Source organism: Streptomyces sp. LZ34, from assembly GCF_053890475.1.
Window position 1 is genome coordinate 2702465 of the sequence record NZ_CM132680.1, and the last position, 114718, is coordinate 2817182.

Below are 114718 nucleotides of genomic sequence, written 5' to 3' on the forward strand. Positions count from 1 at the left end.
CCGGAAGCGGGCCGGGCCGGCGCCGGGCCGGGCCGGTCAGCCCTCCGGGCCGGCGCCGAGACGGGCGTACTCCTCCACGATCTGCGCCTCCGCCCGCCGTAGATAGTCGACCATCGCCCGCTCCGCCTCCTCCCCGCGCCGGGCCAGCAACAGATCGCACACCTGGCGGTTCAGCGGCACATACGGCTTCTGGAACCGTTCGCGGTCGTCGAAGATGTGGTACATGAGCCGCACTTCGGCCAGGACACCGCGCATGATCTCGGTCATCCGAGGGTTGCCGGCCAGGTCCGTGACCGCCAGGTGGAAGCGCATGTTCGCCGAGCCGGTCTCACGCCAGCGCCCCTCGGCCGCCTCTTCGGCGCATTCCCGTTCGACCGCGTCGATGGCGGCCAGCGCGGCGTCGGAGGCGGCGGCGACCTCACGGATCGCGGCACCCTCGATCACCCGGCGCACCTGGTAGAGCCGGCGCGCGTCCTCGGCGGTCACGTCCCGGACGAAGACGCCGCGATGGGCGTGATGAACCAGCAGCCGCTCATGGCTGAGCAGCCGGAACGCCTCGCGGAGGGTGTTGCGGGAGATGCCCAGCGCGGTGCTGATGGAGTGCTCCGACAGCCGGGTGCCCGGCGACAGCAGCCCCTCGAGGATGCGCGTCCGCAGCACGTCCGCGACCTGCTCGGCGGCGTTCACTCGCGCCAGCAGCCCACGGTCGTCCTCCAGTCGGCGCAGTATCCCGTCGTCGTTCAGTGCCGCCACCGCACCCCGCCCTTCGCTCGAATGCTTGAAACATGCCGTTGACATATCCGGCTCATCGTTTAACACATTGTTCCCTTGTGGAGTTGTTCAACAATTCTCTACCGTATGGACCCCGAGCGTACCCGCGGACAAGGAGAAGCGTGAGCAGCATCGCCCCCCGGGCGGAGGCCGAGGCCCCCAGCGCCCGCGAGCACGAACCAGGCGGCGGCAGCGGCCTCGTCATGGACACCAGCCGCCTGGACACCGCGGCGGCCATCGATCTGCTCACGCGGATGGTGCGGATGGACAGCCGTACCGAGACCCCCGGCGAGAGCGAGCTGGCGGGCATGCTGGTGGAGCGGATGCGCGCCCTCGGCCTGGATGCCCGGCTCCAGGAGGTGTCGCCGGGGAGGTTCAACGCGATCGGCGTCTGGCGGGGCACCGGGGAGGGCCCCAGCCTGATGTTCAACGGGCATCTGGACACCAACCCGGTCACCGAGGGCTGGACCGTCGACCCCTGGGGCGGCTTGGTCGACGAGCACTTCGTCTACGGCCTGGGCGTGTCCAACATGAAGGCCGGCTGCGCCTCGTACCTGGCGGCGGTGGAGGCCCTGATCAGCCAGGGCGTCAGGCCCAAGGGCGATGTGGTCCTCACGTTCGTGGTCGGTGAACTGCAAGGCGGCGTCGGCACCGTGGCGATGCTGAACAGCGGGGTGCGCGCCGACTACTTCGTCAACTGTGAGCCCACCGACCTGGGGGCGCTCACCCTCCACGCGGGCGCCGTCGACTTCGCCGTCGAACTCACCGGTGTCACCCGCCATCTGTCCAAGCGCGAGGAAGCGGTGGACGCCATCGAGGCGGCCTGCCGGCTCGTTCCCCGGCTCAACGCGATGACCTTCAGCGGCGCGGCGAGCCCGGACCATCTGTCGGTCAACCGCGCCAACGTCGGGGTGGTGCGCGGCGCGCTGTCCCGCGACTTCCACGAGTGGCGCCCGCCCCAGGTCGCCGACTTCGTCCGGATGAGCGGTACCGCCCGCTACGCCCCCAGTCAGACGCCCGACAGCGTGCTGGCGGACATCACCGAGGTGCTGTGCGGCGTGGAGCAGGAGTTCCCCGGGCTGCGGGCCACGGTCAAGCGCCTCAGCGAGGAGACCGGACGACCGGAGTTCCCCGCCTTCGAGACCTCCCCGGACTCACCGGTGGTGCGCGCGGTCAACGACGTCTACCGGCACGTGCGCGGCGAGCCGCAGCCCACCGGGGCCCTGCGGCCCTGCTGCTTCTTCGGCAGCGACGCGGCCCATCTGGCTCGGCAGGCCGGCATGGACGGGGTCGTCTGCGGGCCCGGCGGCCGGTACAACACCATGCCCGACGAGCGCGTGGACCTGCCCGACTACCTCGACATGATCAAAATGCACATGCTCACCATAGGGACGATCTGTGGCACCACAGCAGCTCACCTCGACTGACTTCCACGGGGCCCCGGTCACGATCGATCATGTGACCACCGCCTACGGGGGCTTCACCGCGATCGACGACGTGCACCTGGAGGTCGGGGCCGGCGAGTTCGTAGCCCTCCTCGGCCCCAGCGGCTCGGGCAAGACGACCCTGCTGATGTCCGTCGCCGGATTCGAGACGCCCTCGGGCGGCCGGATCCTGGTCGACGGCGACGACGTCACCCGGCTCCCTCCGCACCGGCGCGGCTTCGGCATCGTCTTCCAGCGCTACGCCCTCTTCCCCCACCTGAGCGTCGCACGCAATGTGGAGTACCCGCTGCGCATGCGCGGCCTGCCGCGTGCCGAGCGACGGCGCGCCGTGCGCGAGGCGCTCGACCTGGTCGACCTCGGCCCCTTCGCCGAGCGCCGCCCACACCAGCTCTCCGGCGGCCAGCAACAGCGTGTGGCGCTCGCCCGCGCGCTGGTCTTCCGGCCCCCGGTGCTGCTGATGGACGAGCCGCTGGGCGCCTTGGACCGCAAGCTGCGCGAGCAGGTGCAGCTGGAGATCCGCAGGCTCCACCGCGAGCTGGGCACCACCGTGCTGTACGTGACCCATGACCAGGACGAGGCACTGGTCATGGCGGACCGGATCGCGGTGCTCAAGGACGGCCGGATCGAGCAGTACGACACCCCGACCGGCATGTACGAGGCGCCCGCCAGCGAGTTCGTGGCCGGTTTCCTGGGCCGTACCAACGTCATCGCCGCCAAGGTCGTCAGCGGCGGGCCGGGCCGGGCGACGGTCGCGGTGGCCGACCGCGAGCTGCCCGCCCTGGTCCCGGCGGACGCCGAACCCCCGGCGCCGGGTGCCGAGGTGAGCCTGACGGTGCGGCCGGAGCGGATCGCGCTGGCCGACAAGCCGTCGGACACCTCGCTGCCCGCCACCGTCAGCGAGGTGATCTTCAGCGGCGCGACCACCTCGGTGGTGTGCGAGACCGTCGGCGCCCAGCTCGCGGTCGAGCTGCTGTCGGACGGACGCACCGGCCGGCTCCAGGTCGGCGACACCGTCCATCTGAGCTGGGGCGCCGACGCCGCCCGGCTCTTCCCCCGGCGCCCCTGACCCCCACCGGCCACCCGCCCGGCATCGATCCCCTCCGGCACAGCGCCGGACCATCCCCCGTGCGAGATAGGGACAGTTCCATGAACCATCTGACACCCTCCGCCCTGAGCCGGAGAAACCTGCTCTTCGGAGCGGGCGCCGGCATCGCCGCCCTCGGCCTCGGCGCCTGCGCCAACCCGGACCAGGTCGGCAAGTCCAGCTCCGCCGGGGGCTCCGGCTCGTCGGACGGCCTGGTGGTCTACGACGGCGGCGGCGCCTGGGGAGCGGCCCAGCGCAAGGCGTACTTCGAGCCGTTCCAGAAGGAAACCGGGATCAAGCTGACAACGTCGATCGCCCCGCCCTCGGCGCAGCTCAAGGCGGCCATCGAGGCAGGCAAGCCGGGCATGGACGTCATCGACCTCAACGGGTCGCGCGTCGCCACCTGGGCCAAGACCGGCCTCATCCAGAAGATCGACTACGGCCAGTGGGACGACACCTCCCTCAAGGCCAAGTTCCACCCCTACCCGGCCCTGGAGTACGCCGTCCCCTCGCTGATCTTCGCCGTACAGCTGGCCTACTCCAAGAAGGCCCTGGGCGGCGGGGACATGACGAGGTGGGCCGATCTGTGGGACGCCTCCTTCCCGGGCAAGCGGTCCCTGTACCCGGGCAACGGCCCCGGCGGCTGCACCCTGGAGATCGCGCTGCTGGCCGACGGGGTGAAGCCGAAGGACCTGTATCCGCTCGATGTCGACCGTGCGCTGGCCAAGATAGGCAAACTGCGTTCACGGGTGCTGAAGTTCTGGGAGAGCGGCGCGGAGTCGGTGCAGCTGCTCACGGACGGTGAGATCTCGGCGCTCGCCGCGTGGAACGGCCGTATCCAGGACGCCGTGGGCAAGGGCGCCGATGTCCAGTCCACCTTCAACCAGGCCATCCTCCAGGTCGACTACTGGGCCATCCCCAAGGGGTCGAAGAACGTCGAGGGCGCGCTGCGGTTCATCGAGTTCTGCTCACGGCCCGACCGGCAGGCGGAGTTCGCGAAGCTGATCACGTACGCCCCCACCACCCAGGAGGCGTACCGGCACATCTCCGACGAGCGGCAGAAGCTGCTGGCCACCTCCCAGCACAACCTGGACAAGACCATCCCGCAGGACAACGACTTCTGGGGCTCCTCGGCGGGCAAGGGCAAGACCCAGGAGGAGATGGCCATCGACCGCTGGCAGAAGTGGCTGACCAAGGCATGACCATGTCCACATCGGCGGCCCGCCCCGCCCCGCCGGGAACGCCGGCCCCACCCGCCGCACCGGCCTCCCGCCCGCGCCGCCGTATCGGGCGGTTCGGGCCGGGCGGGCTGGTGCTTCCGGCGGTCGCCGTGCTCGGGGTGCTCTTCCTCTTCCCGCTGACCAGGCTGATCACCGACAGCCTCCAGACCGACTCCGGTCTGAGCCTTGACCGGTACACCGCACTGCTGCACGACGGGATCTTTCTGCCGGTGCTATGGCGCACGGTGGAGATCGCGCTGAGCGTCACCGTCGTGGCCGCCGTCATCGGCTACCCGTTCGCGTACGCCGCCGTCCGGCTGCCGACGCTGCCCGCCGCCGCGCTGCTGGCCTGCGTCACGCTGCCGTTCTTCAGTTCCACGCTGATCCGCAGCTACGCCTGGCGGGTGCTGCTCAGCGACAACGGACTGATCAACAAGGCCATGCTGGCGGCCGGTCTGTTCGGCTCGCCCCATCAGCTGGTCTTCAATGACACCGGTGTCATCATCGGGATGACCCAAGTGCTGCTGCCGATGATGGTGATGCCCCTGTACGCGGCGATGCGCGGCATCGACCGCTCGGCGGTGCGCGCCGCCCGCTCCATGGGCGCCTCCCCCTTCACCGCCTGGCGCACCGTGTTCCTGCCGCTGTCGGTGCGCGGGCTCGCGGCCGGGGCCAGCCTGGTGTTCATCACCTCACTCGGCTACTACACCACCCCCGCGCTGCTGGGCGGCGCCTCCACCCCGATGATCGCCCAGCGCATCGACGCCCAGATCAACACCCAGCAGCAGTACGGGCCCACGGCCGCCGAGGCCGCGGTGCTGCTCGTCCTGGTCCTGATCCTGATGGCCTTCCTGCGCCGCCCGCTGGGCCTGTCCCTGGACCGTACGCAGGGCCGCGGCGCGGACCGCGGGTGGTTCGCCGGACCGCGGCGTGCATGGCGGCGCGCCGCCGACGGGCTGTCGGGCGCCGCCGACTACGCGGTGCGCGAGTTCGCGGGCGGCGCGGTGAGGCGCGTCGCCCGCCGGATCGGCGATATCTGTTCGACACTGCGCTACGTCATCCTCGGCGCGGTCACCGCGGTCGCCGTGGCGGGCCTGGTCGGGCCGCTGGTCGTCATCTGCATGCTGGCGTTCAGCAAAGCCGACTTCCTCACCTTCCCCCCGCCCGGCTACTCCACCCGCTGGTTCAGCGACTACTTCCAGGACGCCGACTGGACCCAGTCCACGGTGCTGAGCCTGTGGGTGTCGCTCGCGGCCGCACTCACCGCCACCGTGATCGGGACGCTCGCCGCGTACGGCATCGTGCGCGCCCGAGGCCGGCGGTTGCCCGCCCTGGCCTATCTGCTGACCGTGAGCCCCATGGTCATGCCGCAGATCATCTACGCCGTGGCGCTGTTCTTCTTCCTGGTCCCCCTCGGGGTGCTGGGTACGCCGACCGCGATCCTGCTGGCCGACACGGTGCTCACCCTGCCCTACGTGGTGGTGGTGACCACCGCCGTGCTCCGGGGTCTTGACCCGCTGCACGAGAAGGCCGCCGCCAGCCTCGGGGCGTCGCCGCTGCGCGTCGGCCGCACCGTCATCGCGCCGCTGGCCGCGCCCGGCATTCTCGCGGCCCTGCTGTTCGCGTTCATCCTGGCCTTCGACGACCTGTTGATGGGCGTCTTCCTGGGCGGCCCGCACACGGTGACGCTCCAGGTGCGGATGTACCAGAACATCCTCTTCGAGATCAGCCCCAAGGTCGCGGCCGTCGGTGTCCTGCTGACCACCGGAGTGCTGCTGCTCGCGGGCTTCACCTTCCTGCTGTCACGCCGCGGACGCGGCACCTTCGCCGGTGGCCATCTGCTGCCGGAGACCGCACCCCCCGGAGAGACCCCGTGAACGCTCCCGACCCGACAGCCGCGGCCCCCCGAGTGCGCGTCGCCGACCAGGGCCTCCTCATCCGCGGTGCCCTCCTCGCCGACGGCACGGGCACCGAGCCGGACCACCGCGACGTCCTGGTCACAGGGGACCGCGTCGCCGCGGTCGAGCCGCCGGGGCGGATCCCCGACCAGGGGCGGCGCGTCGTGGACGCCACCGGGCAGGTGCTGGCGCCCGGCTTCGTCGATGTCCACTCCCACAGCGACAACGCGCCACTGTACGGGCCCGGGGATCTGCCCAAGCTCCTCCAGGGGGTGACGACGGAGGTCGTCGGCAACTGCGGCTTCTCACTCGCCCCGTTCACCGACACCCGGCAGGTACGGGACTACGCCGCGGTCACCTTCCCACCCGAACTTCCCTTCACCTGGCGGGGATTCGCCGACCTGTTCAAGGCCACCGACGCCGCCGGGTACATCACCAACTACGTACCGCTGGTCGGTCATGGCACGGTGCGCAGCGTGGTGTGCGGCGGCACCGGCCGCCCGGCGCGGGCGGAGGAACTGCGGGAGATGGGCCGGGCGGTGGCGGAGGCCTGCGACGCCGGATGCTTCGGGCTGTCCTCGGGCCTGGCCTACACCCCCGGCTCGTTCGCCGACACCGCCGAACTCACCTCCCTGGTCCGCCATATGCCGCGGCACGGTATCTACGCCACCCACATCCGCAGCGAGGGCCCCGGTCTGATGGACAGCCTGCGCGAGGCGGTGCGGATCGGCCACGAGACGGGCCGCCAGGTGCAGATCTCCCACCTCAAGGTCCCCGGACGCGGCAGCCCCGACCGGGCCGAGCAGGTCCTCGGCCTGCTGCGCCGGGCCCGCCGGGAGGGGCTTGCCCTGGCCCAGGACATCTACCCGTACACGGCGGCGTCCCTGATGCTCTCCGCGTGTCTGCCCCAGTGGGCCCACGACGGCGGCGGCGCGGCGCTGCTCACCCGGCTGGCGGACCCGCGCCTGGTGGAGCGGATGCGCGCCGAGGTCGAGGAACACGCGAACGGCGGGGACTGGGACAACCACGTGGCCTCCGCCGGCTACCAGGGCATCCGGGTCGCCTCCACGGCCACCGGCACCTACGACGGACAGGCGCTGACGGATCTCGCCGCGGCGCTGGGCATGGACCCCTTCGACACCCTGGTACATATCGTCCGGCACGAGGAGAACCGGGCCAACATGATCGTCGACACGGTCTCCGACGAGGACATCGCCGCCCTCCTGCGCGATGAACACACCATGCTGGGCACCGACGGCGCACCCCCCGGCTGGGGCACCTCCCCGCACCCGCGCGTCAGCGGCACCTTCCCGCGCCTGCTGCGCCGCTTCGTCCACGACCTGCGGGTGCTCTCCCTGCCCGCCGCCGTCGCCCGGATGACCTCGCTGCCCGCCGACACCTTCGGCCTGGCCGACAGGGGGCGGGTCCGGGTGGGCGCCGTCGCCGACCTGGTCATCTTCGATCCGCGGAAGGTACGGGACCGCGCCACGTACGACAGCCCCCTCCGCCCGCCGGAGGGCATCGGCGCGGTGTTGGTGGGCGGCCAGGTCGTCGTCGACGGCGGCCGCTGGACCGGCCGCCGCACGGGTGCCCGCCTCACCCCCGCGTAAGGCCGGCGGGCGATCGTTCGGCCGGGGCCGAAGTGTCGGGGGCGCATGATGGGCGTATGTCACAGCCCCATCCCCGCGGCCCACAGCTCGCCCGGTTCGCCGCGCTGCTGGCGGACGAGACCCGCGCGTCGTTCTGCCTGGCGCTGCTCGACGGGCGGGCCTGGACCGCCGGGGAGCTGGCACGGCTCGCCGGGGTGGCCGCGTCGACCGCGAGCGAGCATCTGAGCCGGCTCGTCGAGGGCGGCCTGCTGGCGGAGGAACGGCAGGGCAGGCACCGCTACGTACGGCTGGCGGGGCCGCAGATCGCCCAGCTGATCGAGGACCTGTCCGGCCACGCCGCGCCGCCGCCCGCGCCCCGGACGCTGGGCGCGGCCGGCGCCGGTGAGGCCATGGCGCGGGCCCGCACCTGCTACGACCATCTCGCCGGGCGGCTCGGCACGTCGATCACCGACGCGATGCTGGAGCGGGGGCTGCTGCAGGGCGAGACGGGGTTCGCGCTGACCGACGCCGGCCTGACCTGGTTCCGGCGGTTCGGCGTGGACCTGTCGGCCGCCCCGCGCGGCCGCCGGCCGATGGCCCGCAGCTGTCTGGACTGGACCGAGCGCAGACCGCATCTCGCGGGCGTGGCGGGGGCCGCGCTGTGCCGGCACGCCCTGGACGCGGGGTGGTGTGTGCGGATCGGCAGCCAGCGGGCGCTGCGGGTGAGCGAGGAGGGACGGCGGGCGCTGCACGACCTGCTGGGCGTGCGGACCGCTGATCTTTAGCGGTATGAAGCACATTTTCGAACCACTAACATTGCTGCGATCCCCCTGAGCAATGAAGTGGAGCACAACCATGGGCCTCGGCGTGCGCTGGACCCTGCACGGCGACGGGCGCACCCCCGCCCCCGGAGCCGTCGTCAAGCCGGATGAGCGGCTGTCCTGGCCCAGGACGGCGGGGCTTCCGACTTGATCGTCGCCCCCGGCCTCGACCGGTACAGCGCGACCGCGTCCGCCTTGAACTCGGCGGGGTAGTGCTTCATCCCCACAGGGACTCCGTTCTCCTGGACCATCAAGATCCAAGTCTCTCCGGTGTCCAAACTCCGGGGTCAGGGCCCCTTCTTGCTGGTCATGGAGGTGCCGCGGTCCGCGTGGACGGTGTGGGGCACGATGCCGTTGCGTTCGAAGGCCTCGCGGATCAGCTCCTCGACCCGCTCCGCGGTCTCGGCGAGTTCGACGGCGTGCCCGACGATGTAGCGGCTGAAGATGTCGATGATCACGTAGGCGTGGAACCAGACGCCCCTGGCCGGACCGGGCAGTCGGGTGATGTCCCAGGTGAAGACCTGTGAGGGCCCGTGCGCGACCAGTTCGGGAATCGTCCTGGGCAGGTGGGTGGCCTGCCGACGGCGTTCGCCGTTCTGCCCGGCGGCGGACAGGATCCGGTACATCGTCCGCTCCGAGCACCAGTGGTTCCCCGCGTCCAGCTCACGTGCCCAGACCTGGGCGGGCGGCAGGTCAACGTACTCCGGCCGGTTCAGCAGCGCCAGGACCCGCGGCCCGCTCGGCCGGTGAGAGGGCCGAGGCGGGCGTGGGTCTCGGCCTGCTCGGCCGACTGTCCTGTCCGGCTTCCGCGAACGCCTGGTCGAGCACAGCCACGAGCAGGTGATCCTGGACCGGCTGCTTGCCAGGCTGTCGGAACTGGGCTTCCTCCGGACGGGCGGTCGCGTGCGCACGGACGCCACCCACGTCCTCGCTCTGGCGCGCTGTCGGCGTCGCGGACGCCTCCTGGCAGGAGCGATACGGGCAGCGGGCGGACTCTTACCGGCTGCCGAAAGGCGAGCCGGAACGCGGCACGTTTGCGATCCAGGTCGGAACAGACGGCTACGTGCTCCTTGAGACGGTCTACCGACCGGATGCGCCGCAGTGGCTGCGGGAACTACCGGCGGTGCAAGTCCTGCGCCGGGCGTGGATCCAGCAGTACCACCGCGGCGACAGCGAGCAGGGGCAGGAGGTGCGCCGGCGGGAGGGCAAGGACCTCCCGCCGGGCAGAGATCGGCTGGTCAGCCCACACGATGTGGACGCTCGCTGCTCGGTCAAGCGCGGCATGATCTGGGACGGATACAAGGTCCACTACAGCGAGACCTGCGATGATGACCTGCCCCACCTGGTGGTGAACGTGGCCACCACCCACGCGGCCGTGGACGACTCCCGCCTGGTCGAGACGGTCCACGACAACCTCGAGCGCCGCGAGGTGAAGCCGGGCGAGCACCTGGTTGACGGGCTATACCTCCGCCGCGATCATCCTGACCGCCCGCGCCCAGGGCATTGACCTGGGCGGGCCGCTTCCCCCGGCCAGTGACCGGCAGACCCGCGCCGGAGAGGGTTTCGCGCTCACCGACTTCCAGATCCACTGGGACCAGCAGTACGCCGTCTGCCCCAAGGGAGCCAAGAGCCGCTACTGGGGCAGCACCCGGATGGACGGCCACCCGCGGACAGTCGTCATCTTCCCCGAGTGGGACTGCCGCAACTGTAAAGTCCGCACCTCATGCACCAGCGGCTTCACCCGCCGCCCGACCCTTCACCCCCGTGACGAGCACGAGCTCCTGCACCACCAGCGCGCTGAGCAGGGAACCGACGCATGGAAGCAGCGTTTCCACAAGCAGGCCGGTGTCGAGGGAACGATCTCCCAAGCCGTCCCCGGCATCGGCATCCGGCGCAGCCGCTACCGAGGCCGGGCCAAGACCGCCCTCGCCCACATCTTCAGCGCCGCAGCAATCAACCTCCACCGCATCGACGCCCACCTGACCGGTCACCCCGCAGGCACCACGCGCCGCACTCACTTCGCTGACCTCGACCTCGATATCCCACCACACAGGAAGCCCCGCAGACGCCGCCCGTGAATCGCGCGACAAAGTCGCACAGGATGACAGGCTTGGCCGCCAGTTGCGTCACTTATCATCAGTTAGTGTAGATTTTACCGTCTTTATAGACTTGGTAGTAGTCCACGGGAGTCATGCTCATTTTGAAAACCATTCCGTACTTGCTGCGGATACTGGCAACGGTCTTCGACTCCGGCTTGTGAGAGCAACGTGTCACCGGCGGATCAGGTTTCGCGCACACGGGCGGCTCATCGATCAGTATCCGATGCTGTTTGGTGCGGACCATGTCCCACTCCAACGTCTGCGAACCGTCGGAGAGCTGCATGGGCTCCGTGGTGTGCGACCCATCCGGGTTCGGCCGGTGTCCCAGGTAGTAAGCGACCAGTTTGCTGCGGTAGTCGTCATGGCCGAAGTCGACACCGTAGCCCGGGGTCGTAGCAGCCGCGTGCCGGTCACCTGCGGAAAGAACCCCGTCCAGTACGTCACCGACCCGGCGCCGGTCGGCACCGTAATAACCAGTGACAGTCACGATGCAGCGAACCTTGTAGGTGTCATCACCTGATGGCCAAACGCCTCCCGAACCCCTCCCGCAGTAGTCTTTCACAGTGACCAGGGCGAGAGTGAGGGGCGTCTCCTTGTCATATGTCTGAACGACACCCAAAAGCTGCCTCTCAGCCTTCTGTCTGGCCTGCACAGCCTTCGGACTGTCCGCGAGCTTCCGCATTTCGTCAAGGCTGACGGCGTGGTCTCCGGCAGAACACGAGGCCACACCGAACACGATGGCAGCCCATACGACAGCCGTGATCTTCCGGGCTGTGCAAGACGTACGAGGCAGCGCCATGCCGGCTCTCCTTGTCCGTGATTGACACAATCATTGTGTCCGTTCTCATCAGGCGGTGCCTGAGTATGTGCACTCAGGCACCGCCTTTCGATCAAGAGGACCCCGGGCCCCCTTCGGACTCCTACTTCAGCACCCTCTCCAGCACGTTCGCGTACAAGCGCGCGCCCCCGACCTTCGGGTGGAACGACGCCATGCCAATAGCCAACGGACCGGTGTTGTCCGCCTGCGAGAGACCGGTCAGTACAATGCCGTTGACCATCTCCGGGTCACCGCACACCGTCTTGCCGTCGAACTCCCTGCGCGGATCCGCGAACACCGCATTGGTTCCGGGCTGGGACTTGAAGTCCGACACGGCACCGTTCATCTCCTCGTCCAGGGTGTCCGCGACCGAGTTCAGCCACGGCGCTTCCTCGGTGCCGATCCCCAGAATGCACTGCCCGTCTCCAGACAGCAGGCGGGGATAACCCATGAGGACGATCTTCGCGTTAGGTGCCTTGGCATGAATGGCGTTCAGCACCTTGAGGATGCGGGGACGGACGTCATCGTGCAGCCACTTCGGAGCCCAGTCCTTCAGCGGCCCCGTATCCCCCGCCACATCGTCGCCCGTGTCCGGGTCGATGTTTCCTATCGACGTGTCCTGGCAGAGGTCCAGGACAGCCTTATACACGCACTGCTTGAATACATCCGTGAACCGAGCGTCGTTACCGCCGACCGACAGGGTGACCAGGGTGGTGTTGTTGTCGAGGTAGCCGGATTCGATCTGCGACACTTCGCTGGACTGGCCGCTGTTGAGGATGTTGTAGTTGCGTGCCCCGGAGCAGGCAACGAAGTGGTAGTCCATCTGCGGGTCGTAGCTGTCGGCCATGTCACCGATGGGCTTCGAGTATCCCGGAAGGGTCGCCTGCCTGGACCAGGCAAGCCTGGAGCGGTGGCACTTGTCGATGAGGTTGTTGTTCAGCGTGTCGTAGTGGTCCGTCTCCGGGAAGAAGTCCTTACCACCAGGTGCACTGGCACCCTCACCGGAGGAGTAGGAGTCGCCCATGGCCACGACGAAGTTCTTCGGCTTGGCCGTAAGAGGCTGGAAGGCCACCGCGCCCCAGGCGATGTCCTCGTCCGCCGTTCCGTCCGCCGTTGTGTTCGACAACTCGACCTGCGGGGTGCCCGTGAAGTGGAACACGCCCAACGGGACCCAGCCGCCGGCCCGCTGGAGAACCCGCCGTGTCGGGCTCTTGCTGTCGGAGCCGTGAACGACGTAGGTGGCCTGCCGTGTATGTGCCCCGGTATCAGGCAGGTGAACCAGGACGCGCGCCCAGTTGAGGTTTTGACCGAGAGTCCAGGTGCCGTTGATGGCCATGTAGCCCTTGGGGCCGCCGAGGTGGTCCGTGTTGCGGGTGTGGGTGTACCAGTAGTGGCCGCCCCAGCCGCCGCCGACCTGGTGCAGGTCCGCTTTGGCTTCGTAGCGGCCCTCCGCGTCCGGGTTGAACGTGAACTGGAAACTGCCTGAGGAGATGGCCTGGCCGCAGTCACTCCACGTTTCGGTTCCGTTGGGAAGTTGGTCTGCGCTGATGGCCGGCGACGCGGCGGCCCTCCGCCGATAGCCATCCCTCTCCATGGCGGTCAGGAGGTGGGATCTGGCGCCGTCCCCGAGGTCGTCCACGCCGTGTCATTCGACGTTCGGTAGTTCTTTCCGAGCGTCGTCATACGGTCCTTGACGGGAACCGCCTGTGGCTTGTCGCCCAGCCTGGCGTCGTCTGCGACCCCGACGGTGCCGCGGCTAGCCACGACGTCTTTGTGCACCATCGGATTGCCGTTCGCGACTGCCTGAACGGCGGTCGCGCCGGCGACCAGCGCCAGCGTAATGGCTGTGGTCACCGATAAGCGAGCACGTCTGCGTCTACTTCGTTCCACGCTTCACCTCTATTCGCATGGATTCACTACTTCCTCATGTATTGCACGCCCGGCAGGGAACCTGGCTGGACGAAATATGCCGAGAAGGCGTCACCGTGTTCGAGTCAGCCTGACGGCATTTACGGGAATTCGCCCAAAGTCCTGGTCGGATCGCCTCCGGGCTCTCGACGTAGGCGTGCGTACACGCATGCCCACTTCCATACGTGGGGCACGGCGACCCTCGCGACCAATTGACGCGGGAGTCACTTGGATGTCAGCTGAGATGCTTTGATTTTGTGCTCTTGACGATGGTCACCCGGGGGTTTTCCGGGGCCGGGCTGCCGGAGTCCCGCGCGGTGAGTTCGGTGGGCCATGAAGCCCCGGGATATACACCGACCACATCAGTCTTCATATGAACCGTCACATCGAATCCATCAGGCCCGGTAACACGGACGGCGACCTCGTAGAACGCACGTTGGTCGCCATGATTGGTGATCTTTACCGGGACCAACAGAGCGGATCCGCTACGAACGGGCTTGAAGACCGTCACGTCCCCCTTGGTCATCAAGGGGTGTTTGAAGTCCTCATCCTCCGTCGACTCCCCCGGGGTGACCGGAATGCCGCTGGGAGCCGCTGCGGCCCGTTCTCGGCCTGCCTGCTCTTGCGCTCTCTGCTCGGCCGTCTGAGGAGTGGGAGAGCTTCCTGCCGCTGATGCGGAAGGTTCAGGAGTGACCGATGAAGAGGGTGATTCTGTTGCGGTCGATACCCTCGAGGCAGGTGCCGTAGCAGCGGTCGAGTCATCCCCCTCAGAGCCACAAGCAGTGGTGAGGACGCCCGCTGACAACATCAGCACGGTGAGAGCGAATGCCGAACCACGCGCTGTCGGCCGACGGTGCGTGAGGGCAGAATGTTGTGCCGAGGTGCGCATGCTTCCGTTCCACTGATAGGCGGAGTGAATGAACCTTGTCGTCGTGCGGTCGACGCACGATTCCGGCGTGCGGGAGATGCTTGATTCCTCAGCCACAGAAGGGGCCGCGCACCGCGTCAATGATGGCTTGGCCCTTGCTGTCCTTCATGATGGCTGTGATCTCAGGGCAGTTGTTCATGCGTACTGGGCCGGCGTACTGAGAGAAGTAGCCCTCGTCGGTGTCGCACCTCGGGCTGGATGCCTTGTTCTCGCAGATCTTGAGTTTCATGTACAGGGAGCCGCCGAGGTTGTTGTCGAACAACGCGCAGGCGTAGTTACTCGGACCGGCACCACCCTTGACGTAACTAAGGGTGCCGTATCTCCGTTCGTCAGGCAGTCTCTCGGCGCTGATGAGCTCGTAGTCCGAGCCACAGAGGCTTGCCATGACGCTTACCTTTTGCGGATCCTGTGCGGCGATGGAGCGCGTGGCGGCGTCGGCTCGGGCCGAAACCCGAGCGCCGGACTGTGGCGCGTCGGCGGCGAGCACTGATCGAAGCCGCTGCAACCACGGCGCGTAAAGCAGGCCTCCGGCTGCTGGTCATACGTGTCCCCTCCCATGAAGTTATACGGCATCCGGGCTGCGAGAAAAGACGCCCGCCTGAACCCCCCGGTTCACACGAGCCGCAGCACCCTGCAGGCGTGCCAGAGCATACGTATCGAATGAGATTCCGAAAAGGGAGCCGACCTGAGACCACCCCAGCAGTCTGCCCCTTTGTTACGCACAGTTATGACGCTCGGTTAGCTGGGTTCAATAGCGCAGCACCACATCGACAAACCGTGCGGTAAGCATCACCGATAGTCACCATGTGGCTTCCGTCACAAATTCCACACATTTTCCGCCTCCGTACCCCACTCTCCTCCACCAATACCGGATGACGGCGAGGAGTAGCACCCCTGGATGCTCCGCATCCTCGGCCCTGCTGAAGCCGTCCGGCTACGCGGCTGGCCAGCTGGCCTGGGCATCTCCTTGGCCAGTTCGAGAGCGAAACCGATGGCCCTGGCAGCCCTACCTGCTGGAGGTGAAGGACGGCACCGGGAAGCCGCGACCGAGCCAAGAGGTAAGGTCGTCGACCTGCCTTCTGGGACAGCCTGTGGGCTGCAAAAGTGGCCCGCGGCGAGACGCCTGTCGGCGGCTGCCGCCCGCGCCTTGGCCTGCAGTGCCTCGATCGCGGCCTGGCCGTCGCCGAAGGCTTCCTCCGGCTCGCGCATGCGGGAGCTTGGGGAGGCCGGGCGCAGGTCCAGCTGGCCGCGTCGACGCCGATCGGGTCCGGCCGTCGCGTCCCATAGTCGAGCGTTCGGGGTAGTCGGATGCGTACTTGGTGGTGCGGAACTGGCTTTCGCTGAAGGGGTTGTCGTTGCTCACCCTGGGGCGGGAATGACTGCGGGTGACGCCGAGGTCGAGCAGTAGCTGGGAGACCTTCTTGCTGGTCATGGAGGTGCCGCGGTCCGCGTGGACGGTGTGGGGCACGATGCCGTTGCGTTCGAAGGCCTCGCGGATCAGCTCCTCGACCCGCTCCGCGGTCTCGGCGAGTTCGACGGCGTGCCCGACGATGTAGCGGCTGAAGATGTCGATGATCACGTAGGCGTGGAACCAGACGCCCCTGGCCGGACCGGGCAGTCGGGTGATGTCCCAGGTGAAGACCTGTGAGGGCCCGTGCGCGACCAGTTCGGGAATCGTCCTGGGCAGGTGGGTGGCCTGCCGACGGCGTTCGCCGTTCTGCCCGGCGGCGGACAGGATCCGGTACATCGTCCGCTCCGAGCACCAGTGGTTCCCCGCGTCCAGCTCACGTGCCCAGACCTGGGCGGGCGGCAGGTCAACGTACTCCGGCCGGTTCAGCAGCGCCAGGACCCGCGGCCCGCTCGGCCGGTGAGAGGGCCGAGGCGGGCGTGGGTCTCGGGGACGGTGCGGGTTTCGGCTTCGGGTTGAGGTGGCGGTAGTGGGTGGCGCGTGAGCGTCCGGTCAGCCGGCAGGCCGCCGTGGTACCCAACTGCCCCTGGACACCGGCGAAAGCCTCGTCGACCACCGATGCGGCGGCGTGCTTCAGTCCGCGCTCTCGGAGAGCAGTTCCAAGCCAAGAGCGCGTTGGCTTTCCCCATGACATCGAGGGCCGCGTCCCGGCGGGCCAGGTCCTTCTCCAGCCGGGCGACCTTCTTGCGCAGCTGCTCCAGCTCGGCCTGCTCGGCCGACTTCCTCGGCCGGACCGGAGCGGTCCGCTGGTCGGTCACGGCGTCCAGGGCGCCGGCGTCACGGGCCTGGCGCCACTCGATCACGTGCGAGTGGTACAGCCGCTCACGCCGCAGGATCGCACCCTTCTCCCCGGTCGGGGCGGCGTCGTACTCGGCACCGCAGGGCGCGAAATCGCGATCCGCAGATCGTCCGCGTTCATCAAGGGTGAGCGGATCCAGGGCATCACCAAGAGTGGGCACAGCCGCGTCGTCGGTATCGACCAGACCACCGCCGAGGTCCTCAGGCAGCACCGTGCTATGCAGGACCCCGAGCGGGCCACTCTGGACATGGGGCCGACGACTTCCTCCTTGCCAACGAAGCTGGCGAGCAGATGCGCAACCCGAACGCGGAAGCCTCCTGCCGAGCCTTTACCGGATACCCGACTGCCCGACCTTCGGCACCCGTGCCCGATGGCGCTCCTGCTGGCCAACATGCCCGTGCACGTCGTCGCCCGGCGTCTCGCTCGGGAAACCAGGACTCGGCTGCCACGCTCCGTGCGTACGCACCGTCGTCGACCGCACGCATTCCTACGCAAGCCGAGTTCGAAACTGATCACGGGGGAACTTCAGATGACACCCACTGCTGCCCGGTTGCTAACCATGCAGGTCAGCGCCGGGCGGCAGCCCCTTAACGATCAAGGCGTGACGGCCCAGCCGAAAAGATCCGGGCTCACGGCGGGCTCACTCTGCGCCACGCCTGACCTGCCGATCACTGCCCCGGGCGGTCTCGACAGACGGCGGCGAAATCGCACGCGCTGTACGTGTCGCACCACGCGGACTTCCGGGGCAGGTCATTGATCCGGAAGGCGTTGCCAGCGGCCGCCACCTTGCCGGAGATATGCGACAGCAAGTCATCGCTGACCCTTCCGCGCCCGTTACAGGTCGTTGACGTGGTGATCGCCTACGGCTGCTTCTGGTCGTCGTACTCCGTCAGCCCGCCGTCCAGGAGCGCCGGTCGATGCGTACCCGCGGCCTTGGAGAGCCAGCGGAGACAGTGGTAACCGGTCAGCACCACGATGGTGCCCAGGGCGATGCCGTTGAGCTCGAAGTTGTCGCTGATCTTCATGCTCACGCCGCCGATGCCCACGATCACGCCGGCCGCAGCCGGGATCAGATTGAGCGGCTGGGAGAAGTCGACCTTGTTGCGGATCCAGATCTGGGCGCCGAGCAGGCCGATCATGCCGTAGAGAATCACGGTGATGCCGCCGAGGACACCGCCCGGAATCGCGGTCACGACCGCGCCGAACTTCGGACAGAGACCGAAGAGCAACGCGAAGAACGCCGCGCACATGTAGGCGGCCGTTGAGTAGACGCGGGTCGCGGCCATGACGCCGATGTTCTCCGCGTACGTGGTCGTTGCCGGGCCTCCCGCAACCGTCGAGACCATGGTCGCCGCTCCGTCCGCCATGATGGCGGTGCCAAGCCTGTCGTCCAGCGGGTCGCCCGTCATCTCCCCGACGGCCTTGATGTGACCGGCGTTCTCGGCAACCAGAGCGATCAGGACCGGAAGAGCCACGATGATCGCCGATCCGCTGAACGAGGGGCCGTGCAGGTCGGGGAACCCGATCCAGCCGGCCTCCTTGACCGGGGTCAGGTCGAGGCGCCAGTGATCGACGACCTTGCCGCTCGCGTCCGCCGAATGGATCTTGCCCGCCGTCAGGTCGAGGATCCACGAGAGCAGATATCCGAAGACAAGGCCCAGGAGAATCGCGATGCGGGACCAGAAACCGCGCAGTACGACCAGGGCAAGGCCGGTGAACAGCATCGTGGCGAGCGCCGTCCACTGGTCCTGCGGCCAGTACGTCGACGCGGTCACAGGGGCGAGGTTGAAGCCGATCAGCATGACGACGGCGCCCGTCACCACAGGCGGCAATGCCGCGTGGATAACCCGGGCTCCCAGGAACTGGACCACAAGACCGACGGCGGCAAGGGCGAGACCCACGACGAACAGCGCACCGGTCAGTTCCGCCGGTCCACCGCCCTGGCTTCCGATGACGGCGGCGACACCGACGAAGGAGAGCGACGACCCCAGGTAACTGGGGATCCGGCCGCGAGTGATAACCAGGAACAACAGCGTCGCGACACCCGAGGCCATCAGGCCGAGGCTCGGATCCAGGCCCATGAGCACCGGGGCGACAAAACAGGCGCCGATCATCGAGACGACGTGCTGTGCACCCAGCCCGATCGTGCGGGTCCAGGAAAGCCGCTCGTCCGGCCGGACGACCTCGCCCGGTCTCAGGTTCCGACCGTCTCCATGCAGCTTCCAGCCAAAACCCGACATTGACACTCTCCGTTCGCGAAGTTACCGAAAGAAAGTACAAGACCCACGGCCGATCACTCGCACCACCCCCGCGCTCCCTCACCTGCACGTATAACTGTCCGAGCGACATGAAACGGGTTCCGTGAGCTGATCGGAGCCCGCATCGGGGCAATCAGAAACTGTCCGACCTTCGGCCAGCCATGTACTCCCGTTGCAACGTTCGTGGCCCCGGTGCTCATGGGGCTCGACCCCAATCTCGCGATCATGATGTCCGGGGTCGCGACCATCCTGTTCCTGCTGGCGACCCGCGGCCGGGTGCCCAGCTATCTGGGCTGCAGCCTCTCCTTCGTCGGCGTGGCCGCCGTGATCAGGGCGCAGGGCGGGGGCAGCGCCGCCGTCACCGGCGCGATCCTGGTGGTCGGCGGGGTGCTGTTCCTGAGCGGCCTGGCGGTGCGCACGTTCGGCGCGCGCATCATCCACGTGACGATGCCGCCGGTGGTCACGGGCGCGGTGGTCATGCTCATCGGCTTCAACCTCGCGCCGGTGACGGCGCACACATACTGGCCCGCCGACCAGTGGACGGCGCTGCTGACCATGCTCTTCACCGGGCTCGCCGTGGTCTGTCTGCGCGGCTTCTGGTCGCGTGTCGCGATCTTCCTCGGCCTGGTCTTCGGCTACGCGATCTCCTGGCTCTTCGACCGCGTCTTCGGCAAGATCCACTCGGCGGACGGCAGCGGACGGATCACCGACCACTGGCGGCTCGACCTGTCCGGGGTGTCCAAGGCGGACTGGATCGGCCTGCCCTCCGTTCACGCGCCCAGCTTCCAGTGGTCGGCCGTCCTGGTCGCCCTGCCGGTCGTCATCGCGCTGATCGCCGAGAACGCCGGGCATGTGAAGGCGGTCGGCGAGATGACCGGCGAGCCGCTCGACGACACCCTCGGCACCGCCATCGCGGCGGACGGCGCGGCCACCATGCTCTCCACGGCGGTCGGCGGCCCGGCCAACACCACGTACTCCGAGAACATCGGCGTCATGGCGGCCTCCCGCGTCTACTCCACCGCCGCCTACTGGGCCGCGGCCGGCTTCGCGCTGCTCTTCGGGCTGTGCCCCAAGTTCGGGGCGGTCGTCGCGGCGATACCCGGCGGCGTGCTGGGCGGGATCACCGTCATCCTGTACGGCATGATCGGGCTGCTCGGCGCCCAGATCTGGGTGCACAACAAGGTGGACCTGCGTAATCCGCTCAACCTGGTGCCGGTCGCGGCCGGTGTGGTCATCGGCGTCGGCGGGGTCGGCCTCAAGGTCGGCGACAACTTCGAGCTCAGCGGGATCGCGCTGGGCACGGTGGTCGTGCTCAGCGGCTACCACCTGCTGCGCGCGCTGGCCCCGGCCCATATGAAGCGGGAGGAACCGCTGCTGGACGCGGGCACCAGCGCGTACGACGACGAGCCCACGGCGGCCGGGACGCCCGCGAAGCTCTGAGCTACGTAGGCGCCGCGAGGTCCTGGAGGCCCACCACCCGCAGCAGCTCCAGCCGCTCGTAGGACTCGGTGCCCGGGCGGGCCGAGTGGACGATGAGCCGCTGGGCGTGCTCGGAGCTCAGCAGCACCTCGCAGTCCAGCTCCAGCAGCCCCACCACGGGGTGCAGAAAGCGCTTGACCGCCGAGCGCCGCACGGCGACCTCATGCGCCTCCCACAGCGCGGCGAATTCCTGGCTGGCTGCCCTCAGCTCGGCGACGAGCGCCGCCGGGCCGGGGTCGTCGGGGCGGGCGGCCAGCACGGCCCGGAGGCTCGCGACATGGGCGCGCGCGTGCTCCTCCCAGTCCTCGGGCGGGACGAGCCGGCGCACGTCCGGCTCGGTGAAGTACCGGCGGATCATGTTGCGCTGCCCCGGCGGCCGGGCGCTGATGTCGCCGGACAGGGCGGCGGCCATCGCGTTCTGCGCCAGCACCTCGCCCCAGTCGTTGATCACCTGCGCCGGGGTGTCGTACAGCCGGTCCAGGACCCGCAGCAGGCCGGGCCGCACATGCCCGGAGGTGGACCGGTCGCGCGGCGGCTCCTCCCCCACCAGGTGGAACAGGTGGTCGCGCTCGTCGTCGGTGAGGCGCAGCGCACGGGCCAGCGCGGCCAGCATCTGCCGGGACGGGCGCGGGCCGCGGGCCTGCTCCAGGCGGGTGTAGTAGTCGGTGGACATGCCGGTGAGCTGGGCCACCTCCTCGCGGCGCAGCCCGGGGGTGCGGCGGCGCGCGCCCGGGCCCAGCCCGACGTCGGCGGGTGAGAGCCGGGTGCGGCAGCGGCGGAGGAAGTCGGCGAGTTGAGAGCGGTCCACTCCTCAAGGATCGCCGGTCCCCGGCTCCCCATCCAGGGTCTGCCGGTCCCTGGATCGGCGGTGCTCTCCCGGTCGGCCGCGGACTCCCGCAGGGTCGTTGCCGAAGCGCAACGAGCCAACCGACGAAAGGAGTCGGCGCATGCTGACGTTGGTGACCGGGGTGACCGGCAAGGTGGGAGCGCGGTTCGCGCCGCGGCTGCTCCAGTGGGGCGCGCCCGGGGACGAGGTGCGGGTGCTGGTGCGCGACGAGGCGAAGGGCGCGCCTTTCGCCGCGCTCGGCGCGCAGGTGGCGGTCGGCGATGTGCGCGAGGAGCAGGACGTGCGCAAGGCGCTGGCCGGGGTGGACGCGGTGGTCAATGTGGCGGCGGCGTTCCGGGGGGTGCCGGACGACGAGGCGTGGGCGGTCAACCGCGACGCGGCCCTCGGCCTCGCCCGGGCCGCGCTGGAGGCGGGCGTCGGGCGCTTCGTCCAGGTCAGCACCAACCTGGTCTACGCGCAGGGGCGCGGCCGGCCGCTGCTCGAGGACGACGAGACGGTGTCGGGCGGGCCGATGTGGGGCGCCTACCCCGCGTCCAAGGCCGAGGCCGAGCAGGGGCTGCTGGAGCTGCACCGCGAGCGCGGTCTGGACGTCCGGATCGGCAGGCTGTCCTTCGTGTACGGGGAGGGCGACCCGCATCTGGCGGACTCGCTGAGGTGGGCGGGGCAGTGGGCGGGCCATCAGCGGCTACAGCTGGTGCATCACGCGGATGTGGCTCAGGGGCTGCTGCGGCTGCTGACCGCGCCGGGGGTGGCCGGGCGGACGTACAACATCGTCGATGACGCGCCCGTCACGGCGGTGGAGCTGCACCAGGTCAACGGCGTTCCGCTGCCGGAGGGCATGGCGGACCGCAGCGACCCCGACCCCTGGCACGGGGTGTGCTCCAACGCCCGGCTCCGCGCCGAGCTGGGCTGGCGCCCCCTGTATCCGACGCTGTGGACGGCCCTCGACGCGGGGGCGCTGTGACGGGGGCTCGTTAGCCCGTTTCGGGGAAGCGGCGGCGTACGGCCGGACGGGCCGCGGCTCGGCTGCGACGCTTGCGTCCATGACGACGTCGGCCGAGCGGCGCGCGCCGCGGACCGTGGAGGGTGTCGTGGCGCGGATGCGCGCGCTCGGCGCCGCGCTGCCGCCCCGGGACGGGGTGGCGGTCTTCAACCGGGTGTATCTGGCGGTCACCGAGGAGGTCGGCCGCCGGCTCACGGACGGCTGGTTCCAGGACCCCGCCGCCACCGAGGACCTGGATGTGCGCTTCGCCGCCCGCTATCTGGCCGCGGTCGACGCGGTGGTGGCGGGGCGGCGGCCGCCAGCCTGCTGGCGGCCGCTGTTCCAGCTGCGGCGCCATCCGGCGGTCCGTCCGCTTCAGTTCGCGCTGGCGGGGATGAATGCGCACATCGGCCATGACCTGGCCCTGGCGCTCGTGGACACCTGCCGGGCGAGGAAGGCCGAACCGGAGGACCTGGAAGGCGACTTCGACCGGGTCGGCACCCTGCTCACCGGGCTGGAGGAGCGGATCCGCGAGGACCTGATGCCCGGCCCCGATCTGCTGGACGTGGCCGATCCGCTCACCCATCTGGTGGGCTCGTGGAGCCTGGACAAGGCGCGGGGCGCCGCATGGGCGGCGTTCCGCGCCCTGTGGGGGCTGCGCGGACTGCCGGAGCTGGCCGAGGAGTTCGCCGAGCGCGTCGACGAGGGCGTCGGGCTGGTGGGGCGGTTTCTGCTCACCCCGCTGCCCGTCTCGGACCCGACCGGCGGTCAGTCCTCGGGGAGTTCGACCGGCGTGATCTCGTCGTAGACATCGCCCGGGCCCGGGTTCTTCGGGTCCGTCCGCCCGCCGAAGTGGGTCATCACGCCCCACACCGCGTTGAGCGCGGTCTGTACGGCGCCCTCGGCCCACCCCGCGGTCCAGGAGATGTCGTCGCCCGCGAGGAAGACGCCGCGCCGGTCGGCCGGGAGGCGGTCCTGCATGAAGTGCGTGAACAGGCGGCGCTGGTAGCGGTAGTGGCCGGGCAGGTTGGCCTTGAACGCGCCCATGAAGTAGGGCTCGTTCTCCCAGGAGACGGTGACCGGGCTGCCGATGATGTGCTTGCGGACGTCGACCTTCGGATAGATCTCCGACAGCGACTTGAGCATGACCTCCATGCGCTCGTTCGCTGACAGCGGCAGCCATTTGAGGCTGTCGTCGCACCAGGTGTACGAGAGGCAGATGACGGCGGGCCGGTCCGGCCCGTCGTCCAGCAGATAGGTGCCGCGGGTCATGCGGTCGGTGAGGGTCATGCTCATCACGTCCCGCCCGGTGACCTCGTCCTTGTCCAGCCAGAAGGGGCGGTCCACCGGCACGAACAGCTTGCTGGACTCCATGTAGTGGGTGCGCTCCATCGCCGTCCAGTGGTCGATGGGGAAGAGCGAGTCATCGCACTCGATCTTCGACAGCAGCATCCAGGACTGCGCGGTGAAGACCACGGCCTGGTAGGAGCGGATGTCGCCCGCCGCGTCGGTGACCACGATGCGGTCGCCCGCCGCGCGGTGCAGTCGGGTGACGGCCGGGCGCGGCCGGCCGCCGTGCAGGGAGGCCAGCGAGGTGCCCGGCGCCCAGTGCACGAGCTTGCGCGGCTCGCGCTCCCACAGCCGCAGCGGCAGCTGCTGGCTGCCGCCCACGATGCCGCGGTGGTCGTCGTCCGCGCCGGTGTAGACCACGCGCAGGATCTCCAGGATGGAGTTCGGGAAGTCGGTGTCCCAGCCGCCGGTGCCGAAGCCGACCTGGCCGAAGATCTCGCGGTGCCGGAAGGAGGCGAAGGCCGGGGAGTCGCAGAGGTAGCCGTAGAAGGTCTGGTTGTCGAGCCCCGCGACCAGGCGGGACCAGATCTCCCGGATCCGCGGGACGTCACGCTCGCGGATGGCGCGCTGCATGGCGGAGAAGTCGGCGCCCTCCTCCAGGCAGGCGTTCCAGGCCTCCATCACCTGGTGGTAGACCTCGGGCAGGTCCTCCAGGGTGCGCGCGTAATGCGACTCGCCCTTCAGGTCGACGACGGTCGAAGGGGTGTCGGGCGCGAGGGGGTTGGGGAAGGGCCGGGTCGTCAGGCCCACCAGGTCGATGTAGTGCTGGAGCGCGGTGGAGCTGGGCGGGAAGCGCATCGCGCCCATCTCGGCGGTCAGCGACGGATCGCAGCCCTCGAAGCCGACGGTGCGCAGCCGCCCGCCGATGCGGTCGGCCTCGTGGACGACCGGCTTCAGGCCCATCTTCATCAACTCGTACGCGGCGACGATGCCGGACAGCCCGCCGCCGATGACCGCGACCTCGGCGCCGTGCTCGGTCGCGGGGATCTGGCCGAGGCCCGCGGGGTGGGCGAGGTAGTCGTCGTAGGCGTAGGGGAAGTCCGGGCCGAACATGGTCAGCGGCGGGAGGTCGGACTGCCGGTCGTCCTGCTGGTCGTGGACGGCAGTGGGCACCATGGACGTCATCGGGTACGGACTCCTTGCGGGGGGGGTGAGCGAGAGGGCGCGGCGGGGCGGGGCGGGGTCAGGTCAGGGGGGTGTACAGCTCGGGCCTGCGGTCGCCCAGATACGGGTTCGCGGCGCGCGAGGCGGCGAGCAGCCCCGGATCCACCTCGCCGAAGGCCAGCTCATCGCCGCGCCCGGCACGGGCCTTGACCGTGCCGTCGGGCGCGGCCAGACAGCTCAGCCCGATGAAGTCGAAGTCGCCCTCGGGCCCGGTGCGGTTGACATACGCGATGTACAGCTGGCTCTCGAAGGCGCGCACCGGGACGAGGGCCTCGGCCACGAACTGGAAGGGGTGCATCTGCGCGGTGGGCACCAGAAGCAGATCGGTCCCGGCCAGGGCGTGGGCCCGGACGTTCTCGGGGAACTCCACGTCGTAGCAGATCATGATGCCCAGGCGTACGCCGCCGAGCTCGGCCTGGACGACGGGGGTGTCGCCGGGGGTGAACCACGCGCGCTCGAAGTCGCCGAAGAGATGGGTCTTGCGGTAGTTCGCGAGCTCGGCGCCGTCGGGACCGACCAGCCGCGCGGAGTTGAAGATCGCGCCGTCCCCGTCGGATGCCTCCCCCGCGCGCTCCGGGTAGCCGTAGAGGACGGCCAGCCCGTGGGTGGCGGCGATGCGGGCCACCGCCCGGCCGCCCGGCCCGTCGGCCGCCTCGGCCAGCCGCCGCACACCGTCGCCGATCGCGTATCCGGTGAGGAACAGCTCCGGGGCGATCAGCAGCCCGGCCCCGGCCGCCGCCGCGCGCCCGGCCGCCTCGTCGAGGACCTTGAGGTTCTGGGCGGTCTCGCCGGGGTGGCCGGAGCTCTGGAGCAGGGCGGTGCGCAGCGGGGGCATGGGCGGGGCCTTCGGGCGGGAGGAATTCAGGCGGGACGGATGTCACGGCACAAAGACGGTACGTCGGCCCGAGATCGGCGGACAAGGCGCGACCGTTGCGCGCCAGGCATCGATTCATTACGTCTTCCGGCCCCGCGACGGCGATTCGTTGCGCCGCCCCGGACCCCCTCGTGATCCGGAGCTCAGGGGGCGCGCGCTTCGCGTCCTGGAAGTGCTGCTTTCGTTCGGCCGTGAACGCTAGCGGCGGCCGCCGCAGGCCTCACGACCCGCCGGACAGCCGCTGGGCAGGCGCCCCCGAGCCGAAGCGGCGCAGGAGGGGCGAGAGGACCAGGATGGACTTGGTGCGCTCCACGAAGGGCTCGCCCGCGATCCGCTCCAGGACGCGTTCGAAGTGGCGCATGTCGGAGGCGAAGACCTGGACGATGGCGTCCGCGTCGCCGGTGACGGTCGACGCGGAGACCACCTCGGGGTAGCGCGTCACACCACGGTGGATGTCCTCGGGCGAGGTGTTGCGGCGGCAGTAGAGCTCGATGAAGCCCTCGGTCTCCCAGCCGAGGGCGGCCGGGTCGACCCGTACGGTGAAGCCGGTGATGGCCCCCTCGGCCCGCAGCCGGTCCACCCGCCGCTTGACCGCGGGGGCGGAGAGGCCGACTTCCTCCCCGATGTCGGCGTAGCTGCGGCGGGCGTCCTCGGCGAGGGCGTGGACGATGCGTTCGTCCAGATCGTTCAGTCGCACTGCGGGGATGTCACTTTTCTGCCGTGGCCAGTCGGGAGCGGCGCATGCCGTATGCGAAGTACAGCACAAGGCCGACGGCCATCCAGACGCCGAAGACCATCCAGGCAGAAACGCCATGGCCAGCAGGACGACCAGCAGCGCGGGCAGGTTGAACAACCCGCCGTCGCCGGCCGCGGCGGCCAGCTATGGGGCGCCTGTACGGCGAATCGTTGCGGGAGGCCGGGCCGCACTGGCACGCGTTTCACCCGAATGCCACAATACGGCACCAATTTGGCCCTCGTTGGTGGGAACGTGACCCCAGACAGCCTGCAGAGCACCGATCATGACCCCCACGGCCCGGACGGCGGGTGCCGTCCCGGCGGCCACGGGGGCGAGGACGAGCGGCTTCCGCTCGAGTACTGCGCCCGGGTGTGGGAGGACTTCCTGCGGACCCTGAACCGCATCGAGACCGACTTCGTCCACCGCTGCGGCCCCACGGAACCGGGCGTACAGGCATGACGTACACCGAGCCGAGGCCGGGCGGCTACGGCCCCCCGCCTCCCGCCGGCTACCGGCCCGCTCCCGGCGAGCGGTTCGACATGGCCCCCGACGACTCGCTGGGCTTCCCGCTGCCGGACCCCGAGACGATCGAGAGCCGGTGGGACCTGGAGGGGGACCTGGCCCGGCTCCTCCAGACCTCCGCCCCCGCCTCCTCTCCCGTCTCCTCCCCTCGCGACTCCCCTGTCGACCCGCCTGGCGGCTCCCTGCTCGACGAGCCGCCCGAGCGGACCACCGGCAGCTTCCCCGCCGCCCGCTCCCCCGCGCATGTCCGCGGCCGCGGGCGGCGCCGCCGGGTCCGCTTCCGGCTGCCGACCATGCCGTGGCTTCAGCTGATCAGCCTGATCTTCGCGGCGCTCACCACGGTGATCGTGGCCATGCTGAGCGTGCTCGGCGGGATGGTCTCCTACGGCCCGCTGCGCTATCTGGCCTCCCCCAGCACCTCGGAGTCCATGGCGGCGTGGTGGCCGCTGCTGGTCTACGGACCCTGGCTGGTCGCCTCGCTGTCGGTGCTGCGCGCCGCTCTGCACCGCCGGGGCGCGGCGCACTCCTGGGCGGTGGTGGTGCTCTTCTCCACCATCGCGGTCTTCCTCTGCGTCGCGCACGCGCCCAAGGACCCGCCCAGCATGGCCGTCGCCGGGCTGCCGCCCGTCGCCGCGCTGGTCTCGTTCCACCAGCTGGTGCGCCAGATCACCCTGACCAGCCCGCCGCGCCACGCCCTGCCCCGCACCCGGGGGGCCGAGCAGCGCGACAAGCCATGAGCGCAGCCACGCGCCTGCGCCGGGTACGGCCGTGGCCCCCGCTCGGCCGAGCGGGGGCCACACAGCATCACTGATCGCTCAGCTCAGTCCCAACTGGCGTGGAGCGGCTGGCCCTCCGCGTAGCCGGCGGCGCTCTGCACCCCGACCACGGCCCGCTGGTGGAACTCCTCCACCGAACCCGCGCCCGCGTAGGTGCAGGAGCTGCGCACGCCCGCGACGATCGAGTCGATCAGGTCCTCGACGCCCGGCCGGGCCGGGTCCAGGAACATCCGGGAGGTGGAGATGCCCTCCTCGAACAGCCCCTTGCGGGCCCGGTCGTACGCCGACTCCTCGCTGGTGCGGTTGCGCACGGCGCGGGCGGAGGCCATGCCGAAGCTCTCCTTGTACGGCCGCCCGTCGGCGGTGTGCTGAAGGTCGCCGGGCGACTCGTACGTCCCGGCGAACCACGAGCCGATCATCACATTGGACGCGCCCGCGGCCAGCGCCATCGCGACGTCCCGCGGGTGCCGTACGCCGCCGTCCGCCCACACATGCTTGCCGAACTTCCGCGCCTCGGCGGCACATTCGAGCACCGCGGAGAACTGCGGCCGCCCCACGCCCGTCATCATCCGGGTGGTGCACATGGCGCCGGGGCCGACGCCCACCTTCACGATGTCGGCGCCCGCCTCGATCAGGTCACGCACGCCCTCGGCGGCGACGACGTTGCCCGCGACCACCGGCACGTCCGGGTCGAGCGCCCGGACCGCCTTCAGCGCGCTGATCATCGACTCCTGGTGGCCGTGTGCGGTGTCCACCACCAGGGTGTCCACCCCCGCCGCGAGCAGCGCCTTGGCACGCCCCGGCACATCGCCGTTGACCCCGACGGCCGCGGCGACCCGCAGCCGGCCGGCCGCGTCCACCGCGGGCCGGTAGAGCGTCGCGCGCAGCGCGCCCTTGCGGGTCAGGATGCCGACCAGCTGCCCGTCCGCGTCCACCGCGGGGGCGAGCTTGCGGTGTGCGGCGTCGAGGCGGTTGAAGGCCTCACGCGGGTCGATGTCCGCGTCGAGCAGCAGCAGCTCCCGGGACATCACCTCGCTCAGCTGGGTGAAGCGGTCCACGCCGGTCAGATCGGACTCGGTGACCACGCCCACCGGGCGGCCGTTCTCCACGACCACGCCCGCGCCGTGGGCCCGCTTGGGCAGCAGCGCCAGTGCGTCGGCGACCGTCCCGGTCGGGCCCAGCACGATCGGCGTGTCCAGGACGAGATGGCGCCGCTTGACCCAGCCGAGGACATCGGTGACCACGTCCAGCGGGATGTCCTGCGGGATGACGACCATCCCGCCGCGACGGGCGACGGTCTCGGCCATGCGCCGCCCGGCGATCGCGGTCATGTTGGCGACCACGAGCGGGATGGTGGTGCCGCTGCCGTCGGGCGAGGACAGGTTCACGTCCTGGCGCGAGCCGACCGCGGAGCGGCTGGGCACCATGAAGACGTCGTCGTATGTCAGGTCGTAGGGCGGCTGCTGATCATTGAGGAAACGCACGCTCGGAACTTCCCAGTCGTTCGGAATTGGCCCTCGACGAAGGAAGCCGAGGAAAACGCACGTACTTCATTCTCCCATGTCGGCCCCGGTACGGGGGCGGGACGATCATCCAGAACGGCCGGGAAACCGCTGGTCTGATCGTCCAACGCCGCCCGCGCTGCCCTACGGCCCGTCGGGGTCCGCCCGGTCCAGCGCGGGGCGCGGGCCGGGGCCGGTCTCCAGCAGCAGGTGATCGGCGGCGGCGGTGTCCGTGACCAGGCTGGTGACCAGGCCGGAGCGGAGCACCGCGCCGATCGCGGGGGCCTTGCGGCGGCCGCCCGCGATCGCGACGACCTCCGGGATCCGCCGCAGCCGGTCGGCCTCCACCGTGATGCACCGCTCGCCCAGGTCCCGGCCGATGCGCCGGCCCTCGGCGTCGAAGAGGTGGGCCGACATCTCGGCGGCGGCGCCGAGGCCCGCGTAGTGGGCCCGCTCCTGCTCGGTCAGCATGTCGTACACCGTCGAGATGCCGGCCTCCCACGAGCCGATCGAGACGGCGGCGACGGTGACCTTGTCGAAGTACTCGAAGGCGCGGGCGATGCCGGTCTGGCCGCGCAGCGCGTCCGCGGTGGCCGTGTCGGGCAGCAGCATGGGCGCGTAGATGGGGTGCGCCTCGCCGCCGGAGACGGCGGCGGCGCGCCGGACCGCCTCGACCGAGCCGCGCTCGGCGGTGCCCGCGTCGTACACGCCGGTGAGCTGGACCACCGTGCACGGGGGCAGCCGGTGCAGGGCCGCGGCCATGTGGATCGTGGAGCGCCCCCAGGCCAGGCCCAGCACATCGCCCTCGGTCACCAGCTCGCCCAGCAGGTCCGCGGCGACCTCGCCGAGGTTCTCCGGGTCCGGGGTGTCGGCCTCGGCCTCGGCCGGGGACTCCACGACGACCGCGTGGCGCAGCCCGTACCGGGCGCGCAGCGCGTCGGAGCGCTCCGCGTCCAGCTCGGCGGGCACCCGGATCTCGATGCGCACCAGATCGCGCTCGAGCGCGGTCTCCAGTACCCGCGCCACCTTGAAGCGGCTGACGCCGAACTCCTCGGCAATCTGGATCTTGGACTTGCCTTCGAGGTAGAAGCGACGCGCCATGGCGGCCGCCTGCACCAGTTCGGCGGGTCCCATCCGCGTGCCTGAACGGCCCGTCGACACCGCGGTCTCCTCACTGCTTCCTATGTTCTGGACTCACCGTTCATCCTGTCAGAAACGGCGGACTTGATCTGCCCTTTACTCATGAGTTCATCGGGCGGTCGCGGGCCCGTCTTCCGCACGCCGCGCTATGGGGGTGGCCTGTCGGGCCAGACCGCGCAGCTCCTCCACCGCCTTGGCCGGGTCCTGTGCCCCGTAGACCGCGGACCCGGCGACGAACACATCGGCCCCGGCCTCGGCGCACCGCTCGATCGTCGAGGCGGAGACCCCGCCGTCCACCTGGAGCCACATTTCCAGGCCGTGCTTGGAGATCAGCTCGCGGGTACGGCGGATCTTCGGCAGCATGATGTCGAGGAACGCCTGCCCGCCGAAACCCGGCTCAACCGTCATCACCAGCACCATGTCCAGCTCGGGCAGCAGGTCCTCGTACTGGTCGATGGGGGTGGCGGGCTTGAGCGCCATCGACGCCCTGGCCCCCTTGGCCCGGATCTCGCGGGCCAGCCGTACGGGGGCGGCGGCGGCCTCGGCGTGGAAGGTCACCGAGCCCGCGCCCGCCTCGACGTACTGCGGGGCCCAGCGGTCCGGCTCCTCGATCATCAGATGGCAGTCCAGCGGCGTGTCCGTCGCCTTGCCCAGCGCCTCGACCACCGGCACGCCGAGAGTCAGGTTGGGAACGAAGTGGTTGTCCATCACATCGACATGGAGCCAGTCGGCACCCTCGACGGCCTTGGCTTCCTCCGCCAGGCGGGAGAAGTCGGCGGACAGGATGCTGGGATTGATCTGCACGGCCATGGCACCAGCCTGCCACGGCCGCCGCGGATCCATGGACCCGGGTGATCACGAAGCCGCACCGAAAGGCCTCCGGCCGCCCCGATCCGGCAGGGGAATGACCGGCAGGGGAATGAGAAGACATGAGAAGCCACGCATGACGCGACACCGAATATCCGCGACATCGGGCTGGTCCGGGCCCATGAGGGGCGTGCTGCCCGTGGCCCTGGCCGCGGGGCTGCTGGTGGCACCGGCCGCCGGTGCGGGGACCGCCACGGCCGCGACGTGGCGGCCGGTCTGCACCTCCGCCAGGGCGGGGCTGGCCACCAAGCTCTCCACGGACATCGCCACGGCGCTGCGCGGCAGACCCGACACGGTCGCGATCGCCCTGCGCGACCCCGCCACCGGCACGGTCTGCACACTGCGCGCGGACCGGGCCTTCGACTCCGCGAGCGCGGTCAAGGTGACCGTCCTGGCCACCTTGCTGTGGGACGCGGAGAACCACGACCGGCAGCTCACCCGGCGGGAGACCGACCTGGCCACCGCCATGATCACCAAGTCGGACAACGCCGCCACCAGCACGCTGTGGCGGCAGCTGGGCGCCGACGAGATCAAGTCGTTTCTCCTGGCCGCGGGCATGACCCGGACCGTCCCCGGCGCCGACGACCACTGGGGCCTGACCCAGATCACCGCGCGCGACGAGATGCGGCTCCTGGACCTGGTGACCACCCCGAACTCGGTGCTGAGCGACGGCGCTCGCGCGTACATCCTCGAGCTGATGGGCAAGGTCGTGCCCTCCCAGCGCTGGGGCACCCCGGCGGGCGCCCCGGACACCGTGCGGATCCATGTGAAGAACGGCTGGCTGTCCCGCGCCACGCACGGCTGGCGGGTGCACAGCCTCGGCGCCTTCACGAGTGGTGGCCACAGCTACACCATCACGGTGCTGACCCAGGACAACCGCACCATGGACGTCGGAGTGGCCACCGTCGAGGCCGTCGCCCGCGCGGTGCACCGGGACCTCCGTGCTCAGGGCCGGGCGTGACCGGGACGGCACTCAGGGCCGGGCGTGGCCGGGGCGGCGGACCGGGGAGGCTGCGCGGCCGCGCAGCCGGGTGAAGGCGATGACGCCGGCGGCCGCGGCGAGCGCCGCGCCGTAGGCCAGGCCGGCCAGCAGGCCACGGCTCAGCTGCTCGGCACCGGTCAGGTCGATCGCGTAGGTGGCGATCTCCCGGACGCACCAGAAGGGCAGCACTTTCGCCGACGTGGTGGCCGGGTCGGTGATCATTTGCGCCCCGACCAGGGCCATCAGCAGCAGCGCCCCCTCCAGCTCACGCGGCATCAGCACACCGAGCACCATGCCGAGCGGGGCCGCGACCGCCACACCCACCACCATGGCAGCCGCGATGGCGGCGAGCCGCGGCGGCCGCTGGTCCACGGCGATGACCGCCAGATAGGGCACCGAGATCAGCAGACCGACGATGGCCAGGGCCACCAGCCGGCCCGCGGTCAGCTCCCCCACCCGGTACCCGGACAGCCGCAGCCGCGGCTCCAGCGAGCGCGCCGCGCAGGTCACGAAGAGGGCGGCGGTGCTGATGGTGAAGGCGAGGCCGAGGAGGACGAATCTGATCGCCTGGCCGGTGTGGGCCTCGCGCCGCCCCAGATAGAACACCAGCGGCACCAGGACCAGCAGGACCAGGACGCCACGGCGGCGGCCGAGGTCCCGCAGGGTCATCTCGCTGATCGTCCAGGCCCGTTTCACGCCCACGTACGCTCCCTCGTCAGATCCAGCACGACGTCGACCCGGTCCAGCTGCTCCAGCAGGTGGGTCACGACGATCACCGCCTTGCCCTGGTCACGCCAGCGCCAGACCTGCTCCCAGAAGTCGAGATAGGTCCCCTGGTCGAACCCTTGGTACGGCTCGTCGAGCAGCAGGACGTCCGGGTCCCCGATCCCGGCGAGGGCCAGATTGAGCTTCTGCCGGGTGCCGCCGGACAGATGGCGCGCCTGGGTCCGCTCCGCGGCGTTCCACTCCAGCCGCGCGGCCAGGTCCAGGCCCGCCCGCTTGGCCTGCTTGCGGCGCATGTCCCGGCCCGCGCCGATCAGTACGAAGTGCTCCTCGGGGAGCAGAAAGTCCAGGGTGCCGCCGTACTGGGGGCAGAAGCCGACCGCACCGTCGACCGCCACCCGGCCCTCGTCGGCCTTCTCCAGGCCCGCGCAGATCCGCAGGAAGGTGGACTTGCCCGCGCCGTTCGCGCCGACGACGGCCGCCGCCTGTCCGGCGCGCACCTCCAGGTCGACGTTGCGCAGCGCCCAGCGTCGGCCGTACCGCTTGCCGACCCCTCGCGCGGCAAGCAGCACGGACCGGGCCGGGCCCCGCTCCGCCGCGGTCCGTTCCATGACCGCGCCGCGCTCCCGGGCCACGCTGCCGGCGATCTGGGCCGCGAAAACCTCGGGCAGGCCGAACACGCTGGGGGCGGCCCGCCCGCTCTCCCGCAGATGGGACCGGGTCTCCGCCGTCGTCTGGGCGATGACGGCCTCGGCCACACCGCGCCGCCGTAACTCCGCGGACAGCCGCTCCAGCCATTCGTCGTCTCTCACGGCAATCCGCCTTTCCGTAGTACGTCGCTCACCCGGTCCGAGAACTCGCTCCACGCCCGTCCGCTCTCCCGCAGCACACGGCGTCCCTCGTCGGTGAGCGCGTAGTACTTGCGGGCCGGGCCGGAGGTGGGCTCCCGCCACGTGGTGGTCACCAGGCCGTTGCCGCGCAGGCGGGTGAGGACCGGGTAGAGAGTGCCGCCGGGGACCGGGCCGAGCCCTGTTTTCTCCAGGGTCTGGGACAGCTCATATCCGTATGATTCACCTGATTCCAGCACCGCCAGAATGCACAGATCCAGCACGCCGCGCAGCCACTGGCTCCGCCGTTCCGTCGATGAGCCGTCCACGGGGCAGGACAGTAGCACCGCCAACTAGATAGCTCAACCTAGTAGTTGGACACACAAGAGGGGGACGCCCGGCGGGCGTCCCCCTCTTGACGTGTCGTCAGGCCGTGCGCCGCAGCAGGGCCAGATACATCGCGTCCGTGCCGTGCAGATGCGGCCACAACTGCACATCCGGGCCGTCCCCGAGCTGGGGCACCCCGGGCATCAGCGGCCGGGCGTCGATCCACTCGGCGGCGGGCGCGTGGCCGCCCCGGCCCTTGAGGACGTCCTCGACCACGGCCCGTGTCTCGGCGAGGTGCGGCGAGCAGGTCGCGTAGCCGACCACGCCGCCCACGCGCACCGCGGTCAGCGCCTGACGCAGCAGCTCGCGCTGTAGCGGCGCGAAGCCGGCCAGGTCCTCGGGGCGGCGGCGCCAGCGCGCCTCGGGGCGGCGGCGCAGGGCGCCGAGCCCGGTGCAGGGCACGTCCACCAGGGCCCGGTCGAAGCTGCCCGGCCGCCACGGCGGCCGGGTGCCGTCCGCCGCGATCACCTGGTACGGGCCGGGGTTGCCCGCCAGCGCCCGCCCGACCAGGCCCGCCCGGTGCGGCTGCTTCTCGGCGGCGAGCAGCGCGGCGCCCCGCTCCGCGGCCAGCGCGGCGAGCAGCGCGGCCTTGCCGCCGGGGCCCGCGCAGCCGTCCAGCCAGCGCTCGTCCTGCCCGTCCAGCGGCGCGCCCGCCAGCGCGAGGGCGACCAGCTGGCTGCCCTCGTCCTGCACCCCCGCGCGCCCCTCGCGGACCGCGTCCAGCGCCCCCGGCTCGCCGCCCTCGGCGAGCCGCACGGCGTACGGCGACCAGCGGCCCGGCAGCGCGGAGCCCTCACCGACCGCCGCCATCAGCTCCTCGGCCGTGCTCCGGCCGGGCCGGGCGACGAGGGTGACCTCGGGCCGTTCGTTGTCGGCCTCCAGCAGGTCCTCGACCCCGGCACTGCCGCCGCCCAGCGCGTCCCACAGGGCGGAGACGACCCACCGCGGATGCGAGTGGACGACCGCCAGGTGCTCCTCGGGGTCCTCGTCGTACGGCGGGGCGACCTTCTCCAGCCAGCCGTCGAGGTCGTCGGCCGCGACCTTGCGCAGCACCGCGTTGACGAACTTCGCCCGCCCGTCGCCGAGCACCACCCGCGCCAGCTCGACGCTCGCCGAGACGGCGGCGTGGGTGGGGATACGGGTGGCCAGCAGCTGGTGCGCGCCGAGGCTGAGCACATCCAGCACGGGCGGGTCCACCTCGCGCAGCGGCCGGTCCACGCACTCGGCGATGATCGCGTCGTAGGTGCCCTGGCGCCGCAGCGTGCCGTAGACCAGCTCGGTCGCCAGCGCGGCGTCCCGCGCGTCGAAGGGCTTGGCCTCCGTACTCTCCTGGCGGGCCTTGCGCAGCAGCGGTGGCAGGACGAGGTTCGCGTACGCGTCGCGCTCGTCGACGGCCCGCAGCGCCTCGAAGGCGAGGATCCGTACGGGGTCCTTCTTCGGGCGCCGGTAGGGCTTGCCGGGGGTGCTGCGGCGGGGACGGCCGGGCTGGGGACTCACGGGAAATGTGCTCCGGGGAGGGATGGGGCTTTGAGGAGTCAAGCCTACGGCTCTCTTTTCAAGGGCTTGTTTCAAGGGCTTGGTCCTCCCCCGGCTACCGCTGGGAGGTGCCCCCGCGCGCTCTCAGTTCAGGGCGCCCTTGGACGCCTGGGCCGGGGCCTCGACCAGCGCCGGCTCGTTCAGCGCCGGCTCGCTCAGGGCCGGCTCGCTCAGGGCCGCCTCGCTCAGGGGCGACGGCTGCTCGAACTGGGTGCGGTACAGCTCCTCGTAACGTCCGCCGACCGCGAGCAGCGCGGTGTGCGTGCCGCGCTCCACGATCCGCCCGTCCTCGACGACCAGGATGAGGTCCGCGGCCCGTACGGTCGACAGCCGGTGGGCGATGACCACCGCGGTCCGCCCGTCCAGCGCCTCGGCGAGCGCCTCCTGGACGGCCGCCTCGGAGGTGGAGTCCAGGTGGGCGGTGGCCTCGTCGAGGATCACCACGCGGGGGCGGGCCAGCAGCAGCCGGGCGATGGTCAGCCGCTGGCGCTCGCCGCCGGAGAGCCGGTAGCCGCGCTCGCCGACCACGGTGTCCAGGCCGTCGGGCAGGGCCGCGATCAGCCCGTCGAGCCGGGCCCGGCGCAGCACCTCCCACAGCTCCTCCTCCGCCGCCTCGGGCCGGGCCAGCAGCAGGTTGGCGCGGATCGAGTCGTGGAAGAGGTGGCCGTCCTGGGTGACCATGCCGAGCGTCCGGCGGACCGACTCGGCCGTCAGGTCGCGGACGTCCACGCCGGACAGCCGCACGGCGCCGCCGTCGGCGTCGTAGAGCCTGGGCAGCAGCTGCGCGATGGTCGACTTCCCGGCGCCCGAGGAGCCCACCAGCGCGACCATCTGCCCCGGTTCGGCGCGGAAGGACACCTCGTGCAGCACCTGCTCCCCGCCACGGGTGTCCAGGGTCGCGACCTCTTCCAGGGAGGCGAGGGAGACCTTGTCCGCCGAGGGGTAGCCGAAGTTCACGCCGTCGAACTCCACCGACACCGGCCCGTCGGGCACCGGGCGGGCGTCCGGCTTCTCGGCGATCAGCGGCTTGAGGTCCAGCACCTCGAAGACCCGCTCGAAGCTGACCAGGGCGCTCATCACCTCCACCCGGGCGCCGGCGAGCGCGGTCAGCGGCGCGTACAGGCGGGTGAGCAGCAGGGCGAGGGCGACGACCGCGCCGGGGTCGAGTTCGCTGCGCAGCGCGTAGTAGCCGCCGAGGCCGTAGACGAGGGCGAGGGCCAGGGCGGAGACGAGGGTCAGGGCGGTGACGAAGGAGGTCTGGACCATCGCGGTGCGCACCCCGATGTCGCGCACCCGCCGGGCCCGCGCCGCGAACTCGGCGGACTCCTCGTCCGGCCGGCCGAAGAGCTTGACGAGCGTGGCGCCGGGCGCGGAGAAGCGCTCGGTCATCTGGGTGCCCATGGTGGCGTTGTGGTCCGCCGCCTCGCGCCGCAGCCGCGCCAGCTTGCCCCCGACGCGCCGGGCGGGCAGCAGGAACATCGGCAGGAGCAGCAGCGCCAGCAGGGTGATCTGCCAGGAGATGCCGAGCATCACCACGAGCGTGAGCAGCAGGGTGACCATATTGCCGACCACCCCGGAGAGGGTGTCGCTGAACGCCCGCTGCGCGCCGATGACGTCGTTGTTGAGGCGGCTGACCAGGGCGCCGGTGCGGGTGCGGGTGAAGAAGGCGACGGGCAGGCGCTGGACGTGGTCGTACACGGCGGTGCGCAGGTCGAGGATGAGCCCTTCGCCGATGTTCGCGGACATCCAGCGGGTGAGCAGGCCGAGCGCGGCCTCGGCGACCGCGATGACGGCGATGAGCGCCGCGATCCCGAGGACGGTGTCCTGGCTCGAGCGGTGCACGATCGCGTCCACGACCCGGCCGGCGAGCAGCGGGGTGGCGACCGCGAGCACCGCCGTGACGACGCTGCTGACCAGGAAGAAGGTGATGCGGCGGCGGTGGGGGCGGGCGAAGCCGGCGATGCGCCGCAGGGTCTCGCGGGAGAAGGGACGCTTGTCGTCGTTGGCGCTCGCGGTCCGGTAGAGCGAGTGCATGGCGGTGGCTTCCATGTCCATCGCGCACCTCCATCAGTCTCGGGGTGCCGTCCCGGGATCGCGGCTCTTCCGGACCGGCGGCACACCTCAGGACCGTAAGACTTGAACCATTGTTGAAGTCAACTCGTTCCCGTCCCGCGCTCGGGGCGCGGGGCGGAGGGGCGCTACCCGCCCAGCCGTTCGCCCTGGGCGATCCGCACGCCACGCGCCCAGTCGGCCCCGGCCATCGGCCGCTTGCCCTGCGGCCGCACCCACGACAGCTGCACCGCGTGGCTGCCCGTGCCCGCGTATACGGCCTTCTTGGTCACGGCGAGCTCGCCGGGCGCCAGGTCCGTACGGTCCGTCACGAGCGCCACCGCGTTCACCTTCAGCCGCTCCCCGCGGAAGGTCGTCCACGCCCCGGGCGCGGGCGCGCAGGCCCGTACCAGCCGGTCGACGCGCAGCGCGGGCGCGGTCCAGTCGATCTCCGCGTCCTCGACGTTGATCTTCGGGGCGAGCGAGACGCCCTCGGCGGGCTGCGGCTCGGCGCGCAGGGTGCCGTCCTCGATGCCGTCCATGGTGGCGGCCAGCAGCCCGGACCCGGCCAGGGAGAGCCGCGTCAGCAGGTCGCCGCTGGTGTCCGTGGACCGTACGTCCTCGGTCACCACCCCGTACACCGGGCCGGAGTCCAGGCCCTCCTCGATCAGGAACGTCGAAGCGCCGGTCACCTCGTCGCCCGCCAGCACCGCGTGCTGCACGGGCGCCGCGCCGCGCCAGGCGGGCAGCAGGGAGAAGTGCAGATTGACCCATCCGTGCGCGGGGATTTCCAGCGCGGCCTTGGGCAGCAGCGCGCCGTAGGCGACCACGGGGCAGCAGTCCGGCGCGATCTCGCGGAGCCGGTCCAGGAACTCCGGGTCGCGCGGCTTGGCCGGCTTGAGCACCTCGATCCCCGCCTCCGCCGCGCGCTCGGCGACCGGGCTGGCCACCAGGCGCCGACCGCGCCCGGCGGGCGCGTCCGGCCGGGTGACGACGGCCACCACCTCATGCCGGTCGGACGCGATCAGCGCGTCCAGGGCAGGCAGGGCGACTTCCGGAGTACCGGCGAAGGCGAGCCTCATGGGTGGCGAACTACCTCTCACGCGCAGCGGGAACAGCGCACCAGTCTATGACGACCGCGCTCCGGGGGGCGTACGAAAGCGGTGGCGCACGCCCCCGGACCGTGACCGACGGGCGGGTGCCGCGTTGGTCACAGCAGTCAAGGCAGATTGACCGCGTCGGGCCGCTGCGGCGGCCCGACGCGTTTCCGACTTCCCGTCTGCTGTCTTCGAGTATCTACGCCGGATTCGAGAGGCTTGTTCATGGCCGACCACGCAACCCACGACGCCCAGGCACGGGCCAGCCTGCACCTCCTGGTCCGGGACATCGAGCGGGTCCGCCGACAGGTGGACGCGCTGCGCACCCTCACCGCCCAGCTCGGCAATGTCTACCGCCCGCGGCGCGCGGGCCCGTCCGCGGGCTTCGTCGTCTACGGGCGTGCCCCGGCACCCACCGTGCGCCTGGCCCAGGAGCTGCGGGACAGCGTCGAGACGCTGGTCACGGCCGCCGTGGACTTCGACCGTTCGCTCGGCTTCTCCTGGGACGCGGTGGGCTCGGCGCTGGGCGTCACCAAGCAGGCGGTGCACCGCCGTTACGGGGCGCGCCGCGCCGCCGCCGCGCAGAGCGCCGCCGCCGAGGGTGCCGAGGCGTCGGTGCGCACCGCGGAGCCGGGCGCCATGCCCGTGGTGCCGTCGGTTCCGTCGGTGCCGTCGGTGCCCGCGGCGCGCTCGATGCCGCCGCAGCCCGCCCCGGCGCTGCGCGAGGAGCCCCGCCCGGGCGCGCTCCCCAACCCGCGGAACGGCTGAGCACGCGCGGCGGCCTAGCGGCCGCACCGGCCGAAGCCCGGCTCGGCCGATGTCCGGTCAGCCGATGTCCGGTCAGCCGATGTCCAGTGGGTCGATCCGCACCGCCGGGTCCTTCTCGCCCCGGGCCATCCGCTGCGCCTTCGCCGCCTTGACCGCCGCCGCGAGGGCGCTGCCCTGCCCGGGGCGCACGCGCAGCAGCGCCCGCTGCCACTCCTCCCCCTGCGGGGGCTGACCGGGGCGGCGCGGGCGGCCGGGCTCCGTGAGAGGCAGCGGGACCGGGCCGAGGGTCTCGGTGCCCTCCGGCAGCCGGGCCGCGGCGATCAGCTCGGCCACCGCCTCAACGGGACCGGCGACCGAGGCCATCCGGGAGACCGGCGGAAAGCCCAGCTGGGCCCGCTCGGCCAGCTCCCGCGCCGCGTAACCGGCCGGATCCCAGCGCACCAGCGCCTGCACCGGCCGCTGCGTCGGCTCGGCGATCACCACCACCAGCCCGCCGTCCCCGTGGCCCCGCACCAGGGCCGCCGCGTCCAGCCAGCGGCGCAGCGCCTCCTCGCCCGCCCGCAGGTCGGGGCGGCCGAGCAGGGCCCAGCCGTCGAGCAGCAGCGCCGCCGCGTACCCGCCGTCGGCGACCGGCTCGGCGCCCGGGGTGCTGACGATGAGCGCCGGCCGGTCCGGGACCCGCTCCAGCACATGGTCGCGCCCGGACGTCCGTACCGACACCGCCGGGAAGGCCCGGCCCAGCTCCTCGGCGGTGCGCCGGGCGCCGACGATCCGCGCCCGCAGCCGCACACCCCCGCACTCGGCGCAGTGCCAGGAGGTCTCGGCCCGGCCGCACCAGCCGCACGCCAACCGGTCCGCGTCCCGGGCCTCCAGGGGCCCGGCGCAGTGCGCGCAGCGCGCGGGCTCACGGCAGCGCTCGCAGGCCAGCCGGGGTACGTACCCCCGGCGCGGCACCTGCACCAGCACCGGGCCCCGGGCCAGCGCCTCCCGTACGGTCTGCCAGGCGAGCGTGGGCAGCCGGGCGGCGCGCGCCTCCGCGTCCCGGGCCACCTCGCCCTCGTCGACCGTACGGATCAGCGGGGCGGCGGCCCGGACCTGCTCGCGGTCGGCCTCCAGGGGCCTGGCCCAGCCGTTCTCCACCAGCTGGGCTGCCTCCACGGTGCGGCCGAGGTCGCCGAGCAGGAAGCCCGTCCGCTCGTGGACGGCGCGCAGCAGCAGAACGTCGCGGGCGTGTGGGTGCGGCGCGTGATCATCGCTGTGGCTCTGGTCGCCGTCGTCCCAGATCCCCACCAGCCCCAGGCCCCTCACGGGCGCGAACATGGCCGCCCTGGTGCCCACCACGGCCCTGACCGAGCCCCGGCTGACGGCCAGCCACCGCCGGTAGCGCTCCTCGGGCCCGAGGTCCGCGGTGAGCAGCACATGCCGCCCCGCCCCGCCGAGCACCTCGGTGAGCGCCTCGTCGACCCGCGCGGCCGTCCGCCCGTCGGGGACGACGACGAGCGCGCCGCGCCCCGAGGCGAGGGTGGCCGCCACCGCGAGGGCCCACTCGCCCGGCCAGTCCGGTCCGGGCAGCGCGGTCCACACCGCCCGCGGCGTCCCGCCGCCCGCGAGCGCGTCCAGGAAGCCGGGCCCGGCCGGGTAGCGCTCCCAGCTCCCGGCCGCGGGCACCCCCGGCGGCGGCACCGGCGGCGGGGACGGCTCTCTCTCGGCCCGTACGTTCCGCTTGGGCACGGCCAGTTGCAGCACGTCGGCGAGCGATCCCGCGTAGCGGTCGGCGACCGCGCGGCACAGCGCGAGCAGCCCGGACCCCAGCACCGGCTCCGGCGACACCACCTGGGCGACAGCCGCCAGCGGCCCCCGGTAGTCGGACTCGGCGACCCGCTCGATGATGTACCCGTCGAGCAGCCCCCCGCCCTCCCGGCGCCCCTCGCGCACCTTCCCCGTACCGGCCCCGAACCGCACCCGCACCCGCACGCCCGGCTTGGCCTCGGCGTCCATCTCGGCGGGTACGGCGTAGTCCCACAGCTTGTCCAGGTGCACCGGGCCCTTGTCCACCAGCACCTTGGCGACCGGCAGCTCCCCCGCCAGCGCGGCGCCCCGCCACGTCCGCGGCTTGGCCTTCGGCGCCTTGGCCTTGCGCACGGTCTCCCGAATGAGCGCGAGCTGCTCCCCCCACGGCTCCCCCGCCGCGGGCTCCGGCCGCCCGTTGTCGCTGCTCACAGCTTCAGTCTTAGCAGACGACACGGACACCGGCCCGGGCGTCCGTCCTTCAGCGCTCGGTGCACTGACAGCGGGGCGCCCGGGCCGGTGTCCGGTCCGTGTCTGGTGCGGGCCTTACAGACCCGCCGCCGCGCGGAGCGGGTCCACGCGGTCGGTGCGCTCCCAGGTGAAGTCCTCCAGCTCGCGGCCGAAGTGGCCGTACGCAGCCGTCTCCGCGTAGATCGGGCGCAGGAGGTCCAGGTCGCGGATGATCGCGGCCGGGCGGAGGTCGAAGACCTCGGAGATGGCCTGCTCGATCTTCTCGGGGTCGATCGTGGCCGTGCCGAAGGTCTCGACGAACAGGCCGACCGGCTCGGCCTTGCCGATCGCGTAGGCGACCTGCACCTCGCAGCGCGAGGCCAGGCCGGCCGCGACGACGTTCTTGGCGACCCAGCGCATCGCGTACGCCGCGGAGCGGTCGACCTTGGACGGGTCCTTGCCGGAGAAGGCGCCGCCGCCGTGGCGGGCCATGCCGCCGTAGGTGTCGATGATGATCTTCCGGCCGGTCAGGCCGGCGTCACCCATGGGGCCGCCGATCTCGAACCGTCCGGTGGGGTTGACCAGCAGGCGGTAGCCCTCGGTGTCCAGCTTGATGCCGTCCTCGACGAGCCCGTTGAGGACGTGCTCGACCACGAACTCCCGGATGTCCGGCGCCAGCAGCGAGTCCAGGTCGATGTCGGAGGCGTGCTGCGAGGAGACGACCACGGTGTCCAGGCGGACCGGCTTGTTGCCGTCGTACTCGATGGTCACCTGCGTCTTGCCGTCGGGGCGCAGGTAGGGGATGGTCCCGTTCTTGCGCACCTCGGACAGGCGGCGGGAGAGCCGGTGGGCCAGGTTGATCGGCAGCGGCATCAGCTCGGGGGTCTCGTCGCAGGCGAAGCCGAACATCAGGCCCTGGTCGCCCGCGCCCTGCTTGTCCAGCTCGTCCTCATCGCCCTCCACCCGCAGCTCGTACGCCGAGTCGACGCCCTGGGCGATGTCCGGGGACTGGGAGCCGATCGACACCGAGACGCCGCACGAGGCTCCGTCGAAGCCCTTCTTCGACGAGTCGTAGCCGATCTCGAGGATCTTGTTGCGCACGAGCGCGGCGATCGGTGCGTACGCCTTGGTCGTCACCTCACCGGCCACATGCACCAGGCCGGTGGTGATCAACGTCTCGACGGCGACCCGGGAGGTCGGGTCCTCCTTCAAAAGCGCGTCGAGGATGGTGTCGCTGATCTGGTCAGCGATCTTGTCGGGGTGACCCTCGGTCACTGATTCCGAGGTGAACAGGCGGCGGGACACATCGCTCCCTGGGGTTGCAGCGGCTGCTGGCTGATCATGGTTGGGACCGCCCGGGAGCTGCGCCCGATGCGGTTCCTCGGCCAGTTTATCCGGCACGTTCACCGGTCGAGCATCCCCGTCCCACAGGACGGGCAGGCCGTGACCTGGAACATACCTCTCCCTGACCGGAAAATCAGCCTTGCCAGTGAGGCAGGAAAATGTCATTCCCCCCGATGGCCCGATGCGGACCGGTCAACGGACCGATCAGCGGGCCCGATCCGGGCCGATCAGCCGAGGCGCCGTGCGACCAGATCCCAGACCGTGTCGGCGAGGACCTCCTTGGGCCCGTAGGGCACCGGCGTCTCGCTGCCGTCCGCGGCCAGGACGACGGCCTCGTTCGTCTCCGAGCCGAAGGTCTTGTGCTCCCCCACCTCGTTGACGACCAGCAGGTCACAGCCCTTGCGTGCGAGCTTGGCGCGCCCGTTGGCGAGCACGTCGTCGGTCTCGGCGGCGAAGCCCACGATCACCTGCCCGGGCCGGGCGCGGTCGGCGGAGATCTCCGCGAGCACGTCCGGGTTGCGGACCAGGGCGATCGGCTCGGGCTCCTGTCCGTCCCGCTTCTTGATCTTTCCCTCGGCGTAGGTCGCGGGCCGGAAGTCGGCGACGGCCGCGGCCATCACCACGGCGTCGGCGTCCGCGGCGGCCTTGAGCACCGCCTCGCGCAGCTGCACCGCGGTGCCCACCCGCACCACATCGGCCCCGGCCGGGTCGGGCAGCTCGCTGTTGGCCGAGACCAGGGTCACCCGGGCGCCGCGGGCGACGGCGGCCCGGGCGAGGGCGTAGCCCTGCTTGCCGGTGGAGCGGTTGCCGAGGAAGCGCACCGGGTCCAGGGGCTCGCGGGTGCCCCCGGCGCTCACCACGACATGGCGTCCGGCGAGGTCGAGGCGGCTCTCCTCGGCGCCGCGGGCGAGCACCCGGCGGCAGACCTCGAAGATCTCGCCGGGCTCGGGCAGGCGCCCCTTGCCGGTGTCCACGCCGGTCAGCCGCCCGACGGCGGGCTCGATGACCACGGCCCCGCGGCGGCGCAGCGTGGCGACGTTCTCCTGGGTGGCCGGGTGCTCCCACATCTCGGTGTGCATGGCGGGCGCGAAGACGACCGGACATCGGGCGGTGAGCAGGGTGTTGGTGAGCAGGTCGTCGGCGAGGCCATGGGCGGCCTTGGCGAGCAGGTCGGCGGTGGCGGGGGCGACCACGACGAGGTCAGCGGACTGGCCGATGCGCACGTGCGGGACCTCGTGGACGGAGTCCCAGACCTCGGTGGCGACCGGGTTGCCGGACAGGGCGGACCAGGTCGCCGCCCCGATGAAGTGCAGCGCCGAGGCGGTCGGCACGACCCGTACCGCGTGGCCGGACTCGGTGAGGCGGCGCAGCAGCTCGCACGCCTTGTAGGCGGCGATCCCGCCGCTGACCCCCAGGACGACCTTGGGCTTGTCCATCGCTCGCCTCTCCGCGCGCTCCGTCGCGTACTGCCCCGTCGCATACGCACTGACACACCACGGGCCCGGCGGGTATGCCGCCGGGCCCGTGGTGGGAGTTCCGACTACTGGGCCGGGCCCTCGATGGCCTCGGAGGTCAGCAGGCCGGCGTTGATCTCGCGGAGCGCGATCGACAGCGGCTTCTCGTGGACGTGGGTGTCCACCAGCGGGCCGACGTACTCGAGCAGGCCCTCGCCGAGCTGCGAGTAGTACGCGTTGATCTGGCGGGCACGCTTGGCCGCGTAGATCACCAGGCTGTACTTGGAGTCGGTGGCCTCGAGCAGCTCATCAATCGGCGGGTTGATGATGCCCTCGGGCGCGGTGATGGGAGAGGACACTCTCTGCCTTCCGAGCGGGTGATGAAGAGATGAGAAATTCGATCAGTGGTTGACCGCAGTGGTGACCGGTGCTTCGGTCGAGACCGGCGCTGTGGAGACCAGTGAAGATCAAACTACTCGCATCAAGGTTAGCAGCTCTTGCGCCACGTCCTCGACGGAGGTATTGACCAAGGTCACATCGAACTCGGGCTCGGCGGCCAGCTCGGTCTTCGCGGCCTCCAGCCTCCGCTCGATCACCTCGGGCGGCTCGGTCCCCCGGCCGGTGAGCCGGCGCACCAGCTCCTCCCAGCTCGGTGGGGCGAGGAAGACCAGCTGCGCCTCCGGCATGGAGTCGCGGATCTGGCGGGCGCCCTGTAGATCGATCTCCAGCAGTACCGGCTCACCCGCGGCGAGGCGGTCCTGGACCGCCTCGCGCGGGGTGCCGTAGCGGTTGCCCGCGAACTCGGCCCACTCCAGCAGCTCACCGTTGGCGATGAGCTTGTCGAACTCCCCGTCGTCCACGAAGAAGTACTGAACACCGTGGCGCTCGCCGGGGCGCGGCTTGCGGGTGGTGGCCGAGACCGAGAGCCATACCTCAGGGTGTGCTTTGCGCATATGAGCGACGACCGTGCTCTTGCCGACCCCGGAAGGGCCGGAGAGCACGGTCAGCCGCGGACGTGCGTCCGGGGGTACGGGGGTCGCCCCGCGGGAGTGTGCTGCCATGCAGCGATTATCCAGGTTCCCCGGAGTGCCTGGAAACGTCAGCTGGCGGCGCCGCCGAACTCACGCTCAAGCGATGCGATCTGGTTGGAGCCCAGACCGCGGACACGACGGCTCTCGGAAATGCCGAGCCGCTCCATGATCTGCTTGGCGCGGACCTTGCCGACGCCAGGCAGGGACTCCAGGAGAGCGGACACCTTCATCTTGCCGATGACATCGTTCTCCTGGCCCTGCTTGATGACCTCGTGCAGGGAAGCGCCGGAGTGCTTGAGTCGATTCTTGACCTCGGCGCGCTCCCGGCGAGCCGCGGCGGCCTTTTCGAGCGCGGCTGCGCGCTGTTCAGGGGTAAGGGGCGGAAGAGCCACGCCTACGTCACCTCGGATGTCGAACTGTCGGATACGGACCGGTGAGGAACCTGGTCGCCCCTCACCTGGGGAGCAACACGCAACGCAGCTGCGCGTTGGCTCTGGTCGGAGACTAGCGGCCGATCCCGCTCCAGTCAGCGAGAACAGACTAAAAGTCCTGGTCAGACTCGCTCGACTTGGACATTTGGGGGCAAAATAACCCGCTTATTCGGCCACAGCGCGCACTTGATCAGCCAATCTGAGCGCCGCCGAGGCCAGCGAAGCCGGGTCCGGACCGTGCCGGAGCACCCCCCGGCTGACGCTCGGGACCACATTCCGCACCGCCGCGCCGAAGACCCCCGGAAGGTCCTCGGGCGTCGCGCCCTGGGCGCCGATGCCCGGAGCCAACAGCGGCCCGCCGATCGCCAGATCCGCCCCGGCCTCCCCCGCCGCGCCCCCCAGCGTCGCGCCGACGACCGCGCCGTACGAGCCGAGGAGGCCCGCGCGGGCCTCCTCCGCGTTCTCCTCCCTGAGGTGATCCAGCACCGTGGCGGCGACCGTCGCCCCGCCGGCCCCTACGGCGTGCTGCACCTCGGCGCCCTCCGGGTTGGAGGTCAGCGCCAGCACGAACACCCCCGACCCGCTCACCCGCGCCGCGTCCAGCGCCGGGCGCAGGGAGCCGAACCCCAGATACGGGCTGACGGTGACCGCGTCCGAGAACAGCGGGCTGCCGGGGTCCAGGTACGCCGAGGCGTACGCGGCCATCGTGGAGCCGATGTCGCCGCGCTTGGCGTCCATGAGCACCAGCGCCCCGGCGGCCCGGGCGTCCGCGACGGCCCGCTCCAGCACCGCGATGCCGCGCGAGCCGAAGCGCTCGAAGAACGCGGACTGCGGCTTGAGGACCGCGACCCGCTCGGCGAGGGCGTCCACGACCGTACGGGTGAACCGCTCCAGGCCCGCGATGTCGTCCCCGAGCCCCCAGTCGGCGAGCAGCGAGGCGTGCGGGTCGATGCCGACGCACAGCGGGCCCCGGGCGTCCATGGCACTGCGCAGGCGCGCGCCGAAGGGGGTCATGCGGTCTCCTTGCCAGCGTTGTCAGCCTTGTCAGAGTTGTCGGCCTTGTGGGCCTCGGCGCCGACCGCGTCGGCGAGCGTGGCGTACGGGCCGGCCGCCAGCCGGGCCGCGAGGCCGCGGTGGATGCGGCGGCTCCAGAACGGGCCCGCGTAGATGAAGCCGCTGTAGCCCTGGACCAGCGTGGCCCCGGCCAGGATCCGCTCCCAGGCGTCGTCGGCGGTCTCGATCCCGCCCACTCCCACCAGCGTGATCCGGTCACCGACCCGGACGTACAGGCGGCGCAGCACCTCCAGGGAGCGGGCCCGCAGCGGCGCCCCCGACAGGCCGCCGGTCTCGGCGGTGAGCGCCGGGCCGGAGGCGAGGCCGAGGCCGTCGCGGGCGATGGTGGTGTTGGTGGCGATGATGCCGTCCAGGCCCAGCTCGACCGCGAGGTCGGCGACCGCGTCCACGTCCTCGTCGGCGAGGTCGGGGGCGATCTTGACCAGGAGCGGCACCCGGCGCCCGGGGACCGCGCGGTCCGCGGCCTCGCGTACGGCGCTCAGCAGGGGCCGCAGCTGGTCCACGGCCTGGAGGTCGCGCAGCCCGGGGGTGTTGGGCGAGGACACGTTGACGACGAGGTAGTCGGCGTGGCCGGCCAGCCGCTCGGTGGAGGTCACATAGTCGGCGACGGCTTCCGCCTCCGGGACGACCTTGGTCTTGCCGATGTTGACGCCGACCGTGGTCCGGAAGGCGGGGCGGCCGGCCCGGCGGGCCGCGAGGCGGGCGGCCACCGCCGCCGAGCCCTCGTTGTTGAAGCCCATGCGGTTGATCAGCGCCCGGTCCGCGACCAGGCGGAAGAGCCGCTTCTTGGGGTTGCCCGACTGCGGCTGGGCGGTGACCGTGCCGATCTCGACATGGTCGAAGCCGACCATGGCCATGCCGTCGATGCCGACGGCGTTCTTGTCGAATCCGGCCGCGAGCCCGAAGGGCCCGTGCATGCGCAGGCCGAGCGCCTCGGTGCGCAGCGCGCGGTGGCGCGGCGCGAGGAGGGCCGCGACGAAGGTCCTCAGGCCCGGGACGCGGGCGGCCAGCCGGATCCAGCCGAAGGCCAGGTGGTGCGCCCGCTCCGGGTCCATATGACGGAAGACGAGACGGAAGAAGAGCTGGTACATGGCGGACTTTCTGCGCGTCCCGCGCACCGGGGACCCGCGGGAGAGGCGCGGGAGAGGCGCGGGAGGGGACGGTGGGGGCTCGCTGAGGTGAGGGGACGCCAGGGCGGAAGGCCCCGGCGCCCCCTCCCGCCGCTACTGCGCGCGGGCCGCGGTCAGGTGCTCCGCGTGCTCCTGCAAGGACCGGACGCCGACCGCGCCCCGGCCGAGCGCCTCGATGCCCTGGACGGCGGCAGCGAGGGCCTGGACCGTGGTCAGGCAGGGGATGCCGCGGGCCACGGCCGCCGTACGGATGTCGTAGCCGTCCAGGCGGCCGCCGGTGCCGTAGGGGGTGTTGACGATCAGGTCGACCCCGCCGTCGTGGATGAGCTGGACGATGGTCTTCTCGCCGCCCGGGCCCTCGCCCTCGCTCTGCTTGCGCACCACGGTCGCGTTGATGCCGTTGCGCTTGAGCACCTCGGCGGTGCCGGAGGTGGCCAGCAGCTCGAAGCCGAGGGCGACCAGCTCACGGGCCGGGAAGATCATCGAGCGCTTGTCGCGGTTGGCGACGGACACGAACGCGCGGCCCTTGGTGGGCAGCGCCCCGTACGCCCCGGCCTGCGACTTGGCGTACGCCGCGCCGAAGACCGAGTCGATGCCCATGACCTCGCCGGTGGAGCGCATCTCCGGGCCGAGGATGGTGTCCACGCCGCGCCCCGAGGCGTCGCGGAACCGGCTCCACGGCATCACGGCCTCCTTGACGGAGATCGGCGCGTCCAGCGGGAGCGTGCCGCCGTCGCCGCTGCTCGGCAGCAGGCCCTCGGCGCGCAGCTCGGCGATGGTCGCGCCCAGCGAGATGCGGGCGGCGGCCTTGGCGAGCGGCACGGCGGTGGCCTTGGAGGTGAAGGGCACCGTGCGGGAGGCGCGCGGGTTCGCCTCCAGGACGTACAGAATGTCCCCGGCCATGGCGAACTGGATGTTGATCAGGCCGCGCACCCCGACGCCGCGCGCGATGGCCTCGGTGGAGGCCCGCAGCCGCTTGATGTCGAAGCCGCCGAGGGTGATCGGGGGCAGCGCGCAGGCCGAGTCGCCGGAGTGGATGCCGGCCTCCTCGATGTGCTCCATGACGCCGCCGAGGTAGAGCTCGTGGCCGTCGTAGAGCGCGTCCACGTCGATCTCGATGGCGTCGTCGAGGAAGCGGTCGATGAGGACCGGGTGCTCGGAGATCAGCCCGGCGTGCCGCTCCAGGTAGGCGGCCAGGGAGGGCTCGTCGTAGACGATCTCCATGCCGCGGCCGCCCAGGACGTACGAGGGGCGCACCATGACCGGGTAGCCGATCTCGGCGGCGATGCCCTTGGCCTCCCCGAAGGAGAAGGCGGTGCCGTACTTGGGCGCGGGCAGCCCGGCCTCGGTCAGCACCCGGCCGAAGGCGCCGCGCTCCTCGGCGAGGTTGATCGCCTCGGGCGAGGTGCCGACGACAGGCACGCCGTTGTCCTTGAGCGCCTGGGCCAGGCCCAGCGGGGTCTGGCCGCCGAGCTGGACGATGACGCCCGCGACCGGGCCCGCCTGCTGCTCGGCGTGGACGATCTCCAGCACGTCCTCCAGGGTGAGCGGCTCGAAGTAGAGCCGGTCGGAGGTGTCGTAGTCGGTGGAGACGGTCTCCGGGTTGCAGTTGACCATGACGGTCTCGTAGCCCGCGTCGTGCAGCGCGAAGGAGGCGTGCACACACGAGTAGTCGAACTCGATGCCCTGGCCGATCCGGTTGGGGCCCGAGCCCAGGATGATCACGGCGGGCTTCTCGCGCGGCGCGACCTCGGTCTCCTCGTCGTAGGAGGAGTAGAAGTACGGGGTCTCGGCGGCGAACTCGGCGGCGCAGGTGTCCACGGTCTTGTAGACGGGCCGCACCCCCAGCGCATGCCGCACCTCGCGGACCACGTCCTCGCGCAGCGAGCGGATGGCCGCGATCTGGGCGTCGGAGAAGCCGTGCCGCTTGGCCTCGGCGAGCAGCTCCGGCTCCAGCTTCTCGGCGGCCGCGAGCTCGTCGGCGATCTCCTTGATCAGGAAGAGCTGGTCGACGAACCACGGGTCGATCTTCGTGGCCTCGAAGACCTCCTCCGGCGTGGCGCCCGCGCGGATGGCCCGCATGACCGTGTTGATACGGCCGTCGGTCGGACGCCGGGCCTCTTCCAGCAGGGCGGCCTTGTCGCCGGGCTCGCCCACGAACGAGAACTGGCTGCCCTTCTTCTCCAGCGAGCGCAGCGCCTTCTGCAGCGCCTCGGTGAAGTTACGGCCGATCGCCATGGCCTCGCCGACCGACTTCATGGTGGTGGTGAGGGTGGAGTCGGCGCTCGGGAACTTCTCGAAGGCGAACCGCGGGGCCTTGACGACCACGTAGTCGAGGGTCGGCTCGAACGAGGCCGGGGTCTCCCGCGTGATGTCGTTCGGGATCTCGTCGAGGGTGTAGCCGACGGCGAGCTTGGCCGCGATCTTGGCGATCGGGAAGCCGGTCGCCTTGGAGGCCAGGGCCGAGGAGCGCGAGACGCGCGGGTTCATCTCGATGACGATGACCCGGCCGTCGTCGGGGTTGACCGCGAACTGGATGTTGCAGCCGCCGGTGTCGACGCCGACCTCGCGGATGACGGCGATGCCGATGTCGCGCAGGACCTGGTACTCGCGGTCGGTCAGCGTCATCGCGGGCGCGACGGTGATCGAGTCGCCGGTGTGCACGCCCATGGGGTCGAAGTTCTCGATGGAGCAGACGACCACGACGTTGTCGTGCTTGTCGCGCATCAGCTCCAGCTCGTACTCCTTCCAGCCGAGGATGGACTCCTCGATGAGCACCTCGGTGGTGGGCGAGAGCGCCAGGCCCTGGCCGGCGATGCGGCGCAGCTCCTCCTCGTCGTGGGCGAAGCCGGAGCCGGCGCCGCCCATGGTGAAGGAGGGGCGCACGACGACGGGGTAGCCGCCGAGCTGGTCGACGCCGGCGAGGACGTCGTCCATGGAGTGACAGATGACCGAGCGGGCGGACTCGCCGTGGCCGATCTTGGTACGGACGGCCTCGACGACGTCCTTGAAGAGGTCGCGGTCCTCGCCCTTGTGGATGGCCTCGACGTTGGCGCCGATCAGCTCGACGCCGTACTTCTCGAGCGTGCCCGCCTCGTGCAGGGAGATCGCGGTGTTGAGCGCGGTCTGCCCGCCGAGGGTGGGCAGCAGCGCGTCGGGGCGCTCCTTGGCGATGATCTTCTCGACGAACTCCGGGGTGATCGGCTCGACGTACGTCGCGTCGGCGATCTCCGGGTCGGTCATGATCGTGGCCGGGTTGGAGTTGACCAGGACGACCCGCAGCCCCTCCGCCTTGAGGACGCGACAGGCCTGGGTGCCGGAGTAGTCGAATTCGGCGGCCTGGCCGATGACGATCGGGCCGGAGCCGATGACCAGAACGGACTGGATGTCGGTGCGCTTAGGCACGCTGGCCCTCCATCAGGGAGACAAAGCGGTCGAACAGGTAGGCCGCGTCGTGCGGGCCCGCGGCGGCCTCGGGGTGGTACTGGACGCTGAACGCGGGGCGGTCGAGCAGCTGGAGGCCCTCGACCACGTTGTCGTTGAGGCACACATGGGAGACCTCGACCCGCCCGAACGGGGTGTCGGAGGGCCCGTCCAGCGGGGCGTCGACGGCGAAGCCGTGGTTGTGCGCGGTGACCTCGACCTTGCCGGTGGTGCGGTCCTGCACCGGCTGGTTGATGCCGCGGTGGCCGTACTTCAGCTTGTACGTGCCGAAGCCCAGCGCGCGGCCGAGGATCTGGTTGCCGAAGCAGATGCCGAACAGCGGGGTGCCGCGCTCCAGGACCGCCCGCATCACGGAGACCGGGTGGTCGGCGGTGGCCGGGTCGCCCGGCCCGTTGGAGAAGAACACCCCGTCCGGGTTGACCGCGTGGACGTCCTCAACCGTCGCGGTCGCGGGCAGCACGTGCACCTCGATGCCGCGCTCGGCCATCCGCTGTGGGGTCATGCCCTTGATGCCGAGGTCGACCGCGGCGACGGTGAACCGCTTGGTACCGATCGCGGGGACGACATAACGCTCCGTGGTGGCGACCTCGCCGCTGAGGTCCGCGCCCTTCATCTGCGGCGCGGCCCGCACCTTGGCCAGCAGCGCGGCCTCGTCAGCCCCGCCGGCGATCGCCTGCCCGGAGAAGATGCCGACGCGCATGGCACCGCGCTCGCGCAGATGGCGGGTGAGGGCGCGGGTGTCGATGCCGCTGATGCCGACCACGCCCTGGGCGGCCAGCTCCTCGTCCAGGGAGCGGCGCGAGCGCCAGTTGGAGGGCACCCGGGCGGGGTCGCGGACCACATAGCCCGAGACCCAGATCCGCTTCGACTCCGGGTCCTCGTCGTTGACGCCGGTGTTGCCGACGTGCGGGGCGGTCATGACGACGACCTGCCGGTGGTACGAGGGGTCGGTCAGGGTCTCCTGGTAGCCGGTCATGCCGGTGGAGAAGACCGCCTCGCCGAAGGTCTCCCCCACGGCCCCGTAGGCCCGGCCGCGGAAGGTGCGGCCGTCCTCCAGGACGAGGACTGCGGGGGTTTTGGCCCCCCTGGTGGAGGTGGTCATCGTGCGCCTTCCGTGTCGTGCGAGGGGGCGGCCGCGTCGCTGGGGCCGCCGGAGAGTTCGGTGAGGGTGTCCACCCACGCGGTGTGCTCGGCCGCGTGGTCGGAGCGGAAGCCGGAGTCGATCAGGCGGTCGCCCAGCTGCCAGGTGATCACCAGCAGGCCGCCCTCGGCGAGGACCTTGCCGGCGATGCCCTTGTCGAGCCGGGCGCCGCGGAGGCTGCCGGCCGGGATGAAGAAGTCGCGCGCCCCGGGGCGTACGACGGCCAGGCCCTGCCCGGTCAGGGTGAGCTCGGCGCGGCTGCGGGTGCCCAGGCCCTGGGCGACGATCCGGTCGAGCCACTGCCCGGCGGTGGTCGAGCCGTGGTAACGGCCGGAGAGGCACAGCCGGGCGGGGGCCAGCCGGGCGGGCCCGAGCTCGGCCGGGTCCGGGGCCTGGGGCAGCTCGGGCAGATCGCCCTGGAGCGTGCCCCGCCACTTCCACCCCTCGCGCATCAGCCAGTAGACGAGCGCGATGAAGAGCAGCAGGCCCACGACCCAGCCGACGCGCGCGGCCCAGTCCGTCACGTCCTGCGACTTCTGCTCGGCCGCCAGGCCCGCCAGGGGGCCCGCTACCGGATTTGTCAGGCTGTTCAGACTGCTCAGAGGTGTCACGCCAGTTTCCCGTCCACGACCGTCGCCCGGCCCCGCAGGAAGGTGTACGTCACTCGGCCCGGCAGTTCACGGCCCTCGTAGGGGGTGTTGCGGCTGCGGGAGGCGAAGCCCGCGGGGTTCACCACACCACGGTATGCGGAGTCGAGGAGGGTGAGGTTGGCGGGCTCCCCGGGAGCGATGGGGCGCCCGTGGCCGGCCAGCCGGCCGATGGCCGAGGGGCGGTGCGACATCCGGTCGGCGACGCCCGCCCAGTCCAGCAGGCCGGTGTCGACCATGGTGTGCTGGACGACGGAGAGCGCGGTCTCCAGGCCGACCATGCCCATGGCCGCCGCGCCCCACTCACAGTCCTTGTCCTCGTGCGGGTGCGGGGCGTGGTCGGTGGCGACGCAGTCGATGGTGCCGTCGGCGAGCGCCTCGCGCAGCGCCATGACGTCGGCCTCGGTGCGCAGCGGCGGGTTCACCTTGTAGACGGGGTTGTAGGAGCGTACGAGCTCGTCGGTGAGCAGCAGGTGGTGCGGGGTGACCTCGGCGGTGACGTTCCAGCCCTTGGACTTGGCCCAGCGGACGATCTCGACCGAGCCCGCGGTGGACAGGTGGCAGATGTGCACCCGGGAGCCGACGTGTGCGGCGAGCAGCACATCGCGGGCGATGATCGACTCCTCGGCGACGGCAGGCCAGCCGCCGAGCCCGAGCTCGGCGGAGACCACGCCCTCGTTCATCTGGGCGCCCTCGGTCAGCCGCGGCTCCTGGGCGTGCTGGGCGATGACGCCGTCGAAGGCCTTCACATACTCCAGGGCGCGGCGCATGATCACGGCGTCGTCCACGCACTTGCCGTCGTCGGAGAAGACCCGCACGCCCGCGGCGGAGTCGTTCATGGCGCCCAGCTCGGCGAGCTTCTTGCCCTCCAGGCCGACGGTGACGGCGCCGACGGGCTGCACATCGCAGTAGCCGGACTCCTTGCCCAGCCGCCACACCTGCTCGACGACGCCCGCGGTGTCGGCGACCGGGAAGGTGTTGGCCATGGCGTGGACGGCGGTGTAGCCGCCGGCGGCGGCCGCGCGGGTGCCGGTGTGGACGGTCTCGGAGTCCTCGCGGCCGGGCTCGCGCAGATGGGTGTGGAGGTCGACGAGGCCGGGCAGCAGGATCTGTCCTGTGGCGTCGATCACGGTGGCGTCGCCCGCGTCGATGCCGGTGCCGACGGCGGCGATCCGCTCGCCCTCGATCAGCACGTCCCGCACCTCGCCGCCGAGGACCTTCGCGCCGCGGAGGAGGGTCTTGTGGGTCTCGCTCATGCTTACTTGCTCTCCTCGGTACGGGACGTGGCGACGGCGGGTTCGTTCCCGCCGAGCAGCAGGTACAGGACGGCCATGCGGATCGAGACGCCGTTGGCGACCTGCTCGACGGCCGTGCAGCGGTCGGAGTCCGCGACCTCGGCGGTGATCTCCATGCCGCGGTTCATGGGGCCGGGGTGCATGACGATGGCGTGCTCGGGCATGCGGGCCATCCGGTCGCCGTCCAGCCCGTAGCGGCGCGCGTATTCGCGCTCGGTGGGGAAGAAGGCGGCGTGCATGCGCTCGCGCTGGACGCGCAGCATCATCACGGCGTCGGACTTGCCGACCACCGCGTCGAGGTCGTACGAGACCTCGCACGGCCAGCTCTCGACCCCGAAGGGCACCAGGGTCGGCGGGGCGACCAGGGTCACCTCGGCGCCCAGGGTGGACAGCAGATGGACGTTGGAGCGGGCGACCCGGCTGTGCAGGATGTCGCCGACGATGGTGATCCGGCGGCCCGCCAGGTCCTGCCCGGTGCCCGAGGTCAGATGGCGGCGCATGGTGAAGGCGTCCAGCAGCGCCTGGGTGGGGTGCTCGTGGGTGCCGTCCCCGGCGTTGACGACCGAGCCGCCGATCCAGCCGGAGGTGGCCAGCCGGTGCGGGGCGCCGGAGTCGTGGTGGCGGATGACCACGGCGTCGGCGCCCATCGCCTCCAGGGTGAGCGCGGTGTCCTTCAGGGACTCGCCCTTGGAGACCGAGGAGCCCTTGGCGGAGAAGTTGATGACGTCGGCGGACAGCCGCTTGGCGGCCGCCTCGAACGAGATGCGGGTGCGGGTGGAGTCCTCGAAGAAGAGGTTGACGACGGTACGGCCGCGCAGGGTCGGCAGTTTCTTGATCGGCCGGTCGGCGATACGGGCCAGCTCCTCGGCGGTGTCGAGGATCAGGACGGCGTCGTCGCGCGTGAGATCGGCGGCCGAGATGAGGTGGCGCTTCATCCGGTTGCTCCGTGAGTGAGGGAGATGTTCAGGCGTGCGGTGGGCAGGCGGAGGCGTCGTCGTGGCCGGCGTACCGGGCCCGCGGCGGTCACCGGGGCTCCGGGGCCGCGGAGCGGCCGTGGGGCCGTGGTTCCGTGCCGCGGCGGCTCCGGCCGGGGCTACTGCCCGTCCGCGGGGGCGGCCCCGCGCACGCCGAGGAGCACGCTGTCGCGGCCGTCCTCCTCGGTGAGCTGGACCTTGACCGTCTCCCGCAGCGACGTGGGGAGGTTCTTGCCGACGTAGTCGGCGCGGATCGGCAGCTCGCGGTGGCCGCGGTCGACCAGGACCGCGAGCTGGACGGCGCGCGGCCGGCCGATGTCGCCCAGGGCGTCGAGCGCGGCGCGGATGGTGCGGCCCGAGAAGAGCACATCGTCGACCAGCACCACCAGACGGCCGTCGATGCCGTCCCCGGGGATGTCGGTGCGGGCGAGCGCGCGGGCCGGGCGCAGCCTCAGGTCGTCGCGGTACATGGTGATGTCGAGCGAGCCGACCGGCACCTGGCCGGGCGCCTTGCCGGTGATCTCCCCGAGCCGCGTGGCCAGCCGCCGGGCGAGGTGCACACCGCGGGTCGGGATGCCGAGGAGCACCACGTCGTCGGCGCCCTTGGCGCGCTCGACGATCTCGTGGGCGATACGGGTCAGAACGCGGGCGATGTCCGGTGCCTCGAGCACGGAGCGCGCCGCGTCTGCCGCGTCGGTGGTACGTGCGTCCATACGAAACGGACCCCCTTCTCCGCCTCACGGGACGGACCTTAAAGGACGTCGGAATTGCGCCATTCACACTAGCAGGAGCGGTGGGCCGACCCGTCATCGCCCCTGGCGGAGACCCCCTGCGCTCCGTTCGGCTTGACGAATGGAGATTACGCTGCGTAACCTCACAGTGAGTTACCAGTCTTCGTCCGGGGAGCTTTATGTCCAGCGAATACGCCAAACAGCTCGGAGCCAAGCTCCGTGCCATCCGCACCCAGCAGGGCCTCTCCCTCCACGGTGTCGAGGAGAAGTCCCAGGGCCGCTGGAAGGCCGTCGTGGTCGGCTCGTACGAGCGCGGGGACCGTGCCGTGACCGTGCAGCGCCTCGCCGAGTTGGCCGACTTCTACGGCGTCCCGGTCCAGGAGCTGCTTCCGGGCACCAGCCCGGCCGGGGCCGCCGAGCCGCCGCCGAAGCTGGTGCTGGACCTCGAGCGGCTGGCCCATGTGCCCGTCGAGAAGGCGGGGCCGCTACAGCGGTATGCCGCCACGATCCAGAGCCAGCGCGGGGATTACAACGGCAAGGTGCTGTCGATCCGCCAGGACGACCTGCGCACCCTCGCCGTGATCTACGACCAGTCGCCTTCGGTGCTCACCGAGCAGCTGATCAGCTGGGGTGTGCTGGGCGCGGATGCGCGCCGGGCAGTCCAGCACGAGGACGTCTGACGCCACGCGCGATCTCTTTTGGAGCTGGCAGAGTCAGCAGAGAACAGCAACGAGCAGAAACGTGCCGCCGGGGGCGGTGGAACCGGCCGGTTCCACCGCCCCCGGCGGCTTTGTACGCTCAGGCTCGGAGCGGTCAGGCTTCCGTGGCCGGCTGATCGCCCCGGCGCAGGCTCGGCTTCAGCTCCTTGAAGCGGCCCAGGAGCCCGTTGACGAAGGCCGGCGAGTCATCGGTGGAGAACTCCTTGGCGAGCTGCACCGCCTCGTCGATCACGACGGCGTCCGGAGTCTCGTCCTCCCACACCAGCTCGTAGGCGCCGAGCCGCAGGATGTTCCGGTCGACGACCGGCATCCGGTCCAGCGTCCAGCCCACCGCGTAGGTGGAGATCAGCTCGTCGATCCGGCCCGTGTACTGGGCATACCCCTCGACGAGCTGCATCGTGTATTCGCTGACCGGCGGCTGCCGGTCGTCGGTCCGGGCGTGCCGGATCCAGTCCGCGAGGACCGTCTGCACGGAGGTGCCACGCTGGTCGGCCTCGAAAAGGATCTGGAAGGCACGCTTGCGGGCCTTGTTGCGGGCAGCCACGGTTAGCTGTTCACCCGACCGAGGTACTCACCGGAACGGGTGTCGACCTTGATCTTCTCACCGGTGGTGATGAACAGCGGGACGCCGATCTCGTAGCCGGTCTCCAGCTTGGCGGGCTTGGTGCCGCCGGTGGAGCGGTCGCCCTGGACGCCCGGCTCGGTGTACTCGATCACCAGCTCGACCGCGGCCGGCAGCTCGACGTAGAGCGGGTTGCCCTCGTACATCGCCACGACGGCCTCGAAGCCCTCGAGCAGGTACCGGGCGTTGTCGCCGACGACCTCGGGGCTGATGTAGATCTGGTCGAAAGTGTCCATGTCCATGAACACGAAGCTCTCGCCGTCCTTGTACGAGAACTGCATGCCGCGCTTGTCGACATTGGCCGTCTCGACCTTCACGCCGGCGTTGAAGGTCTTGTCGACCACCTTGCCGGACAGCACATTCTTGAGCTTGGTGCGGACGAAAGCAGGGCCCTTGCCGGGCTTGACGTGCTGGAACTCGACGACGGACCAGAGCTGGCCCCCGTCGAGCTTGAGCACCAGGCCATTCTTGAGGTCGTTCGTGGATGCCACGGTTGCGGGATCTCCTGGACTACAGCTGGTGGGACCAGAAAGATGCGACGCGCCAAAGTCAGAGCGCGAGCAGCTCCTTGGTCGTGATGGTGAGTAGCTCGGGTCCGCCGTCCGCCTCGGAGCGGACGACGAGCGTGTCATCGATCCGGACACCGCCCCGACCCGGGAGGTGGACCCCCGGTTCGACAGTGACCGGCACACAAGCGTCCAGTTTACCCATGGCCGAGGGTGTGAGCCGAGGGTCCTCGTCGATTTCCAGGCCCACGCCGTGTCCCATCCGCGGTCCCAGCCCCTCTCCGAACCCCGCGGAGTCCAGCACCTGCCGGGTCGCGCGGTCCACATCCCGGCAGGCCGCGCCGGGTACCAGCGCCTCCCGCCCGGCCCGCTGCGCCGCGAAAACCGCGTCGTACAGCTCCACCTGCCAGGTGGCGGGAGACGGGCCGATCACAAACGTACGCCCCACCTCGCAGCGGTAGCCCCGGTAGTCGGCGCCCAGGCCGATGGTGAGAAAGTCACCCTCCTCGACCCGCCGGTCGGTGGGCACGTGCCCGGCCCGGCCCGAGTTCGGCCCGGTGGCCACGACCGTGGGGAAGGCCGGGCCGTCCGCGCCGTGATCCACCAGCCGGCGCTCCAGCTCCAGCGCCAGATGCCGCTCGGTCCGGCCGACCAGGATCGACTCCAGCAGCTCGCCGAGCGCCTGGTCGGCGAGCTCGGCGGCGATCCGCAGACAGGAGATCTCCTCGTCGTCCTTGACCAGCCGCAGCTGCTCCACGGCCCGGCCCAGGTCCACCAGCCGCAGTCGCGGGGCAGCCGCTGCGAGCGCCCGGTGGCGGGCGACGGTCAGATGGTGCTCCTCGACGGCCAGCGACTCGGCGCCGTCCGCGGCGGCCAGGTCGGCGGCGGCCACGGCCGGGTCCCCGCCCTGGCCGGGCAGCACGAGAATCCGCAGGTCCTCGGGGTGGCGCGAGCCGCCGGGCAGCGGCTCCCAGAACGGCGTCAGGGGCGCCAGCAGCACGTCCTGGACCGGCCCCAGCAGCAGCACGGCACCCGGCGGCACGCCGCCGCCGCACAGATAGCGCACGTTGGCGGGCCTGGCGACCAGCGCGGCCTCGCCGCCCGCCGCCGCGCACTGGTCGCGCAGCCGGGCACGTCGGGCCGCGTACGCCTGGGACATGCTCCCGAGCCTACGCAGTGCGGCCCTCCGCGGCCGGTCGAGCGACCCGAATGGGGAGCCGCCCGCTTACCAACTGGGCGGACTCGCGATGCTCCGGGCGACGACCTCGTCCAGCATGTGGGCCGTGGTCGCCACGTCGTACGTGGAGTTGTCGATGATCGGCAGGCCGGAGCCGTACCAGCCGGCCATCCGGCCGTGGATCCGGGCCACTTCCTCGTCACTCAGCCGGCGGTTGCCGCTGCGGGCCGCGTTCCGCTCCAGGACGACCTCCAGACCCGGCAGCACCACGACGGGCAGCAGACCGGGGCCGACGTGGCGCTTCCAGCCGCCGAGGCCCACGACCGGGCGGTCCGGGAAGACGGCGTCGTCCAGGATGCAGGAGATCCCGTTGGCCAGGAAGTTACGGGCGGCGAAGCCGCAGGTGCGGCGGGCGAGACGATACTGCGCCTCGGAATGCTCGTTCCACCCCGACTGCGGGTTCGCGAAACCGGACCTGACCCACTCTCGGACGTCGTCCAGGCTGATGTGCGCGGTCGGCACCCGCCGGCGGTCGGCCCAATGGCGGGCGACGGTCGTCTTGCCCGCCCCCGCCGGGCCGATCAGCAGCACCGCCACCGCCACCTGCGAGGCGTCGGCCACCGCCGCGCCGCCCGTCGGCGGGTGCGGCAGCGGCACCGGGCCGCCGGGTGGAAGCTGGATATGGCCGGTGACACCCGAGGGGTCCATGGGCGGCGGGGCAGGCGTCGGGTGGAGCGGGGCCGGGGGGACGGGAGGGCCAGGGTGGTGGGCCGGTTGGGGGCCCGGGTGGTGACTCGTGCCCTGGGCCCAGCCGGCGCCGCCCGCGCCGGGGGCTTGCCCGGGCTGATGGGGCGGTGGCAGCGGAGCTCCCACTGAGTGCTGCATCCGGTGGCACTCCGTCTCGTGCAGGCGGTCTGGTACTGGCAACTGTCGCGTGAAGACGCGGCGGTGAGGCCGGTTCTACCGAACGGTACCCGCCCCGGCCGCCACTGTGTGAACGGCCGGGGAATACGGTGTGTGCCCAGCGAACGCCGTCATCCGGCCAACTCGTCCGCCAAAGCGCGCAATGCGAGGCGATACGACCCGATTCCGAAGCCGGCGACGGTGCCGCTGGCGACCGCGGCGATGACAGAGTTGTGACGGAACTCCTCCCGCGCGTGCGGGTTGGAGATATGCACCTCGACCAGCGGGGCGGTGCGCTGCGCCGCCGCGTCCCGCATCCCGTACGAGTAGTGCGTGAAGGCACCGGGGTTGATGACGACCGGGATCGAGCCGTCCGCCGCCTCGTGCAGCCAGCGGATCATCTCGCCCTCGTCGTTGGTCTCCCGCACGTCCACCTCGAAGCCCAGCTCCGCGCCGAGCTTCGCGCACTCCTCCACAAGACCGGCGTAGGAGGTCGCACCGTAGACGTCCGGCTCGCGGCTGCCGAGCCGCCCCAGGTTGGGGCCGTTGAGGACGAGCACCTTCCGGGTCACGCGGACACCTCTCCGTACGCCGCGAGCAGCACGGCCGGATCCGGGCCCTCCAGCACCGCGGGCTTGGCCAGGCCGTCGAGGACAATGAAGCGCAGCAGGTCGCCGCGGGACTTCTTGTCGACCTTCATGGTCTCCAGCAGCCGGGGCCACTGGTCGCCGCGGTACGTCAGCGGCAGGCCTACGGAGCCCAGGACCGCGCGGTGCCGGTCGGCCGTGGCATCGTCCAGGCGCCCGGCGAGGCGGCCCAGTTCGGCGGCGAAGACCATGCCGACGGAGACCGCCGCGCCGTGCCGCCACTTGTAGCGCTCGTTCTTCTCGATGGCGTGGGCGAGGGTGTGACCGTAGTTGAGGATCTCCCGCAGCCCCGCCTCCTTGAGGTCGGAGGAGACGACCTCGGCCTTCACCCGGATGGAGCGCTCGATGAGCTCGGCGGTGTGCGGCCCCGCGGGGGTACGGGCCGCCTCCGGGTCCGTCTCGATCAGCTCCAGGATCGCCGGGTCGGCGATGAAGCCCGCCTTGATGATCTCGGCGAGGCCGCTGACATAGTCGTTGACCGGCAGCGAGTCGAGCGCGGCCAGGTCGCACAGCACCCCGGCCGGCGGGTGGAAGGCGCCGACCAGGTTCTTGCCCTCGGCGGTGTTGATCCCGGTCTTGCCGCCGACCGCCGCGTCCACCATGCCGAGCACGGTCGTCGGGACGGCGATCCAGCGCACCCCGCGCAGCCAGGTCGCGGCGACGAAGCCCGCGAGGTCGGTGGAGGCGCCCCCGCCGACGCCGATGATCACATCGCTGCGGGTGAAGCCGGTCTGGCCGAGCGCCTTCCAGCAGTACGCGGCGACCTCGGCGGTCTTGGCCTCCTCCGCGTTGGGCAGCTGGATCGCGATGGCCTCGTAGCCCTGCCCGAGGAGGTCCTGCCGGATGGCCTCGCCGGTCTCGTCCAGCGCCTCGGGGTGCAGCACGGCGACGCGCTTCGCCGCGGTGCCGATGAGGCCGGGCAGCTCGCCGAGCAGCCGGCGGCCGATCAGGACCTCGTACGGCTCGCTGCCCGCGGTGCCGCCGACCTGGATACGGGTGGGTGTGTCCGTGCTCATGCGTCCTTCAACTCCAGTGCGTCGAGGACCGCGTCGGCGACGTCCTCGGGGGTGCGGCCCTCGGTCGACACGACCGCGCGGGCCACCTCGGTGTACAGCGGACGTCGCTGCTCCATGAGCTCGCGCCAGCGCTGCCGCGGGTTGACGGCGAGCAGCGGGCGCGGCGCGTCGAGGCCGGTGCGCTTGACCGCCTCGGCGACGCCCATCTCCAGGAAGATCACCGGCAGGTCGGCAAGCAGAGCGCGGGTGGAGTCGTCCAGGATCGCGCCGCCGCCGAGGGCCAGCACGCCGCGGTGCTCGGCGACCGCGGCGCGCACGGCCTGCCGCTCCAGCTCGCGGAAGTGCGGCTCGCCCTCGTCGATGAAGATCTCGGAGATCGGCTTGCCGGCCGTCTCGACGATGTCGGTGTCGGTGTCCCGGAAGCCGGTCCCGAGCCGCTCGGCGAGCACCCTTCCGACGGTGCTCTTCCCCACGCCCATGGGCCCGACCAGCACGATCGCCGGCCCGTTCGCTCCCGGGCCGCTCGCTTGGCCGCTCACTTGATGGCCAGGTTGTCGAGGAAGCCCTTGACGTTGCGGCGGGTCTCGGTGACCGAGTCGCCGCCGAACTTCTCCGCGACGGCGTCCGCGAGGACCAGCGCCACCATCGCCTCCGCGACGATGCCCGCGGCCGGGACCGCGCACACGTCCGAGCGCTGGTGGTGGGCCTGGGTCGGCTCGCCCGTCGTGACGTCGACCGTGGCCAGGGCCCGCGGCACGGTCGCGATCGGCTTCATCGCGGCGCGCACCCGCAGCAGCTCGCCCGTGGTCAGTCCGCCCTCGGTGCCGCCGGAGCGGCCGGAGGCCCGCCTGATGCCGTGCTCGCCCGGCACGATCTCGTCGTGCGCCTTCGAACCGGGCACCCGGGCCAGACCGAAGCCGTCGCCGACCTCGACGCCCTTGATGGCCTGGATGCCCATCAGGGCGGCGGCCAGACGGGCGTCGAGCCGCCGGTCCCAGTGGACATGCGAACCGAGGCCCACCGGCACGCCGTACGCCAGCACCTCGACGACGCCGCCGAGCGTGTCGCCGTCCTTATGGGCCTGGTCGATCTCGGCGACCATCGCCTCGCTCGCGTCGGCGTCCAGACAGCGCACCGGGTCGGCGTCCAGCCGCTCCACGTCCGCGGGGGTCGGGTACACGCCGTACGGGGCCCTGGCCGCGGCCAGCTCCACCACATGGGAGACGATCTCGATGCCCGTCGTCTCCTTGAGGTAGGAGCGGGCGACCGTGCCGAGCGCGACACGGGCCGCGGTCTCGCGGGCGCTGGCCCGCTCCAGGATCGGCCGGGCCTCGTCGAAGCCGTACTTCTGCATGCCCGCCAGGTCCGCGTGGCCGGGGCGGGGCCGGGTCAGCGGCGCGTTACGGGCCAGCCCGGCGAGCACCTCCGGGTCCACCGGGTCGGCCGCCATGACCTGCTCCCACTTCGGCCACTCGGTGTTGCCGACCATGATGGCCACGGGGGAGCCGAGGCTGAGGCCGTGCCGTACCCCGCCGAGGAAGGTGACCTCGTCGCGCTCGAACTTCATCCGGGCACCACGCCCATAGCCGAGCCGCCGGCGGGCGAGGGCGTCCGCCACCATGTCGGTGGTGATCGGCACACCGGCGGGCAGTCCCTCCAGCGTCGCCACGAGTGCGGGGCCGTGCGACTCCCCCGCGGTCAGCCAGCGCAACCTGCTCAACGGTGCTCCTCATGCTCGCGCCTCGACGTACGGCGGCATGGCCTGGGCAGCGCGCGGCCCGGGCCCGCCACCTCCGATCCTCCCACGTCCGATGACGCCCCCGAGCGCCGGTCCAGCTGGCGGACCCCTCCTCTTTCAGCGCTCAGGAGAATCAGAGGGCGCGACTGGCGAGGGCCGCCTCGCCCGCTTTGCGCATGGTGGCCAGGGGGGCCGGGGTCCGGCCGGTCATCTGCTCGACCTGGAGCACCGCCTGGTGCACCAGCAGGTCCAGGCCGCTGACGACCGCGCCGCCGCGCTCCGCCCAGGCGGCCGCGAGCCGGGTCGGCCATGGGTCGTACAGCACATCGAAGAGGGCACCGGGGCGGTCGGGGACGGACGCGGCCAGCTCGTCCGTGGTGCCGGCGGGGGTGGTGGCGATCACCAGGGGTGCGCGGAACGCCTCGGCCGCGTCGTCCCAGTCCGCCGTACGGACCGCCACCCCCAGCCGCTCGCCCCACTGCCGCATCTCCGCGGCCCGCGCCGCGCTGCGGACATAGGCGGTGACCTCGCCCTCGCATACGCGAGACAGCGCGGCCAGGGCCGAAGAGGCCGTGGCACCGGCACCCAGCACGGCGGCGCCCGCCACCCGCTCGACACCGCGCTCGCGCAGCGCCGCCACCATGCCGGGGATGTCGGTGTTGTCGCCGGTCCGGCGGCCGTCGTGGGTGAAGACAACCGTGTTGACCGCCTCTACCGACGCCGCCGTGGCGCTGATCTCGTCGAGCAGCGGAATGACCGCGCGCTTGAGCGGCATGGTCAGGGACAGCCCCGCCCACGGCCGGTCACCGGCCGTCGCGTCCAGCCGCTCGAAGAAGGCGGGCAGCGCGGCCTCGTCCACCTCGTGGCGGTCGTAGGCCCACCCGGCCAGGCCCAGCTTCTCGTAGGCGGCGCGGTGCAGCACCGGGGACAGGGAGTGGGCGATCGGCGAGCCGAGCACCGCGGCCCTGCGGTTTTCCGACATCTTTCCTCAGCTGTTCTTGCGCTGCCGGTTGAACTGGTCGACGAGCTTTTGGTGCTCGGCGTACGTCTTGGTGAACTTGGTCGTCTTGCCGTCGAGCGAGATGAAGTAGTACCAGCCGTCGTCGGTGGGGTTCATGGCCGCCTTCAGCGCGTCCTCCCCCGGGTTTCCGATCGGTCCTGGCGTCAACCCCCGGTAGAAGTACGTGTTGTAGGGGTTGTCGTAATTCTTGATCTCTTGCAGCGAGATGTCGATCTTGCTCTGGTTCTTGATGTAGTTGTACGTCGAGTCGAATTCCAGCTTGCCGTTGGTCTGGGTGTTTCCGGGCTCAAGGCGGTTGTAGACCACCTCGGCCATCTTGCGGAAGTCGTCGTGGGTGACGCCCTCCGCCTGGACCAGGCTGGCGACGGTGACGAGTTGGAGCGGCGACTTCAGGCCCAGCTCCTTGGACTTGCCTTCGAGGTCGTACTTGGCGTAGCTCTTCTTCGCCTGGGCGACCATCTTCCGCAGGACGTCCTCGGGTTTGGTGTCCTTGCCGGCGCTGTAGCGGGAGGGGTAGAGGAACCCTTCGAGCGGATCTTTGATCTTGGGGTTGCCGTCGGCCCAGTCCGGCAGCCCGAGGTTCTTGGCTTCCTTAAGGGCGACGTTCTTGGTCGTGCCCGCCTTGAGGCCGATCTTCTTGTCGATCGCGGCGTAGATCTGCGCGTTGCGCATGCCCTCCGCGACGATCAGGCCGTTGCAGCTGGCCGGGTCGACCATGAGCTTCACTGCCTCCGCCGCGGACATCTGCTTGCGCAGCGTGTACGAGCACGGCTGGATGCCGCCGCCCTTCGGGTTCGCGTTGGCGGCCTCGATGAAGGCGTCCGTGCTCTTCACGACGCCCTTGTCCTTGAGGATGTTCCCCATGGCGGTCACGCTCGCCTCTTCGGGGATCTCCACCGCGACCTCACCGCTGCCCGCGCCCGAGTAGTCCGGCGCCGGGCCGAAGCGGCTCTGCCAGAACTGGTAGGCGAAGTAGCCGCCTCCGCCGACGACGCCGACCAGCACCACGGTCACGAACAGGCAGGCGACTCCGCTGCGGCGCTTGGGGGGCTTGTTCCGGCGCTCCCGCCCGCCACGTCCCTCGTCCTCGTCTGCGTCGTCGTAATCATCGTCGTTGCGCTCGTCGCGGCGGTCGCGGTCGCCGCGGAGGATGCCGTCTCCGCCATCGCCGTCCCGGAAGAAGGGGTGGTCGTCGTCGGGTTCGTCGTGCTTGGCCTGCTCGGCCTGCTCGGCGACGGGCTCCTGGGGGGACTGCCCGCCGCCGTAAGGGCCGGCGGGCGCGGCGTGGGAGCCGTCCCAGTCGCCATTGCCGTACGGCTGCTGAGGCTGCTGGGGGTGTTGAGGCTGCTGCGGGTAGCTGCCGGTGTCGTGTCCGTCCCAGTGGGGCTGCTGCTGCGGCTGCTGCGGCTGCTGCGGGTAGCCCTGGGGGTACTGCTGGTGGGCGTACGGGTCCTGGGCGTAGTCCTGACCGTAGCCCTCCTGCCCGTAACCCTCCTGCCCGTAGCCGTCGTTCCCGTAGCCCTGCTGGGAGTACTGCTCCTGCTGCTGGTGACCGCCCTGGCCGTAGGGGTCCTGGCTGTGGCCGTCGTGGCCGTAAGAGCCGTGCTGGGCGTACGGATCCTGCGCGTACGGGTCCTGTGCGTAGGCCTCCTGCGCGTACGGATCGTGACCGGTCGCCGTCTGGTGACCACCCCATCCCTGATCCCCGTACAGCGGGTCCTGAGGATCCCACGGTTGGGAGCCGGTACCCCGGCCGTAGTCAGTCATCGAACCCCTAGCGACGCACGGCGGCAGCCAAGGTGTCACCCACTGTCACGCGCCAGGCGACGGCTGCCTTGGCCGCGCGGAACGTTACCGTATCGCGATCAGATGACCACTTCGACGGCCTCGCCCGGCGCCCGGCCGGAGACACGCTCGGTCTCCAGTGCGCTTTGGAGTATGACGACGGCCGCCGCCTGGTCAACAACCGAACGGCCTTTTTTGGACGTCACCCCGGAGGCCCGCAGGCCCTGGGAGGCTGTGACGGTCGTCATACGCTCGTCGACCAGCCGCACGGGGACCGGCGCGACGCGCCGCGCCAGCTCCCGTGCGAAGGTGCGCACCTTGGCCGCGGCCGGCCCCTCCCGCCCGCTGAGCGAGCGGGGAAGGCCGACCACCACCTCGATCGGCTCGTACTCCTCGACGATGGCCGCCAGCCGCTTGTGGGCAGCCGGGATGTCCCGCCCCGGCACGGTCTCCACCGGGGTGGCGAGGATCCCGTCGGGGTCGCACGAGGCGACCCCGACCCGGGCGTCCCCGACGTCGATCGCGATGCGCCTGCCGCGTCGCACGGCGGTCAGGCGGCTTCCGCGACAAGCCGCTCGACGGCGGCCGCGGCCTCGTCGACGGCGGCCGGGTTCTGGCCGCCGCCCTGGGCGACGTCCGGCTTGCCGCCGCCTCCGCCGCCGAGGGTCTTGGCGGCGACGCGGACCAGGTCACCGGCCTTGATGCCGCGCTCGCGGGCGGCCTCGTTGGTGGCGATGACGGTCACCGGCCGGCCGTTCGCGACGGAGAACAGGGCGACGACGGCCGGGCGGTCGCCGGCCCCCGACAATTGACCCAGCCGCCCGCGCACGTCCAGCACGAGCTTGCGCAGGTCGTCGGCGGCCGTGCCGTCCGGCACCTGACCGGTGACCAGGGCCACGCCCCGTACGTCCTTGGCGCCCGCGGCAAGTCCGGCGGCGGCCTGGAGCACCTTCTCGGCGCGGAACCGCTCGATCTCCTTCTCGGCCTCCTTGAGCTTGGCCAGCATCCCGGAGATCTTCTCCGGCAGCTCCTCGGGCCGGCCCTTGACCAGGTCGGTGAGGCGGGAGACGACGGTGTGCTCACGGGCGAGGAAGTTGTACGCGTCCACGCCGACCAGGGCCTCGACCCGGCGCACGCCGGAGCCGATCGAGGACTCGCCGAGCAGCTTCACCAGCCCCAGCTGGGCGGTGTTGTGCACATGCGTGCCACCGCACAGCTCCTTGGAGAAGTCGCCGATGGTCACCACGCGCACCCGGTCGCCGTACTTCTCGCCGAACTCGGCGATGGCGCCCTGCTTCTTGGCCTCCTCCATGCTCATCACCTCGGCGGTGACGTCGAGTTCGCGGGAGAGGACCTCGTTGATCTTCTGCTCGACGTCGGTGAGGACCGCGCCGGGCACGGCGGCCGGCGAGCCGAAGTCGAAGCGGAAGCGGCCGGGCGAGTTCTCCGAACCGGCCTGGGCGGCGGTCGGGCCCAGGGCGTCGCGCAGCGCCTGGTGGGTGAGGTGGGTGGCGCTGTGGGCGCGGGCGATGGCGCGCCGGCGCTTCACGTCGATCTGGGCGTACACCCCGGCGCCGACGGTCACCTCGCCGACCTGGACGACGCCCTTGTGCACGCTCACCCCGGGCACCGGCTGCTGGACGTCCCGCACCTCGACGACGGCGCCGGAGTCCAGCCGGATCCGGCCGGAGTCGGCGAGCTGGCCGCCGCCCTCGGCGTAGAAGGGGGTGCGGTCGAGGACGACCTCGACCTCGTCACCCTCGGTCGCGGCGGGCGAGGGCAGGCCGTCGACCAGCAGGCCGACGACGGTGGACTCGCTCTCGGTGTCGGTGTAACCGGTGAAGACGGTCGAGCCGGCGGTGTCGGCGACCTCGCGGTAGGCCGACAGGTCGGCATGGCCGGTCTTCTTGGCCCTGGCGTCGGCCTTGGCCCGCTCCCGCTGCTCCTTCATCAGGCGGCGGAAGCCCTCCTCGTCCACCGAGAGGCCCTGCTCGGCGGCCATCTCGAGGGTGAGGTCGATCGGGAAGCCCCAGGTGTCGTGGAGCAGGAACGCCTTGTCGCCGGAGAGCACCGTGCCGCCGGCCGTCTTGGTGTCGGTGACGGCGGTGTCGAGGATGTTGGTGCCGGCCTTCAGCGTCTTCAGGAAGGCGGCCTCCTCGGCGAGGGCGACGGTCTCAATGCGTTTGCGGTCGGTCAGCAGCTCCGGGTACTGCTGGCCCATCGTCTTCAGGACGACGTCGACAAGCTCGCCCACGACCGGCTCGGTGGCGCCGAGGATGCGCATGTTGCGGATGGCGCGGCGCATGATGCGGCGCAGCACATAGCCGCGGCCCTCGTTGCCGGGGGTGACGCCGTCGCCGATGAGCATCACGGAGGTGCGCATGTGGTCGGCGACCACGCGCAGCGAGACGTCGGAGTCGTGGCCCGCGCCGTAGGCGACGCCGGTCAGCTCCGTGGCCTTGTCGATCACGGCGCGCAGGTTGTCGGTCTCGTACATGTTGTGCACGCCCTGCAGGATCATCGCGAGGCGTTCGAGACCGAGACCGGTGTCGATGTTCTTGCTCGGCAGGTCGCCGAGGATCGGGAAGTCTTCCTTGCCCTCGCCCGCGCCCCGCTCGTACTGCATGAAGACCAGGTTCCAGATCTCCACGTACCGCTCGTCGTTGACGGCCGGGCCGCCCTCGACGCCGAACTCGGGGCCGCGGTCGTAGTTGATCTCGGAGCAGGGGCCGCAGGGGCCGGGGACGCCCATGGACCAGAAGTTCGGGCCCATGCCCAGGCGCTGGATGCGCTCGGCGGGGACGCCGACGACGTCACGCCAGATGCGCTCGGCCTCGTCGTCCTCCTTGTAGACAGTGATCCACAGCCGCTCGGGATCCAGGCCGTAGCCACCCTCCCCGACGGAGGTGGTCAGCAGCTCCCAGGCGAGCTTTATGGCGCCTTCTTTGAAGTAGTCACCGAAGGAGAAGTTGCCGCACATCTGGAAGAACGTGCCGTGGCGGGTGGTCTTGCCGACCTCTTCGATGTCCGGCGTGCGCACACACTTCTGCACGCTGACGGCACGGTCGAAGGGCGGCTTCACCTCGCCGAGGAAGTACGGCTTGAAGGGGACCATTCCCGCGTTGACCAGCAGCAGCGTCGGATCGTCCGCGATGAGCGACGCCGAAGGCACGACGGTGTGCCCGCGCTCTTCGAAGAAGCGCAGCCAGCGGCGGCGGATTTCAGCCGACTCCATCAGTGGTCCTCATTTCCGGCTTTTGGGTGGTTGTACAAGTAATTCTGCGTGAGCTGGGCGCGTCCGCGCTGGGCGGGCAGCTGCTTGCGGTCGTGCGCGGGCGCCGCGCTCAGGCCCAGGGCGTCCTTGAGCGCCGCCTCCCGGTCGGCCATGCCGTCGCGTACGTCGAGCGCGAACACCCTGATCCGCCGCCCGGCGAGCACCGCCCGGTCGGCGGCCTGCGCCGCCAGGCTCTCCGGTGTCAGCTGGTTGAGCTTGCGGTTGACCTTGGTGGTGGCCCACACACCGGCTGCGACCCCGGTGGTGAACCAGAACGTACGGCGGAACATTCCGGTCTCTCAGCCCTTCGATGCACGGTTGCGGCGGCCGCCCCGGCGGGCGGACGGCAGGGTCTTGCCGACGACGACGGCGTGCGTGGTCTCGCCCTCCGGCTGCGGCTGCCCCTTGCGGCCGATCGCGCGCCGCACCCCGTAGCCGAAGGCGGCGACCTTCACCAGCGGCCCGCCGAAGGCCGAGGAGACGGTCGAGGAGAGCGCGGAGGCGTTCGAGGTGACCTCCTGCACGTCCGCCGCGATCGAGTCCACGCGGGCGAGCTGGGTGTTGGCGGAGCGCACGGTCGCGGACGCCTCGCTGAGCAGCGGCACGGCCTGCTCGGTGACCTCGGCCACCAGCTTGGTGGCTGCCTTGAGCGTCTGCGCGAGCCTCACCAGCGCGAGGGCGAGGAAGGACACGAGGATCGCCCAGAAGACGGCCACGAGGATCCCGGCCACCTCTCCACCGGACACGTTGCACGCTCCCTGCTGCTGCTCGTCTGCTGCTCGTCGTGTGGTAGGTCGTCCGTCGGCCGCCGTCACGGGCGGGTGAGTCGTCATCCGAGACGGGCGGCAGGTATCGACCTTATCGCGCCGGACAGCCCTGCCCGAACCGCATTACGGTCGGCCGGAAACGCCTCGCGGGTCCCCGTCGACCATGTCGAAGGGAACCCGCGGGGTGCGTGTACGCGCCGGCGCTCGTACGGCCGGCGCCGTCCGGCTGGATCAGCGTGCGTAGTACTCGACGACCAGCTGCTCGTCGCAGATCACCGGGATCTCCTTGCGGTTCGGGTCCCGGTCCAGGCGGAAGGCCAGGGCCTGCAAGTTGACCTGCAGGTAGCGCGGGGTCTCGCCGTCCAGGGCGTAGCCGCCCTCGCGCGCCACCTGGAAGGGGTGCTTGCTGCGGCTGCGCTCGCGGACCATCACCACGTCGTCCGGGCGGACCCGGAAGGACGGCTTGTCGACCTTGCGGCCGTTGACCTCGATGTGGCCGTGGACCACCATCTGGCGGGCCTGGTAGATGGTGCGGGCCAGGCCGGACCGCAGGACGAGCGCGTCCAGACGGCGCTCAAGCTCGATGATCAGGGCCTCGCCCGTCTTGGCTTCGACCTTCCGAGCGCGGTCGTAGGCACGGGCCATCTGGCGCTCGCTGATGTCGTACTGAGCGCGCAGCCGCTGCTTCTCGAGCAACCGGACCTTGTAGTCGCTGTTCTGCTTGCGGCCACGGCCGTGCTCGCCCGGCGGGTAGGGGCGGGCCTCGAAGTACTTGACGGCCTTCGGGGTCAGCGCGATGCCGAGCGCTCGCGACTTCTTGACCTTGGGACGCGACTGGTTGGGCACGGGGAACGAACCTCCGATAAAGTTAGGTGAGCCTTACCTTAGCCGAGGAGGACGCATGTTTCGACCTGGGATCCCCCTGCCCAGTGCCGCTCAGAGCACCGAGGAGGGTCAGCCGCGTCCCGGGGAAGAAGCTCCGCGGCCATCGGCGGCGGAGCGGGTACGTACTCTCGTCGAGTCCAAGGCTACGGCGTCGCTCACCATTCCCGGAATCGAGGAAACGGGCCACCTCGGATCCGACGCCCCCGCCGCCCGCGCCGTCTCCCCCGACGGCGATGTGCTCCTGCTGGTCCCCGGCGGCTCGGCCGCCGCCCGCGCCGCGGCCTACGCCCAGGACGACGAGGTGACCTGCGTGATGGAGATCACGGACGTCGCCCCGGTCGCGGTCGCCCACCGGATCCGCGGGCGCGCCTGGGTCGGGGGGTGGCTCACGCCCGTACACGGCCGGGAGCGCGCGGCGAGCGCCGCCCTGCTGGCCCCCGACGGCGGGCCGGTCGGCGAGTTGCTCGGCATCGGCGAGGCGCTGGCCGGGGGCGGCGGGTGGGCGCTGCTGCGGCTGGAGGTCGGCGAGGCGTGCGTGGACGACCTGTGGGGCGCAGAGGCGGTCGAGCCGGAGGACTTCGCGACGGCCGACCCCGACCCGCTCGCCCCGCACGAGGCCGAGCTCCTTCAGCATCTGCACGCGGCGCACGACGACCAGATGCGCGGACTGTGCGCCCTGCTCGGCGACCACCCGGACCGCGCCTGCGGCACGCGCGGACGCGCGATCCCCGTGGCCCTGGACCGCTTCGGCCTCCGCGTCCGCTTCCCCGACGCCCCCGGCAACCCCTTCGACGCGCGCTTCGACTTCCCGGAGCCGGTGCGGAACATCTCCGAACTCCGCCGCGCGATGCACGCGCTTTTCGAGGCGGCGACGGACTAGTTACCGCGGGGGCCCGCCCCGTCCGGGTCGGCCGGGGCAGCCTGGCCGGCCGGGGCGGCACCCTCGGCGGGCCCGGGCTGCGCGGAGGGCGATGGCGCGGCCGGCGCGGCGGGCTCCGCGGGTGCGGGCTGAGGGGGGCGCGGGGGTGGGGGATCGCCGCGGAGGCGGGCGCGTACTCGCTCCACCACATCCGCGTAGCGCGCCTCCGCCCCGTACCGCGTCGGCTCGTAATACCGCTTGCCGTGGATCTTGTCCGGCGCGTACTGCTGCGCCGCAATGCCCCCGGGCAGGTCGTGCGGGTAGAGATACCCCTGCGCGTGCCCGAGCTTTGCGGCGCCCTTGTAGTGGCCGTCGCGCAGATGCGGCGGGACCGGACCGGCCAGCCCCGCGCGGACGTCGGCGAGGGCGTCGCCTATCGCGCGCGTGACCGCGTTGGACTTCGGGGCCAGCGCCAGCGCCACCGTGGCGTGGCCGAGGGTCAGCGCCGCCTCGGGGAAGCCGATCAGGGCGACCGCCTGGGCGGCGGCCACCGCCGTCTGGAGGGCGGTCGGGTCGGCGAGCCCGATGTCCTCGCTCGCGGAGATCATCAGCCGCCGGGCGATGAACCGCGGGTCCTCGCCCGCCTCGATCATCCGGGCCAGATAGTGCAGCGCCGCGTCGACATCCGAGCCGCGGATCGACTTGATCAGCGCGCTGGCCACGTCGTAGTGCTGGTCGCCCGCGCGGTCGTACTTCACCGCGGCGCGGTCGACCGCCTCCTCCAGCGTCGTCAGGGTGATCGCGGGCTCGCCCTTGGCCAGCGCGGAGCCCGCGCCCGCCTCCAGGGCGGTCAGCGCGCGCCGCGCGTCGCCGCCCGCGATCCGCAGCAGATGGCCCTCGGCGTCCTCGGGGAGCGTGACCGCGCCGCCGAGGCCGCGCTCGTCGGTCAGGGCGCGGCGCAGCAGCCCGCGCAGATCGTCGTCGGTCAGCGGCTCCAGGGTGAGCAGCAGCGAGCGGGACAGCAGGGGGGAGATGATCGAGAAGTACGGGTTCTCCGTCGTAGCCGCGATGAGCGTGACCCAGCGGTTCTCGACGGCGGGCAGCAGCGAGTCCTGCTGGGCCTTGCTGAAGCGGTGGATCTCGTCGAGGAAGAGCACAGTCTCCCGCCCGTACGCCCCGGAGGAGCGGCGCGCGCCGTCGATGACGGCCCGCACCTCCTTCACGCCCGCCGTGATCGCCGACAGCTCGACAAAGCGCTTCTGGGTGGCCTGGCTGACGACGTACGCCAGCGTCGTCTTGCCGATGCCGGGCGGGCCCCACAGGATGACCGAGGACGGGCCGGCCGGACCGCCGCTGCCCTCGCCGACGAGCCGCCGCAGCGGGGAGCCGGGCCGCAGCAGATGCTGCTGGCCCACGACCTCGTCGAGCGTGCGCGGGCGCATGCGCACGGCCAGGGGACTGCTGGCCGGGTCCTTCTCCTGGCGTTCCTCTGCGGCGGCGGTGAACAGGTCTGGCTCCACGCGGGAAGCCTATGTCACCGTTCCTAGGGACTGAGCGGGAGTGAGTCCTGTGTCCAGGATCGCTGTTGCTCAGCCGCGTGCTCCGAACGGTGTTGCGCACGCTCGTCGCCCGCGTTCGCTCCGCTGCCGGGCGGCACGGATCTTGTCCGTGGTCCGGGGATGCGGGGGCGGGGTCCCTCACGCCGCCGGGTCTCCAGTCGAGCCTGGGCGGTCCGATGCCCCGCACGATCACTCCGGTCGTGCGGGGGCGGTGCCGTCCGTCGCCGGATCGGATGCCCGAGGGCGCGTCGCCCGATCGCGATGCTCGCCGCATCGTGCCGGGAAACCTTGCGATTGCTGCTGGTCAGGGGCTGCTGCCAGTGCTGGGCGCCCCATCGGGAGGTATAAGCCGGGTCGACCGCGACGATCGCGACGCCCTGCTCGGCGGCCATTGCCACCAGCCGCGCCTTCAGCCGGGCGGTGGGGAACCGGGAGATGAGGCGGCGGAAGCGCTTGTTGCGGCCCTGCTTCTCCCGACACCGGCCGTCGGTGAAGTGCAGGTCCTCGATGGCGATCGCCACCGCGCCGGTGGCGCGGGTGCGGTGCAGAAGCCTCGTAAGGGCGTGCCTGAGCTGGGCATCCCGGTGCTGGGCGCTGCCCGACAGGTCGTAGAAGAAGCGCCGGGGTCCGCCGACCGGGTTGCCGTGCACATCCAGCCGCCAGGCAGCCAGGTGATCGTCGTTCATGTCGACGGCGACCACGCCCCGGGCGAGCGCCGCCTGAAGCGGCAGTACAGGGGCGGCCGCACGCTGCCAGGAGGCGGTCACATACCAGCGGCCGCGCGCCGGGTCGTGGTGGATGCGATAGGCCACCGCCCGGTTGTTCGTGATCCGGTCGCACCACTCCTCGCCCCGGTGCTGGAACGAGACAGTCGCCTCCAGCAGGTACCGGCCGTGTGGGGCGTTGGCCAGGTGGGCGAGGCCGGCGGGGAGTTTGAGGGAGAGCTGTCCGTTGTCGGTGATGCGGATGGTCTCGTTGCCGAAGCGTTTGCCGGACTCCCCGTCCGCGGCCAGGCACATCCGCGCCGCCCGCCACCGCTCCCGCCAACCCTGCTCGTCCAGCCCGGCCTCACCCAGGTGATGGCGCAGGTGCGCGAGCTGCTTGCCGCCGCGCACCACGTGCACGCGGCCCGCCGCCCAGTCCGCCTCCACTCCCGCCAGCCGGTGCCGCAGGGCGTGCAGGCGGCGGGACTTGGCATGCCACTCGGACCGCGAACCGTACCCGCGCGCCAGCCCCGCCCGCTTGTCCGCCTTCGCGCCCAGCTGACGCCCCAACCGAGCCTCGATCCGCGCGATCTGCTCGCGCAGCCACGCCATCTCGGCCATCTGCCCTCGCCGGGCCAGCGCCCACTGATCATGCGTGGCTTTGGTGATGCTGCCCGCCCACCTGGCCGACGAGACCCCGGTCAGCTTCCGCTTCCGCGCCGCCCACGTCTCACTGCCGTGTTCCAGGCCCTGCCGGGAACGCACCGCGAGATCACCCGCAGCCAGTCCACCGAGGAATACCCCCACCTCGGCCAGCACCGCCGCATCCGCCTCCGACACCCGCAACCGGGCCCGAACCGCCACCCCCGCCGGGCCGGGCACCACGAACGGCGCTGTCACCTCCCGCAGTCCACCCACCCTGTCACCCCCGCCCGGTGGCGCGCCATCTCGTCACCCCACCCAACGAACTCCAACCGCAAAAGGCACGCGTTCGATGGACGAACCCCCCTTCCCATCGACCGGAAACTCGTTCGCATGCCTCGGCCGCAGAACCAGCACTCACTCACGCTCGCGAAAACGCAGTGATGTGCGGTCATGTGGCAGCAGTTTCGAACCCCACTGACAGCACCGCCGGGCAGCGTGAACCGTGCCGGAGTCAGAACCGCGTCACGCCTGGCCGCCGGTCCAGAAGTTCCACCACCGCGTCAGGATCAGGATGCCGATGACGCCGACCCACAACACCGGCACCACCCAGTGGAACTCCAGCAGCCCGCGGCGGAGCCCGTCCGGGGCGGGCAGGAACCCGTGCTTGATGTTCTTGCCGGTGACGTAGCAGAACATCACGATGGTGGCGACCCAGGCCAGGCAGCACCACAGGCACAGCGAGCCGATGACGTACAGCGACTGGTACTGGAGCCAGGTGCAGAAGCCGACGCCGAAGAGCGTGCCCGCGTTGAAGGTCAGCCAGTACCAGCGCGGGAAGCGGGCCCCGGCCAGCAGGGACATCCCCACGCAGATCACGATCCCGTAGGCGACCAGGCCGAGCATCGGGTTCGGGAAGCCGAAGGCCTGGGCCTGCTCGCTCTCCATGATGTTGCCGCAGGAGACGATCGGGTTGAGGCTGCAGCCGGGCGTGAAGTGCGTGCCGTTGGCCTTGGCCTCGAGAATCTTGTTCTTGTCGATCGTGATGACCCACGCGGCGAGCAGCCCGAGCGCACCGGTGATCACGAGCAGCAGGGCGAAGGCGCGACCGCCCCCGACCGCGACCCGCGCGCCGACCTGCCGCGCCTCGTCGGAGTGCACCTCATCCACCGCTGTCGTCGCCATATCGCCGTTCCGTCGTCCCACCGAGTCCATGTGTCGCCCCCGTCGGGGCACCGGACATTCTGCCGCATCGGGGACGTCCGGACCGCCCCTTCGCCAGGGTGCCCCACGGTCTCGGCCATCCTCCTCCGTCCCCCGTTCGGTGGACATAAGGGTGGCCGTCCGGTCGTCCCGCGGGGCCGCTGTCCGCCGCCAGGATGGCGGCATGACCGATGAGGCAGTGCGGGTGCGCGGCCTGCACAAGTGATACGGCGCGGTGGCCGCTCTGGACGGCGTTGACCTGGACATCCGGCGGGGAGAGGTGTTCGGGATCCTGGGCCCCAACGGGGCCGGCAAGAGCACGGCGGTGGAGATCCTCCAGGGGGACCGGGCACGCGACGCCGGGGAGGTCTCGGTCCTGGGCCAGGACCCCGCCTCGGCGGGGCGGGCGTGGCGTTCCCGGATCGGCATTGTTTGGCAGGATGAATCCGCGCCCGCCGAATTGACGGTGGCCGAGACCGTACGGCACTTCGCCCGCTACTACCCGCGCCCACGCGACCCCGGCGAGGTCATCGGCCTGGTCGGCCTCGGCGAGAAGGCGAGCAGCAGGATCAAGGCGCTGTCGGGCGGGCAGCGGCGCCGGCTGGACGTGGCCCTGGGGGTGATCGGCGGCCCCGAGCTGCTGCTCCTGGACGAGCCGACCACCGGCTTCGACCCCGCGGCCCGCAAGCTGTTCTGGGAGCTGATCCGGCGGCTGACCGACGAGGGCACCACGATCGTGCTGACGACCCACTACCTGGAGGAGGCCGAGGCGCTCGCGCACCGGCTCGCGGTGATCGCCGCGGGCCGGGTCATCGCCCGCGGCACGCCCGCCGCGCTGCGCGAGCGGTACGGAAGCCGAGCGACGGTCCACTGGCGGGGCCCCGACGGGGCGGCACGCGCCGAGGAGACGGCTACCCCTACGCGTACGGTCGCCGAGCTCATGCGCTGCTTCGACGGCGAGATCCCGGGCCTTCGGGTCAGCCGCCCCACCCTGGAGGACGTCTATCTGCGGCTCACCGGGCGGCTCGGCGAAGAACCCAGGAAAGAACCCAGGGCAGAAGAGCCCACGGCACAGGAGGACACGCGATGACGGCCACCACCACACCCGTCCCCGGCGCCGTGGACGCTTCCCCGCGGCTGCCCGGCGCCTGGAGCGTCGGCCTGCGCCGCGGCGCCCTCGAACTGCGGCAGTTCTTCCGCCGGCGCGACCAGGTGGTCTTCACCTTCGCCTTCCCCATCGTCTTCCTCTCCCTCTTCGCCTCGATCTTCGGCGACGATGTGGCGGGCGCCGGGGTCACCGCCTCCCAGCTGTACGCGTCGGCGATGATCGCCGCAGGCGTGATGTCGACGAGCTTCCAGTCGCTGGGCGTGTCCATCGCCGTCGAGCGCGACGAGAAGGTGCTGCGGCGGCTGCGCGGCACACCCATGCACCCGGCCGCGTACTTCCTGGGCAAGCTGTGGCTGGTCCTGGTCACCGGAGTCGCCGAGACCGCCGCGCTGCTGTTCGTCGGCGCGGCCTTCTTCGACCTCCGGCTCCCCACCGGCGCGGACAGGTGGCTGACGTTCGGCTGGGTCTTCGTGCTCGGGCTGACCGGCTGTGCGCTGCTCGGCATCGCCGTCAGCTCCGTGCCGCGCTCCGGCCGCGGCGCCACCTCGGTCATCGTCCTGCCGTTCCTGGTGCTCCAGTTCATCTCGGGCGTCTTCATCTCGGTCGACACGCTGCCCGGGTGGATGCTCGACGTGGCGGCGCTGTTCCCGCTCAAGTGGATGTGCCAGGGCTTCCGCGGGGTGTTCCTGCCCGAGTCCGCGGCCGTGCTGGAGCAGGCGGGCGCCTGGGAGTACGGACGCATCGCCCTGGTGCTCGGCGCGTGGTGCGTCGGAGGATTGCTGCTGTGCCTGATGACCTTCCGGTGGAAGAGGCGCCGCGACGGCTGACCGAGCGCGCCGCCCTCCGCGCCCCCGACGTGCCCAACCACACCTTTCGGCGCTGGGACGCCTACTACGGCGTGGTGTTCACCGCGACGCTCGTCTTCGTCCTCTTCGCCTCGGATCCGGGGCCTGCCCTGCGGGCGCTCGCGGTGGTGCTGTTCACGGCGACCGTCCCCTGGTACGTGTTCGTCGGCCGTCCCGTCCTGCGTGCCGAGGGCGCCGACCAGCGCCGCTCGGTGCGCTATATCGCGGGGGCGGTGCTGCTCTTCCTCATCCCGTCGGCGCTGGTCGGCGAGACCCGGATCGCCGCTTTCTCCCTCGTCCCGCAGTGCTTCATCCTGCTGCGGATGCGCTGGGCGCTGACCGCCATCGCGGTCGTCAACATCGCGCCGGTCGCGGTCTGGGGGCTGTGGGCGCCCCGGGAGCCGCCCGAGCTGTTCTTCGAATCCCTGTCCGCGGTGGTCACGCTGACCTTCTCGGTGGTCATGGGCAGCTGGATCATCAGGATCATCGATCAGAGCCGGGAGCGGGCCGCGCTGATCGCCGAGCTGGAGGCGAGCCGCGAGGAGGTCGCCCGGCTCTCCGCCGCGCACGGCGCCCTCGCCGAGCGGGAGCGGCTGTCCCGGGAGATCCACGACACCCTCGCCCAGGGGTTCACCAGCCTGCTGATGCTCGTTCAGGCCGTGGAGTCGGAGGTCGAGCACGATGTGCCGCTGGCCCGCCGCCACTTGGACCTGATGGCCCGTACGGCGCGCGAGAATCTCGCCGAGGCACGCGCCCTGGTGGCCGGAGCGGGCCCGGCCGACCTGGACGGCGGCTCGCTGCCCGACGCGGTGCGGCGGTTGGCCGCCCGGCACCGGGAGCAGACGGGCGCGCCGGCCGTCGTGGAGGTGTCGGGGGCCGTCCGGCCGCTCCCGGCCGGGGTGGAGGTCGTGGCGCTGCGCTCCTGCCAGGAGGCGCTGACCAACGCCCGGCGCCACGCCGGGCCGGGCGCGGCGGTGACGATCGGGCTCGGTTACGGCGAGGGCGCACTGCGGGTCCTGGTGCGGGACACGGGCCGCGGATTCGACCCGCTGGCCCGGCACGACGGCTACGGTCTGGCGGGGCTGCGCACCCGGGCCGGTGAGGTCGGCGGGGCGGTGCGGGTGGGCAGCGGGCCCGGCGAGGGCACCACCGTCACGGTCGAGCTGCCGGTCCAGGCGGCCACGGAAGGAGCGAGGAGCGCACGGTGATCGGGATTCTGATCGCGGACGACCACCCGGTGGTGCGGGAGGGGCTGCGCGGCATGCTGGGCGCCGAACCGGACCTGGAGGTCGTCGGCGAGGCGGCCAGCGGGCGGCAGGCCGAGGCGCTCAGCGCTTCGCTGCTGCCCGACGTCGTGCTGATGGACCTGCGGATGCCGGACGGCGGCGGGGTCGAGTCGATCGCCCGGATGACCGCGGCCGGGCTGCCGTGCCGGGTGATCGTGCTGACCACGTACGAGACGGACGGCGACATCCTGCGCGCGGTCGAGGCCGGCGCGGCGGGCTATCTGCTGAAGGACCTGGCGCGCGCCGAGCTGGCCGAGGCGATACGGTCCGCCGCGCGCGGCGAGACGGTCCTGGCGCCCTCGGTCGCCGCCCGCCTCGTCGACCAGCTGCGGACCCGCCCCGAACGGCCCCGGCTGTCGGAGCGCGAGACGGCGGTGTTGCGGCTGGTCGCCGAAGGGTGCACCAATGCGGAGATCGGCCGCCGTCTGTTCATCGGCGAGTCGACGGTGAAGACCCACCTGCTGCGGGCCTTCGGCAAGCTCGGCGTCGACGACCGTACGGCGGCGGTGACCCGGGCCATGCGGCTGGGATTGCTGTAGCGAGCCCAACCGCATGGCCCGGGTCACGAGAGGCGCGTCAGCCGAGGCGGGCGCGGACCGCCTCGACCAGGCCGTCCAGCGCAACCGGCGTCTGCTCGCCGGACTCGAGGTCCTTGAGCTGGACGACGCCCTCCGCGAGGTCCCGCTCCCCCGCGATGACCGCGAGCCGCGCCCCGCTGCGGTTCGCCGCCTTCATCGCCGCCTTCACGCCCTTGCCGCCGTACGCGAAGTCCGTGGCGACCCCTGCCCGGCGCAGCCCGGTGACCGCGCCGAACAACACCCTGCGCGCCTCCTCGCCAAGCGGCACCGCGAACACGCTGGTGGCGGGCGGCAGGTCGAGCTCGACGCCCTCGGCCTCCAGCGCCAGCACCGTACGGTCCACGCCCAGTGCCCAGCCCACCGAGGGCAGCGCCGGCCCGCCGATCATCTCCGACAGGCCGTCGTAGCGGCCGCCGCCGCCGACCGCGGACTGCGAGCCGAGCCCGTCGTGGACGAACTCGAAGGTCGTGCGGGTGTAGTAGTCCAGGCCGCGCACCAGCTTGGGGTCGTCCTCGAAGGCCACGCCCTCGGCGGTCAGCAGCTCGCGCACCTGCTCGTGGTACTGCTTGCACGCCTCGCACAGGTGGTCGCCCAGCATCGGCGCGCCGACCAGCTGCTTCTGCACCGCTTCGCGCTTGTCGTCCAGGACCCGCAACGGGTTGATGTCGATCCGGCGCCGGGTGTCCTCGTCCAGCTCGAGCCCGCGCAGAAAGTCCTGGAGGGCGGCCCGGTAGGCGGGGCGGCAGGTGGCATCGCCCAGCGAGTTCAGCAGGATCCGGAAGTTCCGCAGTCCCAGCGAGCGGTACGCGTCGTGGGCCAGGATGATCAGCTCGGCGTCGAGCGCCGGGTCCTCGGCGCCGATCGCCTCGGCGCCGACCTGCGAGAAGTGGCGGTAGCGGCCCTTCTGGGGGCGCTCGTAGCGGTAGTAGGAGCCGGAGTACCACAGCTTGACCGGCAGGTTTCCGGCCTTGTGGAGGTTGGCCTCCAGCGCGGCACGCAGCACGGAGGCGGTGCCCTCGGGGCGCAGCGCGAGCTGGTCGCCGCCCTTGGTGGTGAGGGTGTACATCTCCTTGGTGACGATGTCGGTGGACTCACCGACACCGCGCGCGAAGAGCTCGACGTTCTCGAAGCCGGGCGTCTCCACATAGCCGTAGCCGGAGCGCTTGAGCGGGGCGGCGATGGCGTCGCGCACCGCGAGGTAGGCCGCGGAGTCCGGCGGGATCAGGTCATACGTGCCCCGGGGGGCCTTGAAGGTGCTCACGGAAGGTCTCTCGTCACATTCCTCGTCGCGGAGCCGGTGCCGGGGCGCCGTCTCCGAGGCCGGCGGCCACCTGCCGCAGAAACGGGTTGGTGGCGCGCTCGCGGCCGATGCTGGTCTGGGGGCCGTGGCCGGACAGCACCACGGTCGAGTCGTCGAGCGGCAGGACCACGCGGGCCAGGGACTCGAGGATCTCGGCGTGGTCGCCGCCGGGCAGATCGGTGCGTCCGATGGAGCCGGCGAAGAGCAGGTCGCCCGCGAAGAAGACGGACGGGATGTCCGCCCGCTCGGGCATCCTGAAGGTCACCGACCCCTTGGTATGGCCCGGGGCGTGCGCGACGGAGAGCTCGAGACCGGCCAGGTCCAGCCGCGCGCCGTCGGTCAGCTCCTTGAGGTCGTCCGGCTCGCCCACGGTCAGCTCGCCCATGAGCGGCATCCCGATGGAACGCCCGAAGGCCTTCTCGGGGTCGCTCATCATGTAGCGGTCGGCCGGGTGGATCCAGGCCGGCACGTCGTGGGCGCCACAGACGGGCACCACCGAGGCGACGTGGTCGATATGGCCGTGGGTGAGGACGACGGCGACGGGCTTGAGCCGATGCTTGGCGAGTGCCTCCTCGACGCCCTGGGCCGCCTGATGGCCCGGGTCGATGATCACACACTCCTCACCGGCGGCAGGGGCGACCAGGTAACAGTTGGTCCCCCAGGCCCCGGCGGGGAACCCGGCAATGAGCACGATCGTCCTTAAGAGTCGTCCGGCAGAAGTGGAAGTCGGCCGTTCAGAGCCTACCGGCGGCGCTCCCGCCACAGCGAACCCGTATACGGTACGGCCGAGTCATCACATACGTCAGCGACGCCATACGGCATGAGGGAGACGACCCGGTGGTCAGTAACGAGCAGCGTCGGCGGCAGCTCGCACGGGAGAAGTACCTTCGGCAGCAGAATCGGCGGGAGGCTGCCCGGCATAAGCAGCGCCGACGCTATGTGGTGATCGCGTCCACGCTGGCCGTGGTCCTGGCGGCGGGCGGGGTGGTGACCGCCGTCAGCGCGCTGTCCGGCGGCGACGACAAGAAGAACGACAAGGCCGACAAGGCCGCCAACCCCACGATGCCCACGCCCACGCCCACCCCCACGACCAAGGCGCCGGACCCGTGCGCCAAGGGGGCCAAGGAGGCCGGGGACAAGAAGCCGAAGACCATGTCGTCGAAGAAGGAGCCGGCCCTCACGGTCGACCAGTCGGCTTCGTACGCCATGAAGCTGGAGACCACCTGTGGTGACATGACCGTCACCATGGACGCGGCCAAGGCCCCGCACACCGTGAACTCCTTCAATTTCCTGGCCGGGAAGGGCTACTTCGACCACACCAAGTGCCACCGGCTGACAAACCAGGGGATCTTCGTGCTCCAGTGCGGTGACCCGATGGGCACCGGCATGGGCGACCCGGGCTACACCATCCCGGACGAGAACCTGAAGGATTCCAGGATCAAGGGGAACAAGTACCCGGCCGGCACGGTCGCGATGGCCAACCAGTACGACCCCACGACCAAGAAGGGCAAGAACAGCGGCGGCAGCCAGTTCTTCCTGGTCTACAAGGACAGCGAGCTCCCGCCGTACTACACGCCCTTCGGGACGCTCGACAAGGCCAGCATGCAGGTCCTCAAGAAGATCGCCGACGGGGGCGCGCAGGCGCCGGACCCGCAGACCGGAAACACCGCCCCGAACGCCACCGTGGTGATCAACAAGGCGACGGTCGGCAGGTCCTGACCGCCTCCGGCGTGCGTACTGCGAAATTTCGGTCGCGCAGGATACGGACAGCCGGGCCACCGTTCGCCTATGTTGGCGTTGTGCAGGGTATCTGCCGCAGCCGGCGCACCCTGCTGCGAGACCGGTCAGGGTGGATCCCGGCCGGAAGAAACTGTGGACGATGCCGGCGGGCCGCGCGCCCGCCCCGGCATCATGTGGAGGAGGCGCTGTGAGCAGCGAGCCTTGGGGCCGCGTCGACGAGGCGGGGACCGTGTACGTGCGTACGGCCGACGGCGAGCAGGTCGTCGGATCGTGGCAGGCGGGATCTCCTGAAGAGGCCCTCGCCTACTTCGAGCGCAAGTACGACGGCCTGGTCGTCGAGATCGAGCTCCTCGAGCGCCGGGTGCAGACCACGGACCTGTCGGCCAAGGACGCCACGGCGGCCATCGAGCACATCCGCCATCAGGTCGACGAGCACCATGTGGTCGGCGACCTGGACGCGCTCAGGAAGCGGCTCGACAAGCTCACGAGCGATGTCGAGGCGCGCCGGGAGGAGCGCCGCGCGGCCAAGGCGGTCCAGGCCGACGAGGCCCGCCGGGCCAAGGAGGCGCTGGTCACGGAGGCCGAGGAGCTGGCCGCCAGCGAGCAGTGGCGGGCCGCCGGGGAGCGGCTGCGCGCGCTGGTCGACACCTGGAAGGGCCTGCCGCGCCTGGACCGCCGCGCCGACGACGAGCTGTGGCACCGCTTCTCGCATGCCCGCTCGGCGTTCTCCAAGCGGCGCAAGGCGCACTTCGCGGCGCTGGACGCGCAGCGCGAGACGGCCCGGCAGACCAAGGAGAAGCTGGTCGCCGAGGCCGAGTCGCTGTCCGACTCCACGGACTGGGGTCCGACCGCCGCCCGGTACCGGGAGCTGATGACGGAGTGGAAGGCGGCGGGCCGCGCCCAGCGCGAGGCCGAGGACGACCTGTGGAACCGCTTCCGCGGTGCGCAGGACGTCTTCTTCCAGGCGCGCAGCCAGGTGTTCGCCGAGCGGGACGCCGAGCAGCAGGAGAATCTGACCCGCAAGGAAGAGCTGGTCGTCGAGGCGGAGAAGCTGCTTCCGATCTCTGATCTGAAGTCATCGCGCGCGGCCTTCCGCTCGGTCAACGAGCGGTGGGAGGCCATCGGCCATGTGCCGCGGGACGCCCGGGCGCGGATCGAGGGCCGGCTGCACGCGGTGGAGCGCGCCATCCAGGAGGCCGAGGAGGCCGAGTGGCGGCGCACCAACCCCGAGGCGCGGGCGCGCGCTCAGGGGCTCACCGGCCAGCTCCAGGACGCCGTGGACAAGCTGCGCACGCAGATCGACGCCGCGCGCGCGGCCGGCAACAACGCCAAGGCCGACAAGCTGGCCAAGGAGCTGGAGGGTCGGCAGGCGCTGCTGGACCAGGCGCTCAAGGGCCTGGAGGAGTTCGGCGGCTGAGCCCCTTTTTGCGGCTAAGCCGCCGCCGCTCTCGCGCAGGTGGTTGCTGGCTATCGGGGTTCCTCAATCGATGGCTGATGTGCCACACACGGCCGCGGGCCGGGCTCCGGCAGGCGGACGTCCGGCTCGGCCACGCGACCGTAGGTAGGGGAACGGCTCCGGTGCACTGCGCACCGGGGCCGTTCGCCGTTTCTCGGCGAGGTCCAGCGCGTGTTTGAGCACTTCGCACGCCTGGATGTGGTTGCCGGACTCCTGAAGCAGATCGCCCAGTCTGCGGCAGACGAGGACCGCCTCGGGACCGGCCGCCCAGGAGATCCCGGTCCGTCATCCAGCCCCCTCCCGCCCCCGTCCCGCCGGGGCTCAGCGCTGGCGCGCCGAGGTCACCCGGTAGACGTCGTAGACGCCCTCGACGCCCCGTACGGCCTTCAGGACATGGCCCAGGTGTTTCGGGTCGCCCATCTCGAAGGTGAAGCGCGAGGTGGCCACCCGGTCGCGGGAGGTCTGCACGGCGGCGGACAGGATGTTGACGTGCTGGTCGGACAGTACGCGCGTGACATCGGACAGCAGCCGGGACCGGTCCAGGGCCTCGACCTGGATGGCGACCAGGAAGACGGAGGACTGGGTGGGCGCCCACTCGACGTCGAGCATCCGCTCCGGCTGCTGGGAGAGCGAGTCGACGTTGACGCAGTCGGCGCGGTGGACGGAGACGCCGCTGCCGCGGGTGACGAAGCCGATGATGGGGTCGCCGGGGACGGGCGTACAGCAGCGGGCCAGCTTGACCCACACGTCATCGACGCCCTTGACCACGACGCCCGGGTCGGCGCTGGTCCGGCGCTTGCCGCGGCCGCGGATCGGCGGCGCGGTCTCGGCGATGTCCTCGTTGGCCGCCTCCTCGCCGCCGAGGGCCTGCACCAGCTTGCCCACGACGTTCTGCGCGGAGACATGGCCCTCGCCGATCGCCGCGTAGAGCGAGGAGATGTCGGGGTAGCGCATCTCGTGGGCCAGGGTGACCAGCGAGTCGCCCGTCAGGATCCGCTGGATCGGCAGGTTCTGCTTGCGCATGGCCCGCACGATGGCGTCCTTGCCCTGCTCGATGGCCTCGTCGCGGCGCTCCTTGGAGAACCAGGCGCGGATCTTGTTGCGGGCGCGCGGGGACTTGACGAAGCCCAGCCAGTCCCGGGACGGGCCGGCCCCGGGCGCCTTGGAGGTGAAGACCTCCACCAGGTCGCCGTTGTCCAGCGTCGACTCGAGCGGCACGAGCCGCCCGTTGACCCGGGCCCCTATGGTGCGGTGGCCGACCTCGGTGTGCACGGCGTACGCGAAGTCCACCGGGGTGGCCCCGGCCGGCAGCGCTATGACATCGCCCTTGGGCGTGAAGACGAAGACCTCGTTACGGGACAGGTCGAAGCGCAGCGACTCCAGGAACTCGCCCGGGTCCTCGGTCTCCTTCTGCCAGTCCAGCAGCTGCCGCAGCCACGCCATGTCGTTGATGGCGTCGTCCTTGCCGGCCCGCTTGGGCACGTCGGTGCGCACCTTGGAGGCGCCCGCGACGGCCTCCTGCTTGTACTTCCAGTGCGCGGCGATGCCGTACTCGGCGCGGCGGTGCATGTCGAAGGTGCGGATCTGCAGCTCGACCGGCTTGCCGCTGGGCCCGATGACCGTCGTGTGCAGCGACTGGTACATGTTGAACTTGGGCATCGCGATGTAGTCCTTGAACCGCCCGGGCACCGGGTTCCACCGCGCGTGGATGGTCCCGAGCGCCGCGTAGCAGTCGCGGACGGTGTCGACGAGCACCCGGATGCCCACCAGGTCGTAGATCTCGGCGAAGTCGCGGCCGCGCACGATCATCTTCTGGTAGACCGAGTAGTAGTGCTTCGGGCGGCCGGTCACGGTCGCCTTGATGCGGGCCGCGCGCAGGTCGCCCTGGACCTGGTCGGTGACGACGGCGAGGTATTCGTCCCGCTTGGGGGCCCGCTCGGCGACCAGCCGCACGATCTCGTCGTACATCTTGGGGTAGAGGATCGCGAAGGCGAGGTCCTCCAGCTCCCACTTGATCGTGTTCATGCCCAGGCGGTGGGCGAGCGGGGCGTAGATCTCCAGCGTCTCGCGGGCCTTCTTCTCCTGCTTCTCCCGCTTGAGGTAGCGCATGGTGCGCATGTTGTGCAGCCGGTCGGCGAGCTTGATGACCAGGACGCGCGGGTCCTTGGCCATGGCGACGACCATCTTGCGCACGGTCTCGGCCTGCGCCGCCTCGCCGAACTTGACCTTGTCCAGCTTGGTGACGCCGTCCACGAGCAGGGCCACCTGGTCGCCGAAGTCACGGCGCAGGGTGTCCAGGCCGTATTCGGTGTCCTCGACGGTGTCATGCAGCAGACCGGCCATCAAGGTGGCCGGATCCATACCCAGCTCGGCCAGGATCGTGGTCACCGCGAGCGGATGGGTGATGTACGGATCGCCGCTCTTGCGCTTCTGACCGCGGTGCCATCGCTCGGCGACCTGGTACGCCCGCTCGATCTGGCGCAGGGTCGAGGCGTCGGCCTTGGGGTCGTTGCCGCGCACGATGCGCAGCAGCGGCTCCAGGACCGGGTTGTACGGGCTGGAGCGCTGCACGCCGAGGCGGGCGAGGCGGGCGCGGACCCGGTTGGAGGAGCCTCCCCTGGGGGTGGGGCTCTGCAGCGGGCGGGGGGCCGGCGCGGGGGGCCGTGAGCTGCTCGTACGCTCCGCCGGGGGGCGCGGCGCGGAAGGCTCCGGCCGAGGGGGCGCCTCGCCGCTGTTCTTGGGCACCTCAGGGGCCGCCGTGGACTTGGCAACGGCGGTCGGCTCTGCCGGTTGCGCGGCGGAGAGCGGCTGGGCCTCGTCTGGCAAGAGCACTCCTCAGGCGGTCCGGGCCTCAAAGAGGCCAGGATGCCATGGTATCGATCCCGCCACTCCACTTGCCTCCCGGCCGCCCCGGGGCCCCTGCAGAGCGGCTGGCACAAGGGTGGGGAGCCGGAGAAAATCCGGCTCCCCACCCTTGTGTGGCGTCTCGGATCAGACCGTGATCAGGGCCTCCAGGGGCGCGCTGTCGAGCGCGGGGAGGAGGCGGCTGCGGCCGTCGAGGAAGCCGAGCTCCAGCAGGACCGCGACCCCGGCGACCGCCGCGCCGGCGCGGCGGATGAGCCGCAGCGAGGCCTCGGCGGTGCCGCCGGTGGCGAGCACATCGTCGATCACCAGAACCCGGTCGCCGGGCTCCAGCGCATCGGTGTGGATCTCGATCTCCGCGGTGCCGTACTCCAGCTCGTACGCCTGGCCCAGGGTCGCTCCGGGGAGCTTGCCCGCCTTGCGCACGGGTACGAAGCCGATCCCGGCGCGCACGGCGGCCGGGGCGGCCAGGATGAAGCCGCGCGCCTCCAGGCCCACGACCTTGGTGGCGCCGTGCTTGGCGCACAGCTCGGCGAGCGCGTGGGTCAGCGCGCCGAAGGCGGCGGCGTCGGCGAGCAGCGGGGTGATGTCCTTGAAGATCACCCCCGGCTTCGGGTAGTCCGGCACATCCAGGATCCGGCTGAGCAGCAGCCCGCGCAGCTCCTCGCCGTCGAGACCGCCGAGGCCCCCGGTTGCGGGATTCGTCGTCCCGGCGCTCATCGGCGCTTCCCCGACGGTCGGCCGCGGCCTCGGCCGCGCGAGGCCGGCTGGCGGCGCTGGCCCGCGCCCGCCGCCGCGGGGGTGGGCGGGTCGCCGTCCTCGGCGGGCGGCGGGGTGACATCCTGCGGCTTCTGCTCGGCATCGGTGTCGGTGTCGGTCTTGGCCGCGGCGCGCTTGGCGCGCACCCGCTTGGCCAGGGCCTTCATCTGCGGCTCGCGCTCCTTGAGGTCGGCCACCAGCGGGGTGGCGATGAAGATCGAGGAGTACGCACCGGCCGCGAGACCGACGAACAGCGCCAGCGAGATGTCGTTGAGCATGCCCGCGCCGAGCGCGCCGCCGCCGATGAACAGCAGGGCGCCGACCGGCAGCAGCGCCACGACCGTGGTGTTGATGGAACGCACCAGGGTCGAGTTGAGGCTGCGGTTGGCGATCTCGCTGTAGGTGAAGCGGGTCTGCTTGGTGAGGTCCTTCGACGCTTCCTTGAGACCGTCGAAGACGACGACGGTGTCATAGAGCGAGTAGCCGAGGATGGTCAGCAGACCGATCACGGTACCCGGGGTGACCTCGAAGCCGACCAGCGCGTACACCCCGACCGTGATGGTGAGGTCGTGGATGAGCGCGATCAGCGCGGCGAGCGCCATGCGCCATTCGAAGGCGATGGCGAGATAGATCACCACCAGGACCATGAAGATCGCCAGACCCTGCCAGGCCTTGCTGGCGATCTCCTCGCCCCAGCTGGGTCCGACCAGCTGCGTTTCGATCTCGCTGGTCTTGACGTCCAGCTCCTTGGCAAGCTTCTCCTGGACCGGCAGGGCCTCCTTGGTGCCCAGCTCGCTGATCTGGATCCGCAGCCCGCCACGGCCGAGCTCCTGGACGACCGCGGTGTGGCCGCTGGACGCCGACTCCGCCACCTCGCGCGCCTGGGAGGCCGACACGCTGGTCTTGGGGGTCTCGAAGACCGCTCCGCCGGAGAACTCGATGCCCAGGTTGAGCCCGCGCACCGCCAGGCCCACGATCGCCGTGATGGTGATCAGTATCGAGATGCCGTACCAGAGCTTCCGCTTGCCGACGAAGTCGTAGCCGACCTCGCCTCGGTAGAGCTTGGCGCCGAGAGTGCCGAGTCGCGACATCTCACGCCTCCTTCGGGTCGGCGGGGGCGGGGGCGGTGGTGCGGCGGCTGCGGCGCAGCGGCGGCTTGGCGCCCAGGCGCTGCGGATCCAGGCCGGACCACGGGTGACCGCTCGCGAAGAACTTACGCCGGGCGAGGATCGTCATCAGCGGCTTGGTGAACAGGAACACCACCACGACGTCCAGCAGCGTGGTGAGGCCCAGCGTGAAGGCGAAGCCCTGCACCTTGCCGACCGTCACGATGTAGAGCACCGCGGCCGCGAGGAAGGACACGAAGTCGGACACCAGGATGGTGCGCCGGGCGCGCGGCCAGCCGCGCTCGACGGCCGGGCGCAGTGTGCGGCCCTCGCGGATCTCATCCCTTATGCGCTCGAAGTACACGATGAAGGAGTCGGCCGTGATACCGATCGCGACGATCGCGCCACAGACGGCCGGCAGGTTCAGCGCGAAGCCGATGCCCGGGCCGAGCAGCACCATGATCGTGTACGTCAGGGCCGCGGAGACCGCGAGGCTGGCCAGGGCGATCAGTGCCAGACCCCGGTAGTAGACGACCAGGTAGACCACCACGAGCGCGAGGCCGATGGCGCCCGCGATCAGACCGGCCTCCAGCTGCTCGCCGCCGAGCGCGGCGGAGACGGTGGTCTCGTCGGCGATGTCGAACGACAGCGGCAGCGCGCCGTAGGACAGGACGTTGGCCAGCTCCGAGGTGTTCTTCTGGTTGAAGTCCGGGCCGGAGATGGTGGCCCGGCCGCCCACGATGGACTCGTCGACCTTGGGGTCGGAGTAGACCTCGCCGTCCAGCACGATCGCGAACTGGTTCTGCGGCGGCTGCTGGGTGGCCAGCTTGCCGGTCACGTCGGCGAACTTCTTGCCGCCCTTGCCGGTGAAGTTCAGCTGGACGATCCAGCCCTGGCCGCTCTGGCTCTCGTAGACGGACGAGGCGTCCTTGACGTCGGTGCCCTCGACCTGGGACGGGCCGAGGATGAACTTGCGCGAGCCGTCCCGGTCACAGGCGACGACGGAGTCGCTCGGCTTGACGGCGGCGGCCTTCTCCCGCGCCTTGGCCCGGTCCGCCGGGGTGGTGCACACCAGGTCCGCGAGCTGCTTGGTCAGATCGTCGGCCTTGGAGGAGTCGCTCTTGGGGCTCTCGGTCGCCTTGGGGCTCTCAGGCGCCTTGGGGCTCTTGGAGGCGCTCGGGCTCCCCGAGGCGCTCGGCGTCTCGTCGGCCTTCAGACCCTCGGAGACGGCCCGCCCCTGGCTGCTGCCGGAGGCGCTCGGGCTGCCTGTGGCGCTCGGGCTGCCCGTGGCGCTCGGGGTGGACGACGCCTTGCCCTTGCTGTCGCTCTTGTCGGCGCTCTTGCCCTTGCCGGTCGCGGTCGGCGTGGGGCTGGTGGTGGGCTCGGTCTTCTTGCCGTCGGTGTAGGTCACCACGGGGCGGAAGTAGAGCTGGGCGGTGGTGCCGACCTGCGTACGGGCCTGTTTCGCGTCCATCCCCTTGGGGATGTTCACGATGATGTGCTTGTCGCCCTGCGTCTGGACCTCGGCCTCGGACACACCCAGACCGTTGACCCGCCGCTCGATGATGTTGACGGCGGTGTTCATGTTGTCCGAGTTGATCGCGTTGGGCTTGCCCGGTTGGTTCTTGGCCTCCAGCGTGAAGCTGGTGCCGCCCGCCAGGTCGATGCCCAGCCGTGGCTTGGTGTGACCGGAGATGAACATCCCCGCGGTGAGCGCCACGATGGCGACCAGGATCGCGACCAGGGCGCGCCCGGGCCTGCCCTGTGACCCGGAGGACCTGCGGCCCTTCTTCGGTGCTGCCACCTTCTCGTAATCTCCCTGTCCAACCGCCTGGCATCGGGTGTGCGCCGGGCGGCCACGAAGTCTTGTGGGACTAACCCCCGCCGGAGCCTAGACCGTCCGGGAACCGCGGCGCGCCGAGCGGTGGCACGCCACGGTTCCCGGAGCAGTACTACTTGGCGTCGGCTTCGCCGTCCCGCTTGTCCTCCTTCGGCGCGTCGGCCGCGGCCGCCGGCTTGCTGAGGTCGGTCTTCTTGTCCCCGTCCGCCGCCTCGGCGTCGACCGTCTCGTCCTCGGCCGCCTCGTCCTCGGCTTCGGTGAGCGAGGAGGCGTCGTCGGGGACGACAGGGGTGTCGTCGTCGGCCGCGTCAGGGTCGATCCCGTGCACGATCCGGTTGTACTCGGCGTCGTCGAGGACGGCTCCCACCGCGTTCTTCGCGTAGAAGGCGTGCACGCCGGGAGCGACCTCGAGGAGGACGGCGTCGTCGTGGACCTCCTTGACCGTGGCGTACATACCGCCGATGGTCCGCACACCGGAGCCCGGCCCCATCTGGTCACGCATGTTCGCGGCCTGGCGCTGCTTGTTCTTGGCCGACCGGGTCATCAGGAACATGGCCCCGATGAGCACGATAAACGGCAGGAGAGTCATATACACGGGACGGAAATTCCTTCACATGACCGCGGGGACGCGGCCTGGACTATGGGGTGGTCATGCCGCACCGGACCCGGACACGGCATACGAACGGCATCGGCGGAGTCTAAGCGAGCCCGCGCCTATGGAACAACGCCCGGCGCGGCATGTGGGTTCCTGACCCGACCATAATCGGCTATGAGCCGGCTCGGGCCGTCTCAGGCCGTCTCAGCCCTCGAAGAGCCCCTGCTGGGCCGCGCCGCCCTGCTGCGGCGGGGCCAGCCCCAGGTGGGTCCAGGCCGCGGGCGTGGCGACCCGGCCCCTGGGCGTGCGGGCCAGCAGCCCCTCGCGCACCAGGAAGGGCTCGGCGACCTCCTCGACCGTCTCCCGCTCCTCCCCCACCGCGACCGCCAGCGTCGACAGGCCGACCGGGCCCCCGCCGAACAGCTTGAGCAGGGCGGTCAGCACCGCGCGGTCCAGCCGGTCCAGGCCGCGGCCGTCCACGTCGTACACGGCCAGGGCACGGGCCGCGATCTCGCGGGTGATCATGCCGTCCGCCTTGACCTGAGCGTAGTCGCGCACCCGGCGCAGCAGGCGGTTGGCGATGCGCGGGGTGCCGCGGGAGCGCCCGGCGATCTCGCCCGCGCCCTCCGGCTCGATGGCGACGTCCAGGAGCCCGGCGGAGCGGTGGATGACGCGCTCCAGCTCGGCCGGGGCGTAGAACTCCATGTGGCCGGTGAAGCCGAAGCGGTCGCGCAGCGGGGGCGGCAGCAGTCCGGCCCGGGTGGTGGCGCCGACCAGGGTGAAGGGCGGCAGCTCCAGGGGGATGGCAGTGGCGCCGGGGCCCTTGCCGACGATCACATCGACGCGGAAGTCCTCCATCGCCATGTACAGCATCTCCTCGGCGGGCCGGGACATGCGGTGGATCTCGTCGAGGAAGAGCACCTCGCCCTCGGCGAGCGAGGACAGGATCGCGGCGAGGTCGCCGGCGTGCTGGATGGCGGGGCCTGAGGTGATCCGGATGGGGGCGCCCATCTCGGCGGCGATGATCATCGACAGGGTGGTCTTGCCCAGTCCGGGCGCACCGGACAGCAGCACGTGGTCGGCCGTCCCGCCACGCTGCCGGGCCGCCTTGAGGACCAGGTCCAGCTGCTCGCGGACCCGCTCCTGGCCGACGAACTCGCCCAGGTCCTTGGGGCGCAGTGCGGCCTCGACCGCCTGGTCCTCGCCGTCGGCGTCGGCGCCCACCAGCCGGCCGGTGCCGGCGTCGTCGGCGGTGTCCGGTGCGGTCTCGTCCCAGTTCACGGAAGTCTCGCCTCGCGATGTCGTATCGGGCAGTGCGGCCGGGCGCACGGGGCGGTCGCCGGGCCCGGTTCAGGGTCTTCGGGCGGCCTGCGGTCAGCGGGCCCGGTTCAGGGTCTGCAGGGCGGCCCGCAGCAGCTGCGGCACCTGCGGGTCCCCGCCCGCGGCCACGGCGGCCTCGGCCTGCGGGGTGACGGCCGTGACTGCGTCCTCGGCCTCCCTCGGCGCGTATCCGAGGCCGACGAGGGCGGTGTGCAGCTGGTCGCTCCAGCCCGGGGCGGCGGCGGCCACCGCGGCGGGGCGGCCCACCGGCGCGCCGAGCCGGTCCTTCAGCTCGAGCAGCAGCCGCTGCGCGCCCTTCTTGCCGATGCCGGGGACGGCGGTCAGCGCCTTCTCGTCGCCGATGGCGACGGCGAGCCGCAGCGCGTCGGGCGAGTGGACGGCCAGCATGGCCTGGGCGAGCCGGGGCCCGACCCCGCTGGCCGTCTGTAGCAGCTCGAAGACCTGGCGCTCGTCGTCGTCCGCGAAGCCGTAGAGGGTGAGCGAGTCCTCACGGACCACGAGGGAGGTGGCCAGCCGGGCCGGCTGGCCGACGCGCAGCCCGGACAGCGTGTTCGGGGTGCACTGGACGGCCATGCCGACCCCGCCGACCTCGACGACGGCGGTGTCCGGGCCGACGGCCGCGACCGGGCCGGAGACGAACGCGATCATGAAATACGGCCTTTCGTGGTGCGGTGGGCGGCGACGGCCTGCTGGAGCCGGTTCATCGCGGGCGCCCGCCAGATGTGGCAGATGGCGAGGGCCAGCGCGTCGGCCGCGTCGGCGGGTTTCGGTGGGGCGTCGAGCCGCAGCAGCCGGGTGACCATCGAGCCGACCTGCGCCTTGTCGGCGCGCCCGGACCCGGTCACGGCCGCCTTGACCTCACTGGGCGTGTGCAGCGCGACCGGCAGCCCGCGGCGGGCGGCGCAGAGCATCGCGACCGCGCTCGCCTGGGCGGTGCCCATGACGGTCTGCACATTGTGCTGGCTGAACACCCGCTCCACCGCCACGATTTCGGGCCGGTGGGCCTCCAGCCACTCCTCCAGGCCACGCTCGATGAGCACCAGGCGATCGCCGATCGGGGCGTCCGCCGGAGTCCGTATGACGCCGACTCCGAGCATGCGCAACGGCCGGCCCGCGACCCCGTCGACCACGCCGACACCGCACCGGGTCAGCCCCGGGTCCACGCCCAGCACCCGCACCGCGCCCCTCCCCACTCCGCTGTCGATCACCTGCTCGGCAGACTAGCGGGCGCCACTGACAGCGACGGGCCGGTGGGGTGTGTGTCCCCGCCGGCCCGTGCGCCGCTGGTGTTGCCTGCCTCAGGCGTCCACCTTGGCCATGACCTCGTCGGAGACGTCGAAGTTGGCGAAGACGTTCTGCACGTCGTCGCTGTCCTCCAGCGCGTCGATCAGCTTGAAGATCTTCCGCGCCGCCTCCTCCTCCAGCTGGACCTGCATGGTGGGCACGAAGTTGGCCTCGGCCGAGTCGTAGTCGATGCCCTCCTTCTGGAGCGCGGTACGGACCGCGACCAGGTCGGTGGCCTCGCTGATCACCTCGAAGGACTCGCCGAGGTCGTTGACCTCCTCGGCGCCCGCGTCCAGCACCGCGCCCAGCACGTCGTCCTCGGCCAGCTCACCCTTGGGGACGATCACCACGCCCTTGCGGTTGAACAGGTACGAGACCGAACCCGGGTCCGCCATGGACCCGCCGTTGCGCGTCATGGCGACGCGCACGTCGGAGGCGGCCCGGTTGCGGTTGTCGGTCAGACACTCGATGAGCACCGCGACGCCGTTCGGCCCGTAGCCCTCGTACATGATCGTCTCGTACTCGGCGCCACCCGCCTCGAGCCCCGCGCCGCGCTTGACCGCGCTGTCGATGTTCTTGTTCGGCACGGACTGCTTCTTCGCCTTCTGGATGGCGTCGAAGAGGGTGGGGTTGCCGTCGGGGTCCGCGCCGCCGGTGCGGGCCGCGACCTCGATGTTCTTGATGAGCTTGGCGAAGAGCTTGCCGCGCTTGGCGTCGATCACGGCCTTCTTGTGCTTCGTCGTAGCCCATTTAGAGTGGCCGGACATCCGCCTGTCTCCTTCGCTTAACCCATTGCTGCACGAACGCCTGAGATCCTACCGGGACGGCATCAGCCGCAGGACCTCACGATGTCCGCGAAAAGCGCGTGTACCCGGTGGTCGCCGGTCAGTTCGGGGTGGAACGAGGTCGCGAGGACATGGCCCTGTCGCACGGCGACGGCGTGGTCCCCGTACGTCGCGAGCACCTCGACCCCCGCGCCCACGGACTCGACCCACGGCGCCCGGATGAAGACGCCCTCGACCGGGCCGCCGTCGATGCCCGCGACGTCGATCGCGGCCTCGAAGGACTCGTTCTGGCGGCCGAAGGCGTTGCGGCGAACGGTCATGTCGATGCCGCCGAAGGTCTCCTGGTCCTCCCGTCCGTCGAGGATCTTGTCCGCGACCATGATCATGCCCGCGCAGGTGCCGTACACCGGCATCCCCGCGCGCACCCGCTCCCGCAGCGGCTCCAGCATCCCGAAGATGACGGCCAGCTTGGACATGGTGGTGGACTCCCCGCCGGGGATCACCAGGCCGTGGACCTCGGCCAGTTCCTCGGCCCGGCGGACCGGCCGGGCCTCGGCGCCGGCCGCGGCGAGCGCGGCGAGGTGTTCGCGGACATCGCCCTGAAGGGCGAGCACTCCGATGGACATGGGACCTCTCGGGACGGAACGGGAAAGAGGCAGACGGCCCGCGCGGGCCGTCCGCCGGCAAGCAGTCGGTTCGTTACCAGCCGGTCCGTTACCAGCCGGTCCGTTACCAGCCGCGGTTGGCGTAGCGCTCGCCCTCGGGCAGGGTGTCGCAGTTGATGCCGACCATGGCCTCGCCCAGGTTGCGGGAGACTTCCGCGATGACCTTGGGGTCGTCGTAGAAGGTGGTGGCCTTCACGATCGCGGCGGCGCGCTTGGCCGGGTCGCCGGACTTGAAGATGCCGGAGCCCACGAAGACGCCCTCGGCGCCGAGCTGGCGCATCAGCGCGGCGTCGGCCGGGGTGGCCACGCCACCGGCGGAGAACAGCACGACCGGCAGCTTGCCGAGCTCGGCGATCTCCTTGACCAGCTCGTACGGGGCGCGCAGCTCCTTGGCGGCGGCGTACAGCTCGTGGTTGTCCAGGCCCTTCAGCCGGGCGATCTCGCCCTTGATCTGGCGCAGGTGGCGGACCGCCTCGACGACGTTGCCGGTGCCGGCCTCGCCCTTCGAACGGATCATCGCCGCGCCCTCGGCGATGCGGCGCAGCGCCTCGCCCAGGTTGGTGGCGCCACAGACGAACGGTGTGGTGAAGGACCACTTGTCGCTGTGGTTGACCTCGTCGGCGGGGGTGAGGACCTCGGACTCGTCGATGTAGTCCACGCCGAGGGCCTGCAGCACCTGCGCCTCGACGAAGTGCCCGATCCGGGACTTGGCCATCACCGGGATGGAGACCGCGCTGATGATCCCCTCGATCATGTCCGGGTCGGACATGCGGGCCACGCCGCCGTCCTTGCGGATGTCGGCCGGGACGCGCTCGAGGGCCATGACCGCGACGGCGCCCGCGTCCTCAGCGATCTTCGCTTCCTCCGGCGTGACGACGTCCATGATCACGCCGCCCTTGAGCTGCTCGGCCATGCCGCGCTTGACGCGCGCGGTGCCGGTCTCAGGGGTCTGGGGCGTGCTGGCGGGCGTGATGGACACGTTTGACCTCACTCGATGATGAATAGTGCGATGACCCCATCGTAGGGCCGTTCGATAGACAAAAGCCGCCCGGGTGCTCCCCGGACAAGGGCCAATCGCGGGCCGGTGGCCTCAGCCCCCGGTCTCAGCCCACCCGGGCCGCCAGGGCCGCCGGAGGCTCATCGTCCATCTCGAAGGCCATCGGGAACGGCGCATGGCCCGCGAGCCGGAACCAGCGCACCTTGCGGTGCCGGCGCAGCGCCCGCGCCGCGCGGACCGCGTCGTTGTGGAACCGCCGGGCCATCGGCACCCGCCGCACGGCCTCCGTCAGCTCGCCCAGCGCCGCCTCGCCCCCCGGCGCCTCCTGCACCGCCTCGACCTGCGCCCCCTCCGCGAACACCGCGCGCAGCGCCTGGCTCAGCTCGCTCTCGGCGACCTCGCGCTGCTCCTCCTCCGCCTGCCGCGCCGCGTGCGCGGCCTGGTACAGCACGATCGAGGACGCCGGATCCAGCACCCCGGCGGTGGCCAGCTCCTGCGCGACCGAGGCCCGGCGCAGCAGCTGCGCGTCGAGCGCCGCCCGCGCCGCGTCCAGCCGACTGTGCAGCCGGTCCAGCCGCCCCGCGGTCCAGCTCAGATAGACGGCGACGAGGACCAGTACGGCCGCGATCCAGATCAAAGTGGTCACGCCGCGCCAGGCTACCGCCTACGACGCAAACCCCCACCCACCCGGCGGCGCCGGGACCCTGCCTAATCCCGGGCCAGCCCCAGCCGGGCCCGCAGCCCCACGCGCTCATCGGCGGCCACCGACGCCGCCCCATCCGCCACCGTCTCGTACACCGCCAGAATGTCCGCCCCGACCGTGTCCCAGTCGAAGCGGCGCACATGCCTGCTCCCCCGCTCCCGCAGCTCCGCACGCCGCTCCGGGTCGCCCAGCAGCCGGATCGCGGCCTGCGCCAGCGCGTCCGCGTCCTCGCTCGCGAACAGCTGCCCCGCCGCTCCCCCGTCCAGCACCTGCGCGAACGCGTCCAGGTCGCTGGCCAGTACAGGCGCGCCCGCCGACATGGCCTCGACGAGGATGATGCCGAAGCTCTCCCCGCCCGTGTTCGGCGCGACGTACACATCCACGCTGCGCAGCAGCCGCGCCTTGTCCTCGTCGCTCACCATGCCGAGGAACTCCACCCGGCCGCGCATCTGCTCGGGCAGCGTGGCCACGGCCTCCTTCTCGTCGCCGCGCCCGGCGATCAGCAGCCGCGTCCGGGGCCGGGCGGCGAGGATCTTCGGCAGGGCCCGCATCAGGACCGGCAGGCCCTTCCGTGGCTCGTCGATACGGCCCATGAACCCGATCGTCTCTCCCTGCCACTCGCTCTTGGGCTCGGCGTCGGCGAAGAAGCGCACATCGACGCCATTGGGGATGACGACCGCGTCCCCGCCCAGGTGCTCGACCAGCGTCCGCCGCGCGTACTCGCTCACCGCGATCCGGGCGCTGATCTTCTCCAGTGCGGGCTGGAGGATCGGATACGCGGCGATCATCGCCCGGGAACGCGGATTCGAGGTGTGAAAGGTCGCGACGATGGGCCCCTGGGCCGCCCAGCAGGCGAGCAGGCCGAGCGAGGGCGAGGCGGGCTCATGGATGTGGATCACGTCGAACGCGCCGTCGTGCAACCAGCGCCGCACCCGCGCCGCCGAGAGGAAGCCGAAGTTGAGCCGCGCGACCGAGCCGTTGTACGGCACCGGCACGGCACGCCCGGCCGAGACCACGTACGGCGGCAGCGGCGTGTCCTCGTCCGCCGGAGCCAGCACCGACACCCCGTGCCCGAGCCGGATGAGGTGCTCGGCCAGGTCACGGATGTGGAACTGAACGCCGCCTGGGACGTCCCACGAATACGGGCAGACGATCCCGATCCTCACGGCTTCTCCGTTCCGGAGCTGTCGTCGGCCCCCGAAGCGCCACCGGCACGGGGCTGAAGATCCGCCAGCCACAGCCGCTGAAGCATGTGCCAGTCCTGCGGATGCTCGGCGATCCCGGAGGCGAACACGTCGGCGAGCTCCTGCGTCATGGCCGCGGCCTGCTCCGCGCTGGTGCCCATCGAGGGGACCTCGATCGGCGGATACACCCGCCCCCGCACGACCGGGGACGCGTCGTACCAGAGGGTGACCGGCAGCAGCAGCGCACCCGTCCTTGCCGCCAGTATGGCGGGCCCAGCGGGCATCTTGGCCGACTCGCCGAAGAACTTCACCTCAACTCCCGACGCCGACAGGTCCCGGTCCGCGACCAGGCACACCAGACCGCCCTCCCGCAGCCGCCGCGCCAGCGTCCCGAAGGCGCTGCCGCCGGTGTGCGGCAGCACCTCCATGCCCAGGCCCTCCCGGTAGGCCACGAAGCGGTCGTACAGCGACTCGGGCTCGAGCCGCTCCGCGACCGTGGTGAACGGCACGCCCAGCTCGGTGGTGACCCATGCCCCGGCCAGGTCCCAGTTGGCCATGTGCGGCAGCGCCAGCACCACCCCGCGGCCGCTCGCCAGACCGTCCACCAGGTGGTGCAGGCCCTCGCAATCGAAGCCGCCGCGGACGCGCTGCTCGCTCCAGGCCGGCAGCCGGAAGGACTCCATCCAGTAGCGCAGATACGAGCGCATCCCGGCCCGGGACAGCTCGGCCAGGCGCCGCGGGGAGGCCTCCGGGACGACGCGGGCGAGATTGGCCTCCAGGCGCAGCACGCCCTTGCCGCGCCGCTTCCACGCCACATCGGCGATCCGCTGCCCGAGCGCCGTCGCGACCGGTTCGGGGAGCTTCTTGACCGCGCTCCAGCCGAGCCCGTACAGCGCGTCGGTCAGCTTCTCACTCACCGCGTCTCGCCTCCCTGGACCACCGCCCGGTCCGCCGCGTCCGCCTCGGCGGCCTCACGGCGCACCGTCACCACGCGCTGGATCAAGGTCACCGCGCTGCCGACGGCCACGATCCACAGCGCGATCGGCAGCAGGATCTGGATATGCGGCACACCGAACTTGTGCAGCCCGGAGAAGCCGCAGGCCACCAGCGAGATCACCAGCCGCTCGGCGCGCTCGACGAGCCCGTTGACCTTGACCGGCAGGCCGATACTCTCACCCCTGGCCTTGGTGTACGAGACCACCTGGCCGCTGGCCAGGCAGAAGATCACCACCGCGCAGAGCGCGTTGTCGTCCCCGCGCCCGGCGTACCACAGCGCCAGACCGCCGAAGATCGCGCCGTCGGCGACCCGGTCGAGCGTGGAGTCGAGGAACGCCCCCCAGCGGCTGGAGCGCCCGAGTTGCCGCGCCATGTTGCCGTCGACCAGGTCCGAGAAGACGAAGAGGGTGATGACGACCGTGCCCCAGAAGAACTCCCCCCGCGGGTAGAAGACCAGGGCACCCGCGACCACGCCGCCCGTTCCGGCGAGGGTCACCGCGTCGGGGCTGACCCCCAGGCGGATGAGCAGGGCGGCGAACGGGGTGAGAACACGCGTGAAGAATGCACGCGCGTACTTGTTCAGCATGGCCTTCCCGGGGGGTCGAAACGGGCCGGGTGGTCAACAGGCCACCGGCGGGCCCATCGTAGTCACGCCCCAAGGAGCCGCCGCGCACGCGTCGGGACAGGCCTGGCCTACGTCCCGGCGACGCCCGGATGTGCGACGTATGGACGCACCGTGACCTCGGTGGAAAGCTCGAAGTATCGCAGAGTCGACCTGGAGGCGAGTCATGGGCGACAAAACGAGCACACAATCAGGGGCCGCCGGCAGGGCGGTGACGGCCGACCGGCCCAGCTCCGTGCGGAACGTGGTGCTGGTCGGCCACAGCGGGTCCGGCAAGACGACGCTGGTGGAGGCCCTCGCGCTGGCGACCGGCGCGATCAACCGGGCGGGCAGAGTCGAGGACGGCGGATGTCTGTCCGACTACGACGAGATCGAGCACCGGCAGCAGCGCTCGGTCCAGCTCTCCCTCGTCCCCGTCGAATGGGACGGGGTGAAGATCAACCTTCTGGATACCCCGGGGTACGCCGACTTCGTCGGGGAGCTGAGGGCCGGTCTGCGGGCAGCGGACGCGGCCCTCTTTATCGTCTCGGCGTCCCAGGACGCCCTGGGCATCGCGGGCGCGACCCGCATGGTGTGGGACGAGTGCGCGGCGGTCGGGATGCCGCGCGCCCTGGTCATCACGCACCTGGAGGCGGCGCGCGCCTCCTTCGAGGAGATGACCGAGCTGTGCCGGGAGACGTTCGGCGGCGACGACCCCGACGCGGTGCTCCCGCTGTATCTGCCACTGCGCGGCGAAGCGGGCCCAGATGGACACGCCCCCGTGACGGGGCTGACCGACCTGCTCTCACAGCGGGTGTACGACTACGCCTCGGGCGCACGGACCGACGCGGCACCCGCGCCCGACCAGCTGCCGCGGATCGAGGAGGCCCGCAACCGGCTCATCGAGGGGATCATCTCCGAGAGCGAGGACGAGACCCTCATGGACCGCTACCTCGGCGGCGAGGAGATCGACGTCAAGACGCTCATCGGGGACCTGGAGAAGGCCGTCTCCCGCGGCTCGTTCCACCCCGTGCTGGCGGCCGCGCCCGCCCCCGAGGGATCGAAGCAGGGCCTGGGCACCACCGAGCTGCTCGAGCTGATCACCGGCGGCTTCCCGACCCCCCTGGAGCGGGAGGCGCCCGCCGTCACCACCCCGGAGGGCAAGCCCTGCCCGCGGCTGACCTGCGACCCCGATGGCCCGCTGGCCGCCGAGGTCGTCAAGACCTCCTCGGACCCGTATGTCGGCCGGATCTCGCTGGTGCGGGTCTTCTCCGGGACGCTGCGCCCGGACGAGACCGTCCATGTGTCCGGGCACGGCCTGGAGGACCGCGGCCATGAGGACCACGACGTGGACGAGCGGGTCGGCGCCCTGTCCACGCCGTTCGGCAAGGCGCAGCGCATGCTCAACCAGGCCATCGCGGGCGATCTGGCCTGCGTCGCCAGGCTCAACCGCGCCGAGACCGGGGACACCCTCTCGGCCAAGAACCAGCCGCTGCTCATGGAGACCTGGGAGATGCCCGACCCGCTGCTGCCCGTCGCGATCCGGGCGCACAGCAAGGCGGACGAGGACAAGCTCTCCCAGGGGCTGGGGCGGCTGGTCGCCGAGGACCCGACGATGCGCCTGGAGCAGAACCAGGACACCCACCAGGTGGTGCTGTGGTGCCTGGGCGAGGCCCACATGGACGTCGCGCTGGAGCGGCTGCGCTCCCGGTACGGCGTGCAGGTGGACGCGGTGCCGTACAAGGTGTCGCTGCGCGAGACGTTCGGGGCCCGGTCCGCCGGGCGCGGGCGGCACGTCAAGCAGTCGGGCGGGCACGGACAGTACGCGATCTGCGAGATCGAGGTGGAGCCGCTGCCCGAGGGCTCCGGCATCGAGTTCGTGGACAAGGTCGTCGGCGGGGCGGTGCCCCGGCAGTTCATCCCGTCCGTCGAGAAGGGCGTGCGCGCGCAGGCTGCGCGGGGGGTGGCCGCGGGCTACCCCCTGGTCGATGTGCGGGTGACCCTGCTGGACGGCAAGGCACACTCGGTGGACTCCTCCGACGCCGCCTTCCAGACGGCGGGCGCGCTCGCGCTGCGGGAGGCCGCCGCCGACACCCGGATCCATCTGCTGGAGCCGGTGGTCGAGGTGTCGGTGCTGGTGTCCGACGAGTACGTCGGCGCGGTGATGAGCGATCTGTCGGGGCGGCGCGGCCGGGTCGTGGGCACCGAGCAGTCGGGCGGCGGCCAGACCCTGATCCGGGCCGAGGTCCCGGAGATCGAGATCGGCCGCTACGCGGTCGACCTGCGGTCGCTGTCGCACGGCACCGGACGGTTCAACCGCTCCTACGCCCGGCACGAGCCGATGCCCACTCAGGTGGCCGACCGGATCCGGGAACAGGCCGAGGCCTGAGGCATCTTCGCCGAGCGCCCGCCCCAACTCGCTTGGGGCGGGCGGTTGTCCACAGGCCGGCAGGTGCGGCCGGGGCGGTTGTCGGCGGCGGGGGGCGGTTGTCCACAGGGAAGCGACGCCCTGGCGACAGGGACCGCACACCCCCGATACGCTGAGGTCGCAGCTCAAGCAGCATGCGGTATTGGGGGCGTTGGTGACGGCGGACGTATTCGACTTCAGCCCGGGGGCGCAGATCCCGCTCTCCGGTGCGGCAGGACAGACCGCGGCGACGCAGGCGCTCGCCTCGGCCGCCTACCGCGACAGCCCGGTGGCCAAGCTTCTCGACGCCAACTCGGAGTGGACGGTCTCCGAGGTCAAGCCACCGAAGATCTCTCTGTTCGAGCCCAACCTGGGCGAGGCGTTCTCGCGCGCGGTGCAGCTGCGGATGCTCGGCGGCGGCCGCGGCCAGGTGGTCCAGTCCTTCGGCATGGAGCCGCAGACGGTGGTCGAGCACTGCCTGGCCGCCAACCGCATCCGCAAGACCCGGGACGCCCGGCTCACCGCCGTCATGGTGATCTTCGGGCTGCTCTTCCTCCCCGGGGTGCTGCTGTGGCTCGGCACCTTCCAGCTGCGGCGCACCATCGCCGGATCCCAGGACAAGCGGATGGGGGCGCTGGGCACCCTCCTACTGGCAGCGCTCGCCGTGGTGACCCTCATCTTCCTGATCAAGCTCCCCTTCGACGGGTTCCTGGGCCTCTATCTACGCGGCGTGGTCGTCGCCCCCGTCATCGGGTGGTACGTGGCCAAGCAGATCAGCGAGCGCACGGCCAAGAGTCTGCGGGAGGCCTGGAGCGGCCTGCTCTCGGGCGGCGGGATCGGTGCCAAGGTCCCCGAGACGGTGCCGAACCACCCGGGCCAGACCTCGGCCGAGGAGCTGCGCAAGGCGCTGCACAAGCTCACCGCCGAGCAGTACAGCAATATCGTCTTCTACGCCGGCCCCAAGGGCATACTCGGCATGGGCACGCGCTGGGGCAGCTGGCAGCTCGCCGAGGACCTGGTGTCGGCCGACCCGGACAAGGAGATCGACCCCTTCCGCAGCTGGGACGTGATACGGGCGATCCACGACCAGCTGCGGATGCTGGAGCGCAAGCCGCTGCACACCGGCGGCTTCCCCACCCCGTCCGTGCGCCACTGGGTGGTCTCGCCGATCGGCGAGGGGGCCAAGTCGGTGGAGCGCGGCGGCACCTCGGAAGAGGAGGGCTTCCAGATAAAGGGCGTCGAGCTGCAGCGGATCTGCGACGAGCAGCAGTTCGACGCCGGCGACCGGCACTATCTGGGCGTGCAGTTCGTCCTCTGGGACGGCCAGTTGGTGAACACCCTGCTGATCACGGTGACCCTGCTGCACAAGACGATGCGCATCGAGGTCACCGGTCATGCGCTGGGGCCTGTGCACCCCCTGTTCACCACCAAGCCCTCCGCGCCCTCCAAGACGGTCAGCAAGACCTTCAGGTTCTGGGAGACCAAGTCCATCCCGCTGCCGCTGGTGGACGCGAAGGAGGTGGTACGGCTGGCCGTCCGCGCCCCCTTCACCTGGTACCCGCCGCTGCTGGACTACCTGGGCGGCAAGCTGGTCCTGCCCGAGCCGTTCGGCCTGCGCCACGCCTGGGCGGACAAGCCCTGGCGGCACCGGTTCATGGCGGACGACGCGCTGCGCACGGCCACCCCCGTGCTGCGGGTGGTCCACGAGGCGGCGATCGGTGTGCTGAAGAACCACGGCGTGGACACCGAGCGCTTCGGCAACCGCTCCCTGGCACTCAGCGGCCAGGTCCAGGACGCGGCCCCGAAGAAGGCCGACCTCTACGACGCGTAAGCGGTGGGTGGCCCCGGCCGCGCGGCCGGGGCCGTCGCCGCAGGCGGAGGCGAGGGCTACGCCTGCGGCCAGGCGTCGGCGAGCATCCGGCGGGTGTCGGCCAGCAGTTGCGGCAGCACCTTGGTGTGGCCGACGACGGGCATGAAGTTGGTGTCCCCGCCCCAGCGCGGGACGACGTGCTGGTGCAGATGCGCGGCGATTCCGGCGCCCGCGACTGCCCCTTGGTTGAGCCCAATATTGAAACCGTGCGCACCCGAGGCGGTACGCAGCGCGACCATGGCGGCCTTGGTGAACTCCGCCAGCTCGACGGTTTCGTCGGCGTCCAGCTCGGTGTAGTCGGCGACATGGCGGAAGGGGACGACCATGAGGTGTCCGCCGTTGTACGGGTACAGATTCAGCACGGCGTAGACATGCCGGCCCCGAGCGAGGATCAGCCCGTCCTCATCGGACTTCTCCGGAATGGAGCAGAAGGGGCAGCCGTCCCCGGCACCCGGCCCGGTGGGCTTGTTCTCGCCTTGGATGTACGCCATCCGGTGGGGTGTCCACAGGCGCTGGAACGCGTCGGGCGTCCCCACTCCGATCTGCTGCTCCGGCTCACTCGTCATGCGGGCCAGCATATTCGTCCAAGGCCGATGAGGATGCGGTGAGGGGCGACCCCGTCCGGGGCCGCCCCTCGAATGCACACACCCGCGTCAGCGGGGACCGCGTCACACCTGGATCCGGCGCTCCACAGCATCAACGATTTCCGCGATCGCCTGGTCACGCGGAATGCCGTTCTTCTGCGAACCGTCCCGGTAGCGGAAGCTGACCGCCCCGGCCGCCATGTCGTCGTCACCGGCGATGATCATGAACGGGATCTTGGCGCGCTGAGCGTTGCGGATCTTCTTCTGCATCCGGTCCGAGGACGAGTCGACCTCCACCCGCAGACCCTTCGCCTTGGCCTCCGCCGCGAACTCCTCCAGATACGGCACATGGCTGTCGCCGATCGGGATGCCCACCGCCTGGACCGGGGCGAGCCAGACCGGGAAGGCGCCCGCGTAGTGCTCCAGCAGCACCGCGAAGAAGCGCTCGATGCTCCCGAACAGGGCCCGGTGGAGCATGATCGGCTGCTGCCGCGAGCCGTCCGCCGCGGTGTACTCCAGCTCGAACCGGGCGGGCTGGTTGAAGTCGACCTGGATGGTCGACATCTGCCAGGTCCGGCCGATGGCGTCCTTCGCCTGGACCGAGATCTTGGGCCCGTAGTAGGCCGCGCCGCCCGGGTCCATGACCAGCTCCAGGCCCTGCTTCTCGGCGGCCTGCCGCAGCAGGTCGGTGGCCTCGGACCACTGCTCGTCCGACCCGATGAACTTGTCGCTGTCGTCCCGGGTGGACAGCTCCAGGTAGAAGTCGCTCAGGCCGTAGTCGCGGAGCAGATCGAGCACGAAGGTGAGCAGGGAGTCCAGCTCGTCCGGCGCCTGCTCCCTGGTGCAGTAGATGTGCGAGTCGTCCTGGGTGAAGCCGCGGGCCCGGGTGAGGCCGTGGACGACGCCCGACTTCTCGTAGCGGTAGACCGTGCCGAACTCGAACAGCCGCAGCGGCAGCTCACGGTAGGACCGCCCGCGCGCCTTGAAGATCAGGTTGTGCATCGGGCAGTTCATGGCCTTGAGGTAGTAGTCCTGCCCCTCGAACTCCATGGGGGGGAACATGCCCTCCATGTAGTGCGGCAGGTGCCCCGAGGTCTCGAACAGCTTCGCCTTGGTGATGTGCGGGGTGTTGACGAACTCGTAGTCGGCCTCTTCGTGCCGCTTCCGCGAGTACGCCTCCATCTCCCGGCGGATGATCCCGCCCTTGGGGTGGAACACCGCGAGGCCCGACCCCAGCTCGTCGGGGAAGGAGAACAGGTCCAGCTCGGAGCCCAGCTTGCGGTGGTCGCGCTTCTCGGCCTCCACCAGGAAGTCCAGATACGCCTTGAGCTCGTCCTTGGTCGGCCAGGCAGTGCCGTAGATCCGCTGCAGCTGCGGGTTGCGCTCACTGCCCCGCCAGTACGCGGCGGCGCTGCGCATCAGCCTGAACGCCGGGATGTTCCGGGTGGTGGGCAGGTGCGGCCCCCGGCACAGATCCTTCCAGCACAGCTCGCCGCTCTTCGCGTCGAGGTTGTCGTAGATGGTCAGCTCGCCGGCGCCGACCTCTGCGGACGCGCCCTCGGCGGCATCCGCGGCCGACCCCTTGAGCCCGATCAGCTCCAGCTTGTACGGCTCGGCCGCCAGTTCCTCGCGCGCGGCCTCGTCGGTGACGGGGCGGCGGGAGAACCGCTGGCCCCGCTTGATGATCTCCTGCATCTTCTTCTCGATGCGCTTGAGATCGTCCGGGTGGAAGGGGGTCTCGACGTCGAAGTCGTAGTAGAAGCCGTCCTTGATCGGCGGGCCGATGCCGAGCTTGGCCTCCGGGAAGAGCTCCTGCACGGCCTGCGCCATGACATGCGCGGTGGAGTGGCGCAGGATGGCCAGACCGTCCTGGCTGGTGATCTCGACCGGCTCGACCTCGTCGCCCTCGGCCAGCTCGTACGCCAGGTCCCTCAGCTGCCCGCCGACGCGCGCGGCCACGATCGAGCGATCGCCGTCGAACAGGCCCGCCGCCGTAGTGCCCGTGGTCACCACGCGCTCTTCCCGCTCGGAATCGCGTTGGATGCTCACACGGACGTCTGACACCGGTCTCTCCTGACTGATGGATCACTCGGGGCAGCGATTGCTGCGCAGCGTGAATCGTACCGAGCCGGAGGGCCGGACCGCGAAACGGTTACGCGGAGCGACCCTCACCAGGCCTCGTAGTCAGGGCTCGGGGTCAGGGCTCGGGGTCAGGGCTCGGGGCACCCGTCGCCGTGCTCCTCCTCGGGCCCGCCGCACGCCTCCTCGAAGAAATCCAGATTCTCCTGCAGCGACTTCAGCAGCCGGTCCCGCTCGGCCTCGTCGGCCTGCACCGGAGTGACGTCCCTGGCCCCGGTGAGCCGCCGGAACCCGCCCCGGCTCTCCAGCCTGCCGCTCACCCGGATGGGCAGCCCCACCAGATGCGCATGTCCGGCGATCCGGTAGTCGTCCTCCTCCAGCGCGATCCGCACCTGCGCCACCTCGGCGCCGGCCAGCACCCGCAGCCGGACCGTCCCGGGGCCGCCCGGCCCGGTGCGGCGCAGCCGCACCACCGCGCCGGTGACGCGTACCGGCACCGACGGCTCGGCGTGCTCGTAACGGGCGCCGGCCTCGCGGAGGGCCGGCAGGTCGCCGGGGCTGAACTCCACCGGCTCCGGCCGGGCCGCCGAGCCGTGCGGCGGTCCGGCCCCGGGCGACCACTCCAGCGCCACCCGAGCCCCCTCCGTTCCCTCGACGAGGGCGACGACGGCCTCGGTCAGCTCACGGCTCACACCCGCCTCCACGGCGGCGTCGAAGGCCTCCTGTCCGCCGGTGGCCCGCTGGTAGTCCACCGCGTCGCGCAGCGCGTACAGCGCGCGCAGCAGGGTTCCGGTGACGGCCCGTCCGTGCTCCACCGGCACGAGGACGGTCAGTTCGCGCCCGCCGGGGCCGGCCGGCCCGAGCAGGACGTGCTCCAGCCACGCCTCGGCCTCGCGGCGGTGCCGCGCGCCGTAGTAGCCCGCCCGTCCCCGGGCGGCGAGCGCACCGGCCAGCAGCGTGGCGCGGGCGGCGGCGCGCAGCCGCTCCTGCGCGGTCCAGGCGGGGGCGCCCGTACGGGGCTCTGGCACCTCGCGCCGCCAGCGGATCTCGTCGCTGGGCACCGCCAGGCCGATCAGCACGTCGCGGGCGGACGGCGCGGCGCTGCGGGCCAGCGCGGTCACCGCCTCGCCGAGCAGGTCGCCGCTGTCGGGGAACTCCCGGCTCTCGGGCACCAGCAGGCTGGTGCCGCCGGTCAGGTCGCCGGGCGGCGTCCACCGCGTGTAGCGCCCCACCGTTCCCCCGCGCCGCCGCCAGCCGTGCCGGGCCAGCAGGGCGCCGAGCACGGCCGGGTCCACCTCGTCCGGGGACGGGGCGGGTACGGCGGGCAAGGGCTCGTCGGTCGGGCGGTACCGGTCCATCAGGGTCTCCCTCCCGCCCCGACCCGGGTCATGATCTCGCAGAGCGCGCGGTCGTCGAAGATCCGCGAGGTCGGGATCCGCACGGTGGTCCGGCGGCTGCCCGTGACGGGGTGGCCGGCCAGGTTGGTCCAGTAGCAGCAGTGGCGCAGCGCGAGACGGTCGTGGCCGGCACGCACCCAGTCGTCCCGGGCACGCGGCACGATCATCACGACGAGGATCTTGTGGACCGAGACCGGGCTGCGGGCCAGCTTGGTCAGGTGGTCGTTGTCGAGGGTGAAGGAGAAGGTCGGCCCGGGCGGGCGGGGGGCGATCTGGTAGGTGGCCTTGAGCTGCACCTTGATCGTCACTTCGTCGTCGACGGTGTGCCCGCGGGCGCTGTGGCTGAGATGCCAGTCGATGCCGTGGTCGGGGAAGGGCTGCGCCAGGGAGCAGCCGGCCGCCGCCGCGACCGCGTGCAGATAGCCGACCTGCAGGGTCTCCATGCAGGCGGTGGTGGCGAGGGAGCCTCGCGGCGGTGCGATCCGCTCGGGCAGCAGACTGCTCGCCGGCGTGGCCGGGTCGGGCTGCGCGAGCGCCATGTCGTCGAGCGCCTTCCGGTATTGCCGCTTTCTACATAGGTGTTGTCTCCGCGTCAGGAGCTCGGCAAACGGCGGCGGTTCGAGCCACTCTCCACGGGTATCACCAGGTGGGGCGGGGTCGTAGGTGCCATTTGGTGAGCGAGCACGAGGAGTTGAGGCCATGCCGTCCTGGTTCGAGGGGCCTCTCGCCGCATTCGACACGGAGACCACGGGGATCGACGTAGAGCACGACCGGATCGTCTCGGCCGCGATGGTGATCCAGCGCGGGGCCGGGAGCCTGCCGGAGGTCAGGCGCTGGCTGGTGAGCCCGGGGATACCGGTGCCGGAGGCGGCGAGCGCGATACACGGGCTGACCGACGCGCATCTACAGCGGCACGGCAGGTGGCCCGCCCCGGTGATGGACGAGTTGGCGCGGGCGCTGGCCGAGCAGGCCGCGCGGGGCACTCCGGTGGTGGTGATGAACGCGCCGTTCGATCTGACCCTGCTGGACCGGGAGTTGAAGCGCCACCGCAATTCGAGCCTGTCCGCGTATGTCTCGCTGCGCTCGCTGGCCATCCTCGACCCCCGGGTGCTGGACAAGCACCTCGACCGGTATCGCAAGGGCCGCCGCACGCTCACCGACCTGTGCGCCCATTACGGCGTGGAGTTGGCGGGCGCGCACGACGCGGCGGCGGACGCCACGGCCGCGCTGGAAGTGGTGCGGGCGGTGGGCCGCCGCTTCACCTCCCGCCTGGGCACGATGACGCCCGCGGAGCTGCATGACCGGCAGACGGTGTGGTACGCGGCGCAGGCCCGCGGTCTGCAGGCGTGGTTCGCGCTCAACGGCTCGCCGGAGATCTGCGACCCGGCCTGGCCGCTGCGGCCGGAGCTGCCCGCCGCGGCGTAGGCCCGCCGGATACGCGCCGAGGCCGGGCCGCCTGCTGGCGGCCCGGCCTCGTGAGGTGGGCGATACTGGGTTCGAACCAGTGACCTCTTCGGTGTGAACGAAGCGCTCTCCCACTGAGCTAATCGCCCCGGGTGTCCCGGTGGGGTCCTCCCCGGTGGAACGACCTGAACAATACAGGTCGCGGTGGGTTTCGTTCAAACCGAATGCGCACCGGGCGGCAGCGCGGCCAGGTACGCCCGCAGCCCTCGCCGCCCGCCCCGCATCATCAGCGCGTGGTTGAGGCGGAAGAGGGGGCGGCCGGGGAGCGCGAGGAGGCGCAGGAGCGGCTTGCGGGCCACCACCTCCTGTTCGAAGTGGGCGCGTGCGCCGGTGCCGCGCGCCGTCACGGTCCAGCGCACCCACCCCTCCAGATCACCGGAGAGCGCCAGCTCCAGCACCCCCGCCGCCGGGTCCTGGCGCACCTCTCCCACGGTGACGAGCAGGTCGTACGGGACCACGGAGCGGAAACGGGCGGTGCCGGTCCGCTCGCCGGTCCTGACCGCCTCGCGGACCTGTGGCCACCACCGGGGGTAGTCGTCGCCTTCGGCGAGCAGCCGGTAGACGGCGGCGGGCGGGGCGTCGAGGTCCCAGTGGCTCCGGAAGCGGTAACGGCACCAGTCCATGCTTCCAGTCTGCGGGCGGCCCCGGCCGGGAGCGGCCCGCCGGGGCGCCGACGGGCCGCTCACCCCCTGTCCGTCCAGTTCAGCCCGGCAGCTTCTCCCCGATCAGCGCGAGGTTCTGGATCGCGGCCAGCCCGTACTGGGCGGTGGAGTTGGTGCTCACCCAGGTGGCCTCGGCTCCGGGCTCCAGCACATCGGGCCCTTCCAGCTTGACCGTCCTCCAGTCGGTCGTGGCGTCGGGGTAGCCGTCGCCCTCGGAGAACTTCTGCCAGGCGCGCTTGATCAGCGTCTCGTCCTTGAGCTGCGTCCCCGCGTAGGCGTCGAGCCGCGAGTGGCCCTGGAAGAGCAGCAGGGAGCCGAAGTCCGTGCCGTAGCGGGCCTTCTGCTCGGCCTTGGTGGCGTTGAAGTAGCGGCAGTAGTCCAGCCACGCCTCCTTGAACTTGGGCAGGTCGATGAGGTCGATCAGCTCGGCGCACATCTCGACGAGGCCGAAGACCGCGGACAGGTGGGAGACGCTGACCTTGGCCTCGGTCTCGACGGCGTACTTGCCGGTGGAGAGGTCGTAGAGCCCGGAGCCCTGGACGAAGCCGTTGGGCTGGGCGGCGATGGTCTCCATGGTGCTGCGCAGCCTGGCCTCGGCCTTCTCGGCCTTGGGGCCGCGCCGCTCCCATTCGGTGAGCCACGCCCCGGCGAGCCCGCTCCAGTCGGTGCCGAAGCCGATGGACAGGGCGTGCGGGTCCGGCTCGTAGTCGGGGTCGGTGCGGACCTTGCGCTGCGGGTCGAGGACGAGGAAGGTCTCGTCGGAGTCGACGAGGGCGCTCATGATGTCGCCGACGCGCTCGTCGGCGGTGAGGTAGTAGTAGGGGCGCCGGTAGACGGCGGTGGAGATGCGCTGCTGCTTGGCGCTGTCCGCGAAGTGCTGTACGCCGTGCCGGGTGCCGAGGCCGGCCCATTCGCCGAGGTGGTAGGCGTCCACTTCGCCCGTGTGCCGGGTCATGGCTTCCGCGAAGCGGAAGATGTCGGCGCGGCCGGAGCGCAGATAGGCGTACCAGAGCCACAGGTCGGGTGACAGCTCGGAGTTGTCCCAGGCGTAGCCGCCGACGTCGTACCGCCACTGGTGCCGGTCCTCGTCGTAGGTGTGCATGATGTCGCCGTAGTCCCAGAAGCCGTACCAGCGGCGCTGCTCGGCCTGGCCCTTGTGGTAGGTGAAGAGGAAGTCCAGGTGGTCCTCGATCTTCGCCTTGGCGGCGGTCGAGCGGTCCACGGGGGCGAACAGGCCGCCGAAGACCTTGGCGCGGGCCAGGTCGGCGGGCCCGGCGGCCAGTTGCGGCGGGGTGCGCACGGCGGCGGCCTGGGCGACGAGCGTCTCGGCGCTCGGCGTGGCGTCGTTGGCCCAGAACATCAGCTCGCTGGTGCGCGCGATGCCGTACGGGGTGCCGAACTTCGGCTCGTAGTCCTCGTAGGTGATGTTGAGGCCCTCGAGCTGCTCGGCGTAGGTGTCCTGGCCCAAGCCGTCGTGGTAGAAGCGCAGGTCCATGGGCTGGGCCTCGGGGGACCACAGCCACAGCGTGACCTCGGCCTCGTCGCCCGAGGCGCCCCGGATGTCGAGCTGGGCGGGGAACTTCTCCCAGAAGTCGCGCAGTCCGAAGGACAGCCCGCCGCTGACGCCGCCCACATAGCCGAAGCCGCCGGCCCGGCCGCCGCCGCCCGCGGCGATCCAGCCGTGGCCCGGCTCGGTGCGCTTGCGCAGCGTGAAGCCGTCGGCGGACAGCTGGGAGAGGGTGTAGTCGCCCCAGGTGGGGATGAGGTGCAGCCGGGTGGTGACCCGCTGGTCCCAGGTCGCCGGGTCGGGCAGCTTCTCGCCCTTGAACTGGGCCTTGCGGACGGCCGCGCCGGGGTCGCGGCGCAGCCCGGTGATGCCCTTGACCGCCTCGGTCAGAAATCCCTTGCCCTCGCCCGCGATCCGGATGTGCCGGTCGTACGCCTCGTCGCGCATCGGCACGGAGAAGCGCACGCCCAGGCCCCGGATGAAGTCCCCCGACTCATGACCGCCGGTCTGGTCCCCGTCGAAGGTGATGGTGTGGACCATGCGGAAGGAGTCGGCGCCCGCGTAGAAGTAGAGCCGGATGCTGAAGGGGAGCCAGCTGCGGCCGCCCTTGCGGTGCTTGCCGTCGATGCGGACGACCGCGCGGACGGGGCCCTTCTGCTCGACCTTGGCGCCGCTGATCTCGCCGTCGAACCGCTCCCACTTGGCGCTGCCGTGGTCGCCGTCGTCGATGTCGCCCTGGCGGAGCAGGACCAGCCGGCCGTCGCGGGCGATCTCGGTGCCGCCCCGGGTGACGGACCGTACGAGCTTCCCGCCGTCCTTGCCGATCACGGCCTTGATCACCCCGGTGTCCACGGTGATTCTGCCGCCGCTCTCGGAGACGGTGATCTTCTTGGCGGGCGCGGCGGGCTCGCCGGCCGTCAGGCGGTACGTCCTGGCGCCGTCGAGCCCCTCCGCCGCCGCGTGCGCGGTCCACTTGAGCGAGCCGTCCGGCCAGTAGGCGGTGGCCCAGGTCTGCAGGGGCACGTCCTTGCCGTCGGCCGTGGCCAGCGCGAACTTCTGGTCCGCCGGTCGGGCACCCTTCGGCCAGGGCACCCCGAAGGTGCTGCCCGCGGCCGCGCCCAGGCCGCCGTCCTCCAGCCAGGTGATGTCGACGGGGCCGTCCGCCGCCTTGTCGGCCTTGTCGGCGGCTGCGGCCTGCTGGGTGTTGCCCGCGAGCAGCCAGGAGAAGGGGGCCGCGGCGCCGGCGGCCGCCTTGAGCACGTTGCGTCGGGGGATCGGAGACATGCGTAACCTTTCGACGGGGGTCAGGTGCATGACATGAATGACTTGATGGGGCCGGAGACCCGGTGACGGGGCGTCCGGGCCGCCGGGCGGGGTGGTGCGCCTGACAGGCCGGGCGCGCCGTTGTCAGGCGCGGGCGCGCCCCTTCGACTCCACCGCGACGGCACAGGCCGCGAGGGCGCCCACCGCGGGCGCGACCAGCGGCAGCAGCTGCCAGGCGGCGACGGTGACCACCGCGAGCCCGCCGACGAGCAGCAGCGACCCGCCCAGGTCGGCGCCGAGGCCGCGGCGCACGGCGGCCCGGGCCACGGCGGGCCAGCCGAGGCCTGGCCGCCACTGGGCCGCCGTGCGCAGCCCGAGCACGATCACCGCGAGCGTCCCCGCCACGCTTACGGCGATCAGCGCGGGCCCGCCGGGCAGGGCCCCGGAGCGGGCCACGCGCAGATCGAACGCGAGCAGGGCGAGCGCCGCCCACCACAGGAGGGAGAACCGCCACCCGCTGCGCGTCGCCTCCCGCAGACCGGAAAGGAAATCCCGCCATGTGGACCGCTCACCGTCCAGGTGGCGACGCAGATGCGCACACCCGGCCGCGAAGGCGGGCAGCAGGGTGACCACGGGCAGGGCGGCGAGCACCACCCACACCCCGGTCAGCAGGGATTCGGCGAACACCGAGAAAAGGAACAGCCGCGAGTCCCGCCGCGACGCCCGCCGCCCGGTCCGCGACCGCTCGCTCGCCTCCCGTACGTCCATGGCGCCGCCCCT

At 71.4% G+C, this 114718-nt stretch carries 106 protein-coding genes, 1 tRNA gene and 2 pseudogenes (1 of these 109 only partly in view); 27 read left to right on the forward strand and 82 right to left on the reverse strand.

Annotation, left to right across the window (positions count from 1 at the left end; translation table 11 throughout):
- Positions 1–36: 36 nt before the first annotated feature.
- Positions 37–753 (reverse strand): GntR family transcriptional regulator, encoded by a 717-nt coding sequence (locus ACWY4P_RS09825; RefSeq protein WP_456209956.1) that lies wholly within the window; start codon positions 751–753, stop codon positions 37–39.
- Between the two features lie 140 nt (positions 754–893).
- Between ACWY4P_RS09825 and ACWY4P_RS09830 the strand changes: the two genes are divergently transcribed.
- The 7 genes from ACWY4P_RS09830 to ACWY4P_RS09860 all read left to right on the forward strand — a co-directional run bounded on the left by ACWY4P_RS09830 (position 894) and on the right by ACWY4P_RS09860 (position 8979).
- Complete coding sequence (locus ACWY4P_RS09830; RefSeq protein WP_456209957.1) at positions 894–2198, forward strand: M20 family metallopeptidase; 1305 nt, start codon at positions 894–896, stop codon at positions 2196–2198.
- 31 nt (positions 2199–2229) lie between these two features.
- Complete coding sequence (locus ACWY4P_RS09835) at positions 2230–3282, forward strand: ABC transporter ATP-binding protein (protein ID WP_456209958.1); 1053 nt, start codon at positions 2230–2232, stop codon at positions 3280–3282.
- Between the two features lie 80 nt (positions 3283–3362).
- The gene (locus ACWY4P_RS09840) at positions 3363–4502 is read left to right on the forward strand and encodes an ABC transporter substrate-binding protein (protein WP_456209959.1); all 1140 of its coding nucleotides are present in this window, start codon (positions 3363–3365) and stop codon (positions 4500–4502) included.
- 2 nt (positions 4503–4504) lie between these two features.
- The gene (locus ACWY4P_RS09845; protein WP_456209960.1) at positions 4505–6397 is read left to right on the forward strand and encodes an ABC transporter permease subunit; all 1893 of its coding nucleotides are present in this window, start codon (positions 4505–4507) and stop codon (positions 6395–6397) included.
- The gene (locus ACWY4P_RS09850) at positions 6394–8028 is read left to right on the forward strand and encodes an N-acyl-D-amino-acid deacylase family protein (RefSeq protein ID WP_456209961.1); all 1635 of its coding nucleotides are present in this window, start codon (positions 6394–6396) and stop codon (positions 8026–8028) included. The genes ACWY4P_RS09845 and ACWY4P_RS09850 overlap by 4 nt, the downstream gene beginning before the upstream one ends.
- Before the next feature lie 56 nt (positions 8029–8084).
- Complete coding sequence (locus ACWY4P_RS09855) at positions 8085–8792, forward strand: ArsR/SmtB family transcription factor (RefSeq protein WP_456209962.1); 708 nt, start codon at positions 8085–8087, stop codon at positions 8790–8792.
- Positions 8793–8844: 52 nt separating this feature from the next.
- Complete coding sequence (locus tag ACWY4P_RS09860; RefSeq protein WP_456213386.1) at positions 8845–8979, forward strand: hypothetical protein; 135 nt, start codon at positions 8845–8847, stop codon at positions 8977–8979.
- 136 nt (positions 8980–9115) lie between these two features.
- Here the strand turns inward: ACWY4P_RS09860 and ACWY4P_RS09865 are convergent, their stop codons facing one another.
- Positions 9116–9454: a DDE-type integrase/transposase/recombinase gene (locus ACWY4P_RS09865; RefSeq protein ID WP_456209963.1), complete on the reverse strand. Its 339-nt coding sequence runs from the start codon at positions 9452–9454 to the stop codon at positions 9116–9118.
- A gap of 437 nt (positions 9455–9891) precedes the next feature.
- Here ACWY4P_RS09865 and ACWY4P_RS09870 point away from each other — a divergent pair, with 437 nt between their 5' ends.
- Together ACWY4P_RS09870 and ACWY4P_RS09875 are read left to right on the forward strand one after the other, a co-directional pair.
- Positions 9892–10335 carry a hypothetical protein gene (locus ACWY4P_RS09870; RefSeq protein ID WP_456209964.1) on the forward strand — a complete coding sequence of 148 codons (444 nt, stop codon included), beginning with the start codon at positions 9892–9894 and terminating at the stop codon, positions 10333–10335.
- Positions 10280–10906, forward strand: a complete 627-nt coding sequence (locus ACWY4P_RS09875; protein ID WP_456209965.1) for a transposase — start codon at positions 10280–10282, stop codon at positions 10904–10906. The genes ACWY4P_RS09870 and ACWY4P_RS09875 overlap by 56 nt, the downstream gene beginning before the upstream one ends.
- Positions 10907–10964: 58 nt before the next feature.
- On the opposite strand, the gene ACWY4P_RS09880 is transcribed toward ACWY4P_RS09875, so the two are convergent.
- From ACWY4P_RS09880 to ACWY4P_RS09915, 8 genes are all read right to left on the reverse strand, one after another.
- Positions 10965–11726, reverse strand: a complete 762-nt coding sequence (locus ACWY4P_RS09880) for a hypothetical protein (protein ID WP_456209966.1) — start codon at positions 11724–11726, stop codon at positions 10965–10967.
- A gap of 121 nt (positions 11727–11847) precedes the next feature.
- Complete coding sequence (locus ACWY4P_RS09885) at positions 11848–13383, reverse strand: SGNH/GDSL hydrolase family protein (protein WP_456209967.1); 1536 nt, start codon at positions 13381–13383, stop codon at positions 11848–11850.
- The gene (locus ACWY4P_RS09890) at positions 13344–13598 is read right to left on the reverse strand and encodes a hypothetical protein (RefSeq protein WP_456209968.1); all 255 of its coding nucleotides are present in this window, start codon (positions 13596–13598) and stop codon (positions 13344–13346) included. The genes ACWY4P_RS09885 and ACWY4P_RS09890 overlap by 40 nt, the downstream gene beginning before the upstream one ends.
- A 289-nt stretch (positions 13599–13887) precedes the next feature.
- Positions 13888–14178, reverse strand: a complete 291-nt coding sequence (locus tag ACWY4P_RS09895) for a hypothetical protein (protein WP_456209969.1) — start codon at positions 14176–14178, stop codon at positions 13888–13890.
- A gap of 451 nt (positions 14179–14629) precedes the next feature.
- Positions 14630–15067, reverse strand: coding sequence for a hypothetical protein (locus ACWY4P_RS09900; protein ID WP_456209970.1), 438 nt, complete (start codon positions 15065–15067; stop codon positions 14630–14632).
- A gap of 519 nt (positions 15068–15586) precedes the next feature.
- On the reverse strand, positions 15587–16327 hold the full coding sequence (locus ACWY4P_RS09905; RefSeq protein ID WP_456209971.1) for a transposase: 741 nt from the start codon (positions 16325–16327) through the stop codon (positions 15587–15589).
- Positions 16328–16413: 86 nt separating this feature from the next.
- On the reverse strand, positions 16414–17058 hold the full coding sequence (locus ACWY4P_RS09910; protein ID WP_456209972.1) for a hypothetical protein: 645 nt from the start codon (positions 17056–17058) through the stop codon (positions 16414–16416).
- A 649-nt stretch (positions 17059–17707) separates the two neighbouring features.
- Positions 17708–19087, reverse strand: a complete 1380-nt coding sequence (locus ACWY4P_RS09915) for a uracil-xanthine permease family protein (protein WP_456209973.1) — start codon at positions 19085–19087, stop codon at positions 17708–17710.
- Positions 19088–19279: 192 nt separating this feature from the next.
- Between ACWY4P_RS09915 and ACWY4P_RS09920 the strand changes: the two are divergent.
- Positions 19280–20545, forward strand: a pseudogene (locus ACWY4P_RS09920) (uracil-xanthine permease family protein); the annotation flags it as partial.
- A gap of 1 nt (position 20546) precedes the next feature.
- Here ACWY4P_RS09920 and ACWY4P_RS09925 read toward each other — a convergent pair.
- A complete protein-coding gene (locus ACWY4P_RS09925; protein ID WP_456209974.1) occupies positions 20547–21392 on the reverse strand; it encodes a helix-turn-helix transcriptional regulator in 846 nt (281 codons plus the stop codon).
- 139 nt (positions 21393–21531) lie between these two features.
- Between ACWY4P_RS09925 and ACWY4P_RS09930 the strand changes: the two genes are divergently transcribed.
- Together ACWY4P_RS09930 and ACWY4P_RS09935 are read left to right on the forward strand one after the other, a co-directional pair.
- Positions 21532–22395, forward strand: coding sequence for an NAD-dependent epimerase/dehydratase family protein (locus ACWY4P_RS09930; RefSeq protein WP_456209975.1), 864 nt, complete (start codon positions 21532–21534; stop codon positions 22393–22395).
- A gap of 79 nt (positions 22396–22474) precedes the next feature.
- Complete coding sequence (locus tag ACWY4P_RS09935; RefSeq protein WP_456209976.1) at positions 22475–23221, forward strand: DUF5995 family protein; 747 nt, start codon at positions 22475–22477, stop codon at positions 23219–23221.
- Here the strand turns inward: ACWY4P_RS09935 and ACWY4P_RS09940 are convergent.
- From ACWY4P_RS09940 to ACWY4P_RS09955, 4 genes and pseudogenes are all read right to left on the reverse strand, one after another.
- Positions 23182–24888 (reverse strand): flavin monoamine oxidase family protein, encoded by a 1707-nt coding sequence (locus tag ACWY4P_RS09940; RefSeq protein WP_456209977.1) that lies wholly within the window; start codon positions 24886–24888, stop codon positions 23182–23184. The genes ACWY4P_RS09935 and ACWY4P_RS09940 overlap by 40 nt on opposite strands.
- A gap of 58 nt (positions 24889–24946) precedes the next feature.
- Positions 24947–25762 (reverse strand): carbon-nitrogen hydrolase family protein, encoded by an 816-nt coding sequence (locus tag ACWY4P_RS09945; RefSeq protein ID WP_456209978.1) that lies wholly within the window; start codon positions 25760–25762, stop codon positions 24947–24949.
- 259 nt (positions 25763–26021) lie between these two features.
- Positions 26022–26498 carry an Lrp/AsnC family transcriptional regulator gene (locus ACWY4P_RS09950; RefSeq protein ID WP_456209979.1) on the reverse strand — a complete coding sequence of 159 codons (477 nt, stop codon included), beginning with the start codon at positions 26496–26498 and terminating at the stop codon, positions 26022–26024.
- A 10-nt stretch (positions 26499–26508) separates the two neighbouring features.
- Positions 26509–26601, reverse strand: a pseudogene (locus ACWY4P_RS09955) (hypothetical protein); the annotation flags it as partial.
- A 188-nt stretch (positions 26602–26789) separates the two neighbouring features.
- Here ACWY4P_RS09955 and ACWY4P_RS09960 point away from each other — a divergent pair.
- Together ACWY4P_RS09960 and ACWY4P_RS09965 are read left to right on the forward strand one after the other, a co-directional pair.
- A complete protein-coding gene (locus ACWY4P_RS09960) occupies positions 26790–26996 on the forward strand; it encodes a hypothetical protein (RefSeq protein ID WP_456209980.1) in 207 nt (68 codons plus the stop codon).
- A complete protein-coding gene (locus ACWY4P_RS09965) occupies positions 26993–27796 on the forward strand; it encodes a DUF2637 domain-containing protein (protein ID WP_456209981.1) in 804 nt (267 codons plus the stop codon). The genes ACWY4P_RS09960 and ACWY4P_RS09965 overlap by 4 nt, the downstream gene beginning before the upstream one ends.
- Before the next feature lie 83 nt (positions 27797–27879).
- Here ACWY4P_RS09965 and ACWY4P_RS09970 read toward each other — a convergent pair whose 3' ends face one another.
- From ACWY4P_RS09970 to rpe, 3 genes are all read right to left on the reverse strand, one after another.
- Complete coding sequence (locus ACWY4P_RS09970; RefSeq protein ID WP_456209982.1) at positions 27880–29319, reverse strand: GuaB1 family IMP dehydrogenase-related protein; 1440 nt, start codon at positions 29317–29319, stop codon at positions 27880–27882.
- 162 nt (positions 29320–29481) lie between these two features.
- On the reverse strand, positions 29482–30471 hold the full coding sequence (locus ACWY4P_RS09975) for a sugar-binding transcriptional regulator (RefSeq protein ID WP_456209983.1): 990 nt from the start codon (positions 30469–30471) through the stop codon (positions 29482–29484).
- Between the two features lie 114 nt (positions 30472–30585).
- On the reverse strand, positions 30586–31287 hold the full coding sequence (gene rpe / locus ACWY4P_RS09980; protein ID WP_456209984.1) for a ribulose-phosphate 3-epimerase: 702 nt from the start codon (positions 31285–31287) through the stop codon (positions 30586–30588).
- A gap of 133 nt (positions 31288–31420) precedes the next feature.
- Between rpe and ACWY4P_RS09985 the strand changes: the two genes are divergently transcribed.
- Complete coding sequence (locus tag ACWY4P_RS09985; RefSeq protein ID WP_456209985.1) at positions 31421–32305, forward strand: serine hydrolase; 885 nt, start codon at positions 31421–31423, stop codon at positions 32303–32305.
- Between the two features lie 12 nt (positions 32306–32317).
- On the opposite strand, the gene ACWY4P_RS09990 is transcribed toward ACWY4P_RS09985, so the two are convergent.
- From ACWY4P_RS09990 to fmt, 6 genes are all read right to left on the reverse strand, one after another.
- On the reverse strand, positions 32318–33028 hold the full coding sequence (locus ACWY4P_RS09990; protein ID WP_456209986.1) for an ABC transporter permease: 711 nt from the start codon (positions 33026–33028) through the stop codon (positions 32318–32320).
- Positions 33019–33861 carry an ATP-binding cassette domain-containing protein gene (locus ACWY4P_RS09995; RefSeq protein ID WP_456209987.1) on the reverse strand — a complete coding sequence of 281 codons (843 nt, stop codon included), beginning with the start codon at positions 33859–33861 and terminating at the stop codon, positions 33019–33021. Before ACWY4P_RS09995 ends, ACWY4P_RS09990 begins: the two co-directional genes overlap by 10 nt.
- Entirely contained in the window at positions 33858–34205 is a 348-nt protein-coding gene (locus ACWY4P_RS10000) for a PadR family transcriptional regulator (protein WP_456209988.1), read from the reverse strand. Before ACWY4P_RS10000 ends, ACWY4P_RS09995 begins: the two co-directional genes overlap by 4 nt.
- Before the next feature lie 97 nt (positions 34206–34302).
- Positions 34303–35760, reverse strand: a complete 1458-nt coding sequence (locus ACWY4P_RS10005; RefSeq protein ID WP_456209989.1) for an RsmB/NOP family class I SAM-dependent RNA methyltransferase — start codon at positions 35758–35760, stop codon at positions 34303–34305.
- Between the two features lie 123 nt (positions 35761–35883).
- A complete protein-coding gene (locus tag ACWY4P_RS10010; RefSeq protein WP_456209990.1) occupies positions 35884–37854 on the reverse strand; it encodes an ABC transporter ATP-binding protein in 1971 nt (656 codons plus the stop codon).
- Between the two features lie 143 nt (positions 37855–37997).
- Positions 37998–38930 carry a methionyl-tRNA formyltransferase gene (gene fmt, locus ACWY4P_RS10015; RefSeq protein WP_456209991.1) on the reverse strand — a complete coding sequence of 311 codons (933 nt, stop codon included), beginning with the start codon at positions 38928–38930 and terminating at the stop codon, positions 37998–38000.
- Positions 38931–39170: 240 nt separating this feature from the next.
- On the opposite strand from fmt, the gene ACWY4P_RS10020 reads away from it, so the two are divergent.
- Positions 39171–39713, forward strand: a complete 543-nt coding sequence (locus tag ACWY4P_RS10020) for a hypothetical protein (protein ID WP_456209992.1) — start codon at positions 39171–39173, stop codon at positions 39711–39713.
- A 72-nt stretch (positions 39714–39785) separates the two neighbouring features.
- Here ACWY4P_RS10020 and ACWY4P_RS10025 read toward each other — a convergent pair whose 3' ends face one another.
- The 14 genes from ACWY4P_RS10025 to pyrR form a co-directional block, all read right to left on the reverse strand.
- The gene (locus tag ACWY4P_RS10025; protein WP_456209993.1) at positions 39786–41933 is read right to left on the reverse strand and encodes a primosomal protein N'; all 2148 of its coding nucleotides are present in this window, start codon (positions 41931–41933) and stop codon (positions 39786–39788) included.
- A gap of 114 nt (positions 41934–42047) precedes the next feature.
- The gene (gene metK, locus ACWY4P_RS10030) at positions 42048–43256 is read right to left on the reverse strand and encodes a methionine adenosyltransferase (RefSeq protein ID WP_456209994.1); all 1209 of its coding nucleotides are present in this window, start codon (positions 43254–43256) and stop codon (positions 42048–42050) included.
- Positions 43257–43522: 266 nt separating this feature from the next.
- Positions 43523–44731, reverse strand: a complete 1209-nt coding sequence (gene coaBC / locus ACWY4P_RS10035) for a bifunctional phosphopantothenoylcysteine decarboxylase/phosphopantothenate--cysteine ligase CoaBC (protein ID WP_456209995.1) — start codon at positions 44729–44731, stop codon at positions 43523–43525.
- 104 nt (positions 44732–44835) lie between these two features.
- Complete coding sequence (rpoZ, locus tag ACWY4P_RS10040) at positions 44836–45108, reverse strand: DNA-directed RNA polymerase subunit omega (protein ID WP_319692041.1); 273 nt, start codon at positions 45106–45108, stop codon at positions 44836–44838.
- A 108-nt stretch (positions 45109–45216) separates the two neighbouring features.
- Complete coding sequence (gmk, locus tag ACWY4P_RS10045) at positions 45217–45810, reverse strand: guanylate kinase (protein WP_456209996.1); 594 nt, start codon at positions 45808–45810, stop codon at positions 45217–45219.
- Positions 45811–45848: 38 nt separating this feature from the next.
- Positions 45849–46172, reverse strand: coding sequence for an integration host factor (locus tag ACWY4P_RS10050; RefSeq protein ID WP_055492888.1), 324 nt, complete (start codon positions 46170–46172; stop codon positions 45849–45851).
- A gap of 204 nt (positions 46173–46376) precedes the next feature.
- Positions 46377–47225: an orotidine-5'-phosphate decarboxylase gene (pyrF, locus tag ACWY4P_RS10055; RefSeq protein WP_456209997.1), complete on the reverse strand. Its 849-nt coding sequence runs from the start codon at positions 47223–47225 to the stop codon at positions 46377–46379.
- Positions 47222–48376 (reverse strand): quinone-dependent dihydroorotate dehydrogenase, encoded by a 1155-nt coding sequence (locus ACWY4P_RS10060; RefSeq protein WP_456209998.1) that lies wholly within the window; start codon positions 48374–48376, stop codon positions 47222–47224. Before ACWY4P_RS10060 ends, pyrF begins: the two co-directional genes overlap by 4 nt.
- 132 nt (positions 48377–48508) lie before the next feature.
- On the reverse strand, positions 48509–51820 hold the full coding sequence (gene carB / locus ACWY4P_RS10065; RefSeq protein ID WP_456209999.1) for a carbamoyl-phosphate synthase large subunit: 3312 nt from the start codon (positions 51818–51820) through the stop codon (positions 48509–48511).
- Positions 51813–52961 carry a glutamine-hydrolyzing carbamoyl-phosphate synthase small subunit gene (carA, locus tag ACWY4P_RS10070; protein ID WP_456210000.1) on the reverse strand — a complete coding sequence of 383 codons (1149 nt, stop codon included), beginning with the start codon at positions 52959–52961 and terminating at the stop codon, positions 51813–51815. Before carA ends, carB begins: the two co-directional genes overlap by 8 nt.
- On the reverse strand, positions 52958–53611 hold the full coding sequence (locus tag ACWY4P_RS10075; RefSeq protein ID WP_456210001.1) for a PH-like domain-containing protein: 654 nt from the start codon (positions 53609–53611) through the stop codon (positions 52958–52960). The genes carA and ACWY4P_RS10075 overlap by 4 nt, the downstream gene beginning before the upstream one ends.
- Complete coding sequence (locus ACWY4P_RS10080) at positions 53608–54903, reverse strand: dihydroorotase (RefSeq protein WP_456210002.1); 1296 nt, start codon at positions 54901–54903, stop codon at positions 53608–53610. Before ACWY4P_RS10080 ends, ACWY4P_RS10075 begins: the two co-directional genes overlap by 4 nt.
- Positions 54904–54905: 2 nt before the next feature.
- The gene (locus ACWY4P_RS10085) at positions 54906–55877 is read right to left on the reverse strand and encodes an aspartate carbamoyltransferase catalytic subunit (RefSeq protein ID WP_456210003.1); all 972 of its coding nucleotides are present in this window, start codon (positions 55875–55877) and stop codon (positions 54906–54908) included.
- Positions 55878–56035: 158 nt separating this feature from the next.
- Positions 56036–56629, reverse strand: coding sequence for a bifunctional pyr operon transcriptional regulator/uracil phosphoribosyltransferase PyrR (pyrR, locus tag ACWY4P_RS10090; protein ID WP_456210004.1), 594 nt, complete (start codon positions 56627–56629; stop codon positions 56036–56038).
- 197 nt (positions 56630–56826) lie between these two features.
- On the opposite strand from pyrR, the gene bldD reads away from it, so the two are divergent.
- The gene (bldD, locus tag ACWY4P_RS10095; RefSeq protein WP_014056259.1) at positions 56827–57327 is read left to right on the forward strand and encodes a transcriptional regulator BldD; all 501 of its coding nucleotides are present in this window, start codon (positions 56827–56829) and stop codon (positions 57325–57327) included.
- A gap of 133 nt (positions 57328–57460) precedes the next feature.
- On the opposite strand, the gene nusB is transcribed toward bldD, so the two are convergent.
- From nusB to rpsD, 15 genes are all read right to left on the reverse strand, one after another.
- Positions 57461–57910, reverse strand: a complete 450-nt coding sequence (nusB, locus tag ACWY4P_RS10100) for a transcription antitermination factor NusB (protein WP_456210005.1) — start codon at positions 57908–57910, stop codon at positions 57461–57463.
- A gap of 2 nt (positions 57911–57912) precedes the next feature.
- Positions 57913–58479 carry an elongation factor P gene (efp, locus tag ACWY4P_RS10105; protein ID WP_089510370.1) on the reverse strand — a complete coding sequence of 189 codons (567 nt, stop codon included), beginning with the start codon at positions 58477–58479 and terminating at the stop codon, positions 57913–57915.
- A 58-nt stretch (positions 58480–58537) separates the two neighbouring features.
- Entirely contained in the window at positions 58538–59653 is a 1116-nt protein-coding gene (locus tag ACWY4P_RS10110) for a M24 family metallopeptidase (RefSeq protein ID WP_456210006.1), read from the reverse strand.
- A gap of 66 nt (positions 59654–59719) precedes the next feature.
- A complete protein-coding gene (locus tag ACWY4P_RS10115; protein ID WP_456210007.1) occupies positions 59720–60556 on the reverse strand; it encodes an AAA family ATPase in 837 nt (278 codons plus the stop codon).
- Between the two features lie 149 nt (positions 60557–60705).
- On the reverse strand, positions 60706–61146 hold the full coding sequence (gene aroQ / locus ACWY4P_RS10120; protein WP_456210008.1) for a type II 3-dehydroquinate dehydratase: 441 nt from the start codon (positions 61144–61146) through the stop codon (positions 60706–60708).
- Positions 61143–62237, reverse strand: a complete 1095-nt coding sequence (gene aroB / locus ACWY4P_RS10125; protein ID WP_456210009.1) for a 3-dehydroquinate synthase — start codon at positions 62235–62237, stop codon at positions 61143–61145. Before aroB ends, aroQ begins: the two co-directional genes overlap by 4 nt.
- Positions 62234–62776, reverse strand: a complete 543-nt coding sequence (locus ACWY4P_RS10130) for a shikimate kinase (RefSeq protein ID WP_456210010.1) — start codon at positions 62774–62776, stop codon at positions 62234–62236. The genes aroB and ACWY4P_RS10130 overlap by 4 nt, the downstream gene beginning before the upstream one ends.
- On the reverse strand, positions 62773–63957 hold the full coding sequence (aroC, locus tag ACWY4P_RS10135) for a chorismate synthase (protein ID WP_456210011.1): 1185 nt from the start codon (positions 63955–63957) through the stop codon (positions 62773–62775). Before aroC ends, ACWY4P_RS10130 begins: the two co-directional genes overlap by 4 nt.
- A gap of 151 nt (positions 63958–64108) precedes the next feature.
- The gene (locus tag ACWY4P_RS10140; RefSeq protein ID WP_456210012.1) at positions 64109–64957 is read right to left on the reverse strand and encodes a shikimate dehydrogenase; all 849 of its coding nucleotides are present in this window, start codon (positions 64955–64957) and stop codon (positions 64109–64111) included.
- A 6-nt stretch (positions 64958–64963) separates the two neighbouring features.
- Complete coding sequence (mltG, locus tag ACWY4P_RS10145) at positions 64964–66763, reverse strand: endolytic transglycosylase MltG (protein WP_456210013.1); 1800 nt, start codon at positions 66761–66763, stop codon at positions 64964–64966.
- A 98-nt stretch (positions 66764–66861) separates the two neighbouring features.
- Positions 66862–67326, reverse strand: coding sequence for a Holliday junction resolvase RuvX (gene ruvX, locus ACWY4P_RS10150; RefSeq protein WP_456210014.1), 465 nt, complete (start codon positions 67324–67326; stop codon positions 66862–66864).
- Between the two features lie 5 nt (positions 67327–67331).
- Entirely contained in the window at positions 67332–70016 is a 2685-nt protein-coding gene (gene alaS, locus ACWY4P_RS10155; RefSeq protein WP_456210015.1) for an alanine--tRNA ligase, read from the reverse strand.
- Positions 70016–70345: a DUF6167 family protein gene (locus ACWY4P_RS10160; RefSeq protein WP_456210016.1), complete on the reverse strand. Its 330-nt coding sequence runs from the start codon at positions 70343–70345 to the stop codon at positions 70016–70018. Before ACWY4P_RS10160 ends, alaS begins: the two co-directional genes overlap by 1 nt.
- A gap of 9 nt (positions 70346–70354) precedes the next feature.
- Positions 70355–70786 (reverse strand): DUF948 domain-containing protein, encoded by a 432-nt coding sequence (locus ACWY4P_RS10165; protein ID WP_456212872.1) that lies wholly within the window; start codon positions 70784–70786, stop codon positions 70355–70357.
- A gap of 267 nt (positions 70787–71053) precedes the next feature.
- Positions 71054–71668 carry a 30S ribosomal protein S4 gene (gene rpsD, locus ACWY4P_RS10170; protein WP_456210017.1) on the reverse strand — a complete coding sequence of 205 codons (615 nt, stop codon included), beginning with the start codon at positions 71666–71668 and terminating at the stop codon, positions 71054–71056.
- Positions 71669–71723: 55 nt separating this feature from the next.
- Between rpsD and ACWY4P_RS10175 the strand changes: the two genes are divergently transcribed.
- Complete coding sequence (locus ACWY4P_RS10175; protein WP_456210018.1) at positions 71724–72587, forward strand: DUF2470 domain-containing protein; 864 nt, start codon at positions 71724–71726, stop codon at positions 72585–72587.
- Here the strand turns inward: ACWY4P_RS10175 and ACWY4P_RS10180 are convergent.
- The 3 genes from ACWY4P_RS10180 to ACWY4P_RS10190 form a co-directional block, all read right to left on the reverse strand.
- The gene (locus ACWY4P_RS10180) at positions 72584–74086 is read right to left on the reverse strand and encodes a replication-associated recombination protein A (protein ID WP_456210019.1); all 1503 of its coding nucleotides are present in this window, start codon (positions 74084–74086) and stop codon (positions 72584–72586) included. The two genes, ACWY4P_RS10175 and ACWY4P_RS10180, sit on opposite strands and share 4 nt — an antisense overlap.
- A gap of 23 nt (positions 74087–74109) precedes the next feature.
- A complete protein-coding gene (locus ACWY4P_RS10185; RefSeq protein ID WP_456210020.1) occupies positions 74110–75729 on the reverse strand; it encodes an IS200/IS605 family accessory protein TnpB-related protein in 1620 nt (539 codons plus the stop codon).
- Between the two features lie 267 nt (positions 75730–75996).
- Positions 75997–76656 carry a vitamin K epoxide reductase family protein gene (locus ACWY4P_RS10190; RefSeq protein ID WP_456210021.1) on the reverse strand — a complete coding sequence of 220 codons (660 nt, stop codon included), beginning with the start codon at positions 76654–76656 and terminating at the stop codon, positions 75997–75999.
- Positions 76657–76909: 253 nt separating this feature from the next.
- Between ACWY4P_RS10190 and ACWY4P_RS10195 the strand changes: the two genes are divergently transcribed.
- From ACWY4P_RS10195 to ACWY4P_RS10210, 4 genes are read left to right on the forward strand one after another with little or no spacing between them, the layout of a single operon-like run.
- Positions 76910–77764: an ABC transporter ATP-binding protein gene (locus ACWY4P_RS10195; RefSeq protein WP_456210022.1), complete on the forward strand. Its 855-nt coding sequence runs from the start codon at positions 76910–76912 to the stop codon at positions 77762–77764.
- Positions 77761–78609: an ABC transporter permease gene (locus ACWY4P_RS10200; protein ID WP_456210023.1), complete on the forward strand. Its 849-nt coding sequence runs from the start codon at positions 77761–77763 to the stop codon at positions 78607–78609. The genes ACWY4P_RS10195 and ACWY4P_RS10200 overlap by 4 nt, the downstream gene beginning before the upstream one ends.
- Positions 78567–79835 (forward strand): sensor histidine kinase, encoded by a 1269-nt coding sequence (locus ACWY4P_RS10205; protein WP_456210024.1) that lies wholly within the window; start codon positions 78567–78569, stop codon positions 79833–79835. The genes ACWY4P_RS10200 and ACWY4P_RS10205 overlap by 43 nt, the downstream gene beginning before the upstream one ends.
- On the forward strand, positions 79832–80452 hold the full coding sequence (locus tag ACWY4P_RS10210; protein ID WP_456210025.1) for a response regulator: 621 nt from the start codon (positions 79832–79834) through the stop codon (positions 80450–80452). Before ACWY4P_RS10205 ends, ACWY4P_RS10210 begins: the two co-directional genes overlap by 4 nt.
- A gap of 37 nt (positions 80453–80489) precedes the next feature.
- Here ACWY4P_RS10210 and hisS read toward each other — a convergent pair whose 3' ends face one another.
- Both hisS and ACWY4P_RS10220 read right to left on the reverse strand, forming a co-directional pair.
- The gene (gene hisS / locus ACWY4P_RS10215) at positions 80490–81752 is read right to left on the reverse strand and encodes a histidine--tRNA ligase (protein ID WP_456210026.1); all 1263 of its coding nucleotides are present in this window, start codon (positions 81750–81752) and stop codon (positions 80490–80492) included.
- A 13-nt stretch (positions 81753–81765) separates the two neighbouring features.
- A complete protein-coding gene (locus ACWY4P_RS10220; protein ID WP_456210027.1) occupies positions 81766–82482 on the reverse strand; it encodes an MBL fold metallo-hydrolase in 717 nt (238 codons plus the stop codon).
- Between the two features lie 146 nt (positions 82483–82628).
- Between ACWY4P_RS10220 and ACWY4P_RS10225 the strand changes: the two genes are divergently transcribed.
- Both ACWY4P_RS10225 and ACWY4P_RS10230 read left to right on the forward strand, forming a co-directional pair.
- The gene (locus tag ACWY4P_RS10225; protein ID WP_456210028.1) at positions 82629–83510 is read left to right on the forward strand and encodes a peptidylprolyl isomerase; all 882 of its coding nucleotides are present in this window, start codon (positions 82629–82631) and stop codon (positions 83508–83510) included.
- Positions 83511–83718: 208 nt separating this feature from the next.
- Positions 83719–84948 (forward strand): DUF349 domain-containing protein, encoded by a 1230-nt coding sequence (locus ACWY4P_RS10230; protein WP_456210029.1) that lies wholly within the window; start codon positions 83719–83721, stop codon positions 84946–84948.
- Positions 84949–85308: 360 nt separating this feature from the next.
- On the opposite strand, the gene ACWY4P_RS10235 is transcribed toward ACWY4P_RS10230, so the two are convergent.
- The 15 genes from ACWY4P_RS10235 to pgsA form a co-directional block, all read right to left on the reverse strand.
- Positions 85309–87813, reverse strand: a complete 2505-nt coding sequence (locus tag ACWY4P_RS10235; protein ID WP_456210030.1) for a RelA/SpoT family protein — start codon at positions 87811–87813, stop codon at positions 85309–85311.
- Positions 87814–87978: 165 nt separating this feature from the next.
- Entirely contained in the window at positions 87979–88569 is a 591-nt protein-coding gene (locus ACWY4P_RS10240; RefSeq protein ID WP_456210031.1) for an adenine phosphoribosyltransferase, read from the reverse strand.
- The gene (gene secF, locus ACWY4P_RS10245; RefSeq protein WP_456210032.1) at positions 88566–89699 is read right to left on the reverse strand and encodes a protein translocase subunit SecF; all 1134 of its coding nucleotides are present in this window, start codon (positions 89697–89699) and stop codon (positions 88566–88568) included. Before secF ends, ACWY4P_RS10240 begins: the two co-directional genes overlap by 4 nt.
- Position 89700: 1 nt before the next feature.
- Complete coding sequence (gene secD, locus ACWY4P_RS10250; RefSeq protein ID WP_456210033.1) at positions 89701–91518, reverse strand: protein translocase subunit SecD; 1818 nt, start codon at positions 91516–91518, stop codon at positions 89701–89703.
- A gap of 148 nt (positions 91519–91666) precedes the next feature.
- A complete protein-coding gene (gene yajC, locus ACWY4P_RS10255; protein ID WP_456212873.1) occupies positions 91667–92143 on the reverse strand; it encodes a preprotein translocase subunit YajC in 477 nt (158 codons plus the stop codon).
- 210 nt (positions 92144–92353) lie between these two features.
- A complete protein-coding gene (gene ruvB / locus ACWY4P_RS10260) occupies positions 92354–93430 on the reverse strand; it encodes a Holliday junction branch migration DNA helicase RuvB (protein ID WP_456210034.1) in 1077 nt (358 codons plus the stop codon).
- Positions 93431–93523: 93 nt separating this feature from the next.
- A complete protein-coding gene (ruvA, locus tag ACWY4P_RS10265; RefSeq protein ID WP_456210035.1) occupies positions 93524–94138 on the reverse strand; it encodes a Holliday junction branch migration protein RuvA in 615 nt (204 codons plus the stop codon).
- Positions 94135–94668 (reverse strand): crossover junction endodeoxyribonuclease RuvC, encoded by a 534-nt coding sequence (gene ruvC, locus ACWY4P_RS10270; RefSeq protein ID WP_456212874.1) that lies wholly within the window; start codon positions 94666–94668, stop codon positions 94135–94137. Before ruvC ends, ruvA begins: the two co-directional genes overlap by 4 nt.
- Before the next feature lie 120 nt (positions 94669–94788).
- Positions 94789–95541 carry a YebC/PmpR family DNA-binding transcriptional regulator gene (locus tag ACWY4P_RS10275; protein WP_456210036.1) on the reverse strand — a complete coding sequence of 251 codons (753 nt, stop codon included), beginning with the start codon at positions 95539–95541 and terminating at the stop codon, positions 94789–94791.
- Positions 95542–95603: 62 nt separating this feature from the next.
- Positions 95604–96185 (reverse strand): pyridoxal 5'-phosphate synthase glutaminase subunit PdxT, encoded by a 582-nt coding sequence (gene pdxT / locus ACWY4P_RS10280; protein WP_456210037.1) that lies wholly within the window; start codon positions 96183–96185, stop codon positions 95604–95606.
- A gap of 103 nt (positions 96186–96288) precedes the next feature.
- Complete coding sequence (pdxS, locus tag ACWY4P_RS10285) at positions 96289–97203, reverse strand: pyridoxal 5'-phosphate synthase lyase subunit PdxS (protein WP_456210038.1); 915 nt, start codon at positions 97201–97203, stop codon at positions 96289–96291.
- A 124-nt stretch (positions 97204–97327) separates the two neighbouring features.
- Positions 97328–97867, reverse strand: a complete 540-nt coding sequence (locus tag ACWY4P_RS10290; RefSeq protein WP_456210039.1) for a hypothetical protein — start codon at positions 97865–97867, stop codon at positions 97328–97330.
- 62 nt (positions 97868–97929) lie between these two features.
- The gene (locus tag ACWY4P_RS10295; protein ID WP_456210040.1) at positions 97930–99090 is read right to left on the reverse strand and encodes a glycosyltransferase family 4 protein; all 1161 of its coding nucleotides are present in this window, start codon (positions 99088–99090) and stop codon (positions 97930–97932) included.
- The gene (locus tag ACWY4P_RS10300) at positions 99087–100025 is read right to left on the reverse strand and encodes a phosphatidylinositol mannoside acyltransferase (RefSeq protein WP_456210041.1); all 939 of its coding nucleotides are present in this window, start codon (positions 100023–100025) and stop codon (positions 99087–99089) included. The genes ACWY4P_RS10295 and ACWY4P_RS10300 overlap by 4 nt, the downstream gene beginning before the upstream one ends.
- Positions 100022–100690, reverse strand: coding sequence for a phosphatidylinositol phosphate synthase (gene pgsA, locus ACWY4P_RS10305; RefSeq protein ID WP_456210042.1), 669 nt, complete (start codon positions 100688–100690; stop codon positions 100022–100024). The genes ACWY4P_RS10300 and pgsA overlap by 4 nt, the downstream gene beginning before the upstream one ends.
- A 202-nt stretch (positions 100691–100892) precedes the next feature.
- On the opposite strand from pgsA, the gene ACWY4P_RS10310 reads away from it, so the two are divergent.
- Both ACWY4P_RS10310 and ACWY4P_RS10315 read left to right on the forward strand, forming a co-directional pair.
- Positions 100893–103094, forward strand: a complete 2202-nt coding sequence (locus tag ACWY4P_RS10310; protein WP_456210043.1) for an elongation factor G-like protein EF-G2 — start codon at positions 100893–100895, stop codon at positions 103092–103094.
- Positions 103095–103287: 193 nt separating this feature from the next.
- Entirely contained in the window at positions 103288–104943 is a 1656-nt protein-coding gene (locus tag ACWY4P_RS10315) for a hypothetical protein (protein ID WP_456210044.1), read from the forward strand.
- 56 nt (positions 104944–104999) lie between these two features.
- On the opposite strand, the gene ACWY4P_RS10320 is transcribed toward ACWY4P_RS10315, so the two are convergent.
- From ACWY4P_RS10320 to ACWY4P_RS10335, 4 genes are all read right to left on the reverse strand, one after another.
- On the reverse strand, positions 105000–105560 hold the full coding sequence (locus ACWY4P_RS10320) for an HIT family protein (RefSeq protein WP_456210045.1): 561 nt from the start codon (positions 105558–105560) through the stop codon (positions 105000–105002).
- Positions 105561–105650: 90 nt separating this feature from the next.
- Complete coding sequence (gene thrS / locus ACWY4P_RS10325; protein WP_456210046.1) at positions 105651–107630, reverse strand: threonine--tRNA ligase; 1980 nt, start codon at positions 107628–107630, stop codon at positions 105651–105653.
- A gap of 146 nt (positions 107631–107776) precedes the next feature.
- Positions 107777–109003: a hypothetical protein gene (locus ACWY4P_RS10330; RefSeq protein ID WP_456210047.1), complete on the reverse strand. Its 1227-nt coding sequence runs from the start codon at positions 109001–109003 to the stop codon at positions 107777–107779.
- On the reverse strand, positions 109003–109581 hold the full coding sequence (locus tag ACWY4P_RS10335; protein WP_456210048.1) for a DUF4365 domain-containing protein: 579 nt from the start codon (positions 109579–109581) through the stop codon (positions 109003–109005). The genes ACWY4P_RS10330 and ACWY4P_RS10335 overlap by 1 nt, the downstream gene beginning before the upstream one ends.
- Before the next feature lie 160 nt (positions 109582–109741).
- Between ACWY4P_RS10335 and ACWY4P_RS10340 the strand changes: the two genes are divergently transcribed.
- Positions 109742–110467, forward strand: coding sequence for an exonuclease domain-containing protein (locus ACWY4P_RS10340; RefSeq protein WP_456210049.1), 726 nt, complete (start codon positions 109742–109744; stop codon positions 110465–110467).
- Between the two features lie 56 nt (positions 110468–110523).
- Here the strand turns inward: ACWY4P_RS10340 and ACWY4P_RS10345 are convergent.
- The 5 genes from ACWY4P_RS10345 to ACWY4P_RS10365 all read right to left on the reverse strand — a co-directional run.
- Positions 110524–110595 (reverse strand) — tRNA-Val (locus ACWY4P_RS10345).
- A gap of 66 nt (positions 110596–110661) precedes the next feature.
- Complete coding sequence (locus ACWY4P_RS10350) at positions 110662–111129, reverse strand: SRPBCC family protein (protein ID WP_456210050.1); 468 nt, start codon at positions 111127–111129, stop codon at positions 110662–110664.
- 79 nt (positions 111130–111208) lie between these two features.
- Entirely contained in the window at positions 111209–113959 is a 2751-nt protein-coding gene (locus tag ACWY4P_RS10355; RefSeq protein ID WP_456210051.1) for an exo-rhamnogalacturonan lyase family protein, read from the reverse strand.
- 123 nt (positions 113960–114082) lie between these two features.
- The gene (locus ACWY4P_RS10360; protein WP_456210052.1) at positions 114083–114706 is read right to left on the reverse strand and encodes a DUF624 domain-containing protein; all 624 of its coding nucleotides are present in this window, start codon (positions 114704–114706) and stop codon (positions 114083–114085) included.
- Between the two features lie 11 nt (positions 114707–114717).
- On the reverse strand, position 114718 holds a 1-nt sliver of the coding sequence (locus tag ACWY4P_RS10365) for a carbohydrate ABC transporter permease (protein WP_456210053.1). It continues 857 nt past the right edge of the window; just 1 of its 858 coding nucleotides falls inside the window; the start codon falls outside the window, past its right edge; only part of the stop codon is in view: it crosses the right edge, with 1 base visible at position 114718.

Bases quoted from the DNA above. Each gene is read 5' to 3' on its own strand.
- ACWY4P_RS10320 (WP_456210045.1), bottom strand. From the start codon at position 105,560: ATGCTGGCCCGCATGACGAGTGAGCCGGAGCAGCAGATCGGAGTGGGG.
- ACWY4P_RS09945 (WP_456209978.1), bottom strand. From the start codon at position 25,762: ATGCCCCCGCTGCGCACCGCCCTGCTCCAGAGCTCCGGCCACCCCGGC.
- ACWY4P_RS09840 (WP_456209959.1), top strand. From the start codon at position 3,363: ATGAACCATCTGACACCCTCCGCCCTGAGCCGGAGAAACCTGCTCTTC.
- ACWY4P_RS10340 (WP_456210049.1), top strand. From the start codon at position 109,742: ATGCCGTCCTGGTTCGAGGGGCCTCTCGCCGCATTCGACACGGAGACC.
- carA (WP_456210000.1), bottom strand. From the start codon at position 52,961: ATGACCACCTCCACCAGGGGGGCCAAAACCCCCGCAGTCCTCGTCCTG.
- ACWY4P_RS09865 (WP_456209963.1), bottom strand. From the start codon at position 9,454: ATGTACCGGATCCTGTCCGCCGCCGGGCAGAACGGCGAACGCCGTCGG.
- ACWY4P_RS10190 (WP_456210021.1), bottom strand. From the start codon at position 76,656: ATGGCGACGACAGCGGTGGATGAGGTGCACTCCGACGAGGCGCGGCAG.
- ACWY4P_RS09880 (WP_456209966.1), bottom strand. From the start codon at position 11,726: ATGGCGCTGCCTCGTACGTCTTGCACAGCCCGGAAGATCACGGCTGTC.
- yajC (WP_456212873.1), bottom strand. From the start codon at position 92,143: ATGACTCTCCTGCCGTTTATCGTGCTCATCGGGGCCATGTTCCTGATG.
- ACWY4P_RS09915 (WP_456209973.1), bottom strand. From the start codon at position 19,087: ATGTCGGGTTTTGGCTGGAAGCTGCATGGAGACGGTCGGAACCTGAGA.
- ACWY4P_RS10020 (WP_456209992.1), top strand. From the start codon at position 39,171: ATGGCCGACCACGCAACCCACGACGCCCAGGCACGGGCCAGCCTGCAC.
- mltG (WP_456210013.1), bottom strand. From the start codon at position 66,763: ATGACTGACTACGGCCGGGGTACCGGCTCCCAACCGTGGGATCCTCAG.
- ACWY4P_RS10175 (WP_456210018.1), top strand. From the start codon at position 71,724: ATGTTTCGACCTGGGATCCCCCTGCCCAGTGCCGCTCAGAGCACCGAG.
- rpe (WP_456209984.1), bottom strand. From the start codon at position 31,287: ATGGCCGTGCAGATCAATCCCAGCATCCTGTCCGCCGACTTCTCCCGC.
- ACWY4P_RS10310 (WP_456210043.1), top strand. From the start codon at position 100,893: ATGGGCGACAAAACGAGCACACAATCAGGGGCCGCCGGCAGGGCGGTG.
- ACWY4P_RS10240 (WP_456210031.1), bottom strand. From the start codon at position 88,569: ATGAGCGCCGGGACGACGAATCCCGCAACCGGGGGCCTCGGCGGTCTC.
- ACWY4P_RS10080 (WP_456210002.1), bottom strand. From the start codon at position 54,903: ATGAGCGAGACCCACAAGACCCTCCTCCGCGGCGCGAAGGTCCTCGGC.
- pgsA (WP_456210042.1), bottom strand. From the start codon at position 100,690: ATGCTGAACAAGTACGCGCGTGCATTCTTCACGCGTGTTCTCACCCCG.
- ACWY4P_RS09935 (WP_456209976.1), top strand. From the start codon at position 22,475: ATGACGACGTCGGCCGAGCGGCGCGCGCCGCGGACCGTGGAGGGTGTC.
- ACWY4P_RS09985 (WP_456209985.1), top strand. From the start codon at position 31,421: ATGACGCGACACCGAATATCCGCGACATCGGGCTGGTCCGGGCCCATG.
- ACWY4P_RS10200 (WP_456210023.1), top strand. From the start codon at position 77,761: ATGACGGCCACCACCACACCCGTCCCCGGCGCCGTGGACGCTTCCCCG.
- gmk (WP_456209996.1), bottom strand. From the start codon at position 45,810: ATGGCAGCACACTCCCGCGGGGCGACCCCCGTACCCCCGGACGCACGT.
- ACWY4P_RS09940 (WP_456209977.1), bottom strand. From the start codon at position 24,888: ATGACGTCCATGGTGCCCACTGCCGTCCACGACCAGCAGGACGACCGG.
- ACWY4P_RS09905 (WP_456209971.1), bottom strand. From the start codon at position 16,327: ATGTACCGGATCCTGTCCGCCGCCGGGCAGAACGGCGAACGCCGTCGG.
- ACWY4P_RS09845 (WP_456209960.1), top strand. From the start codon at position 4,505: ATGTCCACATCGGCGGCCCGCCCCGCCCCGCCGGGAACGCCGGCCCCA.
- ACWY4P_RS09965 (WP_456209981.1), top strand. From the start codon at position 26,993: ATGACGTACACCGAGCCGAGGCCGGGCGGCTACGGCCCCCCGCCTCCC.
- ACWY4P_RS10335 (WP_456210048.1), bottom strand. From the start codon at position 109,581: ATGGCGCTCGCGCAGCCCGACCCGGCCACGCCGGCGAGCAGTCTGCTG.
- ACWY4P_RS10275 (WP_456210036.1), bottom strand. From the start codon at position 95,541: ATGTCCGGCCACTCTAAATGGGCTACGACGAAGCACAAGAAGGCCGTG.
- pdxT (WP_456210037.1), bottom strand. From the start codon at position 96,185: ATGTCCATCGGAGTGCTCGCCCTTCAGGGCGATGTCCGCGAACACCTC.
- fmt (WP_456209991.1), bottom strand. From the start codon at position 38,930: ATGAGGCTCGCCTTCGCCGGTACTCCGGAAGTCGCCCTGCCTGCCCTG.
- alaS (WP_456210015.1), bottom strand. From the start codon at position 70,016: ATGGAGTCGGCTGAAATCCGCCGCCGCTGGCTGCGCTTCTTCGAAGAG.
- ACWY4P_RS10060 (WP_456209998.1), bottom strand. From the start codon at position 48,376: ATGTACCAGCTCTTCTTCCGTCTCGTCTTCCGTCATATGGACCCGGAG.
- ACWY4P_RS10140 (WP_456210012.1), bottom strand. From the start codon at position 64,957: ATGTCGGAAAACCGCAGGGCCGCGGTGCTCGGCTCGCCGATCGCCCAC.
- pyrR (WP_456210004.1), bottom strand. From the start codon at position 56,629: ATGGACGCACGTACCACCGACGCGGCAGACGCGGCGCGCTCCGTGCTC.
- ACWY4P_RS10115 (WP_456210007.1), bottom strand. From the start codon at position 60,556: ATGCAGCACTCAGTGGGAGCTCCGCTGCCACCGCCCCATCAGCCCGGG.
- pyrF (WP_456209997.1), bottom strand. From the start codon at position 47,225: ATGACCCCCTTCGGCGCGCGCCTGCGCAGTGCCATGGACGCCCGGGGC.
- ACWY4P_RS10350 (WP_456210050.1), bottom strand. From the start codon at position 111,129: ATGGACTGGTGCCGTTACCGCTTCCGGAGCCACTGGGACCTCGACGCC.
- ACWY4P_RS09930 (WP_456209975.1), top strand. From the start codon at position 21,532: ATGCTGACGTTGGTGACCGGGGTGACCGGCAAGGTGGGAGCGCGGTTC.
- ACWY4P_RS09855 (WP_456209962.1), top strand. From the start codon at position 8,085: ATGTCACAGCCCCATCCCCGCGGCCCACAGCTCGCCCGGTTCGCCGCG.
- ACWY4P_RS09975 (WP_456209983.1), bottom strand. From the start codon at position 30,471: ATGGGACCCGCCGAACTGGTGCAGGCGGCCGCCATGGCGCGTCGCTTC.
- ACWY4P_RS10085 (WP_456210003.1), bottom strand. From the start codon at position 55,877: ATGAAGCGCCACCTCATCTCGGCCGCCGATCTCACGCGCGACGACGCC.
- ACWY4P_RS09895 (WP_456209969.1), bottom strand. From the start codon at position 14,178: ATGACCAAGGGGGACGTGACGGTCTTCAAGCCCGTTCGTAGCGGATCC.
- bldD (WP_014056259.1), top strand. From the start codon at position 56,827: ATGTCCAGCGAATACGCCAAACAGCTCGGAGCCAAGCTCCGTGCCATC.
- ACWY4P_RS10330 (WP_456210047.1), bottom strand. From the start codon at position 109,003: ATGGACCGGTACCGCCCGACCGACGAGCCCTTGCCCGCCGTACCCGCC.
- ACWY4P_RS09860 (WP_456213386.1), top strand. From the start codon at position 8,845: ATGAAGTGGAGCACAACCATGGGCCTCGGCGTGCGCTGGACCCTGCAC.
- coaBC (WP_456209995.1), bottom strand. From the start codon at position 44,731: ATGGACAAGCCCAAGGTCGTCCTGGGGGTCAGCGGCGGGATCGCCGCC.
- ACWY4P_RS10360 (WP_456210052.1), bottom strand. From the start codon at position 114,706: ATGGACGTACGGGAGGCGAGCGAGCGGTCGCGGACCGGGCGGCGGGCG.
- ACWY4P_RS10355 (WP_456210051.1), bottom strand. From the start codon at position 113,959: ATGTCTCCGATCCCCCGACGCAACGTGCTCAAGGCGGCCGCCGGCGCC.
- ACWY4P_RS10110 (WP_456210006.1), bottom strand. From the start codon at position 59,653: ATGTCCCAGGCGTACGCGGCCCGACGTGCCCGGCTGCGCGACCAGTGC.
- secF (WP_456210032.1), bottom strand. From the start codon at position 89,699: ATGTCGCGACTCGGCACTCTCGGCGCCAAGCTCTACCGAGGCGAGGTC.
- ACWY4P_RS10160 (WP_456210016.1), bottom strand. From the start codon at position 70,345: ATGTTCCGCCGTACGTTCTGGTTCACCACCGGGGTCGCAGCCGGTGTG.
- aroB (WP_456210009.1), bottom strand. From the start codon at position 62,237: ATGAGCACGGACACACCCACCCGTATCCAGGTCGGCGGCACCGCGGGC.
- ACWY4P_RS10010 (WP_456209990.1), bottom strand. From the start codon at position 37,854: ATGGACATGGAAGCCACCGCCATGCACTCGCTCTACCGGACCGCGAGC.
- ruvA (WP_456210035.1), bottom strand. From the start codon at position 94,138: ATGATCGCGTTCGTCTCCGGCCCGGTCGCGGCCGTCGGCCCGGACACC.